General features: G+C 62.0%; 100 protein-coding genes. 55 read left to right on the top strand and 45 right to left on the bottom strand.

Annotated features, from left to right (window positions below; genetic code table 11):
- Positions 1 to 31 precede the first annotated feature (31 nt).
- Together H145_RS0104845 and H145_RS24450 are read right to left on the bottom strand one after the other, a co-directional pair.
- The gene (locus tag H145_RS0104845) at positions 32 to 697 is read right to left on the bottom strand and encodes an IS630 family transposase (protein WP_169513163.1); all 666 of its coding nucleotides are present in this window, start codon (positions 695 to 697) and stop codon (positions 32 to 34) included.
- Positions 604 to 990: a hypothetical protein gene (locus H145_RS24450; RefSeq protein WP_019947012.1), complete on the bottom strand. Its 387-nt coding sequence runs from the start codon at positions 988 to 990 to the stop codon at positions 604 to 606. Before H145_RS24450 ends, H145_RS0104845 begins: the two co-directional genes overlap by 94 nt.
- Before the next feature lie 138 nt (positions 991 to 1,128).
- On the opposite strand from H145_RS24450, the gene H145_RS0104855 reads away from it, so the two are divergent.
- Positions 1,129 to 1,851, top strand: a complete 723-nt coding sequence (locus H145_RS0104855; protein WP_019947013.1) for a 2-phosphosulfolactate phosphatase — start codon at positions 1,129 to 1,131, stop codon at positions 1,849 to 1,851.
- A 161-nt stretch (positions 1,852 to 2,012) separates the two neighbouring features.
- On the opposite strand, the gene aceA is transcribed toward H145_RS0104855, so the two are convergent.
- Positions 2,013 to 3,302, bottom strand: coding sequence for an isocitrate lyase (gene aceA, locus H145_RS0104860; RefSeq protein ID WP_019947014.1), 1,290 nt, complete (start codon positions 3,300 to 3,302; stop codon positions 2,013 to 2,015).
- Between the two features lie 167 nt (positions 3,303 to 3,469).
- Positions 3,470 to 5,095 carry a malate synthase A gene (gene aceB / locus H145_RS0104865; protein WP_019947015.1) on the bottom strand — a complete coding sequence of 542 codons (1,626 nt, stop codon included), beginning with the start codon at positions 5,093 to 5,095 and terminating at the stop codon, positions 3,470 to 3,472.
- Between the two features lie 269 nt (positions 5,096 to 5,364).
- Here aceB and H145_RS0104870 point away from each other — a divergent pair, with 269 nt between their 5' ends.
- The 5 genes from H145_RS0104870 to mltG all read left to right on the top strand — a co-directional run bounded on the left by H145_RS0104870 (position 5,365) and on the right by mltG (position 10,009).
- The gene (locus H145_RS0104870) at positions 5,365 to 6,852 is read left to right on the top strand and encodes a helix-turn-helix domain-containing protein (protein WP_019947016.1); all 1,488 of its coding nucleotides are present in this window, start codon (positions 5,365 to 5,367) and stop codon (positions 6,850 to 6,852) included.
- A 374-nt stretch (positions 6,853 to 7,226) separates the two neighbouring features.
- Positions 7,227 to 7,922, top strand: coding sequence for a carboxypeptidase-like regulatory domain-containing protein (locus tag H145_RS0104875; RefSeq protein ID WP_019947017.1), 696 nt, complete (start codon positions 7,227 to 7,229; stop codon positions 7,920 to 7,922).
- 70 nt (positions 7,923 to 7,992) lie between these two features.
- Positions 7,993 to 8,415: a roadblock/LC7 domain-containing protein gene (locus tag H145_RS0104880; RefSeq protein WP_019947018.1), complete on the top strand. Its 423-nt coding sequence runs from the start codon at positions 7,993 to 7,995 to the stop codon at positions 8,413 to 8,415.
- A gap of 51 nt (positions 8,416 to 8,466) precedes the next feature.
- Positions 8,467 to 8,829 carry a hypothetical protein gene (locus H145_RS0104885; RefSeq protein ID WP_019947019.1) on the top strand — a complete coding sequence of 121 codons (363 nt, stop codon included), beginning with the start codon at positions 8,467 to 8,469 and terminating at the stop codon, positions 8,827 to 8,829.
- A 145-nt stretch (positions 8,830 to 8,974) separates the two neighbouring features.
- The gene (gene mltG, locus H145_RS20015) at positions 8,975 to 10,009 is read left to right on the top strand and encodes an endolytic transglycosylase MltG (RefSeq protein WP_019947020.1); all 1,035 of its coding nucleotides are present in this window, start codon (positions 8,975 to 8,977) and stop codon (positions 10,007 to 10,009) included.
- A 173-nt stretch (positions 10,010 to 10,182) separates the two neighbouring features.
- Here mltG and H145_RS0104895 read toward each other — a convergent pair whose 3' ends face one another.
- Complete coding sequence (locus H145_RS0104895; RefSeq protein WP_019947021.1) at positions 10,183 to 11,703, bottom strand: hypothetical protein; 1,521 nt, start codon at positions 11,701 to 11,703, stop codon at positions 10,183 to 10,185.
- 218 nt (positions 11,704 to 11,921) lie between these two features.
- Here H145_RS0104895 and dtd point away from each other — a divergent pair, with 218 nt between their 5' ends.
- Together dtd and H145_RS0104905 are read left to right on the top strand one after the other, a co-directional pair.
- The gene (gene dtd / locus H145_RS0104900; RefSeq protein WP_026351260.1) at positions 11,922 to 12,362 is read left to right on the top strand and encodes a D-aminoacyl-tRNA deacylase; all 441 of its coding nucleotides are present in this window, start codon (positions 11,922 to 11,924) and stop codon (positions 12,360 to 12,362) included.
- Positions 12,363 to 12,406: 44 nt separating this feature from the next.
- Complete coding sequence (locus H145_RS0104905; protein WP_019947023.1) at positions 12,407 to 12,733, top strand: nucleotide pyrophosphohydrolase; 327 nt, start codon at positions 12,407 to 12,409, stop codon at positions 12,731 to 12,733.
- A gap of 89 nt (positions 12,734 to 12,822) precedes the next feature.
- On the opposite strand, the gene H145_RS20020 is transcribed toward H145_RS0104905, so the two are convergent.
- Together H145_RS20020 and H145_RS0104915 are read right to left on the bottom strand one after the other, a co-directional pair.
- A complete protein-coding gene (locus H145_RS20020) occupies positions 12,823 to 13,992 on the bottom strand; it encodes a ribonuclease D (protein ID WP_019947024.1) in 1,170 nt (389 codons plus the stop codon).
- A gap of 96 nt (positions 13,993 to 14,088) precedes the next feature.
- Positions 14,089 to 14,559, bottom strand: a complete 471-nt coding sequence (locus tag H145_RS0104915) for a hypothetical protein (RefSeq protein ID WP_019947025.1) — start codon at positions 14,557 to 14,559, stop codon at positions 14,089 to 14,091.
- Between the two features lie 167 nt (positions 14,560 to 14,726).
- Between H145_RS0104915 and H145_RS20025 the strand changes: the two genes are divergently transcribed.
- The gene (locus H145_RS20025; protein WP_019947026.1) at positions 14,727 to 14,987 is read left to right on the top strand and encodes a hypothetical protein; all 261 of its coding nucleotides are present in this window, start codon (positions 14,727 to 14,729) and stop codon (positions 14,985 to 14,987) included.
- Between the two features lie 179 nt (positions 14,988 to 15,166).
- Here the strand turns inward: H145_RS20025 and H145_RS0104925 are convergent, their stop codons facing one another.
- Positions 15,167 to 17,107: a CocE/NonD family hydrolase gene (locus tag H145_RS0104925; RefSeq protein WP_019947027.1), complete on the bottom strand. Its 1,941-nt coding sequence runs from the start codon at positions 17,105 to 17,107 to the stop codon at positions 15,167 to 15,169.
- A 316-nt stretch (positions 17,108 to 17,423) separates the two neighbouring features.
- On the opposite strand from H145_RS0104925, the gene H145_RS0104930 reads away from it, so the two are divergent.
- Entirely contained in the window at positions 17,424 to 20,039 is a 2,616-nt protein-coding gene (locus tag H145_RS0104930) for a M14 family metallopeptidase (RefSeq protein ID WP_019947028.1), read from the top strand.
- Positions 20,040 to 20,159: 120 nt separating this feature from the next.
- On the opposite strand, the gene H145_RS22555 is transcribed toward H145_RS0104930, so the two are convergent.
- The 3 genes from H145_RS22555 to H145_RS0104950 all read right to left on the bottom strand — a co-directional run bounded on the left by H145_RS22555 (position 20,160) and on the right by H145_RS0104950 (position 22,906).
- Positions 20,160 to 20,528 carry a hypothetical protein gene (locus tag H145_RS22555; protein WP_019947029.1) on the bottom strand — a complete coding sequence of 123 codons (369 nt, stop codon included), beginning with the start codon at positions 20,526 to 20,528 and terminating at the stop codon, positions 20,160 to 20,162.
- 225 nt (positions 20,529 to 20,753) lie between these two features.
- Complete coding sequence (locus H145_RS0104945) at positions 20,754 to 21,980, bottom strand: S-adenosylmethionine:tRNA ribosyltransferase-isomerase (RefSeq protein ID WP_019947030.1); 1,227 nt, start codon at positions 21,978 to 21,980, stop codon at positions 20,754 to 20,756.
- A 140-nt stretch (positions 21,981 to 22,120) separates the two neighbouring features.
- The gene (locus tag H145_RS0104950; RefSeq protein ID WP_071595128.1) at positions 22,121 to 22,906 is read right to left on the bottom strand and encodes a class I SAM-dependent methyltransferase; all 786 of its coding nucleotides are present in this window, start codon (positions 22,904 to 22,906) and stop codon (positions 22,121 to 22,123) included.
- A gap of 222 nt (positions 22,907 to 23,128) precedes the next feature.
- Between H145_RS0104950 and H145_RS22560 the strand changes: the two genes are divergently transcribed.
- Positions 23,129 to 23,728 (top strand): hypothetical protein, encoded by a 600-nt coding sequence (locus H145_RS22560; protein ID WP_026351261.1) that lies wholly within the window; start codon positions 23,129 to 23,131, stop codon positions 23,726 to 23,728.
- A 302-nt stretch (positions 23,729 to 24,030) separates the two neighbouring features.
- Positions 24,031 to 24,786, top strand: coding sequence for a hypothetical protein (locus H145_RS0104960; RefSeq protein ID WP_019947032.1), 756 nt, complete (start codon positions 24,031 to 24,033; stop codon positions 24,784 to 24,786).
- 35 nt (positions 24,787 to 24,821) lie between these two features.
- On the opposite strand, the gene priA is transcribed toward H145_RS0104960, so the two are convergent.
- The 5 genes from priA to rpsF all read right to left on the bottom strand — a co-directional run bounded on the left by priA (position 24,822) and on the right by rpsF (position 31,896).
- Positions 24,822 to 27,371: a replication restart helicase PriA gene (gene priA / locus H145_RS0104965; RefSeq protein WP_019947033.1), complete on the bottom strand. Its 2,550-nt coding sequence runs from the start codon at positions 27,369 to 27,371 to the stop codon at positions 24,822 to 24,824.
- Between the two features lie 300 nt (positions 27,372 to 27,671).
- On the bottom strand, positions 27,672 to 30,410 hold the full coding sequence (locus tag H145_RS22565) for a GSCFA domain-containing protein (RefSeq protein ID WP_019947034.1): 2,739 nt from the start codon (positions 30,408 to 30,410) through the stop codon (positions 27,672 to 27,674).
- 299 nt (positions 30,411 to 30,709) lie between these two features.
- The gene (gene rplI, locus H145_RS0104975; RefSeq protein WP_019947035.1) at positions 30,710 to 31,153 is read right to left on the bottom strand and encodes a 50S ribosomal protein L9; all 444 of its coding nucleotides are present in this window, start codon (positions 31,151 to 31,153) and stop codon (positions 30,710 to 30,712) included.
- A 109-nt stretch (positions 31,154 to 31,262) separates the two neighbouring features.
- Complete coding sequence (rpsR, locus tag H145_RS0104980; protein WP_019947036.1) at positions 31,263 to 31,514, bottom strand: 30S ribosomal protein S18; 252 nt, start codon at positions 31,512 to 31,514, stop codon at positions 31,263 to 31,265.
- A 10-nt stretch (positions 31,515 to 31,524) separates the two neighbouring features.
- Positions 31,525 to 31,896 (bottom strand): 30S ribosomal protein S6, encoded by a 372-nt coding sequence (gene rpsF / locus H145_RS0104985; RefSeq protein WP_019947037.1) that lies wholly within the window; start codon positions 31,894 to 31,896, stop codon positions 31,525 to 31,527.
- Positions 31,897 to 32,362: 466 nt separating this feature from the next.
- Between rpsF and H145_RS0104990 the strand changes: the two genes are divergently transcribed.
- The 20 genes from H145_RS0104990 (at position 32,363) to H145_RS23970 (ending at position 58,666) form a co-directional block, all read left to right on the top strand.
- Positions 32,363 to 33,640 carry a cytochrome c3 family protein gene (locus H145_RS0104990; protein WP_019947038.1) on the top strand — a complete coding sequence of 426 codons (1,278 nt, stop codon included), beginning with the start codon at positions 32,363 to 32,365 and terminating at the stop codon, positions 33,638 to 33,640.
- 157 nt (positions 33,641 to 33,797) lie between these two features.
- On the top strand, positions 33,798 to 36,827 hold the full coding sequence (locus H145_RS0104995) for a TAT-variant-translocated molybdopterin oxidoreductase (protein ID WP_019947039.1): 3,030 nt from the start codon (positions 33,798 to 33,800) through the stop codon (positions 36,825 to 36,827).
- A 112-nt stretch (positions 36,828 to 36,939) separates the two neighbouring features.
- Positions 36,940 to 38,394, top strand: coding sequence for an NrfD/PsrC family molybdoenzyme membrane anchor subunit (gene nrfD / locus H145_RS20045; RefSeq protein ID WP_083937685.1), 1,455 nt, complete (start codon positions 36,940 to 36,942; stop codon positions 38,392 to 38,394).
- A complete protein-coding gene (locus tag H145_RS0105005; RefSeq protein WP_019947041.1) occupies positions 38,387 to 38,911 on the top strand; it encodes a DUF3341 domain-containing protein in 525 nt (174 codons plus the stop codon). The genes nrfD and H145_RS0105005 overlap by 8 nt, the downstream gene beginning before the upstream one ends.
- A 59-nt stretch (positions 38,912 to 38,970) precedes the next feature.
- Positions 38,971 to 39,654, top strand: coding sequence for a c-type cytochrome (locus H145_RS20050; RefSeq protein ID WP_316929465.1), 684 nt, complete (start codon positions 38,971 to 38,973; stop codon positions 39,652 to 39,654).
- Positions 39,655 to 39,666: 12 nt separating this feature from the next.
- Positions 39,667 to 40,989 carry a hypothetical protein gene (locus H145_RS0105015; RefSeq protein ID WP_026351263.1) on the top strand — a complete coding sequence of 441 codons (1,323 nt, stop codon included), beginning with the start codon at positions 39,667 to 39,669 and terminating at the stop codon, positions 40,987 to 40,989.
- Positions 40,990 to 41,099: 110 nt separating this feature from the next.
- The gene (locus H145_RS0105020; protein WP_019947044.1) at positions 41,100 to 42,179 is read left to right on the top strand and encodes a cytochrome c oxidase subunit II; all 1,080 of its coding nucleotides are present in this window, start codon (positions 41,100 to 41,102) and stop codon (positions 42,177 to 42,179) included.
- Between the two features lie 42 nt (positions 42,180 to 42,221).
- Positions 42,222 to 44,054 carry a cytochrome c oxidase subunit I gene (locus H145_RS0105025; RefSeq protein ID WP_019947045.1) on the top strand — a complete coding sequence of 611 codons (1,833 nt, stop codon included), beginning with the start codon at positions 42,222 to 42,224 and terminating at the stop codon, positions 44,052 to 44,054.
- Positions 44,055 to 44,272: 218 nt separating this feature from the next.
- Positions 44,273 to 45,355, top strand: a complete 1,083-nt coding sequence (locus H145_RS0105030; protein ID WP_019947046.1) for a COX15/CtaA family protein — start codon at positions 44,273 to 44,275, stop codon at positions 45,353 to 45,355.
- Between the two features lie 57 nt (positions 45,356 to 45,412).
- Positions 45,413 to 46,264, top strand: coding sequence for a heme o synthase (gene cyoE / locus H145_RS0105035; RefSeq protein WP_019947047.1), 852 nt, complete (start codon positions 45,413 to 45,415; stop codon positions 46,262 to 46,264).
- A gap of 144 nt (positions 46,265 to 46,408) precedes the next feature.
- Entirely contained in the window at positions 46,409 to 46,996 is a 588-nt protein-coding gene (locus tag H145_RS0105040) for a cytochrome c oxidase subunit 3 (RefSeq protein ID WP_019947048.1), read from the top strand.
- 25 nt (positions 46,997 to 47,021) lie between these two features.
- Entirely contained in the window at positions 47,022 to 47,795 is a 774-nt protein-coding gene (locus H145_RS0105045; RefSeq protein WP_019947049.1) for a cytochrome c oxidase subunit 3, read from the top strand.
- A 72-nt stretch (positions 47,796 to 47,867) separates the two neighbouring features.
- Positions 47,868 to 48,197: a cytochrome C oxidase subunit IV family protein gene (locus H145_RS0105050; RefSeq protein WP_019947050.1), complete on the top strand. Its 330-nt coding sequence runs from the start codon at positions 47,868 to 47,870 to the stop codon at positions 48,195 to 48,197.
- A gap of 3 nt (positions 48,198 to 48,200) precedes the next feature.
- Entirely contained in the window at positions 48,201 to 48,866 is a 666-nt protein-coding gene (locus H145_RS0105055) for a hypothetical protein (protein ID WP_019947051.1), read from the top strand.
- Positions 48,853 to 49,413, top strand: a complete 561-nt coding sequence (locus H145_RS0105060) for a DUF420 domain-containing protein (RefSeq protein WP_019947052.1) — start codon at positions 48,853 to 48,855, stop codon at positions 49,411 to 49,413. The genes H145_RS0105055 and H145_RS0105060 overlap by 14 nt, the downstream gene beginning before the upstream one ends.
- Before the next feature lie 71 nt (positions 49,414 to 49,484).
- The gene (locus H145_RS0105065; protein ID WP_019947053.1) at positions 49,485 to 49,763 is read left to right on the top strand and encodes a hypothetical protein; all 279 of its coding nucleotides are present in this window, start codon (positions 49,485 to 49,487) and stop codon (positions 49,761 to 49,763) included.
- Positions 49,750 to 50,163: a DUF983 domain-containing protein gene (locus H145_RS0105070; RefSeq protein ID WP_019947054.1), complete on the top strand. Its 414-nt coding sequence runs from the start codon at positions 49,750 to 49,752 to the stop codon at positions 50,161 to 50,163. Before H145_RS0105065 ends, H145_RS0105070 begins: the two co-directional genes overlap by 14 nt.
- A 206-nt stretch (positions 50,164 to 50,369) precedes the next feature.
- Positions 50,370 to 54,119 (top strand): sensor histidine kinase, encoded by a 3,750-nt coding sequence (locus tag H145_RS0105075; RefSeq protein ID WP_157541210.1) that lies wholly within the window; start codon positions 50,370 to 50,372, stop codon positions 54,117 to 54,119.
- Between the two features lie 263 nt (positions 54,120 to 54,382).
- On the top strand, positions 54,383 to 58,240 hold the full coding sequence (locus tag H145_RS0105080) for a hypothetical protein (RefSeq protein ID WP_019947056.1): 3,858 nt from the start codon (positions 54,383 to 54,385) through the stop codon (positions 58,238 to 58,240).
- A gap of 18 nt (positions 58,241 to 58,258) precedes the next feature.
- Positions 58,259 to 58,666: a hypothetical protein gene (locus tag H145_RS23970; protein ID WP_157541213.1), complete on the top strand. Its 408-nt coding sequence runs from the start codon at positions 58,259 to 58,261 to the stop codon at positions 58,664 to 58,666.
- A 51-nt stretch (positions 58,667 to 58,717) separates the two neighbouring features.
- Here the strand turns inward: H145_RS23970 and H145_RS20055 are convergent, their stop codons facing one another.
- The 7 genes from H145_RS20055 to H145_RS0105115 all read right to left on the bottom strand — a co-directional run bounded on the left by H145_RS20055 (position 58,718) and on the right by H145_RS0105115 (position 68,293).
- Complete coding sequence (locus H145_RS20055) at positions 58,718 to 60,775, bottom strand: beta-N-acetylhexosaminidase (RefSeq protein WP_019947057.1); 2,058 nt, start codon at positions 60,773 to 60,775, stop codon at positions 58,718 to 58,720.
- 233 nt (positions 60,776 to 61,008) lie between these two features.
- Positions 61,009 to 62,361 (bottom strand): DUF58 domain-containing protein, encoded by a 1,353-nt coding sequence (locus H145_RS0105090; protein WP_019947058.1) that lies wholly within the window; start codon positions 62,359 to 62,361, stop codon positions 61,009 to 61,011.
- A 190-nt stretch (positions 62,362 to 62,551) separates the two neighbouring features.
- Positions 62,552 to 63,664, bottom strand: coding sequence for an AAA family ATPase (locus H145_RS0105095; RefSeq protein ID WP_240471663.1), 1,113 nt, complete (start codon positions 63,662 to 63,664; stop codon positions 62,552 to 62,554).
- Between the two features lie 145 nt (positions 63,665 to 63,809).
- Positions 63,810 to 65,108: a DUF4350 domain-containing protein gene (locus H145_RS0105100; protein WP_157541216.1), complete on the bottom strand. Its 1,299-nt coding sequence runs from the start codon at positions 65,106 to 65,108 to the stop codon at positions 63,810 to 63,812.
- A gap of 159 nt (positions 65,109 to 65,267) precedes the next feature.
- Positions 65,268 to 66,119 carry a DUF4129 domain-containing protein gene (locus H145_RS20060; protein WP_083937686.1) on the bottom strand — a complete coding sequence of 284 codons (852 nt, stop codon included), beginning with the start codon at positions 66,117 to 66,119 and terminating at the stop codon, positions 65,268 to 65,270.
- A gap of 89 nt (positions 66,120 to 66,208) precedes the next feature.
- A complete protein-coding gene (locus H145_RS0105110) occupies positions 66,209 to 67,240 on the bottom strand; it encodes a hypothetical protein (RefSeq protein WP_019947062.1) in 1,032 nt (343 codons plus the stop codon).
- Positions 67,241 to 67,342: 102 nt separating this feature from the next.
- Positions 67,343 to 68,293, bottom strand: a complete 951-nt coding sequence (locus tag H145_RS0105115) for a stage II sporulation protein M (RefSeq protein ID WP_019947063.1) — start codon at positions 68,291 to 68,293, stop codon at positions 67,343 to 67,345.
- Between the two features lie 95 nt (positions 68,294 to 68,388).
- Between H145_RS0105115 and H145_RS0105120 the strand changes: the two genes are divergently transcribed.
- The gene (locus H145_RS0105120; RefSeq protein WP_019947064.1) at positions 68,389 to 69,126 is read left to right on the top strand and encodes an RDD family protein; all 738 of its coding nucleotides are present in this window, start codon (positions 68,389 to 68,391) and stop codon (positions 69,124 to 69,126) included.
- A 168-nt stretch (positions 69,127 to 69,294) separates the two neighbouring features.
- Here H145_RS0105120 and H145_RS20065 read toward each other — a convergent pair whose 3' ends face one another.
- Complete coding sequence (locus tag H145_RS20065) at positions 69,295 to 71,316, bottom strand: DUF4394 domain-containing protein (RefSeq protein ID WP_019947065.1); 2,022 nt, start codon at positions 71,314 to 71,316, stop codon at positions 69,295 to 69,297.
- 271 nt (positions 71,317 to 71,587) lie between these two features.
- Positions 71,588 to 73,231: a bifunctional GNAT family N-acetyltransferase/carbon-nitrogen hydrolase family protein gene (locus H145_RS20070; protein ID WP_157541237.1), complete on the bottom strand. Its 1,644-nt coding sequence runs from the start codon at positions 73,229 to 73,231 to the stop codon at positions 71,588 to 71,590.
- 172 nt (positions 73,232 to 73,403) lie between these two features.
- Here H145_RS20070 and H145_RS0105135 point away from each other — a divergent pair, with 172 nt between their 5' ends.
- Positions 73,404 to 73,877, top strand: a complete 474-nt coding sequence (locus H145_RS0105135; RefSeq protein WP_019947067.1) for a hypothetical protein — start codon at positions 73,404 to 73,406, stop codon at positions 73,875 to 73,877.
- Positions 73,878 to 74,070: 193 nt separating this feature from the next.
- On the opposite strand, the gene H145_RS0105140 is transcribed toward H145_RS0105135, so the two are convergent.
- From H145_RS0105140 to H145_RS0105175, 8 genes are all read right to left on the bottom strand, one after another.
- Positions 74,071 to 74,727 carry a CoA transferase subunit B gene (locus tag H145_RS0105140; RefSeq protein WP_026351271.1) on the bottom strand — a complete coding sequence of 219 codons (657 nt, stop codon included), beginning with the start codon at positions 74,725 to 74,727 and terminating at the stop codon, positions 74,071 to 74,073.
- 110 nt (positions 74,728 to 74,837) lie between these two features.
- Positions 74,838 to 75,536, bottom strand: coding sequence for a CoA transferase subunit A (locus H145_RS0105145; protein WP_019947069.1), 699 nt, complete (start codon positions 75,534 to 75,536; stop codon positions 74,838 to 74,840).
- A 148-nt stretch (positions 75,537 to 75,684) separates the two neighbouring features.
- Positions 75,685 to 76,629, bottom strand: coding sequence for a bifunctional riboflavin kinase/FAD synthetase (locus H145_RS0105150; RefSeq protein WP_019947070.1), 945 nt, complete (start codon positions 76,627 to 76,629; stop codon positions 75,685 to 75,687).
- Positions 76,630 to 76,772: 143 nt separating this feature from the next.
- Positions 76,773 to 77,600: a tRNA pseudouridine(55) synthase TruB gene (gene truB / locus H145_RS0105155; RefSeq protein WP_019947071.1), complete on the bottom strand. Its 828-nt coding sequence runs from the start codon at positions 77,598 to 77,600 to the stop codon at positions 76,773 to 76,775.
- Positions 77,597 to 78,427 carry an undecaprenyl-diphosphate phosphatase gene (locus H145_RS0105160; RefSeq protein WP_019947072.1) on the bottom strand — a complete coding sequence of 277 codons (831 nt, stop codon included), beginning with the start codon at positions 78,425 to 78,427 and terminating at the stop codon, positions 77,597 to 77,599. Before H145_RS0105160 ends, truB begins: the two co-directional genes overlap by 4 nt.
- A 162-nt stretch (positions 78,428 to 78,589) precedes the next feature.
- On the bottom strand, positions 78,590 to 78,898 hold the full coding sequence (locus H145_RS20075; protein WP_019947073.1) for a DUF3098 domain-containing protein: 309 nt from the start codon (positions 78,896 to 78,898) through the stop codon (positions 78,590 to 78,592).
- Positions 78,899 to 79,111: 213 nt separating this feature from the next.
- Positions 79,112 to 79,999 carry a cell division protein FtsX gene (locus H145_RS0105170; protein ID WP_019947074.1) on the bottom strand — a complete coding sequence of 296 codons (888 nt, stop codon included), beginning with the start codon at positions 79,997 to 79,999 and terminating at the stop codon, positions 79,112 to 79,114.
- Between the two features lie 251 nt (positions 80,000 to 80,250).
- The gene (locus H145_RS0105175) at positions 80,251 to 84,852 is read right to left on the bottom strand and encodes a translocation/assembly module TamB domain-containing protein (protein WP_019947075.1); all 4,602 of its coding nucleotides are present in this window, start codon (positions 84,850 to 84,852) and stop codon (positions 80,251 to 80,253) included.
- 187 nt (positions 84,853 to 85,039) lie between these two features.
- Here H145_RS0105175 and tsaD point away from each other — a divergent pair, with 187 nt between their 5' ends.
- The 6 genes from tsaD to H145_RS0105205 all read left to right on the top strand — a co-directional run bounded on the left by tsaD (position 85,040) and on the right by H145_RS0105205 (position 90,049).
- On the top strand, positions 85,040 to 86,041 hold the full coding sequence (gene tsaD, locus H145_RS0105180; protein ID WP_019947076.1) for a tRNA (adenosine(37)-N6)-threonylcarbamoyltransferase complex transferase subunit TsaD: 1,002 nt from the start codon (positions 85,040 to 85,042) through the stop codon (positions 86,039 to 86,041).
- A 161-nt stretch (positions 86,042 to 86,202) separates the two neighbouring features.
- Positions 86,203 to 86,604 (top strand): thioesterase family protein, encoded by a 402-nt coding sequence (locus tag H145_RS0105185; RefSeq protein ID WP_019947077.1) that lies wholly within the window; start codon positions 86,203 to 86,205, stop codon positions 86,602 to 86,604.
- Positions 86,605 to 86,774: 170 nt separating this feature from the next.
- On the top strand, positions 86,775 to 87,248 hold the full coding sequence (smpB, locus tag H145_RS0105190; protein ID WP_019947078.1) for an SsrA-binding protein SmpB: 474 nt from the start codon (positions 86,775 to 86,777) through the stop codon (positions 87,246 to 87,248).
- A 159-nt stretch (positions 87,249 to 87,407) separates the two neighbouring features.
- On the top strand, positions 87,408 to 88,394 hold the full coding sequence (locus tag H145_RS0105195; RefSeq protein WP_019947079.1) for a CgeB family protein: 987 nt from the start codon (positions 87,408 to 87,410) through the stop codon (positions 88,392 to 88,394).
- Positions 88,395 to 88,470: 76 nt separating this feature from the next.
- Entirely contained in the window at positions 88,471 to 89,277 is an 807-nt protein-coding gene (locus H145_RS0105200) for a C40 family peptidase (RefSeq protein ID WP_026351272.1), read from the top strand.
- Between the two features lie 277 nt (positions 89,278 to 89,554).
- Complete coding sequence (locus H145_RS0105205) at positions 89,555 to 90,049, top strand: HNH endonuclease (protein ID WP_019947081.1); 495 nt, start codon at positions 89,555 to 89,557, stop codon at positions 90,047 to 90,049.
- Between the two features lie 178 nt (positions 90,050 to 90,227).
- Here H145_RS0105205 and H145_RS0105210 read toward each other — a convergent pair whose 3' ends face one another.
- Complete coding sequence (locus tag H145_RS0105210) at positions 90,228 to 91,094, bottom strand: alpha/beta fold hydrolase (protein ID WP_019947082.1); 867 nt, start codon at positions 91,092 to 91,094, stop codon at positions 90,228 to 90,230.
- A gap of 149 nt (positions 91,095 to 91,243) precedes the next feature.
- On the opposite strand from H145_RS0105210, the gene H145_RS0105215 reads away from it, so the two are divergent.
- Together H145_RS0105215 and H145_RS0105220 are read left to right on the top strand one after the other, a co-directional pair.
- Positions 91,244 to 92,545 (top strand): DUF3298 and DUF4163 domain-containing protein, encoded by a 1,302-nt coding sequence (locus H145_RS0105215; RefSeq protein WP_019947083.1) that lies wholly within the window; start codon positions 91,244 to 91,246, stop codon positions 92,543 to 92,545.
- Between the two features lie 293 nt (positions 92,546 to 92,838).
- On the top strand, positions 92,839 to 93,903 hold the full coding sequence (locus H145_RS0105220; protein WP_019947084.1) for a fatty acid desaturase family protein: 1,065 nt from the start codon (positions 92,839 to 92,841) through the stop codon (positions 93,901 to 93,903).
- Positions 93,904 to 94,262: 359 nt separating this feature from the next.
- Here the strand turns inward: H145_RS0105220 and H145_RS0105230 are convergent, their stop codons facing one another.
- Positions 94,263 to 95,186, bottom strand: coding sequence for a DUF58 domain-containing protein (locus tag H145_RS0105230; RefSeq protein WP_019947086.1), 924 nt, complete (start codon positions 95,184 to 95,186; stop codon positions 94,263 to 94,265).
- 318 nt (positions 95,187 to 95,504) lie between these two features.
- Here H145_RS0105230 and H145_RS20080 point away from each other — a divergent pair, with 318 nt between their 5' ends.
- The 5 genes from H145_RS20080 (at position 95,505) to H145_RS0105260 (ending at position 98,003) form a co-directional block, all read left to right on the top strand.
- Positions 95,505 to 95,858, top strand: coding sequence for a DUF3276 family protein (locus H145_RS20080; protein WP_019947087.1), 354 nt, complete (start codon positions 95,505 to 95,507; stop codon positions 95,856 to 95,858).
- A 216-nt stretch (positions 95,859 to 96,074) separates the two neighbouring features.
- Positions 96,075 to 97,172, top strand: coding sequence for a redox-regulated ATPase YchF (gene ychF / locus H145_RS0105245; RefSeq protein ID WP_019947088.1), 1,098 nt, complete (start codon positions 96,075 to 96,077; stop codon positions 97,170 to 97,172).
- Between the two features lie 134 nt (positions 97,173 to 97,306).
- Positions 97,307 to 97,516, top strand: coding sequence for a zinc ribbon domain-containing protein YjdM (locus H145_RS0105250; RefSeq protein WP_019947089.1), 210 nt, complete (start codon positions 97,307 to 97,309; stop codon positions 97,514 to 97,516).
- 12 nt (positions 97,517 to 97,528) lie between these two features.
- Positions 97,529 to 97,786, top strand: coding sequence for a hypothetical protein (locus H145_RS0105255; RefSeq protein WP_019947090.1), 258 nt, complete (start codon positions 97,529 to 97,531; stop codon positions 97,784 to 97,786).
- A gap of 25 nt (positions 97,787 to 97,811) precedes the next feature.
- Positions 97,812 to 98,003, top strand: a complete 192-nt coding sequence (locus tag H145_RS0105260) for a hypothetical protein (protein WP_019947091.1) — start codon at positions 97,812 to 97,814, stop codon at positions 98,001 to 98,003.
- Positions 98,004 to 98,157: 154 nt separating this feature from the next.
- Here H145_RS0105260 and H145_RS0105265 read toward each other — a convergent pair whose 3' ends face one another.
- The 4 genes from H145_RS0105265 to H145_RS0105280 all read right to left on the bottom strand — a co-directional run bounded on the left by H145_RS0105265 (position 98,158) and on the right by H145_RS0105280 (position 102,065).
- Positions 98,158 to 98,772, bottom strand: coding sequence for a DNA-3-methyladenine glycosylase family protein (locus H145_RS0105265; protein WP_019947092.1), 615 nt, complete (start codon positions 98,770 to 98,772; stop codon positions 98,158 to 98,160).
- A 21-nt stretch (positions 98,773 to 98,793) separates the two neighbouring features.
- Positions 98,794 to 99,456: a metallophosphoesterase gene (locus H145_RS0105270; protein WP_019947093.1), complete on the bottom strand. Its 663-nt coding sequence runs from the start codon at positions 99,454 to 99,456 to the stop codon at positions 98,794 to 98,796.
- 113 nt (positions 99,457 to 99,569) lie between these two features.
- The gene (locus tag H145_RS0105275) at positions 99,570 to 100,832 is read right to left on the bottom strand and encodes a cation:proton antiporter (RefSeq protein ID WP_019947094.1); all 1,263 of its coding nucleotides are present in this window, start codon (positions 100,830 to 100,832) and stop codon (positions 99,570 to 99,572) included.
- 207 nt (positions 100,833 to 101,039) lie between these two features.
- Positions 101,040 to 102,065 (bottom strand): threonine aldolase family protein, encoded by a 1,026-nt coding sequence (locus tag H145_RS0105280; protein ID WP_019947095.1) that lies wholly within the window; start codon positions 102,063 to 102,065, stop codon positions 101,040 to 101,042.
- Positions 102,066 to 102,166: 101 nt separating this feature from the next.
- On the opposite strand from H145_RS0105280, the gene H145_RS0105285 reads away from it, so the two are divergent.
- Positions 102,167 to 102,424: a hypothetical protein gene (locus H145_RS0105285; RefSeq protein WP_019947096.1), complete on the top strand. Its 258-nt coding sequence runs from the start codon at positions 102,167 to 102,169 to the stop codon at positions 102,422 to 102,424.
- Between the two features lie 150 nt (positions 102,425 to 102,574).
- Here the strand turns inward: H145_RS0105285 and H145_RS0105290 are convergent, their stop codons facing one another.
- Positions 102,575 to 103,078, bottom strand: coding sequence for a metallophosphoesterase family protein (locus tag H145_RS0105290; protein WP_019947097.1), 504 nt, complete (start codon positions 103,076 to 103,078; stop codon positions 102,575 to 102,577).
- A gap of 233 nt (positions 103,079 to 103,311) precedes the next feature.
- On the opposite strand from H145_RS0105290, the gene H145_RS0105295 reads away from it, so the two are divergent.
- Positions 103,312 to 104,043, top strand: a complete 732-nt coding sequence (locus H145_RS0105295; protein WP_240471664.1) for an NUDIX hydrolase — start codon at positions 103,312 to 103,314, stop codon at positions 104,041 to 104,043.
- An 11-nt stretch (positions 104,044 to 104,054) separates the two neighbouring features.
- Positions 104,055 to 104,534, top strand: a complete 480-nt coding sequence (locus tag H145_RS0105300) for a hypothetical protein (protein ID WP_019947099.1) — start codon at positions 104,055 to 104,057, stop codon at positions 104,532 to 104,534.
- Between the two features lie 116 nt (positions 104,535 to 104,650).
- Here H145_RS0105300 and coaD read toward each other — a convergent pair whose 3' ends face one another.
- The 3 genes from coaD to H145_RS0105315 all read right to left on the bottom strand — a co-directional run bounded on the left by coaD (position 104,651) and on the right by H145_RS0105315 (position 106,790).
- Positions 104,651 to 105,115 carry a pantetheine-phosphate adenylyltransferase gene (gene coaD, locus H145_RS0105305; protein ID WP_019947100.1) on the bottom strand — a complete coding sequence of 155 codons (465 nt, stop codon included), beginning with the start codon at positions 105,113 to 105,115 and terminating at the stop codon, positions 104,651 to 104,653.
- A gap of 192 nt (positions 105,116 to 105,307) precedes the next feature.
- A complete protein-coding gene (locus H145_RS0105310) occupies positions 105,308 to 106,192 on the bottom strand; it encodes a DUF3822 family protein (protein WP_019947101.1) in 885 nt (294 codons plus the stop codon).
- An 88-nt stretch (positions 106,193 to 106,280) separates the two neighbouring features.
- A complete protein-coding gene (locus H145_RS0105315; protein ID WP_019947102.1) occupies positions 106,281 to 106,790 on the bottom strand; it encodes an NUDIX domain-containing protein in 510 nt (169 codons plus the stop codon).
- Positions 106,791 to 106,901: 111 nt separating this feature from the next.
- On the opposite strand from H145_RS0105315, the gene H145_RS0105320 reads away from it, so the two are divergent.
- The 3 genes from H145_RS0105320 to H145_RS20085 all read left to right on the top strand — a co-directional run bounded on the left by H145_RS0105320 (position 106,902) and on the right by H145_RS20085 (position 109,628).
- Positions 106,902 to 107,342: a PaaI family thioesterase gene (locus H145_RS0105320; protein ID WP_019947103.1), complete on the top strand. Its 441-nt coding sequence runs from the start codon at positions 106,902 to 106,904 to the stop codon at positions 107,340 to 107,342.
- A gap of 193 nt (positions 107,343 to 107,535) precedes the next feature.
- A complete protein-coding gene (locus H145_RS0105325; protein ID WP_019947104.1) occupies positions 107,536 to 108,960 on the top strand; it encodes an ATP-dependent DNA helicase in 1,425 nt (474 codons plus the stop codon).
- Between the two features lie 134 nt (positions 108,961 to 109,094).
- Complete coding sequence (locus H145_RS20085) at positions 109,095 to 109,628, top strand: DUF1573 domain-containing protein (RefSeq protein ID WP_019947105.1); 534 nt, start codon at positions 109,095 to 109,097, stop codon at positions 109,626 to 109,628.
- Positions 109,629 to 109,746: 118 nt separating this feature from the next.
- Here the strand turns inward: H145_RS20085 and H145_RS0105335 are convergent, their stop codons facing one another.
- Both H145_RS0105335 and H145_RS0105340 read right to left on the bottom strand, forming a co-directional pair.
- Positions 109,747 to 110,124: a DUF423 domain-containing protein gene (locus tag H145_RS0105335; protein WP_019947106.1), complete on the bottom strand. Its 378-nt coding sequence runs from the start codon at positions 110,122 to 110,124 to the stop codon at positions 109,747 to 109,749.
- A 65-nt stretch (positions 110,125 to 110,189) separates the two neighbouring features.
- Positions 110,190 to 110,855, bottom strand: a complete 666-nt coding sequence (locus tag H145_RS0105340) for a YggS family pyridoxal phosphate-dependent enzyme (RefSeq protein ID WP_019947107.1) — start codon at positions 110,853 to 110,855, stop codon at positions 110,190 to 110,192.
- Positions 110,856 to 111,085: 230 nt separating this feature from the next.
- Between H145_RS0105340 and H145_RS0105345 the strand changes: the two genes are divergently transcribed.
- Complete coding sequence (locus H145_RS0105345) at positions 111,086 to 111,457, top strand: hypothetical protein (RefSeq protein ID WP_019947108.1); 372 nt, start codon at positions 111,086 to 111,088, stop codon at positions 111,455 to 111,457.
- A gap of 148 nt (positions 111,458 to 111,605) precedes the next feature.
- On the top strand, positions 111,606 to 113,420 hold the full coding sequence (gene rpsA, locus H145_RS0105350) for a 30S ribosomal protein S1 (RefSeq protein WP_019947109.1): 1,815 nt from the start codon (positions 111,606 to 111,608) through the stop codon (positions 113,418 to 113,420).
- The last annotated feature ends 198 nt before the right edge of the window (positions 113,421 to 113,618 follow it).

Consider the following 113,618-nt stretch of genomic DNA (forward strand, 5'->3'; position numbering starts at 1 on the left):
TATAGCGGTTTCGTGAACGGTTTACCAAACTTCAGGCGGGTGTGGTATGATAGCCGCAGTGGTCAAACCAGCTCCGTGCATCGGCGCTGGTAATCCAGTGTACGGCGTCTTGCAGCGCGTCGGTTAAGGCCTTACGGGTGCGGGCCTGCGCCGTGCGCAACTTGGTTTTGAGTTTGCTCCAGGCCTGCTCCACGGGACTGAAGTCGGGCGAGTAGGGCGGCAGAAACAACAGCTCCACGCCCCGCTCGGCCAGCCACTGTTTTACCCCGCTCAGCTTATGAGCGGACGCATTATCGAGCACCACCACGTCGCCTGCCCGTAAGCCGGGGGCCAGACACTGCGTGATGTACCAAGCGAAGCGCTGCTGATTGAGCGCCCCATCCAGCACTTGCACGGCCTGCAGCCCCCGCACCGACAACGCCCCGATCAGCGTCAGCGCCTTGCCCCGCTGCAGCGGGCTGGCCCCGCCTACCCGTTGCCCGCCCGGAGCCCGGGCATAGCGGCGGCCATAGTCCAAGCGCAGGGCCGTCTCGTCGAGAAAGTGGAAGCGGGCCACGTCGGGGCGGGTGCACACGCTGACTACGTGTGCGGCGCGCGCCGTCCTCACCCGCGGCGTGTCGCGCTCAGTGGCGTGCTGGCTTTTTTTTTGCGGCGCAAGTTGTGCTCCTCCAACACATCCCAGATACAGGTCTGGCACACGGACCGGCCCGAATATGCCTGCCAGGCCTGGTTCAACTCGCTGAGCGTGGCATCGGCGTGCTCCCCCACATAGGCCACGAGCCAGGCTTGATCGTCGGCCGAGAGCAAGCGCTCGACACCGCCACGAGCGGGTTTGGGCTGGAGCGAGCCGGTTTGGTGTTGATGAGCGAGCAACTTAGTAATAAACGAGTAACTCACGCCGAAGCGGTCAGCTACCTGTTGGCGGGTCGTGTGAGGCTCCGCGCTGGCGGCGGCCACGCGGGTGCGCAAATCGAGCGAGTAGGGTTTCATCACTGGTCAACCATAACAGATGGTAAACCGTTTACGAAACCGCTATATGAATTATGAATTATGAATTGGCACAATTCAGTAACGGTCCGCCCACAAGAATTCAAAATTCATAATCCAAAATTCATAATTCTTCAACCCATGCCCAAGCTCGACATCTGTTTCTCGCCCGAACTGCTGCCGCTCTACAACCTGAAAGGCAAAGTGGCTGTGGTGGTGGATGTGCTGCGGGCCACCTCCAGCATCGTCACGGCGCTGGCGGCGGGCGTCACGCATATCGTGCCGTTCAGCGAGCTGGACGAGTGCCGGGCCCAGGCGGCGCAGGGCTACCTGACGGCCGCCGAGCGCGACGGCCGCCAGGCTGAGGGCGTGGATTTGGGCAATTCGCCCTTCGGCTACCTCGATGGGAAGGTGGCCGTGGCGGGCCGGGCGGTGGCCCTCACCACCACCAACGGCACCCGCGCTCTGCATTTGTCGGCTGCCGCCGATAAAATCGTGGTGGGTGCCTTCCTCAACCTGGGGGCCGTGGCCGACCACCTGCGCCATCTGAACAAGGACGTCGTCATCGTCTGCGCCGGCTGGAAGGGCCTTTTCTGCCTCGAAGACACCCTGTTCGGCGGGGCCCTGGCCGCCCGGTTGCAGTCCGATTTCGATACTACCGCCTCCGACGCTACGCTGGCCGCCCTCGACCTGTGGGCCGCCGCCGAGCCCGACTTGGGCGGCTACCTGCTCCGCTCGGCCCACGTACGCCGCCTCAACCACCTCGAAGCCCACCAGGACATGGCCTTCTGCATCCGCCAGGACGAGTACGACCTTGTGCCGGTATTCAGAAATGGCCAGATCACGGATGAGCACGGATTTTAGCGGATTTCACGGATTTTGTAGACGATTGAAAAAGGCCACCTCAGTTGAGGTGGCCTTTGTGTTTTTGTGGATGCACGGCTAATCGAACGTGCTAGTCGCGCCGACCACACCGTCTACAAAATCCGTGAAATCCGCTAAAATCCGCGCTAATTCGTGATCAATCAGTGATTATTGAATTGCGCTTCCTCGGTGCTGCCGACCAGGGCGCCGGTGCTGGAGCGGCCGGCGGTTACCACGTTCTGCACGGCGTCGAAGTAGCCGGTGCCCACGAAGCTCTGGTGCTTGACGGCCTTAAAGCCCTTTTTCTGGAGAGCAAACTCACGCTCCTGCAACTCCGAGTAGCCCGCCATGCCCCGCTCGCGGTAGGCCGTAGCCAGCTCGAACATGCTGGTGTTGAGGGCGTGGAAGCCGGCCAGCGTGATAAACTGGAACTTGTAGCCCATGGCGGCCAACTCTTCGCGGTAGGTTTCCATTTCGGCTACGCTGAGCTTGGCGGCCCAGTTGAACGAAGGCGAGCAGTTATAGGCCAGCAGCTTGCCGGGGAACTGGGCGTGGATGGCTTCGGCGAACTGGCGGGCCTGCTCCAGATCGGGGTGCGAGGTTTCCATCCAGATGAGGTCGGCGTAGGGGGCGTAGGCCAGGCCGCGGGCAATGCCGGCCTCCAGGCCGCAGCGCACCCGGAAAAAGCCCTCGGAGGTGCGCTCGGCCTCTTCGAGCACGAAGGGCTGGTCGCGTGGGTCGATGTCGGAGGTGAGCAGGTCGGCGGCGTCGGCGTCGGTGCGGGCCACTACCAGGGTGGGCACGCCCAGCACGTCGGCGGCCAGGCGGGCGGCTACCAGCTTGTTGATGGCCTCCTGGGTGGGCACGAGCACCTTGCCGCCGAGGTGGCCGCACTTCTTGGCTGAGGAAAGCTGGTCTTCAAAATGCACGCCGGCGGCCCCGGCCTCAATCATCATCTTCATCAGTTCAAACGCGTTCAGGTTGCCCCCGAACCCGGCCTCGGCATCGGCCACAATGGGCACCAGCCAGTGGACCTCGCCCTCGCCCGACACGCTCTGAATCTGGTCGGCGCGCAGCAGGGCGTTGTTGATGCGGCGCACCACGGCCGGCACCGAGTCGGCGGGATAGAGGCTCTGGTCGGGGTACATCTGGCCCGAGTTGTTGGCGTCGGCCGCCACCTGCCAGCCCGAGAGGTAGATGGCGTTGAGGCCGGCCTGCACCTCTTGCACGGCCTGGTTGCCGGTAAGCGCGCCCAGCCCGGCCACATACTGCTCGGAGTGCAGCAACTGCCACAGCCGCTCGGCGCCCTGCCGGGCCAGCGAGTATTCAATATCCACCGAGCCACGCAGCTTCAGCACGTCGGCGGCAGTGTAAGGCCGGATGATGCCCTGCCAGCGCGAATTCGTGGCCCAATCCTGTTCAATGGCGGAAATGCGTTGCTGCTTATTCATGGCGGTAGGGGTTGAGAAAAGTGAAAAGTATGGGCAAAGCGAGGCTGGCTGGGGCAAAAGCAGTGCTTTGCCCCGGGGAGGAAAACCCGGAAAAGTTGAAGGGAAAGTTGAACGGTGTAGGGGCGGGGACAAGCCCCGCCCCTACACCGTTCTAACCTGCCGGCCTGCTACGTCAGCTGCTCGTAGGCGGGCAGGGTCAGGAACTCGATGAACTGCTCGCTCATCACCAGCCGGTCGAAGAGGCGGGCGGCTTCGAGGTACTTGCCCTGCGCATAGAGTTCGTCGCCGATTTCCTGGCGGATGGCTTCGAGCTGGGCGGGCAGCAGCTCGCGGTACAGCTCCGTGGTGAGTGGGCGGCCGTCGGCCAGCTGGGTGCCGGGCGTGTGCAGCCACTGCCATACCTGGGCCCGCGAAATTTCGGCGGTGGCGGCGTCCTCCATCAGATGGTGAATCGGGACGCAGCCGTTGCCCCGCAGCCACGATTCGAGGTAGCGCACGGCCACGTCGAGGTTGAGGCGCAGGCCGGCTTCGGTGATGTCGCCCGTGGGGGCCTGCACCAAATCCTGGGCCGTTACCTGCACATCGTCGCGCTTGTTGTCGATCTGGTTGGGCTGGGGCATCAGCTCGTTGAAGACCTCCAGCGCCACCGGCACCAGGCCGGGGTGGGCCACCCAGGTGCCGTCGTGGCCGGCGCGGGCCTCGCGCACCTTGTCCAGGCGGACTTTTTCGAGGGCCCGCTCGTTGGCCTCGGGGTCGTTTTTGATGGGAATCTGGGCCGCCATGCCGCCCATGGCGTGCACGCCGCGGCGGTGGCAGGTTTGCACCACCAGCTGCGAGTAGGCGCTCATAAACGGCACCGTCATCGTCACGGCCGCGCGGTCGGGCAAGCGGTGTTCGGCGCCCAGCCCCAGCCGCTTGATGTAGCTGAAAATGTAATCCCAGCGGCCGCAGTTGAGGCCCGCCGAGTGCTCGCGCAGCTCCCACAGAATCTCGTTCAGCTCGAAAGCGGCCGGCAGCGTCTCAATCAGCACCGTGGCTTTAATGGTGCACTTGGGCATTTTCAGCGACCATTGCGCGAAGCCGAACACGTCGTTCCAGAGACGGGCTTCGAGGTGGCTCTCCAGTTTGGGCAGGTAGAAGTAGGGGGCCGTGCCGCGGGCACAGAGCTCGTGGGCGTTGTGGAAGAAGTAGAGGCCAAAGTCGAACAGCGAAGCACTCACCGGCTCGCCATCCACCAGCAGGTGCTTTTCGAGCAGGTGCCAGCCGCGGGGGCGCACCATGAGCACGGCGGTTTGCTCGTTGAGCCGGTACTCCTTCTGGGGCGTGCTGATGGCAATGGTGCGGCGCACGGCGTCGCGCAGGTTGCGCTGGCCCTCCACTACGTTGGCCCAGGTGGGCGAAGTCGAATCTTCGAGGTCGGCCATAAAGACTTTGGCCCCCGAGTTCAGGGCATTGATAATCATTTTGCGCTCGGTGGGGCCGGTTATTTCCACCCGCCGGTCGAGCAGGTCGGCGGGCAGCGGGGCCACGGTCCAGGGCTTTTCGCGCAGCAGCTTGGTTTCGGGCAGAAAGTCGAAGGCCTCGCCGGCGGCCAGTTGCTGCTGCCGCTCCTGGCGGCGCTGTAGCAGCGCCCGGCGGGTGGGCTCGAAGCGGCGGTGCAGCTCGGCCACGAAGGCCAGGGCCGAGGGCGTCAGGATTTCGGCGTAGGCGGGCGAGTATTCGCCCGTTACCCGCACCCGCTCGGGAGTGCGGTAGGTGGGGGCCAGGGTCTGGGGCTCGGCGAAAGGCGACATGCGTAGCGGAGTTGAGGTAGACGATAGGAAAGCTGCCCGGGGGCAGTGCATCAAATGTATAAAAGCGAATTTTATCAAACAAGCGAATATTCGCCAATTTTTAAGAGGGGTCGCAAAACTGTACCTTTACGCGCTTCAGACGGACTGCAATGCCACATTGCACCAGTCGGCTAACGGAGTTCTATAGAAGCAACAGTGCCGCCAAGGCATTGAATTGGCTGGTATAGTGCGCGGCCGGCCCCTCATTTCACTATGTTACCAGTACCCTTATGCTGAGCCACGGCCAGGTTGTTCGCTTGATTTTTGGCCTCAAGCTGCGCGAATTGCGGCAGGAGCGGGGCCTGACGCCCGCCGAAATGGCGCGGGCCTGCGACGTGTCGGTGTCCTACCTCAACGAGATTGAGAAGGGCAAGAAGTACCCCAAGGCCGACAAGATTCTGAGTTTGAGCAAGGTGCTGGGCGTGAGCTACGACCAGCTCGTGTCGCTGACGCTGAGCCGGCGGCTGGAACCCATTTCGGAGTTACTACAGTCAGATTTGCTCAAGGAGTTTCCGCTGGAGATGTTCGGGCTCGACCCACTGCGCATCGTGGAGCTGATTGCCAACGCGCCGGCCAAGATGAACGCCTTCATCAGCACGCTGTTTGAAATTGCGCGCAACTACGAGATGCGCCAGGAAAACTTCTTCCTGGCCGCGCTGCGCTCTTTTCAGGAGATGCACGACAACTATTTCGAGGAGCTGGAGCAGGATGCCCGCACCTTTGTAGTGGAGCATGGTTTGGCCACCACTGAGTCATTTGACCGGAGCGGGCTGGAGCGGGTGCTCACTGAGCAATACGGCTACACCCTCGACCGGAGCGGGCTGGCCGAGTACGCCCACTTAGGGCGGCTGCGGTCGGTATTCCAGCCCAAGTCGCGGCGGCTGTTGCTGCGCCAGGGCCTGAGCGGGGCCCAGGAGGGCTTCGTGCTGGGCCGCGAGGTGGCCTTCAACTACCTGGGCCTCAAAGACCGACCCTATGTGAATGCCTCGTTTCCGGTCCGCTCGTTCGAGGAGGTGCTCAACAACTTCAAGGCCTCATACTTCGCCGGGGCCCTGCTCATGGACGAAGAAACGCTGGTGCGCGACCTGACGGCCCTGTTCGCGGCCCCCACCTGGGAGCCGGCCGCGTTGCTGGCCCTGCTCACGCGCTACGACGTGTCGCCGGAGATGTTTATGCAGCGCATCACCAACCTGCTACCGCGCCATTTCGGGCTACAGAGCCTGTTTTTCCTGCGCTTCGACCAGGCCAACGCCTCGGCCGACTACCGCCTGACCAAGGAGCTGCATCTCTCGCGCCTGCACAACCCCCACGGCAACGAGCTGCACGAGCACTATTGCCGCCGCTGGATTTCGGTGCGCCTGCTGGCCGAGCTGCGCCAGCAGCCCCCGGCCGCCGAAGGGCCCGCTTACACGCTCGGCGCCCAACGCTCGCGCTACCCCAACGGCGACGAGTACCTGTGCCTGACGCTGGCCCGGGCCGGCACGGCCACCGAGCCGGCCGTGAGCGTCACCGTGGGCCTGCTCTGCGACGATACGCTGAGCCAGAAAATCCGCTTCGTAACCGACCCCACCATCATCACCAAGGAAGTAAACGAAACCTGCGAGCGGTGCACCATTCCCGACTGCGAAGTGCGCGCCGCCGCCCCCCTGGAAGTGGAGCGCCGCCAGCGCCAGCAGGAGCTGCAGGCCGCCGTGGCGGCGCTGGTGAACGAGGCGTGAGGTGGGTTAGTGGAAGCTAACTGGGCCGATAAAGCAGTAGCCTACAAGGCAGCGAAAAACATGGAGTGGGCCCGCACCAGCTAACGGCTGCCGCTAAGTAATGGAATAGTGGTCCCACTTATAGAAAAGGTTCCCCCATTGGTAGAACGATGCTACTGGATGATAAGTCAGGGATTGAGAATTTGGAATTTTGAACGGGGAGGATGGAGGATCTACCGCATAAATAGAGGGGTTGGGCGAATAATCTTGTGCCAGGTATCTTACCTCTGTAACATTGTATTGTCAATGTGATATAAGCTCGATATATTTAGAATGCTTAATACTGCTGTCAATACACCTTCTTACTCTCTTTTCACCTAACCATTTTTCCCTTTATGGTACTTACTACCCATCCCTTTCACCCGGTTACCGGCGAGCTGCTGTCCGCTCACCGCGACGCCTACCTGCGCGGCGACTTGTCGGGCAAGAACACCGAACTGGTCGATGCTTATCTGAAGGCCAACCCCGAGTACGGCGACGCTGCTTTCCAGCGCTTCTATACCATGAAACAGCAAGGCCATCAGGTGCGGCCGGTGGGCTGGCTGCAGCAGCAGTTCGAGTTGATCCGGACCGAGCCCGCGCGGTTCCGCAAGCGCGCCGGCAGCATTGCCATGCTGGGCCTGCTGATTGGCGGCGCCGTGTTTGCCGGCACCAACCTGCCTACCGAAAATCTGCCTACCGATAACCTGCCTACCGAAGTACCGACTACCCTCGACGCGGCAGTTGCTCCGGCCGAAGCGGAGGCTGCCGCCGTGGCCTTCACCACGCTCCGCGGCCGCATTCTGGACGAGAACGGCCGCCCGCTGGTGGGCGCCACCGTGCTCGACAAACTGAACAAGCGCGGCGTGAGCACCGACGCCAACGGCAATTACACCCTGCTGATTCCGGCCAACCGCGCCTCGCAGCTGCAGTACGGCTACGGCGGCTACCGGGAAGAGGAAGTGGCTGTACGCGGCCGCGCCGCTACCCACAACGTAACGCTGCTACCGCGCGCCAAAGAGCAGGCCAAGCGCCGCTGGTGGCTTTTCTAAGCCTGCCGGTACTGGCTGGTAGGCTCAACTGTCGAAAAGGTAGAAAAACCTGCCCCATTCCCCTGGGTTCATGAACTTCCCCTTTTTCAACCGGCTACAGGTCCGGAAAATTACGGTAGCCGTGCCCGACGAGGCCGGCCGGCAGGCCAGCACCATCCTGGAAGGGCTGCTGCGGGAGCTGCCGGAGTTGCTGATGAGTTGCGTAGTGGATGTACAATCAGGTAAAATCATTGCTTCCTACACCGTTCATAGCAGCTACAACCCCAACCACGTCAGTCTGCGCTACGCCCGGGCTTTGCGTTCCATGCAGGAAGCACTGGCCCGCAAGGCCTGGCCCGGTGGCCCCCTGACCGATGTTTCGGTTTTGCTCGACGAGCAGCTACACCTGCTGTATCCGCTTGCCAACGGGCAGCGCTACTGCCTGCTGGTCGTGAGCACCACCGACGCCAACCTGGGCCTGGCCAAGGATATCATGCGCCGGTGCGTGGAGTGACCACCTCTTTTTTTAATCAACTTTTTTTCAACCTCATTATCATAGCACCTAATGTCAACTCCTAAAGACACCATTCAGGGTATTGTGGGCGAGCTGCCCACGCTGCTGGCCGTAGCCGTAGTGGAAACCGAAACCGGCATGCCCCTGGCTTCGCACACCAACATCGCCGATTTCGACATCGAAACGGCCGCCGCTTACAATACCGAAGTGGTAAAGGCCAAGCTCAAAGCCATTCAGGCCCTGAAGCTGAACCAGACCGTGCAGGACATCCTGCTCACGCTCACCGACCAGCTGCACCTGCTCAAGCTGTCGGCCGACGGCTCGAAATTCATCTATCTGGCCGTGAACTCGCGCGACACCAACCTGGCCCAGGCCCGCCAGATCATGAAGGCGCACTCGGCCTCGCTCAACTAAGGCTGCCGACTTCAACGAAGTCTGAAAGTCCTGCCGCCCGTTGGGGAGGCAGGACTTCTTTGTTGGCCCCAGGCCGATGTGGCCCAGCGCAAATACTGTTTCTTTGCACTGCAATCCGCCCCATCTTCGCTCTCACTCCTGCACTTTGCGCAAAACCTGGCTTATCGTTCTGTTGACCTGCGGCCTGCTGATTCTGGCGGGGCTGGGCGCCGCGTGGTGGCTGCTGCAGCGGCCCAACGTGCGCGAGTCGGCCTTTGGGCCGGCCTACCTGTACATTGGTACGGGGGCAGATTATGGGGCAGTGCTCGATTCGTTGCGCCACTACGAGCTGCTGCAGGACGAGCAGACGTTTGACCGGGTGGCCCGCTGGTACAACTACCCGCAGCAGGTGCGGCCGGGGCGCTACCAGCTGCGGCCCGGCATGGGCAACCGGGCCCTGGTGCAGATGCTGGCCCGCGGCGAGCAGGATACGGTGGCCTTCACCCTGAACGCCTTCAAATACAAGCCCCAGCTGGCCCGGCAGCTGGCCCGCGCCTTCGAGGCCGACTCGGCGAGTCTGCGCCGCCTGCTGAACGACAACGCCTACCTGCAGCGCCGCTACCAGCTCGACACTACCACCGTGCTCACGCTTTTTCTGCCGGGGCCCTACCGCCTGCTCTGGAACTCCTCGGCCCCGCAGCTGCTCGATTCGGCCGCCGCCACCTACGCCCGGTTCTGGACGCCCGAGCGGCGCCGCCGGGCCGATTCGCTGGGCCTCTCGCCCACCCAGGTGCACGTGCTGGCCAGCATCGTGCAGCGCGAAACGGCCAAGCCCACCGACAAACCGATTATTGCCGGCGCCTACCTCAACCGCCTGCGCAAAGGCATGCGTCTGCAGGCCGACCCCACGCTGCTCTGGGCCATCGGTAATTTTGGCGTGAAGCGGGTACTCAACAAGGATAAGCTGGTGGATTCGCCCTACAACACCTACAAGCACAAAGGCCTGCCGCCCGGCCCCATCACGTCGGCCAACCGCCAGAGCCTCGACGCCGTGCTGCGCCCCACGCGCCACAACTACGTGTTCTTCGTCGCCCGCCCCGACGGCAGCGGCTTCTCCGACTTCGCCGAAACCTACGCCGAGCACCTGCAGAACGCCCGCCGCTACCAGCGCCGCCTGGATAGTCTGGGGGTGAAGCGGTGAGAAAAGGAAGTGTCATTGCGAGCGGAGCGAAGCAATCCGGCGGGGCAATGAGCGAAGCCCTGACAAGCTGAAAGCCCCATTGTCCGTGCCGACAGCCGGAGCTTTCCGCTTATCTGGGCTTGTCATTTTGTACGAACAGATTGCTTCGCTCCGCTCGCAATGACGTTCCTTCACTACTCACTACTCACCTCATATACCCGCAGCTGGGCCGAATCCTGGCGGGCCTGCTGCTGCCGGTGCAGGGTTTGCTGGTAGCTGAGGCCGGTGTATTCGGAGTGCTCCAGAAAGAGCAGGGGCGAGGTGAGGGCGGGCTCGGGCCAGGCGGCCAGCGGCGGGCGGTGGCGCAGCGAATCGAACTGCGGCACATTGGTTACGCGCCAGTAGGCATCGAGCAGCACGTAGCGGTAGCCTTGGCGGGCCAGGGCGGGTAGGACCTGCTGGCTCGTTATGGAACGCACCGTATCGGGGCGGAAGGGGGCGAGGCCCAGCCCAACGGTGCTGGCCACGGGGCCGCTGCCGTGGTGCGCCGCCAGCCACGCGGCCACGGCCGGGTAGCTGGTAGGGCGAACGTACGCGTACACTTCGCGCTGAAGGCGGTAGAAGTTGCCGACCAGCGCCGCCAGCAGCAGCGCGGCCAGCACCGGGCCTGGCAGCCGCCGGCCGCGCCACGATTGCGCCAGCATCAGTAAACCCAGCGCGTACCAGAGCCCGTAGGCCCACAGTAGCCCCCGCGGCGCCTTCAGCAGCAGCGACATGCCCGCCAGCAAACACCAGCCCCATACGGCCAGGTACAGCTCGAAGGGCAGCGGCCGGCCCCGGCCGAGGCGGCCCGTTCGCCACTGCCGCCCCAGCAGCGCCAGCGGCCCCAGCAGCCCCACCCACACCAGCCAAGACTCGAAATCGAGCAGGAAACGGAAGTAGTACAGCAAATCGAGGTGGAGCGTGGCGGTGCGGCCGGCGGCGTTGCCGGCGCCCGGGAATAGCACGTTGTAGTACACCGCCACCCAGGCATACCAGCGCAGGCCCGCCAGCCAGCCCACCGCGCTCAGCACCACAAACGGCGTGGCCAGCAGCGCGCCCACCCGCCACCATCGGCCCCGTTGCAGCAGCAGCCCATCGGCCTGCCACCATTCCAGTACGGCCAGAATGGGCAGCACCAGCAGGAACTTGTAGTTGAAGCTCAGGCCCAGCATCAGCCAGATGGCCGCCCGGTACAGCGTGGCGGAACCGGGCTCCCGGAGGCGGCGGTAGTAGGCGGCCAGCAGCCCGGCAAAGCACAGCAGGCTACCGGCACTCATCGTAAAGTCGCGGCCGCCGTAGGTGAGGAAGGTGGCCGTGCCCATCAGCAGCGTGAGCAGGCCGGTTTGCCAGCCCGGCAGCCGGGTTTGCCGGGCTACAAAGGCGGCCAGCAAACCCACGGCCGCCACAGCCAGCAGCGCATTGAGCACCAGAAACACCCGGTAATCAGCCGTAAACCAAGACACCGGGGCATAGAGCAGCATAAATAGCGGGCTGCCGTGCCGGAACAGGTGGCGCAGGTCGCCGGCCGCTACTTCCTGCACAATCTGCCAGTTGCGCACCGAGTCGTAATCGGGCAGGGCCATCTGGGTGAGGCCGTGCAGGCGCACGGGCACCAATAGCAGCAACGCCAGGGCGAGGTAGTGAGCTGGTAAAATGGTGAGCTTGGTGTTCAAGCGGCGCTGGCTGGGGCAGGATTAATTAGGTAAAAGTACGACTGTCATCCTGAGCATTTGTCATCCTGAGCGCAGCGAAGGACCTATACAGAAGCTATTACTTGATACTACCTTCTGTACAGGTCCTTCGCTCCGCTCAGGATGACAGCCGTACTTTTACTCACTACTCACTACTCACTACTCACTACTCACTACTCACTACTCACTACTCACCACTTATGCGACTAGTACTTCAGCGCGTCCGCCACGCTCGCGTTACTGTGGAAGGCCGCGTTACCGGCCAGATTGGCCCCGGACTGCTCGTGCTGGCCGGTTTCGCGCCCGACGATGACGCGGCCATCCTCGACCGGCTGGCCCGCAAAATGGTGCAGCTGCGCATCTTCGCCGACGACGAAGGCAAAATGAACCGCTCGGTGCTGGATGTGGGAGGTGAGGTGCTGGTCGTCAGCCAGTTTACGCTGCTGGCCGATACCCGCAAAGGCAACCGCCCCAGCTACATCGGGGCCGCCCCGCCGCCGCTGGCCGTGCCACTCTACGAGCAGTTCGTGGCCCTGGTAGCCGGACTGCTGGGCCGGCCCGTGGCCACCGGCGAGTTCGGGGCCGACATGCAGGTGGAGTTGCTCAACGACGGCCCGGTAACCATCGTGCTCGACAGTTAATTTTGGCCGGGCCTGGCACCATCACCCTCTCAAATTCCCAATCTATGACCATCGAAGAAGCCCAGCAAACCGTAGATGCGTGGATTACGACCACCGGCATCCGGTATTTCAACGAGCTGACCAACATGGCCATGCTCACGGAGGAAGTGGGCGAGGTAGCCCGCATCATCGCCCGGCAGTACGGCGAGCAGTCGTTCAAGGAATCCGACAAGGACAAGGTATTGGCCGATGAGCTGGCCGACGTGCTGTTCGTGGTAATCTGCCTGGCCAACCAAACCGGCATCGACCTGACCGACGCCCTGCACCGCAACCTGGCCAAGAAAACCCAGCGCGACGCCATGCGGCATAAGAACAACGAGAAGCTGCAGTAACAAAGATTAGTAAAAAAGGCATCAATCTGAGCGCAGTTGGAGATTGCGCCCAGATTGATGCCTTTGCCTTTCATTATCCCGTAAGATTTTTACCTCTCAAACGGCCCGGCTACGCTTGCGAAATCCAGATTGTGCTTCTGGGCGGTTTCGGTAAGAAGCTGGTGCTGCCAGGGGCGCAGAACCTGGTCGGCGCCCTGCTCGATGATGTCGTTGATGAGGCGGTTGCTGAGCACGAGGTTGGCCATGATGGGGCTTCGGTCGGCGGCCAGGTGGGTTTTGAGGGTGGTGAGCAGGGCTTCGCGGGCGTCGGCTTCGGCGGCTTTGGCCCCGCTCAGGCGGCGGCGCGAGGGGAAGCCCCGGCGGTCGGCGGGCAGCGGCGGCTCGGGCGCCCGGTCTTCCTGGCTCAGGGCCACGAGGCGGTCGGCGAAGGTGCCGCGCTTGAGTTCGGGGTGCAGGCCGTTGACGTTGCGCAGGTGGCCGGTGCTGGTAACGGGCAGGCGCGTAAGTTCAGCCAGCCGGTCGTTGCTGGCAATCATGTACGAGGGCCGGTCGATGTGGCGGGCCACCTCATCGCGCAGCAGAAACAGGTCGCGGAACATTGGCAGCTCGGCGGGCTGAATGCGGTATTTGCCGGCCAGGCGCATGTACGGGCGCTCATCGCGCGAGTAGCGCACTTCTTCGAGGGCGTGGTTTTCCTGCTCGGCCCAGGCCGTGCGACCCAGGGCAGCCAGCTTGGCACTGAGGCGGTCAGTCAGCTCGAACAGGTAGAGCACGTCGTTGGCCGCGTACTGCTTCTGGGCCTCGGTGAGGGGGCGCTTGAGCCAGTTCGACTTCTGCTCGCCCTTGTCTACCTCCAGGCCCAGTTCCTCCTGAATCAGGCGGCCTAGCGAGATGTTGTTGTCGGCCTCGGCCAGCAGCGTGTGCTGCACGCTGGTATCCACAATATTGCGCACGTGTACGCCATAGAGCTCATCGAGCAGCAGAATATCGGATTTGCAGCTGTGGAACACCGTGGTAATGGCCGGGTCGCGCAGTACGCTCCAGAGCGGTTCGAGGTCCTGAGCCTCGTTTTCGAGCTCCAGCGGGTCAATGAGATACACGGTGTGGCCATCGAATACCTGAATCAGGGCCAGGTGACGGCCGTAGCGGTGGCGCATGTCGTCGAACTCCAGGTCGAGGGCAATGCGGGTGCTTTGGTGCAGGTGGCGGGCCGCTTCGGCCACGGCCGCCGCATCCGTAATAAACTGAATATCGGGCATTAAGTAATCAGCAAAAATGGAAGCCCGCACGAGCCGGCGGGCAATGGTAGTAAAGGTAAGTAGCGGCAAACAAAGCGTTGGCGGGGCTGGTGCCCGCTACTCGTCGTCCTCGTCGCGGCTGAAGTCCAGCGTCGGGACCAGCTGCAGGGCTTCGGCAATTACGTCATCCATCAGGGCCCGGGTGTCGGCGTCGAGGGTGCGCTCGAACAGGTGCAGCACCTGCTCGCCGTCTTCGTTCACGTAGAGGTTGGCGTAGAGGCGGTCGAAGGTGGCGGCGCCTTTCTGCATGGCCTTGTCGATACCGGCTACTGAGGGGGCCTGCAGCGCGTTTTTGAGCACGTCGAGCACCTGGCGGGCTTCCTCCAGGTCGCCCAGCTCGGCCAGCAGCCGCAGCAGGGCCAGGGCTACGCCCAGGCGCACCCGCTCGAAGCGAAAGGCCAGGTCGGCGGGAGCGGCCTGCCCGAAGGCGTGGTAGGCCTCGCGGGTAGCCGGGGTGAGGTATTGGCTGGCGGCGGCCGGCTCGGCAAAGGCGAGTTCGAGCAGGCGCTGGTAGGCGGAAGTGGGCATCGGCAGCAAAAGTAGCGCCGGACAAGAACGGCGAATCGGGCGTGAAAACGGGAACCTTGCGCCACAAAGGTACGATTACAGGGGTGGCAGTAGCCAAAAAGCCGGGCGGCCGGTTATCTTAGCAACTTCCCGCTCGTTCTGTTCAATTCCGCATCCGTAGCTCTATCATGACGCACAAAGAAAAATGGCTGGCCTTCGCTCCGGCCGGCCTCGTAGCCATCGGCCTGGGCACCTGCCTGGTGCAATGGGCCGCCGATAAAAAACGCCGCCGCGAATCAACCGCCGAGTGGGTGGCCGCCGGCACCGGGGCCCTGCTCGTGCTCAACGCCGGCATCAGCCTCTTCGGCCGCGGCGTGGTCGAAAAGGTCAAGCACGACCTGCGCCACCACATCCCCGAACCCGACTACGGCAACGTAGGCCGGTTGTAAGGTGAGGTGGTGAGGTGGTGAGGTGGTGAGTTGACGTTCGAAAGGCCTGTCATCCTGAGCGGAGCGAAGGACCTGTCCAGAAGCTAACATCAAAAGAGAATAGCTTCTGGACAGGTCCTTCGCTCCGCTCAGGATGACAGCACGTCAACTCATCATTTCACCACCTCACTATTTCACCTTCAGAGCACCCGCACCTTCAGCTGCGAAGCTTTGGCGGGCGAGTGGTAAAGGCGGTGGAAGGCGGTCTGGAAGTCCTTTTCATCGGCCTCGTTGATGTTGGGCACGAAGGTCTGGGGGTTGCGGTCGACCATCGGGAACCAGCTGCTTTGTACCTGCACCATCAGGCGGTGGCCCTTGCGGAAGGTGTGGCACAGGTCCTGGACCGTGAAGGGCACGGCCGTTACCTGGCCCGGCACGAAGGCTTCGGGCTGGCTGAAGCTGTTGCGGAACCGGCCCCGCATCACCTCCGAACGCACCATCTGCTGGTAGCCGCCGAGTTTCACGCTGGGGTTGAGGCGCGGGTTGTCGGGCGCGTCGTTGGGGTACACATCAATAATTTTCACCACCCAGTCGGCGTCAGTGCCGGTAGCAGCCACTTGCAGCAGTGCCTCGATGGGGCCGGCCAGCGTCAGGTCGTCGGTCAGCACGTCGGTCTGGTAGGTGAGCACGTCGGGGCGGCGCGAGGCGAAGCGCTGGTCGTCGGTCATGTACTCGCGGGTCATGCCGGTGGCCATGTTTTCGTTGGCGGGCACCGGGTGGGCCGGGTCGCTGATGTATTGGTCGAACTCGGCCATGCCGCCAGTGGGCGCCTCAAAACCGATTTTGCCGTCGGCCTGGAAGTACATCGTGCGCTCCTGGGCCTGCTTGGGGGGCCAGGCATCGAAGGTGCGCCAGCGGTTGGTGCCGCCCTCAAACACGGTGGCCTCAGGGATATTGGGCCGCTTGTTGTCTTTCAGATAAGCCTTGAAGAAGGGCGCTTCGATTTCCTTTTGGTAGTAGAGTGAAGGCGACTCGCCGTAGGCCACGTTGCCCACCAGCTCGCCGGTGCCGCGGGCCCAGCCGCCGTGCACCCAGGGCCCCATCACGAGGCCATTTTGCATGCCGGGGTTCTGCTTTTCGATGCTCTCGTAGGTTTTCAGGGCCCCGAACAAATCCTCGGCATCGTTGAAGCCACCCACCGTGAGCACGGCGGTTTGCTTATTGAGGTTTTTGAGGTGGGGCCGCAGGTTGCGGGCCTGCCAGAATTCGTCGTAGTTGGGGTGGGCCATCATCTCGTTCCAGAATGCCACCTGCCCCTTGTAGTAGCGGGCATCGGCGTTCTTGAGCGGGCCCAGCTTCATAAAGAAGTCGTAACCGTCGGGCGTGCCGTGCTTGAAGCCGGGGTTGCCGGTAGGTGTGGGCGCGGGCCGCGGCAGCCCGAACGAGGCCAGGAAGTTGAAGGCGTGGGGCAGGAAAAACGCGCCGTTGTGGTGGAAGTCGTCCCAGAACCAGTCGGCAATCGGGGCCTGGGGCGAGGCCGCCTTGAGGGCCGGGTGGCGGCTGAGCAGGCCGACGCTGGTGTAGAAACCCGGGTAGCTGATGCCCCACTGGCCCACGCGGCCGTTGTTTTTGGGCCCTTTTTTCACCAGCCACTCAATGGTGTCAAAGGTGTCGGTGCCCTCGTCGATATCATTCTTGCCCTTGGGCGCGTCCTTGGCGGGCCGCATATTCACGAACTCCCCCTCCGACATGTAACGCCCGCGCACGTCCTGATAGGCGAAAATGTAGCCTTCGCGCATCATCGTGGAGCTGGGGCCGAGGCTTTTCTTGTACTTGCCCGCCTCGTAGGGTCCCACCGCATAGGGCGTGCGGCTAAGCATGATCGGATAGCGCACCTTGTCGGCGTCGTTGGGCGCGTACACCACCGTGTAGAGCTTCACGCCGTCGCGCATAGCAATGCGGTACTCGGTTTTGGTGTAGTGCTGCTGAATGTAGAGCGTATCGGCCAGTAGCTGGGCCATCTGCTGCTTATCGGTTTCAGAGGGCAGCGGGTACGAAACGGGCTGCTGGGCCTGAGCTGTAAAGCAGCCGGCCGTGAGCAGAGCCGCCAGCAGGGTGGGGCGGAAGTAGGCGTGGGGCATGGTTGGTGGGTAAAGTGTGGGGAGCAGAGAGGAAGAGCAGATAGATTTAGAAGCTAGCAAACTAGCTCCCCTCCTTGGAAAGGAGGGGTTGGGGGTGGTTGATGCTGCCTGAACGATGATACCAGATATTGCGGAGTCGTCCAACGCTAGTCAACCACCCCCAACCCCTCCTTTCCAAGGAGGGGAGCTAGTTTTCTAGCTTCTAGTTATCGTAAATGTTGTAGCCCAACAGCTGCTGATTAGCTGCTGGCCTGCCCAAATATGCTTTCTTTGGGCCAGAATTCCCTTGGCCTTGCCGCTTTACTTTCGCTGCTTGATGAAAAACCTTTCCCCGCGGGCCCTGGGCCTACTATTGCTGGGGCTACTGCTGGCTTTCAGCAGCATGGCCCAGACGCCGGCCTCAACTACGCAACCTAACCCGCTGGCCGGCCCGGCCGATGGCCCGCTGCTGACGCCCGCCCAGTTTCTGGGCTACGAGCTGGGCGCCCGCTTCACGCCCCACGCCGACCTGCTGCGCTACGTGGCCCACGTAGTGGCCCACAGCCCCGACCGCATGAAGCTGGAGCGCTACGGCTCGACCTACGAGAACCGTCCGCTGGAGCTGGTGTACGTGGCCTCGGCCGCCAACCTGGCCCGCCTCGACGATATCCGGCGCGACAACCTGCGGCTGGCCGGCCTCGAAACCGGCACCGTAAGCGGGCCCACGCCGGCCGTGGTGTGGCTCAGCTACAACGTGCACGGCAACGAGGCCGTGTCGTCGGAGGCCGTGATGCAGGTGCTGTATGATTTGGCCAACCCCGCCAACGCCACCGTGCAGGGCTATCTGCAGAACTTGGTGGTGCTGGTGGATCCCTGCGTGAACCCCGACGGGCGCGACCGGTACGCCAGCTGGTACAACCGGGTATCCAACCGCCAGCCCAACGCCTCCCCCCTGAGCTGGGAGCACCGGGAGCCCTGGCCCGGCGGCCGCTACAACCACTACTACTTCGACCTGAACCGCGACTGGGCCTGGCAAACCCAGCAGGAAAGCCGCCAGCGCATTGCCGTATACAACCAGTGGCTCCCGCAGGTACACGCCGATTTCCACGAGATGGGCCCCAATAACCCGTACTACTTCTCGCCCGCCGCCAAGCCCTTCCACGCCGACCTCACGGCCTGGCAGCGGCAGTTCCAGGACATCATCGGCGACTACAACCGCCGGGTGTTCGATAAAAACAACTGGCTCTACTTCACCCGCGAAACCTACGACCTGTTCGCGCCCTTCTACGGTGACACCTGGCCGAGCTTCAACGGCGCCATCGGCGTTACCTACGAGCAGGGCGGCGGTGGCGTGGCCGGCGTGGCCTACGCCAAGCCCGATGGTGACACGCTCACGCTCAGCCAGCGCATCGAGCACCACCACGCCACCAGCATAGCCACCATGCAGGCCGCCGCCGAGCGTCATCAGGACCTGACCCGTGAGTTCCAGAAGTTCTATACCGAGGCCCGCACCAGGCCCAAGGGCGAGTACAAGTCGTACGTGCTGGCCGGCTCCTCCGACCCCGGCCAGGTGCGCGCCCTAACCCAGTACCTCGACCGTCAGCAAATCAGCTACGGCTTCGCCGCCAAGCGCAGCCGCCAGGCCGGCTACAACTACGCCACCGGCCGCACCGAAACCGTACAGGTGGAGCCCCAGGACGTGGTTATCAGCATGTATCAGCCCAAATCGACGCTGGTGAAAGTGCTGTTCGAACCCCAGGCCCAGCTCGAAGATTCGCTCACCTACGACCTTACCGCCTGGTCGCTGCCCTATGCTTTCGGCCTGAACGGCTACGCCCTCAAGGGGCAGTTGGCAGTCAGTTCAGTTGCCAGTCGCCAGTCGCCAGTTGCCAGTTCGGGCAGCCACAACAAACCGGCCACTGATAAGCCTTATGCCTACCTAGCCCGGTGGAACAACCTGCAGGCTGTGCGCTTTCTGAGCCGGCTGCTCCAGCAGGGCGTGAAGCTGCGGGTGGCCGAAGAGCCCTTTGAAACGGAGGGCCAGAAGTACGGCCGCGGCACGCTCATCATTGCCCGCACCGGCAACGAGCGGCTCGGCGCCCGGTTCGATGAGTTGGTGCGCGCCCAGGCCGACTCGGCGGGCGTACTGGTGCAGGCCGTGCAATCGGGCCTCTCCACCAGTGGCGGCGACCTGGGCTCGCGCTCGGTGCGGCCCGTGGCCATGCCCACGGTGGCCGTGCTGGCTGGCTCGGGCGTCGATGCTACGGCGTTTGGCGAAGTCTGGCACTTTTTCGAGCAGCAGGTGGGCTACCCCGTCACGGTGCTCGGCACCGACTACTTTGGAAGCGTACCGCTCAGCAAGTTCGACGTGCTCATCCTGCCCGATGGCCGCTACGACGACATCCTGACCGAGAAAATCCTGGCCGCCGTGAAGACCTGGGTGCGCGGGGGTGGCCGCCTCATCGCCCTCGAAGGCGCCTCCCGCTTCCTGGCCGGCCAGAAGGATTTGCTGCTCAAAACCAAGCCCTCCGCCGACTCCGCAGCCACTGCCGCGGCCCGCAAAAAGGACCCCTACACGGCCCTGCGCCGCTATGCCGATGCCGAGCGCGAAGGTATTGCCGACCGGGTGCAGGGCAGCGTGTTCCGAGTGCAGCTCGACAACACGCACCCGTTGGCCTTCGGCTATGGCAACACCTACTTTGCCCTGCTGCGCGAGGTGCCCAACTACCGCTTTCTGCCCCAGGGCGGCTGGAACGTGGGCGTGCTCAAAAAGGACAGCTACGCCGCCGGTTTCGCCGGCCGCGGCACCCGCGCCGGCCTCACCGACAGCTTCGTGCTCGGCACCCAGGACTTAGGCCGCGGCCAGATTGTGTACCTGGCCGATAACCCGCTGTTCCGGGCTTTCTGGCAGGGCGGCAAGCTGCTGTTCGGCAACGCCGTGTTCCTGCTCTAAATTATTGATTCCCGAATCACTGATTTTCGCTGATTAGTCGTGATTTCGCTGATTGCGGATGAAACGAAAAAGAGCTTGCCTACTGGCAAGCTCTTTTTCGTTTTGGGCATGTGGCTTTGATTAGTCAACGATGTCGACGGCCTTGTTCTTGACGGCTTTGGCGCCTTTTTTCGTGGCGCGGGCGGCCTTCTTGGCGGCGCGGGCGGTTTTTTTGGCGGCCTTCTTGGCGAAGCCTTCGGTGGCTTCTGCGCCGGTTTCTACGGCGTTGCCGGTGGCGCGGGCGCCTTTCTTCACAGCGTGGCCGGTTTTGTCGGCGCCGGTTTCGATGGCGTTGCCCGTTACCTCGGCGGCGTGCTCGGTGCCTTCCTTGGCGTCGTGGATAACCTCACCGGCTTTGGTGCGGTCTTCGGTCGTGGTGGTTTGGGTGGTCTGGGCTGAAGCGGCGGCCGTAGTGAGAGCAAAGGCGGCCAGCAGAAATATCTTTTTCATGGTTGAAAGGCAAATGGAAAGGTAATGTACTTGGGGCCTTGTACGGCAAAAGGCGCAAGGCAGCGGAAAAACCGTCCATAAAAAAGCCGCTCCTCCTATCAAATAAGAGAAGCGGCATTGCCGGAGTGACGCTCCTAGCTGGCATATTTTCTCCTGCGAGAAGCTGCCGGAAGCAGTTTTCGCAACCTGCCAGCCGCTTCCGTAACTCTCGCGCCTCCGGCTGGCTCAGGGCAGCAGCAGCGACGAGTCGCCATAGCTGAGGAAGCGGTAATCGTGGGCCAGGGCGTACTCGTAGACGCGACGCCAGTCGGGGCCCAGCAGGGCGGCTACCAGTAGCAGCAGCGTGCTTTCGGGCTGGTGGAAGTTGGTGATGAGCCCGCTTATCAGCCGGAAGCGGTAGCCGGGCGCAATCAGCAGCTGGGTGGTGGCGTGCAGCGTGTCGGAGCCGGTGAGCTCCAGCTGGGCCAGCAGCGCCTCCAGGGCCTGCCGGGTTGGCACCTCGGCGGCTGGCTCGTAGGGTTGCCACTGGCTTACGTGCCAGGCGGGCAGCGTGGCCGGGCGCTGCACCAGCGCCGCGCCCAGCCAGTACAGGCTTTCGAGGGTGCGCAGGCTGGTAGTGCCCACCGGAATAACCGGGTGCCCTTCCGCCAGGTGCGCCAGCAGCCGCCGCAACGTGTCGGCCGTTACGCTGAAAGGCTCGCCGTGCATGGGGTGGTCGGCCATCTGGTCGGCCTTTACCGGCTGAAAGGTGCCCGCGCCCACGTGCAGCGTCACGCGGGCGGCGGCGGTGCGGCGCTCAGCCAGCTCGGCCAGCACGGCTTCCGAAAAATGCAGCCCGGCCGTGGGAGCGGCCACCGCGCCCTCGTGGGCGGCGTATACTGTTTGGTAGCGCACGGTGTCCACGTCCGTATCGGGGCGGTTGAGGTAGGGCGGCAGGGGCAGATGGCCGGCGGCGCGCAGCACCTCGGCAAACGGCAGGTCGGCCGGCTCCCAGCTGAAGGCAATCAGGGCGTAGCCGTCGTGCTGCTCGGTGCGCTCGGCCCGCAGCGTGGTGGGCTGACCGTGGGCCTCAAACTCCAGCGTTACGGGGCCGTCTTTCCAGCGGCGGCCGTTGCCCACCAGGCATTTCCACACGCAGGCGCCGGTTTGCTGCATGGCCGGCTCGATGGCCCGGTGGGGCGCCACCGGCTCCAGGCAAAACAGCTCGACCATGCCGCCCGTGGGCCGCCGCGCAAACAGCCGGGCCCGCACCACCTTCGTGTCGTTGAACACCAGCAGGCTGTTTTCCGGCAGCAGCGCGGGCAGGTCCTGGAACGTCCGGTCGCCCAGCAGGCCCCGCTGGTACACCAGCAGCTTCGACTGGTCGCGGTTGGCCAGCGGCTCGGGCGCAATGCGCTCGGGCGGCAACTGGTAGGTGAAATCGTGGATGGAAAGCCGGCGCGGGTCAGTCATTTTTTAGGAGCTACAAGCCGCAAGCTACAAGCTGCAAGCCTTTTTAAGGCCCTATCAAATCTATAAGATGACAGTGCAGCAAGGCGTGTATGTACGAACATGCTTGCAGCTTGCGGCTTATAGCTTGCAGCTCACAAACCCTATTTCTGGAAAAACAGCAGGTGCTGCTGGGGCAGGGTTTCTACCGAGTCGGTGAGGCGCAGGCCCACGGCGGCCATTTCGCGGCGGGCCTGGGCCACGCTCATTTTGTGGATGCGCTTGATGGGCACGTTCGGGTCTTCGGCCCGGTACTCAACCAGGGCCAATCGGCCGGTGGGCGAGAGGGCCTGCTTGATGGCGCGGGCCATTTCGCGCGGGTAGTCAAACTCGTGGTAGGCATCCACGATGAGCACCAAATCCACTTCGCCGGCGGGCAGGTTGGGATTTTGGGTGGTGCCGCGCACCGGAATCACGTTGTTGGCCCCCAGCTTGGCCCGGGTCTGGCGCAGGCTCTCCAGCATCTCGGGCTGAATATCGACGGCCAGCACCTTGCCCTGGGGCACGAGCGCACTCATGCGGAAGGTGAAAAAGCCCGTGCCGGCTCCAATATCGGCTACTACGTCGGTGGGCTTGAGCTTGAGCTCGCGCAGAAGTTGGTCGGTGCCTTCCTCCTGGGCCCGGTCCGAGCGGTCGAGCCACGAAGCGCCCTCGTGGCCCATTACGTGCGCAATCTGGCGGCCCATGTAGTATTTACCGATGCCATTCAGGTCCTGCGGGGCCCGGCGCTCGTAGCCGCTAGTGTCGGGCGCGGCCGGAGCCGGGCGCCGCTGCTCGGGGAGCTGCGTGGCGGCCCGGCTTTCGGCCAGTGGCTGCGTGCAGGCGCCGGCGCCCAAAAGCAGGGCGCCCAGCGCCCCGAGAGGCAGAAAAAGTCTTATTTGGTTGACCATATTTCAGAGTGGGAATGTCGGGCTTGGGGCTAACAAGCAGCCCGTCGGAACGGTTCGGCGGGCCCCGATTTGCGTGGCGGTGGTGGCAGTAACCTCCTGATCGACTGAGCTAAGCTAAAGCCGGTGGCAGAGAATTGGATAATTTATCGGTTTGTATATGCTTATTTTCTAATTTAGCCCGTACAAACTCCGCTCACATCTTCCACTTTTCCTCCTTTTCTTATGAAACACCTGTCCAATCTGTTGCGCAAACTTACCGCCGTAGCGGCAATCGGTATTGCCCTAACGAGCTGCAACCGCGCCGAGTATGCCATGCTGCCCAAAACGGGTTCTTCGGCCTACCACGGCACGCAGCGCGCCACCATCATCAAGCCTGCTCCGGCTACTGCCGCTGCTGAGGTTGCCGTAGCGCCGCAGGTTGCTCCCGAGGCCGTAGCCGCGCCCGAAGTTGCTGCTGCCCCTGTAGCCGCGCCGGCCGCCAAGCCCGCAGCTGTTGCCAAAGCGGCTAAGGCTGCGCCGGTAACTGCCGCCGCACCAACCAAAGCGCCCAAAATGAACTTCATGCAGAAGGCGCTGGTGCAGAAAATTGCCAAGAAAGCCGATAAGCTGGCTGCCAAAGCCCAGCTGAACAAAGGCTCGGAAACGGCTTCGGCCAACCGGCTGGAGGGCAAGCTGCGGCAGGGCGTAATCCTGCTGCTGGCCGGCCTGCTGATTGAGGTGCTGGGCGCCATCACCGGCATCAGCATCATCTATGTGCTGGGTGCCATTGTGGCCCTCATCGGCGTCGTGCTCATCATCCTCTACCTGCTCGACGAAATTTAAGCGCGCCCGCTCCATTGCAAAACGCCCCGGTTGCCAGTTGGCAACCGGGGCGTTTTCTGTAAAGTCTGATTTTTAAGCCTCTCACAGTATTGTAAGCAGCCTTAAAGGCGCGACTATGCGCTTCTGTAAAATCTGATTCAGCTTAAAGCAGGATAGATTGTAGAACGCATTGCAGTACTTTCCGGCATCCAATAAAGAAGGATTTGGTTTCGGCTGCTGCTGCAAAAAAACTGCCGCCCGCCATACGATGACCACAGCCGCACGCTCACCCCATTTTACCGGATTTATCTTTCTGAAATTTTATGGTGAGAAACACCGCCCTGACTTTCCTGGTAGCCTGCTCTTTGCTGATGGGATGCCAAAGTGCCCGTTTCTCGGCCGTCCTTCCGCGGGTCGATGAATATGGTGCGGCCCGGGCGCAACCCGGCGCTGCGCCGCAACTGTTCGCTGAACCTGCTGCTGAACCGGTGCTATCCGCCTCGCTGCCCGGCTCCGGTTTGAGTGGGGTTGACAGCCAGAAACCTCCTGTATCAGAACTGCTAGTCAGCAAATCGTTGTCCGGGCAGGCCGCTCCGGTAATTGCCGTTCCCGACACCGCACTGCAGCGCCGGTTGCAACCGGCCCCCAAACTCCCGGCCGATCCGGCAACAACCGCAGTAAACATTGTTGGTGGAGTAACCGTTGCCGTTGGTCTGGGCGCGATGATTACCAACGGTTTCGATGGTAAGCCCGACGAACCAAGCCTGGCGCCGGAGTCCAGTATTTTAGTTGGTTTGGGTTTACTGGTTGTTGGGCTGGGTCTGCTGTTCTTTCAGGGGAAGAATGGCCGCCTGCGAAAATTGCGCGAGGCCCGCGAAGCAGCTGTAGCTCCAACAGCCGCAGCTATGCGGTCCCAAAACTTCAAAACGGGTTTGCGCAAAACCGGGCGGGTAATTCTTATCGTGGGGGGCGCACTGCTACTATTGGGCGTAGCAGTACCCTATGGTATATATCTGCTGGGCTTGCCGGCAATTGCGCTGATATTAACCGGGCTATTCATGGTTGCCTTCAGCAATTAAATGCGACCAATTAGCAAGCCAGGCGGCGCACTACGCTACATCGGGTCTACGTCGGCGGCCAGGCGCACCTGCTTGAACTCCTTCTGGTCGCGCACTACGTCCATGGCGGCCATAATGTCGGCTTTGGCGGCTTTGAGGACGGTGTGCTCGCGGCTGAGCTTGATGGTGATTTCCTGCAGGTAGAAATTGCGGATGCGGAAGATGTAGGGCGCTTCGGGACCCAGCACGGCCTCGCGCCCCAACCGGTCCACCAGTTCCTGAGTCAGCAGTAGCGCCGCCCGCTCGCCCACCGCCACATCCACGTGCTTGACGGTGAGGCGGATAATGCGCATGAAGGGCGGGTAGCCGTGCTCCCGGCGCTGGGTAATCTCATACTCGTAGAACTCCAGATAATCGTTGCGCATCACCTTGTCGAAGATGACCTGCTCGGGGTCGGCGGTCTGGATAATCACGCGGCCCTTCTTGCCCTTGCGGCCCGCCCGCCCGCTCACCTGCACAAACATCTGGAAGGCCCGCTCGTGGGCCCGGAAGTCGGGGTAGTGGATGATGGAGTCGGCGTTGATGATGCCCACCAGGCTCACGTTGGCAAAGTCGAGGCCCTTGGTGACCATCTGGGTGCCCACCAGTACGTTGGTTTTCTGCTGCTCGAAGTCGCTGATAATCTGCTGATAGGCGTTTTTGGCGCGGGTCGTGTCGAGGTCCATGCGCTGTACCTGGGCGCCGGGCAGCATCACCTTTAGGTCGTCCTCAATCTTTTCGGTGCCGAAGCCTACCGTTTTCACGTTGCGCGAGCCACAGGCGGGGCATTGGGCCGGCATCCGGTCGTGGTGGCCGCAGTAGTGGCAGCGCAGCTCGTGGGCCTGTTTGTGGTAGCTGAGGCTCACGGCGCAGTTGGTGCATTTGGGTATCCAGCCGCAGTCGAGGCAGTTGATGAAGGGGGCGTAGCCGCGGCGGTTCTGGAACAGAATCACCTGCTCCTGCTGGGCCAGCTTGCTTTCCATTTCGGCCATCAGCTCGGGCGTGAAATGGTTGAGCATGGTTTTCTGCTCCCGACTCTTGCGTGTGTCCACGAGCACGATTTCGGGCAGGCCGGCCTCGCCGAACCGCTTGGTCAGGCTCACCAGCCCGTAGCGGCCGGCGCGGGCCTGATAATAGGTTTCTACGGCCGGCGTGGCCGAGCCGAGCAGGGTTTTGGAGCCCTGGAAGTGGGCCATCATCAGGGCCACCTCGCGGGCGTTGTAGCGCGGGGCGGGGTCGTACTGCTTGTAGCTGCTCTCGTGCTCCTCATCCACAATCGTGAGGGCGAGGTTATCGAAGGGCAGAAACACGGCCGAGCGCACGCCCACCACCACCTGAAACCGGCCCGCCAGTACCCCATTCCACACTTCCACCCGCTCGTTGTCGGAGAACTTGGAGTGGTACACGCCCAGCCGCGAGCCGAACACGCGCATGAGCCGGGTCACAATCTGGGCCGTGAGGGCAATTTCGGGCAGCAGGTACAGTACCTGCCCGCCGCCATCCAGCGCCTGCTTGATCAGGTCGATGTAGATTTCCGTTTTGCCCGCGCCCGTTACGCCGTGCAGCAGCACGATGTCCTTGGTCTGGAACTCGCGCATCACCGCGTCGCGGGCCTCGGTCTGGGCCTCAGTCAGCGTGAAGTGCATGTTGGCCTCGGCGTCGTCCTCATCCAGCGGAAAGCGCGACACAATCTGGTCGAACTGTTCCAGCACGCCGTTTTTGATGAGCGTATTGACGGCGGAGGGCGACAGGTGCGGAGCCGAAGTCAGGGCCGCTTTGTCCATGCCCCGGTGGTTGGCGTGCTCGTTCTGGTACACCGGCACGCGCTGCAGGTAGCGCATCACCACGTCGAGCTGCTTGGCCTTGCTGGCCAGCTGCCCGAACAGTTCCTCCAGGGCCGCCTCGGCTACGTAACGGTGCACCAGCCGCACTTTCTTCACCACTTTAGGCGCGTACTTGTCCTTGAGATGCTCGAACAGGAACACTACGTCCTTCTGCATCAACGACTTGATGTACTTGTGGAAGGACGCAATGCCCAGCACCTCGCCCACCTCGGTAAACGTCAGCGACTTGCCCTCTTCCTGGCCCGAACTCAGCGCGTCCACCACCTTCTGCTCCTGCTCGCCAAGCGGGTAGGGGTGGGTGTCGGGCTCGAAGGCCGGATGCAGCTGCACCCGGCTCTCGGAAGAGAGCTTGAGGGCGGAAGGCAGGGCCGCATTTATCACCTCGCCCAGCGTGCAGAGGTAGTACTCGGCAATCCAGGCAAACAGCTTCAGCTGGGGCTGCGTGACGACGGGCGCGTCATCAATAAACTCCAGAATATACTTGGCCTGGTAGGCAGCGGGGGGCATCTGGTGCACGGCCGCCACAATGCAGCTCAACGTCCGCTTGGCCCCAAACTGTACCAGCACCCGGCCCCCGATAACCACCTGGTCGTTCAGCTCGAACGGCACGCGGTAGGTGTAGAGGCGGGGCAGCGGCAGGGGCAGAATCACGTCGGCAAACAGCGTAACGCGGTCGGCCGCCGGCTCCGGCGCGGGCTGCACAAAATCAAACGAAAGACTCAACAGAAGGCAACAACAGAAAGACAAACCCCGGCCGGTGGACAGCGGCCCCCGACGGCGGTACAGTAAGTAAAGATACGGCACCCGCCGCCCCCGTGGAAGTGGCTAAGCTAAATTCCGGCTGCCGCTACCGCCGAGCTGAGGCTAACAAACAACCCTGGATGCCATTAGCTACTTCGTAGCCCCAAGCAGTGCTTTCCAGCCGTCAGCAGCCGGTCAGTGAGCTATAAATGGACATGAAGCAAAGCTTGGCGCTGGAGCAAACTCAAAAACAAAACCCAGCCGAGCGGGCTGGGTTTTGTTTTACTGGCCTTCCGGAGCTTCCGGGTTGGCTTTTTTAGCGGTTTTGGCAGCCGGCTTCGCTCGGGACTTGGCCGGTGGCTTCGTAGGAGCTGGTGGAGTATCCGCCGCCTCCTCAGGGGCCGTGGCGGCTGGCTTAGGCTTAGCCGCCGTTTTCTTGGCTGCTGGCTTAGGTTTAGCGGCTGCTTTCGGAGCCGGTTTAGCTTTCACAACCTTCTTAGGAGCTGCCGCCACCACTGGTTGCGGGACAGCTGTTTCGGTGAGTGCCTCGGCTGTCTGGGGCTCAGCTACAGACTCAGCAGCAGCGGCCTTCGGTTTGGCAGGCGCCCGCTTCTTAACCGGGACCTTAACCGGCTTCGGAGTTGGCTCGGGTTGGGTCGCCGCCGAAGCAGACGTTGCCGCCGCTGTTGCTGACTCCGCCACAGCCGCGGGCTCAACCGTCGGCGCTTTGGGTTTGGCGGCCTGCTTGCGGCGGGCTGGCTTCGCGGGAGCAGTTTCCGTAGCGGCTGGCTCTATAGCAGTTGGTCCGTCCGTGATTGGCGTATCCGGGCTGATTTCAGCCGCAGCCAAAGCAGGCGCGGCAACCGGTTCAGGGGCGGTCGGTTTTGGCGTTTTTGCACGCGCGGGCCGCTTTTTGGCAGTGGGCTTAGCTGCACTGGCCGCATTGTCGTCGGTAGCGGCAGGCGCGCTTGCTTCCGTTGCCGCTGGTGTTGCGTCAGTGGCCGGTGCTGGGGCGGGCGTTACTGATTCAACCGGGGCAAAAGTAGGCGTAACGGCTTCCGCTATCGATTCAGTTGCCGCGTCTACTGAGGGCGAAGCTTCAGGCTCAGTAGGAGCCGCGCTTTCCGCATCTACCGCGTACAGCGGCTGGCGGCCGGGCCGGCCACCGTAGCGCGGGGCCTGCTCGCGCTTGTTGCCGCGCCGGTTATTGCGGCTCCGACGGGTGGCCGGCGCGGGCTCGTCGGTATCAGGGGTAGCCTGTCCGGCTTCCGTATCGTCGGTGTCTTCAGTAGCCGCAACGGCTGCTTCGCTGGTTTCGGGCCGTGGGCGGGGCTGGCGCAATTCCGCTTCCGTTACATACACCACATCCGAGGCGGGCTCGTCGCTGGCCTCAGTGTCTTCAGCTCCTTCGGCTGGGGCGCTGGTGGTTGGTACGGGCTCATCGGGCAGGGGGGCGGGCGCGGTGGCTACGGCACTGTCTTCGGGCTGACCTTCCATTGCGGCCTGCTCAGCGGCCAGGCGGGCGTGCTTGCGCTTGGTGCGCTTGGCCCCGCCCCGCGAACGGCGCTTTTTGCGGCGGGCTGCTTCCTCTACGGTTTCGTCCGGGTTGGCTTCTTCGCTGTCGTCCGCCTCGTCTTCGTCAGTTTCGGCTTCGTCCGTCAGGTCAGTAGCGGTAGGGGAGTAGGCGTGGTCGTAGGCCGAATCGGCCGATACGGTGGTTTCGTCAGTATCAGTGTCCGCTTCTTCGGGCTCCGTTTCTTCGGCATCTTCTACCAGCAAACCAGCACCGGCCTGCAGCAGACTGGCCTGGGATGTAAGCCGGGTTTTGGCAAATACCGCCGCTCGGCTAACCTCCTTTTTGCCGTTTTCCGGCTTACCGGCTTCTTTCTTCGGCACTGATTCCGTAACGGCGGCCACTACCGGCGCTACGGCTACGGGTTGGGCTTCATCAATGGCGGCCTGATCATCAAACGAGCCGATGTCGATACGCTCTTCGCCATCGTCGTAATCCTCTTCCTCCACGGGCGCGGCCGATTTGGGCTCGGGCAGGTTGGCCAGCTCGCGCTCCACATGCAGCAGCTCCATGCGCACATCGGCCGTGCCGCTGAGCTTGCGCAGGCGTTCCAGGGTGCTTTCCAGGAAGGCGCGGTGCTCGGGCGCGGCCGGATGCAGCGGGCGGTGGCCCAGGTTCTGGCGGATGCCTTCCCACTCCTTCTTGAAGCGGCCAAAAGCAGCATCGAAATAGGTACGCGTAAACTTCTCCCACACGTAGTTCTCGGCCGATTCCGACAGATGCAGCATGTCGGTGGCATAGAAGCGGTAGTCGCGCAAATCGTCCAGCAGCAGCTCGTAGGCCGGGAAGTACGTTACGTCGGGCAGCAGCTCACTCAGGTAGTGGCAGGCCACGCGCAGCATCGCCTTGCTGGCCGAGTTCAGCACCAGCGTATCCTTGAGGTGCCGCACGGGGCTTACCGTGAGCACAAACCGCAGCTTGGGGTTGATGCGGCGCAGGTAGGCGTGGGTTTCGGCCACGGCTGCTATAATATCGTCAGCCGTCAGTAGTTCCTTATCGAACTGATCGGCCGGCACCTTGTGGCAGTTGCTGATCAGCTCGCCGGTTTCGTGCAGGCGGTAGGCGTAGGCCGAGCCCAGCGTGAGCACCACCACATCGGCCGTAGCCAGAAACACGCCCACCTCGCGGGTTAGCCGGTTGATGTGCTGCAACAGGTCCACCGGCGAGTCGGCCCCAATGCCGGCGTGCAGATCGTAGCTCTGCCAGCGGCCCCGGGCCTCCACTAAGTGCTGCTGCCAGTCCACATCCTCGCCGGCCGCCGCGCGCAGCAGCTTGCAGGCCGAGATGGGATTGAACACGGTGCCGAACGGATTGACCAGCGTCGCGACCTTGAACTCGGTCAGGCGCGCGCCGATGGAATCCGAAAAGCAGGACCCCAGCGTGAGTACCCGCGCCGAGGGCGGCAGCTGCTGGGAGAGGGGCGTAAGCGGAATTTCGGTACGAAACATTGGACTGGATACGGCCCCGGATGGGCCAGCGGGCGGCAGACAACTTTCCTGAACGGCCCGCGGCGGCCCAAACGGGCCGGCCAGCAGGGCGCATCCCTCGGAACGGGACGCGGCTCGGTTGCTGCTTTGAAGATGGGAGAGAAACGCCGCCGGCCACCCCAAAAAGGTAGCCGACTCGGCAGTTATACGAACAAAGGTCGTAATAAGTGCTGCAGTATACGGCGCCGCCGCCAAACAAAACGCCCGGCTGCCAAAGCAACCGGGCGTTTCGTGGGCCTCAAGGGTGTTTCAAGGGCAGCCTACTCGGCTACTACGTTGAAGCGAATCTTGTGCTTTACCTCGCGGTGCAGGTCGGCCGAAGCAGTGTACTCGCCAACCGACGTGGGGTCGGAGTCGAACGAGAGACGCTTGCGGTCTACCTCAATGCCTTTGGCCTTGAGGGCGTCGGACAGCTGCAGCGTGGTTACGCGGCCGAAAATCTTGCCGCTCTCACCCACCTTGGCGGGGATGTCGAGCACCATGTCGCCAATCTGGTCGGCCAGGCTCTGGGCGTCGCCCTTCACCTTGTCGGCCTTGTGGGCCGCCTGGCGCACGTTCTCGGCCACGATTTTCTTGTTGGTCTTGTCGGCCAGTACGGCCAGGCCCTGGGGCAGCAGGTAATTGCGGCCGTAGCCGGGCTTTACCGTCACGAGGTCGTTCTTGTAGCCGAGGCCCTTAACGTCGTCTTTCAGAAATACTTCCATGAGTTTGTTTAGTTGTTAGGTCTTAGGGATTAGGTCTTAGGTTGTGGCTCTACCCAGCTGGGTAATGCTGAATTCTAAGTTCTAAACCCTAAGCCCTAAGCCCTACCATCTATTTCAACGAGTCGGTTACGTAGGGCATCAGGGCCAGGTGGCGCGCCTTGGCAACGGCCTGGGCTACTTTACGCTGGAACTTGAGGCTGGTGCCGGTGATGCGACGGGGCAGAATGCGGCCCTGCTCGTTGACGAACTTCAGCAGGAAGTTCGGGTCTTTGTAGTCGACGTACTTGATGCCGGCCTTCTGGAAGCGGCAGTACTTCTTACGGGCGTCCTGCTTGTGCAGACGCTCGTTGGCGAGACTCATTTTACGTTGCTTAGCCAACTGCTTCGGACGTTTTAGGTTGGGGTTGATTCATTTCGCCTTTGCGACGACGGCCCGCGTACTCTACGGCGAACTTGTCGAGCACCGTGGTGAGGAAGCGGATAACGCGCTCATCGCGACGGAAAGCCAGCTCCAGTACATCGACGATGTTGCCTTCGCCGGTGAACTCCACGAGGAAATAATACCCGGTGTTTTTTTTCTCGATCGGGTACGCCAGCTTACGCAGGCCCCACTGTTCAAGGTTGATGATGTCGGCGCTATTTTCCTTAAGCACCTGCGAGAACTTCTCGACCGTCTCTTGCACTTGGCTCTCGTTCAGCACGGGAGTCAGAATGAAGACCGTCTCGTAATTTCTTACTGCCATTACGACGGGGTGGAATGTGATGTGAAAAAATAAATGAGGGGCAAAGGTAGCATTTTCTGCCACAACAACCGCCTGTCGGAAAGCATTTTGGAGTAAAAGTTTCAGGGCCCTATCTTTAGTTGCTCTCGCGCCCAACCTTCTCCTTATAGTAAGGTTGTTTTGCCGGTGAGTGGGACCGGCCGCCGAGGCTGTGGGCGGGTGGTTCGCTACTGCTGAGATTCACAAGATCTTAACGGGCAAAAGCGGGGCAGAACAGGCGTTTAGAATGATTCTAAGCTTCCGGCCAGGGGCGAAAATTAGCCCCTTCTGGTTTGTCGTCTGGCTTTCCCAAGCTACATTTGTGGCCTTGAAGCACCCCCGCGTTTCTTTTTTTTAGCTAATCTGTGCGATGGATAGCATCCGACTACGTTCCCTTCCCCGCCTCTTTCTCGCTCTGCTTCTGTTCTTTGTCAGCTTTGGTTTTGCCATGGCCCAGGGAGAGCAGCCAGCCGCCGGTGAGGTAGGTACTTCCAAAAACCCAAGCGAGGCCGGCGTAACGCCCGGTGGCGTAGCCGCCGCTGCCCCGGCCGCTGCCGCTGGCACCACCACCGGCGACCCCGCCGCCATTGCCGCCGGTGATGCGCTGTTCAAATCCAACTGCGCCCAGTGCCACGCCATCCACGATGTAGTGGTGGGGCCGGCGCTGGCGGGCGTCAGCAAGAAGCATTCCATGCCGTGGCTGATTTCCTGGATCAAGAACTCCAGCAAAATGGTGGCCAGCGGCGATGCTCAAGCTGTGAAAATCTTCAACGAGTACCAGAAGCAGCAAATGCCCAGCTTCCAGCTCTCGGATGCTGAAATCACCTCGATCATTGCTTACGTTGATGCTGAAACGGCTAAGCCCGCTGGTACTCCTACCGGGCTCACCGCCAATTCGGGCGACCAGGCGGCCGTAGACGGCACGGCTGGTGGCAGCGCCGACTCGGGCAGCGCCATGAATATCCTGCTGATTGTGCTGGTGGTGGTGCTGATTGTACTGGTGGTGACGCTGGTGATTATCGCCAACATCATGAAGGACGTGCTGCGCGGCCGCAAGGACCTCGACGGCCGCGACCGGGAGCAGATTGAGCAGCGCTTCGATTACAGCCGCATCTACAAGTCGACGGCCGTGCGCGGCATCGTGGGCACCGTGTTCGTGCTGGCCGTGCTCTACGAAACCATTCAGGGCGCCATGGGCGTGGGCCTGAGCCAGGGCTACCAGCCCACCCAGCCCATTGCCTTCTCGCACAAGCTGCACGCCGGCGAAAACCAGATCAACTGCGCCTACTGCCACACCTCGGTGTACAAAGGCAAATCAGCCAACATTCCGTCGCCTAACATCTGTATGAACTGCCACTCGCAGATCAAGACGGAGTCGCCGGAAATCAAGAAAATCTACCGCGCCATTGAGCGCAAGCAGCCCATCCAGTGGGTGCGGATTCACAACATTCCCGACCTGGCCTACTTCAACCACTCGCAGCACACCCAGGTGGCTGGCCTGGAGTGCCAGACCTGCCACGGTCCGATCGAGAATATGGAGGTAGTGTACCAGTATTCGGCCCTGACCATGGGCTGGTGCATCAACTGCCACCGCGAAACGCCGCTCAACACCAAGGGCAACGGCTACTACGACAACCTCGTGAAGCTGCACGATGCCAAGAACGGCGCCGTACCATTCACGGTATCGTCGAACGGCGGCACCGAGTGCTCGAAGTGCCACTACTAATTGGTTAACGGGGTTCTGACCGCCACCCGCCGTGCGCTGGTGCTGCCGGAGCCCCGCCCCCAGAATTACCTTCAAATAAGCCAAGCATTGCACTTGCGGACGACCCTGGTACCCATCCCAGTCCCTCAGTCCCCAAGACCCTAAGTCCCCAAAACAAATGCAAGAGTCGCCTAAGTACTGGAAGGGAATTGAGGAGCTGGAAAATTCGCCGGAGTTCGTAAAGAACGCCCTGACGGAGTTTGCTGACTTCCTGCCGGTGAAGGAAGCCCATGGTTCGACGGACGCCACGGTTGCCCCGCGCCGCGACTTTCTGAAGCTGATGGGCTTCGGACTGGCCGCCGCGACGCTGGCCAGCTGCGAGGCGCCCGTGCGCAAGGCTATTCCCTACCTCAACAAGCCCGAGGAAGTTGACCCCAGCATCGCCAACTTCTACGCCTCCACGTTCTTCAACGGCCAGGATTACAACGCCGTGCTGGTGAAGACCCGCGAAGGCCGGCCGATCAAGCTGGAGGGCAACCCCGAGTCGCCCGTTACCCGTGGTGGCCTGTCGGCCCGGGCTCAGGCCGCGGTGCTGAGCCTCTATGACAATGCCCGCCTGCAGTTCTTCACCAAGAAGGGCCAGCGCATTGCCACCGACCAGCTCGACCAGGAAGTGCGCGCTGCCCTGGCCGGCGCCGGCCGGGTGGCCATCGTGTCGCCGACCATCATCAGCCCCTCGACCAAGAAAGTCATCAACGAGTTTGCCGCCCGCTTCGGCGGTGCCGAGCACGTGATGTACGACGTGAATTCGAGTTCGGCGCTGCTGCGGGCCAACGGCGGCGTGCTGCCGGCCTACGATTTCAGCAAGGCCAGCGTCATTGTCAGCCTCGATGCCGACTTCCTGGGTACCTGGATTTCGCCCGTCGAGTTTGCCCGTCAGTACGTGGAGAACCGCAAGGTGTCGAGCCAGAAGCGCACGATGTCGAAGCACTACCAGTTCGAGACCAACCTCTCGCTGACCGGTTCCAACGCCGACGTGCGCGAGTCGTTGAAGCCCTCGGCCATGGGTGCCGCCGCTGCCGACCTCTACAACGCCGTAGTTGGTGGGGGAGGAGCTCCGGCCTCGAAGAAGCTGGCCGAAGCCGCCGCCGCGTTGCGCCAGGCCGGCTCGGGTGGTCTGGTGGTGTCGGGCATCAACGACCCCGGCATTCAGGCCCTGGTAGCCGCCATAAACACCAAGCTGGGTTCGGCGGCCGTTGATACGGCCAACCCCTCGTTCGTTCGCCAGGGCGACGACGCCCGCATGGCCCGTTTGATTAAGGACATCATCGGCGGCCAGGTTGGCGCCGTGATTTTCTACAACGCCAACCCCGTATACGACCACCCGATGGGGGCCGAGCTGGGTAAGGCCCTGGCCGCCGGCAAGGTGCGCACCAGCATCTCGCTTAACGACCGCCTCGACGAAACCGGCAAGCTCTGCCTGTACGCCGCGCCCGACCACCACTTCCTGGAGTCGTGGAACGACTACGAGCCCAAGCGTGGGTACCTGAGCCTGGCCCAGCCGGTGATTACGCCGCTGTTTGCCACCCGCCAGGCGCAGGATTCGCTCCTGACCTGGGCCGGTAACCCCAACACGTACTACAACTACCTGCGGCAGCAGTGGCAGGGCCTGCTGGGCGGTGCCAACTTCGCCAAAGCCTGGGACCAGGCCGTGCACGACGGCGTAGCCCGCGGCTCGGCCCTGCCAGCCCCGGCGGCCCAACTGGAAGCTCCGCTCGACGTGAACAGCGCCATGAGCGCGGCCCGCGCCAACAAGGGCGGCGGCATCGAGCTGGCCATTTACGAGAAAGTAGGCCTCGGCAACGGCGCCCAAGCCAACAACCCCTGGCTGCAGGAGCTGCCCGACCCGATTTCCAAGGCTACCTGGGGCAACTACATAACCATCACCCGCGCCTACGCGCTGGAGCAGAAGCTGGAGCAGGGCGACGTAGTGAAAGTGACGGCCAACGGCCACAGCGTTCAGCTCCCCGTGCTGATTCAGCCCGGTCAGGCGGCCGGTACCATTGGTATTGCCATCGGCTACGGCCGCGAGGCGGCCGGCAAGGTGGCCGACCAGATTGGCGCCAACGTGCTGCCGCTGGCCGTGATGCGCAACGGTGCCATCAGCTACACCACCCCGGTGCAGATTGAAGCCACCGGCACGCAGTCGCCCATTGCTCAGACCCAGACCCACCATACCATTATGGACCGGGAGGAGGTGGTGCAGGTGGCGTCGCTGAAGGAGTACCAGGAAGACCCCAAGAAAGTAACCGAGTACGTGAAGGTTTCCACCCCCGACGGGCTGGAGGCGCCGCAGAAAGTGTCGCTGTGGCAGGACTACGAGTACAAGAACCACCACTGGGGCATGGCCATCGACCTCAACTCGTGCATCGGCTGCGGCTCGTGCGTGATTGGTTGTCAGGCCGAGAACAACGTGGCCGTAGTAGGCAAGCAGGAGGTAATCAACCGCCGCGAGATGCACTGGATGCGCATCGACCGCTACTACAGCTCCGACACGACCAAGAACGACTTCGAAAGCAAGGGTAAGCTTGACACCTACGCGGCCATGGAAGACCCTTCGGAGAACCCGTCGGTCGTGTTCCAGCCCCTCATGTGCCAGCACTGCAACCACGCCCCCTGCGAAACGGTTTGCCCGGTACTGGCCACTACCCACAGCTCGGAAGGTCTCAACCAGATGACCTACAACCGTTGTGTAGGTACCCGCTACTGCGCCAACAACTGCCCCTACAAGGTGCGTCGCTTCAACTGGTTCTCGTACTACTCCAACGAGAAGTTCGAGGCTGTAAACGGCCACATGTTCACCGACCTGGGCCGCATGGTACTCAACCCCGATGTAACCGTTCGGGCCCGCGGCGTGATGGAGAAATGCTCGCTCTGCGTGCAGCGGATTCAGCTCGGCAAACTGGAGGCCAAGAAGGAGAAGCGTCGTCCGAAGGATGGCGAAATCGTTTCGGCCTGCGCTCAATCGTGCCCCACTCAAGCCATTGTGTTCGGCGACATGCGCGACCCCGAGTCGCGCCTCTCGCAGCTGTTGCGCCGCGAAGATGGCGAGCGGGCCTTCCACGCCCTGAGCTCCATCAACGTGCAGCCCAACATCACGTACCTGACCAAGATCCGCAACACGGACCAACTTGATTTTAACGTTTAATCTCGGCGCTTAGCTTGTTGGGGATTTAGGGAGTTGGTTTTCAGCGCCAGTTCGCCCGCCACGAAGCCAAGTCCCCGAATTCCTGAAGCCCCAACAACCAAATTCAACCACTATGCAGCACGTATCACCTGTACGGGAGCCGCTCGTTACCGGGGGGAAAACGTACCACGACGTTACCCAGGACGTGTGCCGCCAGGTAGAAGCCGCCCCGAATATTCGGTGGATGGCCGCCCTGAGCGTCGCCCTTCTGCTCCTTGGCGTCTTCTTCTACTCCGTTTACCGCACACTGTGGTACGGCATCGGCGAATGGGGCCTGAACAAAACCATTGGCTGGGCCTGGGACATCACCAACTTCGTGTGGTGGGTAGGTATCGGCCACGCCGGTACCCTGATTTCGGCCGTACTACTGCTGTTCCGTCAGAAGTGGCGGACCTCCATCAACCGCGCTGCCGAGGCCATGACCATCTTCGCCGTAATCTGCGCGGCTATGTTCCCGGTACTGCACATGGGCCGTCCGTGGCTGGCTTACTGGGTGTTCCCGCTGCAGAATACGTTCGGCTCGCTGTGGGTGAACTTCAACTCGCCCCTGCTCTGGGACGTGTTTGCCATCTCGACTTACTTCACCGTGTCGCTGGTGTTCTGGTACACGGGTCTGGTGCCCGACTTCGCCACCATCCGCGACCGGGCCAAGGGTCCGATTGCCAAGGTAGCCTACTCGCTGCTGAGCATGGGCTGGAAAGGCTCGGCCAAGCACTGGAGCCGCTACGAAACGGTCTCGCTCATTCTGGCCGGTGTTTCGACCCCACTGGTACTCTCGGTACACACCATCGTATCGATGGACTTTGCTACCTCGGTGGTACCGGGCTGGCACACCACCATCTTCCCGCCCTACTTCGTGGCCGGCGCTATCTTCTCGGGCTTCGCGATGGTACTGACGCTGATGCTCATTACCCGGGTCGTGTTCAAGCTGGAAGACTACATCACCATTGAGCACATCGCCCTCATGAACAAAATCATGATGGTAACCGGCTCGATTGTGGGCGTGGCGTACATCACCGAGTTCTTCATTGCCTGGTACTCGCAGGTGGAGTACGAGTCGTACGCCTTCATCAACCGCGCTACCGGTCCTTACTGGTGGGCTTACGCGGCCATGATGACCTGCAACGTGATTACGCCCCAGCTGGTGTGGTTCCGCAAGGTGCGCTACAGCATCCCGCTCACGTTCATCCTCTCGATTATCGTGAACATCGGTATGTGGTTCGAGCGTTTCGTAATTATCGTGACCTCGCTGCACCGCGACTACCTGCCCTCCTCGTGGGCTATGTTCTCGCCGACCATTATCGACATCGGCATCTATGTGGGTACGATTGGCCTGTTCTTCACGCTGTTCCTGCTGTTTGCCAAGTTCTTCCCGGTAATCAACATGGCCGAAGTGAAGTCGGTGCTCAAGTACACGGTCGACAATGGCCCGACCTACACCGGCCACGACCCGCACCACGCCCCTCAACCCGTTACCACCCACGGTGTGCCTGCCTCGGCCCCAGTAAACTACGATAAGCATGACTAAGCGCTTCGCCCTCGGTATTTTCGAAGACGAGGACGTGCTGCTGCACGCCGTGGAAAACGTCCGGGAAGCCGGCGTTAAAATCTACGAAGTCTTCTCCCCGTTTCCCATTCACGGCATCGACGACGCACTGGGCATCGAACGCTCGCGCCTGCCTATTGCCGCGTTCTTCTTCGGCCTCACTGGCCTGGCTTTCGCCCTGTGGCTGCAGATTTACACGCTGGGTTTCGACTGGCCGATGATTATCGGTGGTAAGCCCCACATTGCGCTGCCAGCTTTCATTCCCGTGGCTTTCGAGCTGACCGTGCTCTTCTGCTGCCACGGCATGGTGATTACCTTCTATACCATCAGCAACCTTTACCCGCGCTGGAAAACGCCGGTGCTGGATGTGCGCTCGACCGACGACAAGTTCGTGATGGCGATTGAGGTAAATGAGAACACCGATATGAACAAGCTCACGCAGATTCTGCGCGAGAACGGCGCATCAGAGGTCAACCAAAAAGAAATGTCCAAGTTCTAATGATGCACTCGCTGAAAATATCGCTACAGGCGTCGGCGGTGCTGCTAGCTGCGGCGCTGATGACGGGCTGTAATGAGGCCAACGACCCGGGCCTGGAATACGCCCCGGAGATGTACACCTCCATTCCGTACGAGCCGCTGAGCCAGGTTGGTGCCAACCACATCAACCCGATGGGCATCAACGAGCGCACGCCGGCCGTGGGCACCGTCCCACGCGGCAAGCTGGCCTACTACACGCACATCGGCAAAGACGATGTGGAGACGGCCGCTAAAGTCCTGACTAATCCTTACGGTTACTCCAAAACGCATCTGGAGGAAGGCAAAGTGCTATACACCCGCAACTGCCAGCACTGCCACGGTGAGCAGGGCGACGGGCAGGGTCCGGTGGGCATTAAGTTCAAGGGCGTGCCCAACTACTCGGCGGGTTCCTACAAAACCATGAACGATGGCCACATCTACCACGTCATTCAGTGGGGTAAAGGCCGCATGATGCCGCATGGCTCGCAGGTAAACCCCGAAGAGCGCTGGAAGATTGCCATGTATGTTCGGGCCCTGCAGCTGGGCAAAGGCCCCGATGGACTGGCCGATATGGTGAAGGAAGGCAGCCCAATGGCCAACGTGCCCACGGCTGACTCGACCATGACCTCGGGCCAGATGAAAAAGAACCCTACCAAGGCTGGTTCAAACGAAATGTCGAAGAACCCCGGCGCGGGTGATCCGGCGCGCAACGGCGAAGCTATTTAACCCCTTTCTTCTATGGCAACTCTGACGCATCAGGAAAACCTAACGGCGGAATACCTGGAAGTAACTCCGGGGGCCCGTAAGAACTTTATGTTCATCATCATTGCCGGCGTAGCCGTGCTGGTGCTGGGCGTTATTCTCTCGCTGCTCGGCATCGGGAGCCATCACGAGGCCGCCGAAGGAGCTGCCGCTGCGCACGGAGCCGCCCATGGCGGGGCCGAGCACCACGGCAGCGCGCCCTGGCTCAAGCGCATCATCGTGAGCTTGTGGCATAACAACGTGTTCTTCACGGGCGTGTCGGCCATCGGCACCGTGTTTATGGCCATTCAGTACGTGGCCTACGCCGGCTGGTCGGTGGTCGTGAAGCGCATCAACGAGGCGCTGAGTGCCTGGCTGGTACCGGGCTTGGTGATTATGCTGGTCGTGTTCGGCCTCAACTACATCAACCACGACCTGTTCCACTGGACCACCCCCGGTATCATGGAAAAGGGCAATGCCAATTACGACGCCATCATTGCTGGCAAGCAGGGCTTCCTGAACCCCATCTTCTATGTGATTCGGATGGTGCTGTTCCTGGGCCTGTGGATTTTCTTCACCAAGCGCCTACGCGACCTATCGCTGGCCGAAGACCAGATTGGTGGCACCTCGTTTTTCCACAAGAGCATCAACGTGTCGGCCGCCTTCCTGGTAGTGTACGCCGTTAGCTCCTCGATTGCTGCCTGGGACTGGGTGATGTCGGTTGACACCCACTGGTTCTCGACCATGTTCGGCTGGTACGTATTCGCCTCGTGGTGGGTATCGGGCATTGCGGCCGTTACACTGTGCGCCATTATCCTCAAGCAGGCTGGCTACCTGCCGCTGCTCAAGCCCGACCACCTGCACGACCTGGGTAAGTTCATTTTCGGCTTCAGCATCTTCTGGACCTACGTGTGGTTCTCGCAGTTCATGCTCATCTGGTACGCCAACCTCCCCGAGGAAGCTGTGTACTTCAACCAGCGTCTGGGTGGCTTCAACGGCCAGTATACTTGGATCTTCTACGCCAACCTAGTAATCAACTTCGCCTTCCCCTTCCTGGTGCTGATGACGCGCGATGCCAAGCGGCAGATGATCATGCTTAAAATCGTGTGTATCGCCATTCTGGTAGGCCACTGGACCGACTTTTATTTGATGTTCATGCCCGGAACGATGAAGGCCGATAACGGGTTTATTATCGAGATTGGTATTGCGCTGATTTTCCTCGGCAGCTTCCTCATTCTGATGACCAAGCGCCTGGCCCAGGCTTCGCTTACTCCGGTGCACCACCCGTTCCTCGACGAAAGCGTTCATCACACCACCTAATCCTGAAGAAGCTAGGAGCTGGAAGCTGCAAGACTGGAGTTGTGCTGACTGGCTGGCTTCGCTCTTCGATATTCCGTCTCCTAGCTCCTAGCTTCTAATTCCTTTGCCAAATGACTACTCTGAGCATTATTCTGGTTCTGGCGCTGTTGCTGGTCGTATTCGGCCTGTTGTTTCGCCTCCAGATTCTGACTTCCATCTTCTCGGGCAGCTCCAAGCGGGATGTAGGCGTCAGCAACCGCGTTAACGCCATTCTGTTCCTGGTTTTCCTCATAGTAGGCGGGGCCTGGTTTGCCTGGTCGTTCGTGGAGAACTTCGACAAGATGAACCCGCCGATTGCTTCGGTGCACGGTCTGGCTACCGACAAGATGTTCTGGGGCTCGATGACCATTCTGGGTGTGGCCTTCGTGCTGACTCAGGTGCTGCTGTTCTGGTACTCTTACCGCTACCAGCACAACGATAACCGCCGGGCCTTCTTCTTCCCGCACAACAACAAAATCGAGATTATCTGGACCCTGATTCCGGCCATCGTAATGGCAGCCCTGGTGTTTGCCGGCTGGAAGGAGTGGACCCGCATTACCGGCCCGGCCCCCAAAGACGCCGTAGTGCTGGAGATTATGGGCAAGCAGTTCAACTGGATGGTGCGCTACCCCGGTCGCGACCAGAAGCTGGGCATGGTAAATTACCGCCTGATTGACGCCACGAACGAGTTTGGCTTCGACCTGAGCGACCAGAACGGCATCGATGACTTCACGGCCGGCGAAATCCACGTTCCCAAGGGCCACCCCGTGCTGCTGCGCATTCGCTCGCGCGATGTGCTGCACTCGGTGTACATGCCGCACTTCCGGGTGCAGATGTATGCCGTACCGGGCATGCCCACCAAGTTCTGGTTCACGCCCACCAAAACGACCGACGAAATGCGTGCCCAGACGGGCAACCCCGCATTCAATTACGAACTGGCCTGCAACCAGATTTGCGGCCGTGGTCACTTCGCCATGAAGATGAACATCATCGTGGATGAGCCCGACGACTACGTAGCCTGGTTCGCCAAGCAGGAGTCGTTCTCGTCGCAAAACCCCGAGGTGTTGGCCAGCTTCAAACAGAAGTCGAACAAACTGGTTGAACAAGCACCGGTTGCTCCGGAAGCCGCTGCGGTAGCAACGACTCCTACGGCTGCCAAGGCTTCGCTTTAAACATTCTTACTGCACGATTTACCTATGGCAGCTAACTTTCCCATGCAAGAGCAGGTGCAGGGTGGCATCGGGGCAACCGAACCGGGCCACGACCACGCGCACCACGATGAGCACCACGAGCAGAGTTTTCTGCAGAAGTACGTGTTCAGCACCGACCATAAAATGATTGCCAAGCAGTTCCTGATTACAGGTATCTTCTGGGCCATCGTGGGCGGCACGCTTTCCAGCCTCTTCCGCCTGCAGTTGGGCTGGCCCGAGGCTACCCTGGAGTGGCTCAAGCCATTTCTGGGCAAATGGATTGAGGCCGGCAAACTGAACCCGGAGTTCTATCTGGCCCTCGTAACGATGCACGGTACCATCATGGTATTCTTCGTGCTGACGGCCGGCCTGTCGGGTACGTTCTCCAACTTCCTGATTCCGCTGCAGATTGGCGCCCGCGATATGGCTTCGGGCTTCATGAACATGCTATCGTACTGGTTCTTCTTTGTATCCAGTGTGATTATGTTCGCCTCGCTGTTCATTGAAACCGGACCCGCAGCGGCCGGCTGGACAATTTATCCGCCGCTCTCGGCCCTTCCGCAAGCCATTCCGGGCTCGGGCGCGGGTCAGACGCTCTGGCTGGTTTCGCTGGCGCTGTTCATCGTGTCGCAGCTGCTGGGTGGTGTAAACTACATCACCACCGTTATCAACCTGCGTACCCAGGGCATGAGCATGAGCAAGCTCCCGCTCACCATCTGGGCCTTCTTCCTAACGGCTGTGCTGGGTCTGCTTTCGTTCCCGGTACTGTTCTCGGCTGCCTTGCTGCTGATCTTCGACCGCTCGTTCGGCACGTCGTTCTTCCTGTCCGATATTTACATTGCCGGTCAGGCACTGCCTAACACCGGTGGTTCGCCCATCCTGTTCCAGCACCTGTTCTGGTTCCTGGGTCACCCCGAGGTGTACATCGTGATTCTACCCGCTATGGGTATGGTGTCGGAAATTCTGGCTACCAACTCCCGTAAGCCCATCTTCGGCTACCGCGCCATGATTGGCTCGCTGCTCGGCATTTCGCTCCTGTCGTTCGTTGTGTGGGCTCACCACATGTTCGTAACCGGCATGAACCCCTTCCTCGGTTCGGTGTTCATGTTCCTGACGCTGATTATCGCCGTGCCTTCGGCGGTAAAAGTGTTCAACTGGCTGGCTACCATCTGGCGCGGCAACCTCCGCTTCACCACCGCCATGTTGTTCTCCATTGGCTTCGTGTCGCTGTTCATTGCCGGTGGTCTGACGGGTATTGTGCTCGGTAACGCGGCCCTTGACATTCAACTGCACAACACCTACTTCGTGGTAGCTCACTTCCACTTGGTAATGGGTTCGTCGGCCTTCTTTGGCCTGTGGGCCGGGGTCTACCACTGGTTCCCCAAGATGTTCGGCCGCATGATGGACGAAAAGCTGGGCTACCTGCACTTCTGGCTGACGTTCATCGGGGTGTACCTCGTGTTCCTGCCGATGCACTACGTAGGTATTGCCGGTTTCCCCCGCCGTTACTACGCCTGGACTGGCTTCGACACCTTCAGCCAGTTTGCCGACCTGAACAAGTTCATCTCGGTAGCCGCCATTGTGGCCTTCCTTGGTCAGTTCATCTTCATCTTCAACTTCTTCTGGAGCATCTGGCGCGGCCGTCGGGCTACCGAGAACCCTTGGAACTCGAACACGCTGGAGTGGACTACGCCCGTGGTTCCCGGCCACGGCAACTGGCCCGGCGATATTCCCGCCGTACACCGCTGGCCCTACGACTACAGCAAGCCCGGTGCCGAGCAGGACTTCATCCCGCAGACCGTACCATTCTCGCAGACGCAGTCGTCGAACCTGCCTTACGAGAAGGAAATGGAGTAGTCGCCCTCCGGCGCAAGCATTTCAAAACAGGCCGCCGTACCAACGGCGGCCTGTTTTTTTGTGGCTGGTCGGGGAAGCAATCGGCTGCTGAAATGGTTGTATAGAGGAGTATGGAAAGTAGCAGAAGCGCATCAGGTTGGTGAGCTTTGCCGGCGCCGTACCTTGCGTTTTTCATAGGGAAGCTGCCAGCCCAAGGCTGCCAGCAAACAGCTTAAGAAATGGCAATTCCTGCTTTTGTCCGCCGCTTTCGGTTCGTTGGCATTCTCACGGTGGCGGCCGTGTACGTTCTGTTTCTGGTAGGCGGCATTGTACGCAGCACCGGCTCGGGCATGGGCTGCCCCGACTGGCCCAAGTGCTTTGGCACCTGGGTACCGCCCACCCACGTCAGCCAGCTGCCCGCCGATTACAAGGAGATCTACACGGCCCAGCGGGTAGCCAAGAACAAGAAGCTGGCGGCCCGGCTCGAAGGTCTGGGTTTCCACCAGGTGGCGGGCGATATTTTCGCCCATCCTTCGCAGTACATCGAAACCGATTTCAACCCGGTGAAAACCTGGATCGAGTACGTTAACCGCCTGGTGGGCGTGCTGATTGGGCTGTTTGTGTTTGCCACCGTGCTGTTTGCACTGCCGTACTGGCGGCGCGACCGACCAGTGTTTTGGTTAGCGCTGGCCTCGTTTCTGCTCACGGGCGTGCAGGGCTGGCTGGGTTCGTTGGTGGTGTCAACCAACCTGCTGCCCATCATGGTAACGGTGCACATGGGCCTGGCCCTCGTGATTGTGGGGTTGCTGCTGTACGCCGTTATCCGGTCGCAGCGGGCGGCGGGCATAGCCGAGGAGCAACTGCCGCTGTTGCCGGGCCTGAAAACGGCGCTGGCGGTGGCCGTGCTCTTTACCTTCGGCCAGATTGTGCTGGGCACCCAGGTGCGTGAGGAAGTGGATCTGCTGGCCTCCGCCAGCCACTACCTGGGCCGAGCCGGCTGGATTGACCAGCTGGGCCTCAACTTCAAGGTGCACCGCTCGTTTTCCCTGCTGATTCTGCTGCTGAACGGCTATCTGGCCTACCGCCTCTACACGCTGCCTTCGCGGGGGCTACACCGACTGGCTACGGCTATTCTGGTGCTGATTGGCGCCGAAATCGTGGCGGGCATCACGCTGGCCTACTTTGCCTTCCCGGCCTTCGCCCAGCCCATCCACCTGACGCTGGCTACCGTGCTCTTCGGAGCCCAGTTTCAGGCCCTGGTAGCCTACAACCGGGCCACGAAGATGCAGCCGCAGGGGGCTACTCCGGCCGTTGTTGCGTAACTTTGCAGCCCCGTTGGGCAGCGGCTTGGTGCCGCATACTTCGTTTTTCCTCCGTTAATGAGTAAGGCTAAGGCGTACTTCCAGTTGATTAAATTTCGGCTGGCCCTCACGGTGGCTTTCTCCAGCGCCATTGGCTACCTGCTGGGGGCCAACGAGCTGCACTGGGGGCGGGCGCTGCTGGTGATGGTGGGCGGGCTGGCCGTTACGGGAGCCGCCAACACCATCAACCAGATATTTGAAATCCACCTTGACCGCCAGATGAAGCGCACGGCCCAGCGCCCGCTGCCGCTGGGTATTCTGAGCCCCTTGGAGGCTTGGGTGTTCACGTTCGTGCTGGGTGGGGCCGGGCTGGCGCTGCTGGCCCTGGTGTTCAACCCGCTATCGGCGGCGCTGGCGTTGCTCTCGCTGATTCTGTACGGGTTTGTGTACACGCCGCTGAAAACCATTTCGCCTATTTGCGTGGCCGTGGGCGCCATTCCGGGCGGGTTGCCGCCGCTTATTGGCTGGGTGGCCGCCACCGGTTTCCTGGGCCTGCAGGGCTGGATTCTGTTCGGTATTCAGTTTATGTGGCAGTTTCCGCACTTCTGGGCCATTGCCTGGGTGCTCGACGACGACTACAAGAAGGCCGGCTTCAAGATGCTGCCTTCGCCCGGCAAGAAGGATCTGCGCACCGCTTTCCAGATCATGACCTACACGCTGGTTCTGATTCCGCTCAGCCTGCTGCCCTTCTACTTCGGCATGACCGGCACCGTGTACCCGATGGTAGCGGCCATCTGCGGCGTACTGTTCCTGATGCAGACCTTCTACCTGATGCGCACAGTGAGCAAAAAAGCCGCCATGAGCATCATGTTCGGCTCGTTTCTGTACCTGCCCATCGTGCAGATCGCGCTGGTGCTGGACAAGATGTAATCTTTGCCTGGAAGTGAGATTTGAAACCTGAGAAGTGAGACAAAAGGCTCGCTTTTTATGTTGAAAACAAGCGGACTTATCTGTTCCCGCCTAGGGTTGGATGTCCGTCTCACTTCTCATATCTCACCTCTCACTTCTAGAAATATGCTTGCTAACGAAGCCCTGAACACCAAGGAGCCGGCCACCGGAATACATCCGACCCGGTTTCTGCTCATGCTGATGATGGTCAGCATTTTCATGATTTTTGCCGCCTACACCAGTGCCTACATTGTGCGGCGCAACGAGGGCAACTGGCTCGAATTCGATTTGCCGGCCGGCTTCCTCTACACCACCATTCTGCTGGTGCTGAGCTCGGCTACGGTGCAGTGGGCCTGGCTGGCCGCGCGCCGCAACGACCTCAAGCAGGTGCGCCTGGCGCTGGTGCTCACCTTCGGGCTGGGCCTGGCATTTTTAGTGGGCCAGTGGCTGCTCTGGGGCCAGCTTATCGACCAGCGGGTGTTTTTTGCGGGCACCGATTCCAACCCTTCCGGCTCATTTCTGTATGTATTAACCGGGGTGCACGGTTTTCACCTGATTACCGGGCTTATCTTTCTGCTGATTGTGGTGCGGAAAAGCTTTAAGTATCAGGTGCATTCCCGCGAAATGCTCTCCATTGGCAACGTTACCATCTACTGGCACTTCCTGGGCGTACTTTGGTTGTACCTGTATTTGTTCTTACTTTTGAACCACTAGATTGTTGTAAACTCCCCCGCACGCTATGTCCACCATTTCCCCGACGACGCAGGCAATTCCCGATTCCGCCCTGGACAAGCCGCGCACCGGCACCTGGGACGGCGGCAATGAGCCCCTCAATGCCAGCTATGGCAAGCTGATGATGTGGTTCTTCCTGCTGTCGGACGCCTTCACGTTCGCTGCCTTCCTGACCACCTACGGCCTCATCCGCCACAAGTACCTAGTGTACGAGGGTGCGGCGGAGAACTTCGTCACCTCCACGGCCTACTGGCCCATTCCGGAGAAAATCTTCAACGCCTTCCCCGGCCTGCACGGCCTCGACCTGCCACTAGCTTTCGTGGCCCTGATGACGATGATTCTCATCTTCTCGTCGGTAACGATGGTACTGGCCGTGGAAGCCGGGCAGCGTTTCGACCGACAGGACGTGCAGAAGTGGCTGTTGTGGACGATTCTGTTCGGCGCCACCTTCCTCAGCTGCCAAGCCTGGGAGTGGAGCCACTTCATCGCCGGCACCGATAAGGGCATGCTGATGAACGATGGCACGGTGATTCATGGCGCCAACCTGGCCGTGAACGAGTACGGCCCCGTACTGTTTGCCGACCTGTTCTTCTTCATCACCGGTTTCCACGGCACGCACGTATTCTCGGGCATCTGCCTGCTGATTTACTGCTTCATCGCCACCACCAACGGCACGTTCGAGAAGCGCGGCCACTACGAGATGGTGGAGAAAATCGGCCTCTACTGGCACTTTGTGGACCTGGTGTGGGTGTTCGTTTTCACCTTCTTCTACCTGGTTTAATTTTCCTGGCTCCGTAGCCGGCTGGCACCCCAAGGGGCCGCCAGTCGGCTGCCGCGTTTATCCTCTCTACTCATGGCTAACCACACCACCCAACTACCGGCCCATCCCGGCGAGATTCCCAAGCCCAACACGGCCTGGATCTGGAAAACCTTCTGGGTTATCACGGCTATTACGGCGCTGGAATTCCTGATTGCCTTTACGATGCCTTCGAGCACGCTGCGCAATTCCATCTTCATCATCCTCACCATCTTCAAGGCCTTCTTTATCGTGGCCGAGTTCATGCACCTTAAGCATGAAACCAAGGGACTGATCTGGACGATTATGATTCCGATGGGTTTGCTGATCTGGCTGCTGGTGGCCCTCATTACTGAAGGCAACGCCATCCATAAAGCTATTTTCTAGCCCATGCGGCCCCAACAAGTTCTGCTGTTGGGCCTGATGTTGCTGGTTCCGGTACTGGCTTTTCTGTTTCTGAAAAGCTTTGGCACCAACCGTTACGCGCTGCCTTTTTACCTGCCCGAGCGTGTCGATTCGACGCTTGTGGCCGGAAAATGGCAGCGCGATACTGTTTTCCACCAACTGGGTCCCTTCCGGCTGCGCGAGGGCGCGGGTGGGCGCGAGGTGTCGGGCGCCGAACTGCGGGCTGCGGGCCTATACGTGCTCAGCACCCTGCCGCCCGGCTGCCCGCCCGATTGCCAGCGCCAGACGGCCCAGCTGGTGCGGGTGCAGGAGAAGTTCCGGCAGGACCCGCGCGTGCGGCTGGCCTCGGTGCTCACCGGCTCCGACTCGGTAGCCGCGGCTGCCCGCTATGCCGAGCAGGCCGGGGCCATTGCCGGTAAATGGTTTTTCCTGACCGGAAACGAAAGCACCGTGGCGCGGTTGTTACAGCAGGAGTTCCGGCTGCCCGCCGCCAGCGCTACGCCGCCCCCCGCAGGCACCCCGGCGCTCGTCGTGCAGCTCATCGACCGCGACGGCTACGTGCGTGGCCGCTACGACGGCACCAGCGAGCGGGATATGAACCGGCTCATCACCGAGATTACCGTACTGCTTTACATCTATGAACACCCCTGACCCGCTTGTTAACCCCGCCGTTGGTGCCACCAAGTACAAAGTGCTGGCGGCCGTGCTCGGGGTAGTGGTGCCCGTGGCAGTGGCCGTGCTCTACTATTTTCCCGGCGTGTTCGTCATTCCCGGGCTCAATGTGAAGTCGCTGCCGGCCGTCAATGCCGGGCTCAACTCGCTCACGGCCGTGTGCCTGATGCTGGGCTACTACTTCATCCGGCGCCAGCAGGTGGCCCGTCACCGGGCCATGATGGGCCTGGCGTTTCTGCTGGGCTCGTTGTTTCTGGTTTCCTACGTGGCCTACCACTCGCAGGTAACCAGTGTGAAGTTCGGGGGCGAGGGGCTGATTCGCTACGTGTACTACTTCATCCTGCTCACGCACATTCTGCTGGCTGCCATTACGGTCGGGCTGGTGCTGTTCACGCTGTATTTTGCCCTTACCGAGCAGTTTCAGAAGCACCGCCGCATTGCCCGCTGGACCTATCCGGTGTGGCTGTACGTATCGGTAACGGGCGTTATCGTGTATTTCATGATTGCGCCGTATTACACCTCCTAGAAGTTGCCGCGGCCGAACCTTCGGGGCCGGCTTTGCGGTTAGTATAGTATCACGCTTAACCTTTCTTTGCCATGAAAAAACTTGCCATCACGGGCCTCCTGGCCCTCGTCGTTACCCTGCTGCTGAGCGTGCTGGTACCAGCCCCGGCGCAGGCCCAGTGCACGCTGTGCAAAACCCAGTTGGTTGCGGGCGGCAAAGACAAGGACAGCTACGACACAACCGGCCTCAACAAGGGCATCGTGTACCTAATGACCATTCCGTACATTCTGATTGGCAGCGTGGGCTTTTTCTGGTACCGTCACACGCATCAGCAGAAAAAGAAAAAGGCGGCGGCTCATGACGGAATCTAGCGCTTACCCCGCGGCGGCCGGCTCGGCACTGGCGGGCATTGTGCAACAGCGCTGCCCGCGCTGCCGCCGGGGGCCACTGTTCACGCATTCGGCCCTCAACCTGGCCCACTTCACCGAAATGCCGGCCCACTGCCCCGTCTGCAACCTGGCCTACGAGCCTGAGCCGGGCTTTTACTGGGGCGCCATGTACATCAGCTTCGGCTTCTCGACGGGCATGATGCTGGTGATTGGCTTTCTGGTATACCACCTGCTCGGTGACCCCGATACGTGGGTGTACATCACGGCGGTGGCGGTAATGGCCGTGCTGATGACGCCGTTCAGTTTGCGCTACTCCCGTACTCTGATGCTGTACCTGTTCGGCGGCGTCGACTACAACCCGCGCTATGCGGCCGGCTCCTGACTCCAATCAGGCAAGCCGGATGCTGCAATAAATCAGTTGAAATCTGCGCCACCTTCGGGTGGCGTTTTTTTTTGGCCCCAAGGTTGTAGGTTTACGGGGCTGCCCTGCAGGCATTGGCCGCAAAGCACCGACCGTGGCTTGGCTAGTGCCCATTTATCCATCAGATTGCAAGCGGATAGCTGGCAGCTAAAGGCGAACAGCTCTACATGAAATTTCGTCGCTATCTTCCGCTACTGCTGTTGCTGCTGGGTTTGCAGTGCTTTGTGGCGGCTTACGTGAGCAACCGCTTCGGCCAGGATCCGCAGGTGCTGCTGCGGTCGTCGGCCGCGCGGTTGCAGGACGTGCTGATGGAGGCCGAGTTTACGGGCGAGCGGGAATCGACCGATGTGCTGCAGCGGCTGGCCACGGGCCGCGTGGATTTTCGCAGCCTCACCAGCCACACCACGTACCCCACCTTCGTGTTCCGGGGTGAGCAGTTGCTTTACTGGTCCGACCACGCCGTGCGGCCCGATGTGGAGCAGGCCACCCAGCGCTACCACGAGCGGCTGGTAGAAACCCGCTACGGCAAGTTTCTGGTGCTGCGCCACGCCGAGGGCGCCTATGTGCTGCTAACCTACATTCCGCTCGAAATCAGCTACGGCATCAGCAACCGCTACCTGCGCGACGGCAACGGCCAGGGCATTTTCCAGGGCCAGAATGTGCGGCTGGTGGTGGAACGCACTGACTCCGGCCGGCCCCGGCTCATGTCGAACGAGGGCAACTACCTGTTTTCGGTCGAAAGCCTGCAGGCCGATGCCATTACGGGCAAATACCTGCCCCTGGGGCTGCTGCTGCTGGGCGTGGGCAGCTACGTGGCGGCTTGGCTGCTGTGGGCCCGCCGCCGGTTTGCCCACGGCCAAGCCCTGCAGGGCGTACTGCTGGTGGTGCTGCCGCTGCTGGCCCTGCGCGCGGCCATGCTGCAGCTGGGCCTGCCGTTTTCGCTGCTCGAAATCCGCCTCTTCGACCCGCGGGTGTACGCCGCCTCCTGGCTCTCGCCTTCGCTCGGCGACCTGCTGCTGAACGCGCTGCTGCTGGGCCTGGCGGCCTGGTACGCGCTGCGGCTGTTCCGGCGCTACGGTTTGCCGCGGCAGGTGCAGCAGTTGCGCCGCTGGCAGCTGCGCATGGCGCTGGGCGCCGTGGTCGTGCTTGGTTTCTGGGGGCTGCTGGAGCTGCTCTACGATTTCTACACCAGCAGCTTCAGCAACTCGCAGCTGCTGCTCGACATCACCCAGGACATTCAGGTAAGCCCGTTTAAGGCGCTGCTGGGCTTGGCTATTGTGCTGCACACCGCCAGCTACGTGGTGGGGTTTTACATGCTGGCCCAGCTGTTTGTGCGGGTGGTGCGGCCCTCTACGCGCTACGTGGGCGTGGTGGCGCTGCTGCTGTCGGCGGTGCTGTTCCTGACGGTCGGGCTGGGCTGGCAGCTGGTGCATTGCACGCTGCTGGGCCTTACGCTGGTCTTTTTTCTGGGGCTGCGGTTTACGGGTCTGAAATCGGGAGTAGCGGCGGTAATGCCCTACCAGCTCTACCTGTTCGTGTTCGTGCTGCTGGCCCTTAGCTCGGCGGTGGGGGCGCTGGCCCTCTACGAGCACTTCAACCGCCAGCTCACCCTCAACAAGCAAAGCCTGGCCGGCAACCTACTCACCGACAACGACCTGCAGGGTGAATACCTGCTGGTGGAGCGCGGCCGCGAAATGGCCCGCGACCCGGTGCTGCGCACCATGCTGGCCAGTCCCTTCGTCAACCTCGACCTCATCAAGCAGAAGGTGGTGAAATACTACCTGCGCGATTATTTCGACAAGTACGAGGTGCGGGTGCTGCTGTTTCGGCCCGAGGGGCGGGGCGTGGCCATCGGCGGCAACCTGCAAACCACCCGCGACTACCTGCTGCGCAACGCCAGTCCCACCGACCACCCCAACATCTACCTGGTGCGCGACGGCAGCCGGGCCTTCAACTCGCGGCGCTACGTGGCCTTTATTGCCGTGCCCGCCCCCGAGGCCGCGCAGGGCAGCAGCACCATTGCCCTGGAGCTGACACTGAAAAAGCTGACCGCCAACAGCGTGGTGCCCGAGCTGCTGGTCGACCAGAAGTTCTTTCAGCCCCGCCTGGGCACCGACCTGAGCTACGCCGGCTACGACAAAGGCCAGCTGGTGTACAGCGAGGGCGATTTCGACTACATCAACGAGCTGCCCGCCCGGCTCTTCGACGACCCACGCCTGTTTTCCACGGGCCTCGCGCTCAACGGCTACCACCACCTGGCCGTGCGCAGTACGGGCAAGTCGGGCCGGCTGGTAGTGGTATCCACGGCCACGTACTCGTTTGTCGACTGGCTGGCCAATTTCTCATTCCTATTTCTGCTCTACAGCTTCTGCTGGCTGCTGCTGATGGGCGTTATCCTGCTGGCCCGCGGGCGCTACCGCTCGCTGCTGCGCACCAATTTCAGTACCAAAATTCAGGTGTTTCTGAACCTGGGCGTGCTGGTGCCGCTAGTGGTGGTGAGCGGCGTAATTGCCGGGCAGGTAACCAACTCCTACAAGCGCGATTTGCTGCGCTCCTACCTGCGGCGGGGCCAGGCCGTGCAGGAAAACCTGCTCAAGAACCGGGCGCTGCTGGCCGAAGATGCCAACCGCGCCGACCTGGTGGAGCTGGCCGAAAACGTATCGGCCCTCACCGAAACCGACCTCAACCTCTACGACGCCCACGGCGAACTGCTCGTCAGCAGCCAGCCGCTCATTTTTGAGGCCAGCCTGCTGAGTACGCTGATGAACCCGCGGGCCATCACCGAGCTCAGCGAAGACGAGCAGCCCCGCGCCCTGCTCACGGAGCGGGCCGGCACGCTTTCGTTCAACGCGCTGTACCTGCCGCTGCGCGCCAGCGTCGTGCAGGGCGGGCGGCCGGGGCCGGTACTGGGCTACGTGGGCATCCCGTTTTTCGACTCCGAAAAAGACCTCGACAACAAGCTTACCGAGCTGGTGAGCACCATTCTGAACATCTTCACGCTGATGTTCATTCTGTTCCTGGGGCTGGCCTTCCTGGCCTCGCGCCTGCTGACCGAGCCGCTGAAGCTGCTGACCGAAAAGCTGCGCCAGACTACGCTAACGGGCCAGAACGAGATGCTGGCCTACGAGTCGGACGACGAGATTGGGCTGCTGGTGCGCGAGTACAACCAGATGCTGCTCAAGCTGGAGGAAAGCAAGCAGGAGCTGGCCGTGCAGGAAAAGGAAGCTGCCTGGCGCGAAATGGCCCGGCAGGTAGCCCACGAAATCAAGAACCCGCTCACGCCCATGAAGCTGAGCCTGCAGTTTCTGCAGCGCGCCATCCAGGACAAGCGCCCCAACCTGGAGGGGCTGCTAACCAAGGTGTCGCAGACGCTGATTACGCAGATTGACGTGCTGACCGACATTGCCACCTCCTTCAGCAACTTCACCAACCTGCCCGCCATGCGGCCCGAGCGGCTCGATGTGGTGCCCATTCTGCGCCGCTGCGTGAACCTGCACCAGAGCCGGCCCGGCGGCGGCGGCATCCGCCTGACGCTGCCCCCAGGCACCGAAGCCGGCCAGTACGTGGTGTTTGCCGACGAAAGCCTGCTGGTGCGCACCTTCAACAACCTGCTTATCAACGCCCTGCAGGCCGTGCCCGACGACCGCGCGCCCGAAGTGGTGGCCATTCTGGAGCCCCTGAGCGACGAGCCCGGCCAGGGCCGCGTGCGCATCTGCATTGCCGACAATGGCACCGGCATCCCGGCCGAGGTGCAGCCCCAGATATTCGTGCCCAACTTCACCACCAAGGAAACCGGCTCGGGCATCGGGCTGGCCGTGGCCCGGCGCGGCATCGAAAGCGCCGGCGGCCACATCTGGTTTGAAACCGAAGACGGCGTGGGCACCCGGTTCTATATTGAGCTGCCGCTGGCGGGGTGATATGGGAAGTAAAAGAGAAAAGTGAAACTGTATAAGTGGCCTGACGCGCAGGAATGTTGACGCCGGCGACGGGCCTTTATTGGCGAAAACAGCCATCCGGTGCGATGCCGGATTTTATCCGGGCCGGCAGACGTTGCCGCCTGGCCCGGCGTTAGGTAGAAGCCCCACGGGAAACCGCTCTGGAATGGATGATCTTTAATCTGTCCTTGCTGCTTGTTGACTTGCGGCGCCTGTGGAGGCGGCCGCTAGGGCTGCTGTGGCTATTGCTACTGCTGTTGTCCGCCGCGGCCCAGGCCCAGCAACGACCCGCGCCCGCCGCTGCCGATGCGCCGCCCAGCACCCGGCGCTGCGTGTGGGTACGGCTGGCAGCGGGGCAGGATACCACCCTGTTCAGCCTGCCCGATACGCTGACGGTGGTGCCGGCCTCGGTGAGCCTCAACGGCCGCTCGGTAAGCTACGACCCGGCCACCGACCAGTACCGTTACGTGCGGCCCAGTTCGCGCTTTCCCAGCCCCGAGCCCGGCCGTCCCGATATTGTGCTGCCGCCCGCCGGGCCCGACTCGGTGCTCGTGTGCTACCGGGTGCTGCCGCTGCGGCTGGCCGCGCCCCGCTACCGGCGCCCCCGCAGCCTGCTCGACACGCTGGAGCTGTGGCGGCGGCCGGCGTTCGGGGAGCAGGATTTTTCGGTGAAGGAGCAGATTCTGAGCACGCCGGGCATCAACAAAACCGGCAACCTGTCGCGGGGCATCTCGTTCGGCAACGCCCAGAACGTGTTCGTCAACTCCTCGCTCAACTTGCAGCTCGAAGGCAAGCTCACCGACAACATCGACCTGACGGCGGCTATATCCGACCAGAATGTGCCCTTCCAGCCCGAGGGCAACACCCAGCAGCTGCAGGAGTTCGACCGCATCTACATCACCCTCACCAACCCGCGCTGGAGCCTGACGGCCGGCGACGTGGTGCTGCGCAACAAGCCCGACTACTTCCTGCGCTACTACAAAAACATCCAGGGCGGGGCCGGCGAGGTGAATTTCGGGCAGCTGCCGGCCGGCGGTTTTGGCGGTGGGGTAGGGGCGGGCGTCAGCAACCAGCAGCTGTTTCAGTACCCCAACGCGGCGGGCGGCAGCACCGGCACGTTCATCACCAGCCCGCCCACCGTGGCCCCGGCGGCCGGCTCGGGCCAGCAGCAGCCCGGCATCAGTCCCAGCCTGCCTACCGACCCCTACGCGCCGCGGGGCGGGGCGCTGACGCCCAACGGTACCGGGCCCAACGCCAGCCAGAGCGTAACTACCCGCCGGGCGTCCGGGGCGCGCCAGCCGCTGCTGTCGGTGGCGAAAGGGGAGGCGTTTGCCACCACGTCGGTGGCGGCGGGCGGGGCCAAGGGCAAGTTTGCCAGCATCGATATTGCGCCCCTGGAGAACGTGCAGGGCCCGTACCGGCTGCGCGGGCCCAACGGCGAGCAGTTCATCATCGTGCTGGCTAACTCCGAGCGCGTGTACCTCGATGGCCGGCTGCTGGCCCGCGGCTTCGACGCCGACTACATCATCGATTACAACCAGGCCGAGCTGACGTTTTCGCCCCGCCACCTCATCACCAGCAACACCCGCATTAAGGTCGATTACGAGTATTCCGACTTCAACTACGCCCGCTCGCTGCTCACGGCCAGCCACTACCAGCAGCTGGGCCGCCTGCAGGTGCACGCCAATTTCTACCGCGAAGCCGACAACCCCGACAACTCGCCCAACCTCACGCTCAACGACGGCCAGAAGGCCCTGCTGCGCCGCAGCGGCAACGTGAGCCGCGTAACGGCCCCCGGCGATACGCTCGTACCCTACGACCGGCGCCAGATTCAGTACCGCCGCGAAACCCAGCCCGACCCTGCCACCGGCCAGCCCGTCAGCGCGTTCGTGTATCCGCCTTTGGACACGCTGGGCCTGGTGTACAACGTGCAGTTTACCAACCTGGGGCCGGGCCAGGGTGCCTACAACCTGGGCACCACGCCCGGCGAGGCCAATGCCAACGGCCGCGTGTACACGTTTGTGGGCGCGGGCCGCGGGGCCTACGCGCCGGTGCGGGTGCTGCCCACGCCGCTCAAAAAGCAGCTCCTGACGGTGGGCACCAGCTACGCCCTCGACTCAACGGCCACCGTGTTCGTCGATCTGGCTTCCTCGGAGCTGGAGCTGAACCGCTTCGCCAACGAGGGCGAGAAGGGGCAGGCCATGCGCGTCGGCTACGTGGTGCAGGACCGGCCCGTGAACCTGCCGGGCCTCACGGGCTACCGGCTGCGCAGCAACATGGATTACGAGTACACCAGCCGCCGCTTCACGCCCATCGACCGGTACCGCGACATTGAGTTCGACCGCAACTGGAGCACCAGCAACACGCTCATCAGCAACAACTTCACGCCCCGCGAGGAGAATATTTTCAATGCCGGCGTGGGGCTGATAAAGGATGCCAATAATGCCCTGGGCTACCGCCTGAGCCGCCGCTACCGGGCCGGCGAGGTGAGCGGCGTGCAGCACTGGCTCGATGCGGCTCACCAGTTTGGCCGCCTGCAGGTGCGGGGCAACCTGTTTCTGCTGAACTCCGAGGCCGGCCGGCGCGAGTCGCGCTGGGCGCGGGGCGAGGCGGCGGCCCGCTACGTGGGCGGCGCCCTGGAGCCCGGCTACGCCTACCGCTTCGACAAAAACCGCGTGGCCCGCCCCGCTGGCGACTCGCTCACGTCAGCCAACTACTACGACGAGCACGCCCTGTTCGTGCAGAGCCGCGACACGGCCCGCATCAAGTTCCGGGCTGATTACAGCTTTCGCCGCGACCAGACGCCTAACGCCGAACGCACGGAGTTGCGCGAGCGGGGCCGCGCCCACACCTGGCAGGCTACGCTCAGCTCGCACCTGAGCGCCACCCAGGACCTCAACATCCTGGCCACCTACCGCGACCTGCTGGCCCGCGACACCGTGGGCCAGTCGCGCCCCGGTGCCCCCGCGCCCGGTTTCGTGCGCGACCGGACCGTGCTGGGCAAGCTCGATTGGAACGCCTCTTTCTGGCAGAACACCGTGCGCTCGGAGCTGAGCTACGCCGTGGGCACCGGCCGCGAGCTGCGCCGCGACTTCGCCTACCTGGCCGTGCCCAACGGCCAGGGCACCCACTACTGGAACGATTTGGACGGCGACGGCCTGCAGCAGAAAAACGAGTTTTTCGAGGCCCAGACGCCCGACGCGCAGTTCCGCACCTACATCAAGGTGTTTCTGCCCACCGACGACTACCTGCCCGCCTTCACCAACCGCTTCAGCTACCGCCTCACGCTCTCGGCCCCGCGCGAATGGCGCGAGGCCACCGGCTGGCGCGAGCTGCTGGGCCGCTTTAGCACGCTCACCACCGTCACGCTCGACCGCAAAAGCACCGAAAATACGCTCAACGCCCGCCTCAACCCCTTCGCCTTTCAGACCGATGACGCGCTGCTGTTGAGTTTGAACAAACTGTTGCGCAATACGCTCTACTTCAACCGCTCCAACCCTATTTTCGGGGCCGAATTCACAGTGCAGCAAACCCAGCAGAAAGTGCTGCTGACGCAGGGCTTCGACACCCGCAACCTGGCCAGCCAGAACCTGCTGCTGCGCCGCACGCTGGCCCGCTCGTTCACGGGCCGGCTCAACGGCACCCGCGCCATCCGCGAAAACCAATCCAGCTACCTGGAAACGCGTAATTTCCGGGTCGAGCAGTACGAGCTGGCGCCCGAAGTAAGCTACCAGCCGTCCACCGTCTGGCGCTTTACTACCACCTACCTGTTCACCACCAAGCGCAACCTAGCCGGCTCCGATGTGGGCACGAAAGGCACCTTCCACGAACTGGGCCTCGAAACCCGCGTCAGCCAGGTGGGCAAGCGCACGCTCTCGGCCACCGGGCGCTACGTGGGCGTGGGCTTCGCGGGCAACCAAAGCAGCCTCGTGGGCCTGGAAATCCTCAACGCCCTGCGCCCCGGCACCAACTTCACCTGGAACCTGAACCTGGAGCAGCGCCTGAGCAACGGCCTCAACATCACGCTGGCCTACGACGGCCGCAAGCCCCAGGGCCTAGCCCCCATCCACACCGGCCGCATGCAGGTGGCGGTGCTGTTTTAATGAAAATTCTACCTGAAAATGAAAAAGCATTTCCTTCTCCTCTTTCTATTAACAGGCAATTTTGTTTCATGTATCGTAGTTGATGATAGATTAAGGGTAATCAATAAAACGAATGCTAGTATTGTGGTTGAAACTTACCAGGATACGGTTCCTAATTATGCTAATACTAATAACAAAGAATATTATCTTGAAAGGTGCATAGCTCCAAATGACAGCACAAGGTTATTTCGTCCAACTAAAGAAGGATGGCCTCAATTCGTGGAGCATGCCAATCAGAAGCAACTAAATTTGGTTATGTATTCCTGCGATACTTTAGAGAAATATTCTTCTATAGATACATTGATAATTCGCAAAATTTATAGGAGGAAGCAGATAAATTACAGTGTTTTAAAAGGTAAGAAGCAATGGAGAATAGTCATCGAATGAATTTATAAGATTATCAATTCTAATCATTTTGATTTGAATGTCGTGGTTATACTACCGCAACTCTACCAACCGCCGGATAGCCGGCAGCACCGCCAGCTCCGTCTGTCCGGCCGGCTTATTTAAGGCATCCAGCTGTTTCAGCGCGCTGGCCTGCCACTCGGTATCGGGTTGTTGCTGCTTTTCCAGCAGTGCCAGCCGCTCCAGGCCCAGGGCGGCGGCGGCGCTCAGGGCGGCCGAGAGCGGGGCGTACTCGGTGAGGGTGGGAGAGGAGCCCAGCCGCGGAATCAGTTTAGAGTGGTTGGCCTGCCAGGTTTGTAGCTGCTGGCGCATGGCTAGAGCAGTTCGGCGGCTGTCGGCAACTAGAAATATAGGTCCGTAGGAATCCGAATTCGTATAAATCCTTAAGCTGTCAACCATACAGTTGAAGTCGCGGGCCACGTCCGATTCGGCCGGGGCGGCATCGACGAGGCGGTTGAGGGGCGTGCTGGGCGTGTAGGTGAAGCCCTGGAAGTGGCGCTTGTACTCCTTGACGGGCTCCAGCACCTGAGCCAGCGTGCGCAACGTGCCCACGTCGGTGGGGCCGGCCAGCTGCCGCAGCAGCTGCTCGGGGGCGTTGCGGTGCTGCAGCCCCAGGCCCTCCAGCTGCCGCGACACGGCGGCCAGGCGGCGGTACATATCGGCGGTATTGTTCACGTCGCGGGCCGACCACAGCCGCTCGGCCACGGCGGCGGCGCGGGGCCAGATGCGCGAATCGACAATCACGCTGTCGGCAAACTCGCTCCACATGGCGGCTTCGCCACCCAGAATCAGCTTCTGCTGCGCCGGGGTCAGCGGGTTGTCGGCCGGCAGCGGGTCGGTGCCGTAGGCGTTGGCGGCCGACAGGTTAAGGTCGAGGTAGTAGCCGTTGGAAAGAATGGTTGGGTTGCCGGCTTTGGCGGCATCGTAGAGGCCCTTTTTGCCCCGCCAGCTCTGGATGGCGGCACTCTTGGGCAGGCCGGGGCCCAGGATTTCGTCCCAGCCCACCATCTGCTTGTGGTACTTGGTGAGGATGGTGAGCACCCGGCGGTTGAAATAGGTTTGCAGCGCGTGCTTGTCGAGGGTTCTGCCATCCGATTTCAACATCTTCTTCGCCTTGGCAAACGCCATGATGCGCGGGTTGCCCCGCCACTGTCGCCCGTCGTTTTCGTCGCCTCCGATGTGGAAGTAGGGGTCGGGAAACAGGGCCGTCATCTCCCCAAACAGGGTGTCGAGCAGTTGGTAAGTGGTTTCTTTGGTCGGGTCGAAGGCCACGTTGGCCAGGCGCCAGCTCTGGTACACGGTTTTGTAGAGCGTGTCGCCGGAGGCCAGAATGGGGTAGGCCGCCTGCCAGGCGATGGTGTGGCCGGGCACGTCGAACTCGGGCAGCACCCGGATGCCGCGGGCAGCGGCGTAGCGCAGCACCTCGCGCACCTCATCCTGGGTGTAGTACTGCCCGCTCACTTCGTGCAGGCGGGGCAGCGTTTTGCTTTCCACCCGAAACCCCTGGTCATCAGAAAGGTGCCAGTGCAGCACGTTGAGCTTGACGGCCGCCATGGCATCGAGGTTGCGCTTGATGACGCTGACGGGCATAAAGTGCCGGGCCGCGTCCATCAGCAGCCCCCGCCAGGCAAAGCGCGGCTGGTCCTGAATATCAACTTCGGGCAGCAATACGTTGCGGCCGGCGGCCTGGGGCAGCTGCTCCAGCGTGGCCAAGGCCCGCAGCACGCCCAGGCTGGTGGGCGCGTCAATCGTGATGCCGCTGGGCGTTACGCGCAGGCTGTAGCGCTCCTCGTCGAACAGCTCGGCCCGGCCCACCTTGCCGTAGTTGATTTGCAGCGGCAGCGAAGCCGCTGATTGATTTCTGGCCGGCACGTTCAGCCCCAGCCGCGCCAGGGTGCGGGTTACGGCGGCGGCAGTAAGCGAGTCGGGCGGGCCCTGAAACAGCGGCCGCAGCGCAGTTTTGGGCTTCAGCGTGGCCGTACCCCAACGCACGGTGGTGGGCACCGGCAGCAGGTTGCGGGTGTCGGCAGTGGGCTGGCTGAACCCCGGGCGGGCCAGCAGAATGACAAGCAGCAGCAGAAATGAACGCATGGGCAAGGCAGGCGGGTGGTACTGCGAAGTTAGGCTATCAGTTGCCAGTTGCCAGTTGTCAGTTGTCAGTTGTCAGTTGTCAGTTAGGAGAACGTCATTCAGAGCGGAGCGAAGAATCTCGCTCGGGCTCGTTGAACGATTACCGATGAACGACTCAAGCGAGATTCTTCGCTTCGCTCTGAATGACGTTCTTTCCCTAATCCCTAATCCCTAATCCCTAATCCCTAATCCCCTCAAATCAGCCCCCGGGCCTTGAACTCCAGATACTTGTTGATGGTGTTGGCCGTCAGGTTCTGGGGGGCGGTGAGCAGGGCGTGGATGCCGTACTGGTTCAGCTCGCGCACAATCTGGCGCTTCTCCTGGGCGAATTTCTCGGCGACGGTTTGGTTGTACACCTCCTGGGTGGTGGTAGCGGGGGCGTTCAGGTAGGCGCTCAGCTCGGTGTTTTCGAAGAACACGACCAGCAGCAGGTGGCTTTTGGCCAGCCGGCGCAGGTAGGGCAACTGGCGCTGCATGCCGTAGAGCGTCTCGAAATTGGTGAACAGAATCAGCAGGCTGCGCTGGCGGATGTGGTGGCGCACCGTGAGGTAAAGGCGCTCGTAATCGGTTTCGAGGTACTTGGTTTTTTGGCGGTAGAGCACCTCCAGCAGCTGGCGCAGCTGGCCGCTGCGGCGGTCGGCGGGCACCATGGCGCCGGGCTGATGCGAGAAGGTGATGAGGCCGGCCTTGTCGTGCTTGCGCAGGGCAATGTTGCTGACGACCAGCGTGGCGTTGATGGCGTAATCGAGCAAACTCAGGCCCTCGAAGGGCATGCGCATCACCCGGCCCTTATCAATGAGGCAGTACACCTGCTGGGCGCGCTCGTCCTGGTAGTGGTTTACGGCCAGCGCGTCGGCGGCTTCGGGCGTGGTGGCGCGGCGGGCGGTGGCCTTCCAGTTGATGCGGCGCGGGTCGTCGCCGGGCACGTAGGGCCGGATCTGGTCGAACTCCAGACTCTGGCCCACCCGCCGGATGCGCTTCACGCCCACTTCCGTGAGGCGGTTGCTGGCGGCCAGCAGCTCGTACTGCTGCATCTGCAAAAACGACGGGTACACCGGCACCACGCGGTTTTCATCGAACCGGAACCGCCGCCGCACCAGCCCCAGCGGTGAGGCGGCGTACACGTTCAGGGCCCCAAACTCGTACTCGCCCCGCTTGGTGGGTCGCAGCTGGTAACGAATCACGCTCGTCTCGCCCGGCTGCACGGCGGCCCGAAACAGCACGTCGCGCCGCTGAAACTGGTGCGGCACCTCGTCGATGGTTTGCGTCTGGAGCGGGAAGCGGTAGCGGTTTTCGAGGTACAGGGCCACGTCGTTGTCGGAGCCGTTGGCCAGCTTGTCGCCCAGCATGCGCCGCCCGAACACGCCCCCGCCGGTGCCATACAGCAGCACCGCATCCAGCAGCGTAAGCAGCGCCAGCAAACCCAGCGCCAGCTGCAGCGGCACCAGCCAGCCCGGCAGGAAAAAGGCCACGGTCAGGCCGATAACCAACGCTGCGAGAGCCAGGAAAAAGCGAGAGGTGAGAAGAAAGCTGCGCAGAAAGGGCATAACTAAACCAGGGCTAAAAGTTAGTTCCCCTCCTTGGAAGGTAGGGGCCAGGGGTGGTTGACCTCGTTGAACGGTGCAACTGTAAGTCGTTCAGGCGCGCTGTTCAACGAGCCAACCGCCCCAGCGGCGGCCGAGCCGCCGCGTCTCCTCCTTAGCTAAGGAGGGGAGTGTCGTTCTTCGCGCTTTGTGCTTACCGCGGAACTTCAATCTGCTGCAGAATCTGCTTCACTACATCATCCGGGGTGCCGCCTTCCATCTCGCGCTCGGGCGTGAGCTGGATGCGGTGGCGCATCACTACCGGAGCCAGGTACTGGATGTCTTCGGGCGTGATGAAGTCGCGGCCCCGCAGGGCGGCCAGGGCTTTGGCGCCGTTGAGCAGCGCCAGCGAGGCCCGGGGCGAGGCGCCCAGGTACAGGCCCTTGTGGGCGCGGGTCTGGCCCACGAGGCGGGCAATGTACTCCAGTAGCTTGGGCTCGACGTGCTGGCGGCGCACCTGCTCGCGCAACTGCCGCAAGTCGTCGGCCGATACTACGGCCTGCACTGCCTCCAGCGGCGTGCCGCCAAAACCGGCGTGGTGGCCCTGCAGAATGGCAATTTCCTCCTCCACGGTGGGGTAGCCCACATTCAGCTTGAACAGGAAACGGTCGAGCTGGGCTTCGGGCAGGCGGTAGGTGCCTTCCTGCTCGATGGGGTTCTGGGTGGCCAGCACGATAAACGGCGCGGGCAGCGGGTAGCGGGTGCCGTCCTGCGTTATCTGCCGCTCCTCCATCACTTCAAACAGCGCCGACTGCGTTTTGGCCGGGGCGCGGTTGATTTCGTCAATCAGCACCACGCTGGCGAAGATGGGGCCGGGCCGGAATTCAAACTCGCCCTTCTGGGGCCGGAACACGGAGGTGCCCAGCACGTCGGAGGGCATCAGGTCGGGCGTGAACTGCAGGCGGCTGAAGGGCACGCTGAGGGTGCGAGCCAGCAGTTTGGCCGTGAGCGTTTTGGCCACGCCCGGCACGCCTTCGAGCAGCACGTGGCCGTCGGCGAGCAAGGCCGTAAGCAGTAGCTCCGCCAGGTCGCGCTGCCCCACAATCACCTTGCTCAGCTCGCCCCGAATAGCGTCGGCGTGGCGGCTGAGAGGACTCAGGTCGGTGCGCGGGGCGAAGTCGGCCGGAGGGGTTGATGTAGCCGGAGCAGTTGGATCCGCTGCCGTGCCGGTGTCTGCAGAGTCCGTGGTAGTCGGAGCAGCGGGGCCGGCGTTGGGCTGGGAGGTTGGTGTCTGGTCAGCGGAATCCATGTGCAGGTTATTCTCCATATTGAGGCGGGGTTTGCAAAGCAGGGTTGATATAATGCTAGCGTATGCTTCCAGATATTGCCTGAAATGGCTTGTTTGAGGCTTTGAGCTGATGTATTGGAATAATCATAAAGAAGAAAAAGTCAATTTGATACGATAGTGCAATTTAGGCGGCCCGCTGGCGGAACCGGTTAATGGCTTGGTTTAGCGCTAGCAGTTCTTCATCCGAAACCTGAGGGGCGGTGCGGGTGCGATTGATGCGACGCACCAGCTCGTCCAGCTCGGGGCGCGGCACACCGGCCTTTTGGGCCAGCCGCTCGCGGGTCGGCTCGTCGCTCAGGTCGAGGCCGGGCTCATGGTAGCGGGTGCGCAGAAAATCCTGGAACAGCCCGATTTTCTTCTCGGCAATAAGCGCGTGGTTGCGGCCCTGCCGGTAGAGGCTGGCCACGGTGCTCGTAAACAGGAGCGTAGTGTTGGGCAGCGGCCGGATGATGGGGATGATGCGCTGCCGCCGCCGGGCCTCGAACAGTACGAACAGCGCCATGCCCGCCAGCCCCACCCACAAGGCCCAGCGCAACGGCTCGTGCGCCGCCAGCACCCGCAGCAACGACTGCTCGCCCAGGGGCCCCTGCTTCTGGTACTCATCCCAGAAAACCGGCTGCCCCGCCGGCAAAGCCGATAGCGCCGCGAAGGCAAAACCCGCCGTGGCCGGCCGCAGCAGGCGCAGGTTGCTGAAGGCGGCCGGTGTGGAGCTCAGCAGAATTTCGCCCCGGCCCACGGGCACGCGCACCAGCACCGGCCGGCGTCGGGCATCGTGGGCCAGCACCGTGGCCCGGCTGCCGGCAGTGGCCCTAAAAAAGTACGCTACTTCGGCGGCCGGGAATGGGTAGCTTTTGGCGGCGCCGATCGGCGGGTTCACCAGTGTAAGGGTGGTGTTGCGGGCCCGGGCGCCGCTGCCGGCCGGCAAGCCGCCGCGCCGCAGCCGCCGCAATAGCAGCAGGCTGTCCAGCTCCAGCGCCGGCCGCAGCTCCAGATGCAGCGAGTCGAGCAGATTGCCACTGATGTTTTCGCCCGTTATGAGCACGTGGCTGCCCTGGGCCGCGTAGCGCAGCAGCGCGTCCTGGTCGAGGGGCGAGCAGAAAAAGCCGTCGTTGATGAACAGGTAACTGGCCCGGTCGGGGCGCAGGGCGGGCGCCGTGTTGCCGCTGATGGTGGTGTCTCGATTCACATCGGCCCCCAAACCGGGCAGCAGCTCGTTGGCAATGGGCTGGCGCACGGTGCGCACGGGCTGGCCCGGAAACAGGCCCGGCAGCTGGTCGTAGAGCACGTAGGTGCCGTAGGGGATTTTGTCGCGGTTGATGAACGTGGGCGTCCAGTCGGTGGGCTGGGGCCGGAAATACTCCACCGCCACAAAGGCCACAAACAGCCCCACCAACCCCAGCAGCAAAGCACGAAAACGAGTCATTTTTTTGAGCTGCTTTTTTGAGCTATTAGCTGACAGCTGTTAGCTGTTAGCTTTCGTTCTGGTGGCCGACTGAGAAGTCAGGGATAAGGTGAAAAATCTATTCTGTGTATAAAGGATAATGGTTCGTCAGCTTTAAGAGGACAGACAAGCTAACAGCTGTCAGCTAGTAGCTAAGAGCTTTTTTACGCCCGAAATCTGGCCGATAAAGCTTAGCTGCTGCTCGCGCAGCTCGGGGTATTGGCTGGCGGCCAGTGGCAGTTCGCCGTACCAGACGTACTCGAACTGCCGGGTGAGGGCGCGGAAACCGGCGGCCAGCCGCGTACCGGCCAGCTCGCGCAGGTAGTCGTGGTTGGTTTTGTCGGGTTGCCACTGAATGAGGTTGCGCTCGGTGAGTTGGCGTAGCGTCTGCAGATAGCCCAGGCGCAGGGCCAGGCGGTAGTTGCCGGCCTGCTCGGCCCGGTCCAGCTCGGTGGCGAAGTCGATGCCGTGGATGTCCTCGGTCAGGGCCTCGTAGGGCAGGGGCAGGGCCCGACCGCGGCGGCCCAGCAGCCCCGTCAGGTCAAGGCGCAGCAGCCGCAGCAGCACGTAGCCGAATGCCGCTGCAAACAGGGCATACACCACGTAGCGGCCCCGCGTTTCGTAGGTTTTGCCCGAAAACAGCCCGGCCAGCCAGCGCCCGAAGGCCCGCCAGAACCGCGACCATACCGTGTCGGAGCTCCTGTCGGGCTCGGGTTCGGCGTACTGAAACTCGGCCTGCTGGCGCAGCTCCGCCAGTCGGCCGGCGGCCGGGCGCCGCAGCTTGCCGACCGGGGCCATATCGGGCCGCAGGCGCACGTAGCGCGGCGCCGCGGCGGTGGCCAGCGAGTCGGGAGCAGGCGGCAGCATTGGCGGGCGGGGCGGCAGCGGATTCTGAGCGTAGCCGCTGGCCGGCCCCAGCAGCAGCGCCAAGCCCAGCAGCCCGGGCAGCAGCAGAGCGGGGCGACAGCAACGCGGGCAGAGGAGTAGCGGCATGGGGGTGGAACAGGCAGATTGGTGCGGGTGGGTCGGGACGGTGGGCAGTTTGCGGCCCGGGGCGCTAAAGCAAGGAGTGGCCGGGGCGGCTAGTATTCGCCCTCATCATCGGGGCGCAGGGCCTGCGGGGCCACCACGGGGGCCGGAGCGCCGATGGCATCGACCATCAGGCGGGTGCCGGTACCGTCGCGGCGCTCGACGAGGTTGAAGTACTGAAAGCTGATGGCCACGAGAATGAACGGGTAGTAGACCAGCGTAATCAGGCTCTGCAGGGCCGAATACACAATCACCAATAGCCGCACGGAGCCCGTGTCCGCCTGGCCGCTCATCAGCGCCCCGAAAGGCAGGCCCACCACCGACAGCACCGCAATAGAAAGCATGAGAATCAGGTACATAATCAGCGTAATGACCACCAGCAGCCCGAACGTCGACCACCACTTGCCCCACGTCAGGCGGAAGCTGCGCGTGAGGCTGCCGAAAAACCCGCGCCGCTCGCGCAGCCACACAATAAAATACAGGCTCAGCGGCACAATGGCGTAGAACATGGCCACGTAGAGCAACAGCACAAACGGGAAGATCACCCAAGGTGTGGAGGCCGAAGCCAGCAGGCCCCCAATCCCAAACAATACACCCCCGATAACCATCATACCCACCGTAAACAGCAGGCCCAGCCCGATAAAAGAGCCCACCATGCCCAGAAACCGGGCCTTCACCAGCTGCCACACCTCGCCCGCCGTTACCGGCTCATCCGTCGTGCGCTCGGCCTGGAGCACCACGTAGCCCAGTATCACCAGGTGCAGCACCGCAAACAGCAGAATGCCCGAAAGCATCGTCAGCCAGAAAGTGGGCGTGAGGAATACATTTGGAACCAGGCTGCTGCTGAACGTGCTGCCAGGGCTGGAACTTTGCTTAAGCACGCTTAAACTGCTCAGCATCTGGCCCTGCAGCAGGCTGGTGCCGATGCCCGTGAGTAGCGCCAGCGGCAGCACCAGCACTACCAGCACCCGTACCAGCGGTGTGGCGTGCGCCCGGATGAAATCGAAGGTGGCTTCCATTTTCTGGCTGAAGTCGCGGCGGCGCAGAAAATCGGTGGGCCGGTTGAAGGCAAGGTGGCTGCGCATAGGTTTCTTTGAGCTGATAGCTAGTAGCTGCTGGCTGTTAGCTTTTTTCGTTTGGTGATGGATATAATGGAGTAAATTTCGTTTTCAGCTAACAGCTAACAGCTAACAGCTAACAGCTCGTCGGGAAAGCCACCACGGATAGGCCACGAAGTAGCCCAGAATGAAGGTAGCTGAGAGGCCGATGATGCTCAGGCTGGCGTAGAGGGGCATTTCGGTGTGGCGCGTTACGAAGCCTTCGAGGAAGCCGGCCACGATGAACACCGGCACCAGCGCCAGCACCAGCTTCATGCCGTCGCGGGCGCCGCGGCGCAGCGAGTCGCGGCGCGAGTAGGTGCCCGGAAACAGCAGGCTTTGGGCCATGATGGCCCCGGCCCCGCCGGCCAGCACGATGGCCGAAATTTCGAGCGTGCCGTGAATCCAGATGGTGAGCACCGAGGGCAGCAGCAGGCCTTTCTGGTGGAAGAAAAACTGAAAGGCCCCCAGCATCACGCCGTTGCGAAACAGCATGAAAAATGTGAACAGGCCCGCCGTAATGCCCCCGGCAAAGGCATACAGCGCCACGCGCACGTTGTTGAGCGTGATTTGCAAAAACATCAGGCTCTCATCGGTGCCCTTATAAATAGCCATCGGGTCGCCCTTCTCGATGTTGGCCAGCGTCCGGTTCACGTAGTCGTCGCCGAGCACCACGCGCACAAACGTGTCGTCGTAGGCGGCCGACAGGGCCCCGATAAAGCAGGTAATCAGGAAAAAAACCAGCGTAGCCAGCAGCACCCGGTGGTGGCGGATGATAATAAACGGCAGCTCGCGCAGCCAGAAATCGGCAAAGCGGCCGTGCTCCTGCTTTTTGTTTTTATACAGCGACTGGTGTAGCTTGCCCGTCAGCCCGTTCAGGTAGGCCGTGGTGGCCGACTCGGGGTAAAAGGTCCGGGCGTAGGCCAAATCGTCGGTCAGCTCCACGTAGCGCCGGGCCAGCTCGTCGGGGCCGGCCGGTGCGCTGGCTTCGTAGCGTTGCCAGCGGGCTTCGTTGAGCCGCAGAAAGACCGTTTCGCGCATTACTTTTTCCGCCTGAATAAAAGGCAGACCCGATCCGCCGGGCTAAATATACACGATTCCTGTGGGCCGCTACGGCTCTTTTTTTGCGCTTTTTTATGAGTACGATTCGCATCCAGACCACCCAGAACGTGGTGCTCGAATACGAAGCCGCCAGCGTGGGCGACCGGGTGCTGGCCCAGGTGCTCGATGGGCTGGTGATGATTCTGTGGGCGGTGGTGCTCAGCTTCCTCATCCGGCAGGCCACCGAGTCGGCCGACGACCGGCAGATTGCGGCCTACGTGCTTATTGGCATTCCGCTGCTGATTTACCATCCGCTGTGCGAAATCTTTTTCAACGGCCAGAGCCTGGGCAAACAGGCCCGCAAAATCAAGGTCACCCGCCTCGATGGAACCCGTCCCGGCCTCGGCGACTACGCATTGCGCTGGCTGATTGGCCTGTTTGAAATCGGGATGACCATGGGCTCGGTAGCGCTGGTGGCCACGCTCTTCAACGGCCGCGGCCAGCGCCTCGGCGACATGGCCGCCGGCACCACCGTCGTTAGCCTGCGCCCGCGCGCGCCCGGCGTGCAGGCCCTCACGGCCGAAACGCAGGTGCCGGCCGGCTACCAGCCCGTTTTCCCACAGGCCCGCGACTTATCCGACCACGATGCCGCCCTCATCCGCCAGCTGTTCCGCCAGGCCGGCACCCAGGCCGACTACGCGCTGCTCAGTGTGCTGGCCGGTAAAGTCAAGTCCGTCACCACCATCACCACCGACCTGCCCGACGAGTCCTTCATCCGCACCGTGCTGCGCGACCACGCCTACTTCGCCGCCCAGGGAAGCCCGCACGGGTAGCGGCGCGGTGATTGGGTGATTGGGTGAACCGTTCTGTCATCCTGAGCAAAGCAAAGGACCTTATCCCGTAGAAACGGGCCGTTGTTACGGTCGTTCCTGCAGGATAAGGTCCTTCGCTTTGCTCAGGATGATAGAACAGTTCACCCAATCACCAAGTCACCAAATCACTTACTCGCCAATTACCACGCGTTGCGCACCGGCGGGTTGGCCATCAACCAGCAGGCGCAGCAGGTAGATGCCGGCACGGTGGCTGGCGGGCTCCCAACTGAAAGTGTGAGGCCCGGCGGCGCGGTTGCCCAGGCTCCGGCGCTCCACGGTGCGGCCCAGCGCATCGGTCAGCACCAGCTCGGTGGCCCCGGCGCTTGGCAGGCGGAAGCTGACCTGGGCCTGGTTGGCTACCGGGTTCGGGAACAGGTTGAAACCGGTGGCAACGGCCGGGTTGCGGGTGCCGGTCGTGACGCCGGCGCCGGCCGCAATGGCCAGGTCGCGCACCGTCAGGCCCAGGCCAATGGGCTGGGCGCCGGTGGCGGCCCCGGTGGTCAGGTTGAGGGCGTAGAGGCTGGAATTGGCCGAACTGCCGCTGGTAGCTACCAGGTAGGCCGTGTTGGCACCTTCGGCGGTGCTGTAGATGTCCATGTCCACGTTAGGGCCGGCCGTTACGCCCGAGGGGCCCACGGTTTTGAGCGTGCCGTCGTTGGCCGGCACCTGGTTGGCCACAATGTTCAGGGCCTCATCATAGGCGTAGAGTTGCGTGGTGCGGGCGCTGGAGCCCGTAGGGTTGCCCGGACCGCTGTAGCTGTTGGTGTAGGCCACCGAGCCAATGGCCGGCGTGGCGGCGGCGTTGGCGTCGCCCGTGGCGTAGGCCAGGGTACCATCCACGACGGGGGCAGCGGTGCCGTCGTTGGGGTTAAGGCGGAAGTTAGCCCGGTTCACGCCCTCCACCCGAATCCGGTCGACGGTGGGGTTGAAGTCGAAGGCAATGCTGCCCGTACCCAGCGGCAGCGCCAGATTGGTAGTGCCGCTCAGGTTGGTGGCTACACCGGTGGCGGCGTTGAGCGTATAAAGCTGGCCGGTTTGGGTGGTGGCGTTGTAACCCAGCGCATACAGCGCGTTGTTGAGGGGCCGCACGTCCATACCCACCAGCGTCTGGCCCGTGGCCACGCCCGTAACGCCCACCGAAGTACGGATGACGCCGGGCAAGTCGGTGTCGAACGAGAGCAGGTTGCCGCCGGCCAGCGCGTAGGCCAGGTTGCCGGTAATCGGCGCCAGCGTGGCCGGCCGCAGAATCTGGAGGGCAATATCGGTTACCGCTACCAGCGAGCCGGTACCCACGTTGCCCACGGCCGTAGCCGCGCCGGTTGTCAGGTTGACGGTGTAAAGCTTGGTGGTGGCCGAAAAGGGAGCGAGGTTGATTTCCGCCACCGTCAGGTAGCTGGTCTGCACGCCGGTGGTGGGGTTGAGGTAGATGTCGAGGTCGGAGGCGGTCGTCGCGCCGCTGGTCGTAACGCCCAATGGGCCAACGGTTACCAGTTTGCCGTCGTTAGGTGGGTCTTGCTTTACAAGGCGGTTATTGGCCTCGTCGAGCCCGTAGAGCGTGGTGGCGGTGGTGCCGATGTAGCTGTTGGTGTAGGCCGAAGAGCCCACGCCCGGCGTCTGGCCGAAGTTGGCGTCGCCGGCGGCGTAGGCCAACCGGCCGTCGATGGCGGCCAACGCGCCGTTGTTGGGGTTGAGGCGGAAGTCGGCTCCATTGCCGGCCGTTACCCGGATCCGGTCGACGGTGGGGTTGAAGTCGAAGCCGATGCGGTTGAGGTCGGTGCCCAGATCGAGGGTGATGGCCGGGCCGGCGGCCGTGGCTACGGCCGTCGTGCGGCTGATGCTGTACACTTGCGCCTGCGTGCCGGTGGCGTTGTAGCCCAACGCAAACAGCTCGCCGGTGTTGGGCCGAAAGTCAATGCCCACCAGGCTCTGGCCGGCCGTAACGCCCGTAACCGGCAGGTTGGTCAGGAAGGTGCCCGGCGCCGTGATGTCAAAAGATACTAGGTTGGACGTCGCGCTGGTCGTCAGCGAGAGGCCGAAAGCGGTGGTGGTGGTGGTTTGGGCGGCCACGGGGCCGGCGGCCAGCAAGCCCAGGGCGGCCAGCCACAGGCCATTGCGCCGGACCAGGGGCCGGAGGATAGAGAAGGAGCGCATAAGCGGGTAGAGTTTGGTGAATGGAGAGAACTAAAAAAGCGCGAAACGGCCCGCGCCTGCATTCACCTACGCACCAAATAGCGCCGCTGGATTAAGACCTTACTATATTTAATCCGGCTTTAATTTAAATCCTGTACAGTAGCCCTTTCCGCCCCAATAAAGCCCGAATTTCATTCAGGCTGAACACGGCAAAAGCCGCCCGCCAACGAGTGGCCGACGGCTTTTGCCGGGGTACTATTCGGGCAGAGCAACTATCCACCCAGTTGGGCTGCTACGCTACCGTAATGGGCGGGTGCAGAGCCGACGTTTTGGGGGCGCGCTCCTCACCCTGGCTCAGCAGATTATCGTCGCGCTCCGTTTTCTTCACCCAGCTCACCGAGTACAGGTCCTTGCGCCGGTCGCGCAGGTTGCGCACGGCGCCGCTGGTGTTCAGGTCCTTCAGCAAATCCAGGTTGAGGTCGGCAATGAGCGTCATCTCGGTGTTGGGCGTCGCTTCGGCCACAATGGAGTCGTGGGGGAAGGCGAAGTCGGAAGGGCTGAACACGGCGCTTTGCGAGTACTGGATGTCCATGTTCTCGACCCGCGGCAGGTTGCCCACCGAGCCGGTAATGGCCACGTAGCACTCGTTTTCGATGGCGCGGGCCTGGGCGCAGAGCCGCACGCGCTGGTAGGCGTTCTTGGTGTCGGTCCAGAAAGGCACGAACAGGATTTTCATGCCCTCGTCACTCAGCATGCGGCTCAGCTCGGGGAACTCCACATCGTAGCAGATAAGGATGCCGATTTTGCCGAAGTCGGTGTCGAAGCAGCGCAGCTGGCTGCCGCCGCGCATGCCCCAGTAGCTCGCCTCATCAGGCGTTACGTGCAGCTTGTACTGCTCGTCCACGGTGCCGTCGCGGCGGCACAGGTAGCTCACGTTGTGGAGCTTGCCGTCTTCGTAAAGCGGCATCGAACCGGCAATGATGTTGATGTTATAGCTCACGGCCAGCTCCATCATCTTGATTTTGATGGGCTCGGTGAAGGCCGACATCGAGCGGATAGCCACCGAGGGCGACTCCTCGTTGGTGAGGGCCATCATGGGCGCGTTGAAAAACTCCGGGAACAGCACGCAGTCGGACTTGTAGCCCGAAACGGTGTCGACGAAGAACTCCATCTGCTGGAAAAAGTCGTCCAGGTCGCGGGTGGCGCGCATCTGCCACTGCACAATGCCAATGCGCACGTTGGATTTCTGGTTGCCGATGAGCTTCTCGGTTTCCTCCTCGTAGTACACATTTATCCATTCCAGCAGCGTGGCGTAGGCCTTGCTCTCGGAATCATAAGGTAAATAGCCGCGGATAATTTTGCGGACGTAGAAGTCGTTGGCCAGCTGGAAAGTGAGGATGGGGTCGGTGAGCTCCTTGTTGCGCACCATCTCCACGTACTTGGCGGGCGTCATCTCGTTGGCGTAGTTGCTGTAGCCCGGAATGCGGCCACCGGCCACCATGGCGCGCAGGTTCAGGCTCTCGCACAGCTCCTTGCGGGCATCGTAGAGGCGCCGGCCCAGGCGCAGGCTGCGGTACTCGGGGTCCACAAATACGTCCACACCGTAGAGCGTGTCGCCGTTCGAGTCGTGGGTGTCGAACTTGCCGTTGCCGGTAATCTTGGCGTAGGTGTGCTTGTCGCCGAACTTGCTGTATTCCACGATGATGGCCAGCGCGGCGGCCACAATCTGGCCATTGTCCTCAATGCAGATCTGGCCTTCGGGGAATTTCTTGATCAGGGCGTTGTACTCGTCGTGCGCCCAGGAGCCCTCCATGTTGGAGTACACCTTGTCCATGATGGTTTTCACCTCCTTGAAGTCGCCGCGGCGCAGCGTGCGCAGCACCAGCTTGTGGGAGGGTTCGGGCGTAGGCGTAACCACCTCGGGATGCGCGGGCATGCCGGGCAGCGTATTCTTTTTGGCGGCCTTACCGCCGGTTTTTCCGTGTGAACTCGCGGGCATATACTCAGGTATTGATTGCAGAAGATTATAGGCAAAGGTACGGAAGCAGCGGTGCGGGGTTGGCCGAGCCGCTCGCCGGCTCCCCGGCGCGCCGTGCGTATCTTGCGCCATGCCGCTGTCGTCGGAACGCCGTTTGCAAACCCTGGCCGCCGTGCTCGCCGATGCGCAGCGGTTTCCGGCCACGGCCTGGCTGTGCGCGCCGCCGCTGCTGCTGGGCTGGGCCCCCGAAAGTGCCGCCGCGGTCCTGCTCACCGCCTCGCCCGGCCAAACGGTGCCCTGCCCGCCCGGACTGGCGCGGGCGCTGTTTATGGATGAGGTGCAGCTGCTGATGGAGCGCCTGGAGCGGCAGGTTCCCGGTGCCACCGCCGAATTGCGCGTGCAGACGCTCTACCGCTACAAAGTCCACCACGAGTTTCCCGCCCTCACCAGCCACCCCGACGAGCTAGCGGGCCACCTGGCGGCCGCCGTAAAAGCCGGCGCGCTGCCCGCCGCCGCGGCCCTGGCGCACTTTCAGAAGTGCTTTTCCCACTTCACCCTCGAAGCCGCCCGCCACATTCTGGCCCAGGCCATGCTGCGGATTTAGAGCTATTAGCTGAGAGCTTTCATTCAACTGGACATAAAAACAGAACGTCATTCAGAGCATGTGGCGCATAGAGCCAGAGACGAAGAATCTCGCGTGCTGACGTTGAAATACTAATCCAACGACTGCACGCGAGATTCTTCGTCCCTGGCTCTATGCGCCACATGCTCTGAATGACGTTCCTTCAGCTAACAGCTCAGATAGCCATTTCCGGTACTTCGCCTTCGGGAATCACCAGCTTGCCGGCGGTGGCGGCTTTGATTTGCTCGACCGATACGCCGGGCGCCCGCTCGCGCAGCACGAAACCATCGGGCGTTACTTCGATAACGGCCAGCTCGGTTACAATTTTCTTCACGCAGCGCAGGCCCGTGATGGGCAGCGTGCAGGCCGGCAGCAGCTTGCTGGCACCGTCGCGCGAGGTGTGCTGCATGGCCACGATGATGTTCTTGGCCGACGCCACCAGATCCATGGCGCCGCCCATGCCCTTCACCATCTTGCCCGGAATCTTCCAGTTGGCAATGTCGCCGTTTTCCGATACCTCCATGGCCCCCAGAATCGTCAGGTCCACGTGCTCGCCCCGAATCATGCCAAACGAGTCGGCCGAGCTGAACAGGCTGGAGCCGGGCAGCGTGGTGACGGTCTGCTTGCCGGCGTTGATGAGGTCGGCGTCCACTTCGTCCTCCGTCGGGAAGGGGCCCATGCCCAGCAGCCCGTTCTCGCTCTGCAGCTCCACATTGATGCCCTCGGGGATATAGTTGGCCACCAGCGTGGGAATGCCGATGCCGAGATTGACGTATGAATTGTTTTCTACTTCCTGCGCAATGCGCCGGGCAATACCGTGTTTGTCGAGCATGTCTTTGGGAATTATGACTTCTGAGTTATGGGTTTTGAATTGGTGGGGCTGTAAGTCGAGCCAGCCCATTCAAAACCGATAATTCAGAATTCAGAATTTACAATTCAGAATTACACCGTCCGCACCGTCCTCTGTTCGATGCGCTTCTCGTAGTTTTTGCCCTCGAAAATGCGCTGCACGAAGATGCCGGGCGTGTGGATTTGGTTGGGGTCCAGCTCGCCGGCGGGTACCAGTTCCTCCACTTCAGCCACTGTTATTTTGCCGGCCGTGGCCATCATGGGGTTGAAGTTGCGGGCCGTGCCCTTGAAGATGAGGTTACCAGCCGTGTCGCCGCGCCAGGCTTTCACGAAGGCGAAATCGGCGTGCAGGGCGTGTTCAAGCAGATACATCTTGCCGTTGAACTCGCGGCTTTCCTTGCCCTCGCCCACCTCCGTGCCGTAGCCGGCGGGGGTGTAGAAGGCCGGAATGCCCGCCCCGCCGGCCCGGCAGCGCTCGGCCAGCGTGCCCTGCGGAATCAGCTCTACTTCCAACTCGCCGGCCAGCAGCTGGCGCTCAAACTCGGCGTTTTCGCCCACGTAGCTGGCAATCATCTTGCGCACCTGCCGGGTCTGCAGCAGCCGCCCGATGCCGAAGTCGTCGACGCCGGCGTTGTTGCTGATGCAGGTCAGGCCCTTCACGCCCCGGCGCAGGATTTCCTCAATGGAGTTTTCGGGAATGCCGCACAGGCCGAAGCCGCCGAGCATGAGCGTCATACCGTCGGCGAGGCCCTCCAGGGCCGCCTCAGGGCCGCTTACTGTTTTGTTGATCATAGAAGGTGGGTGGAATTTGGATTGGCAAGGTAGCATTTCCCGCAGAGGTGCGCAGAGGATTTCGCGGAGGACCGCAGAGCCGTTCAATCATATCAGAACGGCTCTGCGGTCCTCCGCGAAATCCTCTGCGCACCTCTGCGGGAAATGATTACAGCGCTGCCCGCGCCGCCTCGGCATCCTGGGCCAGCTGGGCCTTCAGCGCGTCGAGGCCGTCGAACTTCTGCTCATCGCGCAGGCGGGCCACGAACTCCACGGTTAGGGGCTGGTCGTACAGGTCGCCCTCGAAGCCGAGCAGGTGCGCCTCCACGGTCTGGGCCAGGTCGCCGGCTACGGTGGGGCGCACGCCGATGTTGAGCATGGCGGGCCAGGTTTGGCCGGCCGCCGTGGTGGCGCGCACGGCGTACACGCCGCGGGCCGGCACCAGCTTCAGCTTTTCGGGGCACTCGATGTTGGCCGTGGGCCAGCCAATGGTGCGGCCCAGCTGCCGGCCCTTCACGACGGTGCCGGTAAACGGGTAATCGTAGCCCAGGTAGCGGTTGGCCGTATCCACGTCGCCGGCCTCCAGGGCCCGGCGGATGCGGGTGCTGCTCACGCCCACCGCGTCCACGTCTTCGCGCGGAATTTCCTCCACGCTCATGCCGTAGCGCCCCGAATGTTCGCGCAGGTACTCAAAGCCACCCTCCCGGTTGCGGCCGAACCGGTGGTCGTAGCCGATGACGAGCTTGCTGGTGCCCACGGTATCGAGCAGGATGCGCTGGATGAACTCCTCCGACGACCAGGCCGCAAACTCCTTGGTGAACGGGATGATGAGCAGGTAATCGACCCCGAACTCGGCCAGCTTGGCGGCGCGCTCTTCCAGGGTGTTGAGCAGGTACAGGTCGCGCGGCTCGGGGTGGGAGAGGGGCGCGGCCAGCACCAGCCGCGGGTGGGGCCAATAGGTTATCACCACGGCCGGACCGCCGCTGGCTTGCGCTACTTCGCTGAGGCGCGCCAGAATCTGCTGGTGGCCCACGTGCACGCCATCGAACGTGCCGCTGGTCACCACGGCATTGCCGAGGTAGGGGAACTGGGCCGGGTCGTGAATAACTTGCATAAGAGAGCTGTTAGCGTTCAGCTACTAGCTGTTGGCCGCCGTTCTGAAAATGAATGCTTTAACTACCGATTGAAGCGCCCGATTGCATAACAATCTATGTTTCATTCGCCAGGGCTGGCCGCTTCAACTACGTTGGTGCAAGGTTACGAATTTTCGGAGCCGGAATCGGGCGGCGGTGGGGCGGCGTGGGTGCTTTGGAAATACTCCAGGCCGGCGCGGCGCTCGGGGCGGGGCTGCCGCTGGCGGCGCGCCCGGGCGGGGCGGTCAGTAGCCGGGCCCTCGGGGCGGGGCGGGGCCAGTGCCTGGATCTGCTCCATCGTGAGGGCGTTGGCCAGCCGGTACTCGCCAATGCGGGTGCGCACGAGCTTGGTGAGATGGGCGCCGCAGCCGAGGGCCGCGCCCAGGTCACGGGCCAGGCTGCGGATATAGGTGCCTTTGGAGCAGCTGATGCGGAAGTCAATTTCGGGCAACTCGATGCGGGTCAGCTCGAACTCGGCAATGGTTACCTGCTTGCTCTTGATGACGGCCTCCTCGCCCCGGCGGGCCACCTCGTAGGCCCGCTCGCCGTTCACCTTCACGGCCGAATACAGCGGGGGCGTCTGGGTGATTTCGCCCACAAACTGCGCCACGGCGGCCCGGATGTCGGCCTCGGTCAGGTGCTCGTAGGGCTGCTCGGCGTCTACGGGCGTTTCCAGGTCGAAGCTGGGCGTCGTCTGGCCCAGGCGGAAAGTGCCGGTGTACTCCTTCTGCTGGGCCTGAATCAGGTCGATCTGCTTGGTTTTCTTGCCGGTGCACAGAATCAGCAGGCCAGTGGCCAGCGGGTCGAGCGTGCCGGCATGGCCGATTTTGCGGATGCGCAGCGCGTTTTTCACCTTGCGCACCACATCAAACGACGACCAGGTAAGCGGCTTATCCACCAGCAGGACCTCGCCGGTTTCAAAATCAAAATCGGCTAGCGTTTTCTCGCTCATATCAACTGTAAATCAATGCCCAAACCAATCATGAGCAGCAGAATACCGCCCACAATGATGCGGTAGATACCGAAAGCGCGGAACCCGAATTTGGTGACGAAACCGATAAACAGCCGGATGGCCAGCAGTGCCACCACGAAGGCCACCACGTTGCCTAACACCAGCAGCTTCACCTCCTCGGCGGTAAACAGCTGGGCCAAGTCTACACCCTTGCTAATCATTAGTTTGTAGTAATCATACAAGTCCTTGGCCGCCGCCGCCGCCATGGTGGGCATGGCCAGGAAAAAGGCGAATTCGGCGGCGGCCTGACGGGTGAGACGCTGGGTGAGGCCACCGATGATGGTAGCGGCCGACCGGCTGGTGCCCGGCACCACAGCCAAGCACTGAAACAGGCCAATCACAAAAGCCTGTCGGAAGCCAGGGTTAGTGAGCTGGTGGCCACCTTCCTGCGGGGTTTCCTGCGGAAACCATTTATCAATGAAAAACAGCACAATACCGCCCACCACTAGCATCACGGCCACGATCGTTACCGATTCCAGCATGGCGTCGATATAATCTTTCAGCGTGAGCCCTGCCACCACTACCGGCAGAAAAGCCACCAGCAGTTTCAAGTAAAAATCAAAGCTCTGAAAAAACCGTTTCCAATATACTACCAGCACCGACAAGATGGCGCCGAGTTGAATGACAACCAAGTAGAGCTTGGTGAAAGGGGTAGCCGGCACGCCCATAAGGGCCGAGGCAATAACCATGTGTCCGGTACTGGAAACCGGCAGAAATTCGGTCAGGCCTTCAATGATAGCCAGAATTAGTGCGTGCCAGTAGGTCATTTAGGAGAGCGGGAGCCGAATTACGGGGCAAAAGTACGGTCATCCTGACGAAGAAAAGACCTTATACTACTAGTACTGCCGAAATAACGACGTGCGCCAGTAGTATAAGGCCCTTTACCGACGCATGCCGGCAAGAAAATGATGGGGAGTTTGCGGCCCCACTTATCGCTTATAAGTAGGGGCGGCAGGCCCAACAGGCGTAGCCACGGGCTGCGAGGGCACGGTGGTTACCGTGGCTTCGTCGCGGGCCACTACGGACGTGGCGCCGGGGCGGGCCATAATGGCCCAGAACTCGATCAGAAAGCCCACGGCCAGCAGAATCGGGCCCAGCGTGATGCCCAGAAACCCTTCGCCATAGTCGGCCGAGTCGAGGGTCATGGTGATGAAGCCGGCCGCCAGCACGGCCAGCCCGATAAACATCAGGCGGTAGTTGCGCGGCCCAAAGGCGAAGCGGGGAGTAGTCGGTTCCATAGCAGCAAAGGTAGCGGAGTTGCAGCAAGCCGCCGCCGAAATTCAACGAATGCGGGATTTGGGGGAACGAGTAGTGGAATTATTCAGGTGTTGGGACAGAACGTCATTCAGAGCGCAGCGAAGAATCTCGCGTGCTCACATTGAGCTACTATGGCAACATCAGCACGCGAGATTCTTCGCTGCGCTCTGAATGACGTTCTGTCCCAACAACCCCTAATACAGCTCGTCCAGCGACATGCCGGTGTACTTGCGCACAGCGCGCCAGGAGCTCAGAAAGCCGATGCCCATGCCCAGCGCCACCAGCAAAATGCCCAGCGCGGCAAACAGGCGGTCGTCTTCGAGCAGGCGCAGTTCGTTGAGCTGCAGGTAGGCGTATTGCAGCAACGCGGCCAGCAGCAAACTGGCCAGAATGCCACTTACGAGGCCCTGCCACACCGCCCGGCGCAGAAACGGCCACTGGATAAAGCCCGGCGTAGCGCCCACCAGCTGCATGCTCCGAATCAGGAAACGCTGGGAAAACAGGGCCAGCTTGATGGTATTGTTGATGAGCACGACCACCACAAACGTGAGGATGGCCGCAAAACCCAGCAGCACCAAACTCGCGGTGCGCAGGTTCTCGTTCACCGACGTAATCAGGCTCTCCACGTAATCAACCTCGAACACGCCCGGCAACTGACTGAGCTCCTGCTTGATGCGGCTCAGGTTTTTAGTGTCGGCGTAGTCGGCGTTGAGCTTGAGCAGGTAGGCGTCGCGCAGGGGGTTGTCGCCCAGAAACTGCTGGAAATCCTCGCCGGTCTGGTCGATGAGCTGCTTGGCGCCTTCTTCCTTCGACAGAAAGCGCACCTGCGGCTCGTTGTTTTTCTGGGCCACGTAGGGCTTGCGGGCCAGGTCCTGCTGCAGCTGCAGCAGCTGGGTTTCGGGCAGGTCGCGCTGCAGGTACACCTGCATCTCCAGGTTTTCCTTCACCAGCGTCGACACCTTGTGGGCATGAATCAGCAGCAGCCCGAACAAGCCCACCACCAGCAGGGCCAGCGTAATGCTGAACACCACCATCAGGTGCGGATAACTACCGAGCTTCTTTTTGCGGGTGGGCTGCTTCACGAGGTGAGATGGTGAGGTGGCGAGATGGTGAGTTTGACGTTCAGTGGGCCCGGCGGCGCAGGCTGCAGAAAGCAATCAGCAACAAAGAACGTCATTCAGCGCGAAGCGAAGAATCTTGCCCACTCTCGCTGAACGATAATTGCGCCACGATTGCGGGCAGGATTCTTCGCTTCGCGCTGAATGGCGTTTTCCAGGTCCCGAGGTTCGTTGAACAGCAACTAACCATCGCACCACCTCACTATTGCACCGCCTTATATATCCGTGCGCGGGTCGTTATCCACCTGCAGCTCGCGGGCCTTGCGGGCGTCCCGGTCGCGGCGGCTCAGGCGCTTGCGGGCAAACAGCTCGCGGAAGGTGTCGAACTGCTCGGTGTGCAGCAGCGAAATGCCGGCGCGGGCCTGGTTCTGGCTTAGGGCCGTCAGGTCGCGCGGGGTGGTTTCGTAGCGTAGCTTGGCCCGGAACTTTCCGTCGGGGCGCAGGTAGTATTCCAGGCTCAGGTCGCCGATAACCGAGTTCTGGTTGGCGCCCACCGGCACGCCGCCCACGCCCGTGCCGGTAGTAGTGTTGCTGCCAAAGCTGCCGTCGCGGGTGATGCGCAGGCGGCCGTTGAGGAACGAGTAGCTCAGCCGCAGCTGCAGGGCCGCCAAATCGTCGGCCGTGAGGCCGTTGATGTTGAAGCTGATTTCCAGGTTGGGGTCAATCTGCGAAGTGAGCAGCCCGAGCTGGGTGCTCAGAATCTGGCCCAGACTGTTGCCCAGTGCGTTGTTGCCGCCCTCCAGCCGCGTCACGGCCAGCGAGCCGGGCGGCGTCAGCTGCCGGAACACGACCAAACTGAACACCTGCCGGTTCAGCTCCTGCTCGTCGTTGCGGATGGCCGACAGGAAAGGGGCCAGGTCGCCTTCCAGCGACGACGGAATGTCGTTGAATTCGAGGTTGAGCTTGATGATGGGCTGCAGAATCGGGCCGGTCAGGTTCATCACGGCCGTTACGGGCACCAGCGAGGTGTTGGGGCTGGAGCTGCCGGTTTGGTAGAGCACGGGGGCCAGGCTGGTGCGCTGGGTGTAGGTGGCCGTCACGTTCAGCTCGCCGGCCAGCGGGTCGCCGTTCCAGGCAATGGTACCGCCGGGGCGCACCACAAACTCCTTGTTCACCAGCCCCTGCAGCGTGAAATTGTAGGCCCCGCGCACCAGCTCAATCTGGCCGTACATGTTGAAGTCGCCGCGGGTGTCGATGTTGAGCCGCAGCTGGCCGGTGGCGGTGCCGCGCATGATGTCGCCGGTGCTTTCATCGAGCAGCAGCTCTACGTAGGCATCGGGCGTGATGTCGAGGTTCATGTTCAGCCGCAGGCCCGACAAATCGACCTTGCCGGTGGTTTCGCCCTTGGGGTTCTGGGCCGCCAGCACCGCCCGCGCCGAGTCGGAGAGGTTGCGGTTGACGAAGCGGATGTAGCTGGCCTGCTCGGCCTTGGCGGCGTTGTCAAACGGCAGCGACATGCGCGTGCCGGCCTCGCTGCGGGCCGTTACGTTCACAAACAGGTTGTCGGCCGGGCCGCGCACCACGGCCGTGCCGGTGGCGTAGGCCTGCCCGAAATACAGCTCGTTGTCGCGGCGGGTGGTGTTGAGCACCTGCAGCTTGCGGAACGAGGCGCTCAGGTCGAGCCGCATATCCTGAAAGCCCCGCTCGTAGATGTTGCCGTTGATGACGCCAGAATTGCCCTGCGGGTCGCGCACGGTAATGTTCTGGAGCGCAATCCGGTCTTCCAGAAACCGGATGCGGTCGGCGAAGGTGTAGGTGGTGCCCAGGTAAATGAACGTGAGCTGGCCGTCGGTTACGTCGATGTTGCCGGTGAGCACGGGGGCCGCAAACAGGCCATTCACCCGCAGCGTGCCCACACCCGTGCCGCTCACATCCCTGAAGAGCGTGTTGAGGAAGGGCTCGGCCAGCTTGATGGGCGTTTTTTCCAGCACGCCGCTCAGATTCAGCTGCTGGGTGTCGGAGCCGGGCGCGATGTAGCCCGTTACGGCCAGCACCCGGCGGGCGTCGCGGGCCACATCGAGGTTCACGTTGAGCCGGTCGAGGGCGTTGTCCCAGTCGCCGCGGCCCTGCACGTCGCCAATCAGCGTCTGGTCGAGCGTCAGCGAATCCACTTTCAGCGTCGAGTTGATAACCAGCGCGTCGTACACGCCGCTGATGGTGCCCAACGCATTCACCCGGCCCCCGAACTGCTGGCTGCCGGTGAGGCCGTTAAGCGTGGCCAGCTCGAAGTTGCTGACCGTGAGAGCCAGGGGCTTGTTGGGGTTTTCCGACACGAAGCCCTGGGCGCTGATGCTCTGCTCGCCGTTGCTGAGCGTTACGTTCTGGAAGTCCAGCTCGCGCCCGCCGCCCGCAATTATCAGCGAGTTATCGGGCGCAATCGTCCAGTTCTTGCCCAGCAGATTCACGCCCGATTGCCGGAAAATGACCTTCACGGCATCGTCCAGAAACACCAGCGCGCCGTTTATCTGGGCCTTGTTGGCGGTGCCGGTCTGGGCCAGCGCGGTCGAGAAGTTGATTTTCTCCTGGTCCCACACGCCTTCCACGTAGAAGTTCTCGGTGCGGCCCAGCCCCGGCAGCCGCTGCCGCTCCGAGGTAATGCTGGCCTGAGCCAGAATTTCGGGCTGGTAGGGCAGCTTGGACGTCGTCAGGTCAACATCGGCATTGAACACCTGCACGCTGTCGTAGCGCACGCTCGCCAACTGCCCGCCCAGCTGGAAAATGGATGTCTGCCCGTTGCGGAACGAGCCGTCGATGCGGGTCGAGTCGGCAATGGTGAGCTGGGGCACAAATAGGTGCAGCAGCGGGTTGGGCCGCTTGAGGTAGAGGTTGAGGGCAATCTGGTAATCGGGCAGCGGCTGCTGACGCTTGCGGCGGTAGTAGGCGGCAATGGCGTCGTCGTTGCTCTCGAAGTTGAGCTTGTACTCGTGCACCAGCGTTTTCACGTCGCGGATAACGGTGCTGGGCGTGAAGTCGCCGGCCAGGCTCAGGTTGAGCACTTCCGAGCGCACTCGCACCCGGCGCTGCCCGGCTTCAAGCAAACTCAGCACGTCGAGCGTATCAACTTCCACGGTGCGGCCGGCGTAGCCCACCCGCGAGTTGCGCAGGTGCGCGTAGCCCAGCAGCGCATCGAGGCGCAGGCCCTCGAACTTCACGTCGGCGGTGGTGGCCACGGTTACGCTTTCGTTGGTCAGGCCCAGAGCCCGCAAATCGGCCTTGCGCACCCGCGCCCGCAAATCGAAGGCCTGCTCGCGGGGCCGCAGGTTGATGGTACCGTCGGCGTCGAACTGCAGGTTGGGGTCGTTGGCGGCCAGCTTGCCCGTGAACGAGCGGTGGCTGAACACGCCGTTGGTGCTGATGTTGCGGTAGCGGTAGCCGTTGAGCCAGATGCTTTGCACGTTGGCGTTGGCCGTGAGCCGCAGTGAGTTGGCCTCGAAGCCCACGCCCTCGACCCGGCCATTGAAGGCCACATCGCGCACCACGCTCTCGTCGCCCAGCAGCTTGCCCAACTGAAAGCCGCTGGTGCGGATTTTTCCCTCGTAGCTGGACAGCCGCGGGTTGTCTTTGAGCTTGATGTTGACGTCGGAAACGACGTTGCCCAGCGCCGTCTGGAACGAGCCGTTGGCCACGAAGTCGTTGTAGAAACCCAGGAACTGCCCCTTGAGCTTCGCGGTGCCCAGCCGTTGCACGTAGGGCCAGCCCTGGTCGGGGATGTAGGGCCGCAGGTCGGCGCCGCGCAGCACTGAGGGCTGCAGGCGCATCACAATAAAGCTTTCCTTGAAATTGGGCAGCCCTTCCACGTTAATGTCGCCGCGCACCCGCGTGCCCTGGCCGTAGCGGATGTCGAGGTCTTTGGTGGTGAAGTTGCGCACGTAGCCCTTGGCCTGGCCCGAAATGAGCACGGTTTCGTGCAGGTCGCGCACACTGGGCTGGGGCGCAAACTTGGCAATGTCATCGGAGTAGATGCGGCTCGGCTCCAGCCGGGCAATCACCTTCATCGAGTCGTTGAAATCGGTGAAGTTGAGGAAGCGGCGGTACTCAAAGCGCAGGTAATCATGGATTTGGCTGCGACCCACCCGCAGCATCAGCTTGTCGAACTCCCAGAACCTGTCGGCGTAGGTCATGTTGGCCGTCAGCTCGCGCAAGCGGGTGCCCGAGGGCGTATCGACGGTGCGCAGGCCCTGGATGTTGGCGTGGATGGAGTCGCCCCGAAACCAGAGCTGGTCGGCATCGGCGTAAATGCTGTCGAGCCGCATGTGGGCGTAATCCATCGTGCGGCCGTACTCGGGTATGCGCGGCTCGTCCTGGCGGTCGAGCACGAACTGGCCGTTGCGCAAACTCAGGGCCTGAATCTGGAAGTCGAACGGCTTGCTGACTTTGGTGGTATCGGAGGGGCCCAGCAGCCGCTTCACGGCCCCGATAAACTGGTCGAGCGTGGTCGAATCGGGGTTGTTCTTATAGGTAACCAGGTGGAAGCGCGGCTCCTCCAGCGTAAGCCGGCCCACATGCAAATGGCTGGGGTCGAAGATGCTGAACAGCTTGATGTCGGCATCGGCCCGGCCGATGTTGAACAGCTCGTTGCCGCGCCGGTCAAGCACCCGTACGCCCTCCAGCAGCACCCGCGAAAAGGGCCGCACGTCCACGCGGTTCACCAGCACTTTCTGGCCGAGCTTTTCGGTGAGCATGAGGGCCGCGCGCTGGGCCAGGTTGGTTTGCACGCTCGGCACCCGCAACGCCACCAGCGCCCCCACCACGGCCAGCACCAGCAGCAGCAGCAGGCCGAACAGCACTTTGAGAATAATGGATAGAAACCGGGGCACGGGACAAAGATAAGAGAGCTTAGAGCTTAGATGGGAGAGCTTGGATTGTAGATCTTAGAGTTAAAGAAAGCGGAGAAAGGAGATGCACAAACGAAGCATCCGGCCGGTGGTGGTAGTTTTGTAGACTAGTGCGGCCTTTCCCCGGCAGGTTCTAAGCTCTAAGCTCTCCCATCTAAGCTCTAACAACATGACCATTCTCGCCATCGAATCCTCCTGCGACGACACGTCGGCGGCCGTACTCGTCGACGGCGAGATACGCTCTAACGTGGTTGCCACCCAGCAGGTACACGAGCAGTACGGCGGCGTGGTGCCCGAGCTGGCCTCGCGGGCCCACCAGCAGCACCTGGTGCCGGTGGTGGAGGCCGCCCTCAAAAAGGCCGGCGTCAGCAAAACCGACCTCGACGCGGTGGCCTTCACGCAGGGGCCGGGGCTGCTGGGCTCGCTCCTGGTGGGCGGCATGTTCGCCAAAACCCTGGCCCTGGCGTTGGGCAAGCCCCTGATTGCCGTCAACCACATGCGGGCCCACATTCTGGCCCATTTCATTGAAGAGCCCCGGCCCGAGTTTCCATTTCTGTGCCTTACCGTGAGTGGCGGCCACACCCAGCTGGTGGTGGTGCGCGGGCCGCTGGAGATGGAAATTATCGGCCAGACCATCGACGATGCGGCCGGCGAGGCCTTCGACAAAACGGCCAAGCTACTCGGCCTGCCCTACCCCGGCGGCCCCCACCTCGACAAGCTGGCCCGGCAGGGCGACCCACTGCGTTTTGCCTTCCCGGTGGGCGCCATGCCGGGCTACGATTTCAGCTTTAGCGGCCTGAAAACGGCGGTGCTCTACTTTATCCGGAAGGAAACCGCCAAAAACCCCGGCTTCGTGCAGGAGAACCTGGCCGACCTCTGCGCCGGCATCCAGCACACCATCATCCAGACGCTGCTGCGCCAGCTGCGCCGCGCCGCCACCGACCAAAACCTGACCCAGGTTGCCCTGGCCGGCGGCGTGGCCGCCAACTCCGGCCTGCGCGAAGCCCTGCAGAACGAAGCCGCCGCCCAGGGCTGGCAGGTGTTCATCCCGGCCTTCCAATACTGCACCGACAACGCCGCCATGGTCGCCCGCACCGCCCAGTTCCAGTACGAAGCCGGCGACTTCGCCGACCAACTCGTAAGCTCCGACCCGCGCCTGAAGCTGGGGTAAGTGTCAGTTGTCAGTTGCCAGTTGTCGGAACAGAACGTCATTCAGAGCGCAGCGAAGAATCTCGCGTGCCAAAGTATTCTTCTATCAGAAGTTACCATTGCCCGCGAGATTCTTCGCTGCGCTCTGAATGACGTTCTTTCCCTAATCTCTAATCCCTCCCAATGACCAACCCCTTCGGGCCCGGCGATGAGCAGACCTATCAGCTGACCGTGACGGCGGCCGACTTTGCGGTGCTCAACGGCCGGCTGATTCATCCGGTTCTCAGCACATTTGCGCTGGGGCAGGCGCTGGAATGGACCAGCCGGCAGTTTGTGGAGCAGATGCTGGAAGCGGGAGAGGAGGGCATCGGCACGCTGCTGACTGTGGAGCACCGCGGCCCGGCCTTCGAGGGCGAAATGGTAGCGTTTCGGGCGGTATTTGAGGAGCTACGCGGCTTCGAGCTGCTGTGCCGGGTAGAGGCGCGGGTGGGCGCGCGGCTGGTAGCCACCGGCCGCACCGGCCAGCGCATTGTAAGCCGCGAGAAGCTGCAGGCGCGGTTTCGGGAGTTGCGCGGCGGGCAGTAGGCGTGCGTAGCTGACTGCTGCCCGGCTTGCCGGAACTCAGGGTTTCGGCCGCCGCGGCGCGCTGCCAACCCGGGTGGGCGGGCGGCCGTTAAGCCTTTTTTCCGTTCTTGTGCGGCAATCCGGCCCCGGTGCTTTTTCCGGGTGCGGGTTGCCGCCAGCTTTCTATTCCTATGGCCACCGCCAAAGACGACAAACCCAAGCACATCAACATTCAGAACCGCCGCGCCCGGTTCGAATACGCCTTTCTGGTCAATTACACCGCGGGCATCATGCTGCAGGGCACCGAAATCAAGAGCATCCGGGCCGGCAGCGTGCAGCTGCAGGACGGCTTCTGCGCGTTTCACCCCGATGGCAGCCTGTGGGCCCACAACATCACCATTGCCCAGTACACCGAGGGCACCTACAACAACCACGAGCCCACCCGCGCCCGCAAGCTGCTGCTCAATAAGCGCGAGCTGAAGCAGCTGGCCGCCAAAAACCAGGAGCAGGGCCTCACCATCGTGCCCGTGCGGCTGTTCGTGAGCGACCGGGGCTTTGCCAAGCTCGAAATCGCGCTGGCCAAGGGCAAGAAGCTCTACGACAAACGCGACGACCTCAAGGCCAAAGACCAGAAGCGCGAAATGGACCGCGCCCGCGACCATTAATCACTGATTATGCTGATTTCTACGCTGATTAGGCTGATTTGGGCGTCAACAGTTACCCCCTTGGTTTTGCATCCAATAATAGATAATGCAGCCGTTTTGGCTCATTATCCTTGTCTGAATCAGCGTAATCAGCGCAGAAATCAGCGTAATCAGTGATTCATGAAGTTTCTGCTTTCAATTCCGGCCTACACCCGCACCAACCCTATGACGCACTTTGCCGCCGCGGCTCTGCACCTGATGGGGCACGAGGTGGTGGCGTTCAACTATGAGCGCGAAAACCAGCTGGAGCGGATGCGGGAAAAGCTGGGCAAGGCGAAGTTTCATGCCTACAAAAACCGCCAGCTGCTGGAACTGGCCGAGGAAGTGAAGCCCGACGCCTTCTTCACGGTGTACGGCCGTTACCACGATGCCGCCACGTTGCAAGAGCTGAAGCGCCGGGGGCTGCCCACCATCTGCTGGTGGCTAGACGACCCTATTTCGCTGGCTCACAACTATATTCCACTCGAAGAGTACGACTTCTTCTTCTCCAACAGCCAGGGTACGGCGGCCGTTTACCGCCACTACCACGCCCACGAGCCGCACTACCTGCCCGTGGGCGTCGACCCGGCCATCCATCGGCCGCTGGAGGGCGTCGAGCAGCAATACGACATCGTGTTTGCCGGCGACTGGCACCCGGTGCGCGAGCGGGTGCTGCTGGAACTGGCCCGTCACCATCGCCTGACGATTATCGGGCCCTGGCAGCGGAATATCCCAAAAAACTCGCCGCTGCGGGAGCATTTCCTGCGGTTTGGCTACTTCACGCCGGCCGAAATGGCGCTGCTCTTCAACCAGGCGCGCATTGTGCTGAATGTGCATCAGTGGTACCAGCGCTGGGAGTATGGTATCAATCCGCGCCTGTTCGAGGCCAGCGGCTGCCGCTCGTTTCAGCTCAGCGACAACAAAACCGAAATTGCCGATTTGTACGTGCCCGGCGAAGAAATCGGCCTCTATAACGATGCCGCCGAGCTGCCCGAGCTGTGCGCCCACTACCTGGCTCGCCCCGACGAACGTAACCGCATTGCCGCCAACGCCTACGCCCGCACCCTGCGCGACCACACCTACGTGCACCGCATGACGCAAATGCTCCAGGTCTGCGGCCTGAGCTGAACAGTACGGCCTACCCGCCCCGCCGGCCCTCCGGAACATCAAACTCACCATCTCACTATTTCACCACCTCACCATCTTGGAACACGGAATTTGTGCCCTGAGCGCCGTGCCGGTGCGGGCCGAGGCCGCCGATAAGGCCGAAATCGTTACCCAGCTTATTTTCGGCGAGTGCTACTCGGTGCTCATGACGCAGGGCAACTGGCTGCAGGTGCGCCTGGCCGCCGACCAGTACGTGGGCTGGATGGACGCCAAGCAGCACCGCCCCGTGTCGGCCGACTATTTCCGGCGCTGGCAGGCCGAAGACCACCCGCGTACGCTTGATGTGGTGCAGATGGTGAGCGACGACAGCACCAAAATGCCCGTGACGCTGGGTACGCGCCTGCCCTTTTTTGATGGCATGACGCTGCGCCTGGGCGAGCAGACCTACTTCTACAACGGCGCCGCCACCAATCCGCGCAACGGCCACGGCCCCCACGGCCCGGCCGAGGTGCGCCTGAAGCTGCTGCAGAAAATGGCCCTGCAATACCTGAAAGCGCCCTACCTGTGGGGCGGCAAAACCCTGTTCGGCATCGACTGCTCGGGCCTCGTGCAGCAGCTCTACGGCCTGGTAGGCGTACAGCTCCCGCGCGATGCGCACCAGCAGATTGAAGTAGGCCAGCCGGTGCATTTCGTGGCCCAAACCCGCCCCGGCGACCTGGCCTTTTTCGACAACGCCGAGGGCCGCATCGTGCATGTGGGCCTGCTGCTCGACGACCAGCAGATTCTGCACGCCAGCGGCGAGGTGCGCATCGACCCACTCGACCACAACGGCATCTTCCGCCGCGACCAGCAGCGCTACAGCCACAAGCTGCGCCTGATTAAACGCATCCTGAGCGAGGAGTAGATGATGATGTGGTGATTTGGCGACGGGGTGAAAGAGAACGGTCGTTCTGAGCGCAGCGAAGAATCTCGCGTGCCAAAGTGATACCTGACGACAGGGTTACCATTACACGCGAGATTCTTCGCTGCGCTCTGAATGACCGTTCCCTTTCACCCCGCTCTTTTCACCACGTCGCCAAATCACCACATCACCATCTGCAACCAGAACGTTCTGCGGCTTGTTAATGCGCTTGGAATCATCTAGCTTTCTGGCAGAGTAGGTTCTTTTTTCCTCGCGCGGTATGGACCATAAGGTGCTTGTATTGAACGGCGACTACACGGCCATTACGCTGTGCAGCGTCCAGAAAGCTTTCGTGCTGCTCTACCTCGAAAAGGCCGAGCTCATTGCCAAATCGGAGCACGGCGTGTTGCGCACCGTGAGCCGCTCGTACCCCAAGCCCAGCATCATCCGGCTGCAGCGCTACGTGCGCGTGCCCTACAAGGGCATTGCCCTGAGCCGCCACAACGTGATGAAGCGCGACAATTTCGAGTGCCAGTACTGCGGCTCAACCAAAAACCTGACCCTCGACCACGTGATTCCGCGCAGCCGGGGCGGCGACTCCAGTTGGAGCAATCTGCTGACGGCCTGCTCGCGCTGCAACCACGCCAAGGGCCACCATACCCCCCAGGAAGCCGGCCTCACCATCCGGCAGCAGCCCAAAAAGCCCACGCTCACCGGCTTCCTCAAGCTCAGCGCCGGCACCCTCGACCAGAACTGGCACCCCTATCTACAATAAAACCCGGCAGCCTCTACGGCTCGCCGGGTTTTATTTTGAGGGCCTAGGGGCTGGTTTGCCCACCTGTCATCCTGAGCGCAGCGAAGGACCTATACAGAAGCTAACATCAGATAGCACCTTCTGTATAGGTCCTTCGCGGCGCTCAGGATGACAGACTTTTCCGTAGCCTTCTGAGTCCCTAATACCTGTCCGCGGTTTTCTGGATTTCGCCGCCGTGGATGAAGGTAATCAGGTCGCGGTTGAGGCGTTCTTTCTCGGGGATGAACAGGCCGTGCGGGGCGCCGGCGTACTCCACAAACTCGGCCTGGGGCACGAAGTGGGTCATTCGCTCGCCGCTTACTTTGGGCGGCACCAGCGCATCGTCGCCGCCGTGGATGACGAGCGTGGGCACTTTGATCGTGGTCAGGTCCTGGCGGAAATCGGTTTCCGACCAGGCCCGCACGCTCAGAATAGTGGCCCGCGGGTCGGCAATTTCGCACATGTGCTGGGTCCAGTCGAGGGCGGCTTCACTGACGGGGTTGCTCAGCACGCCTACGCCGTAGAACTTCTTGCCGAAATCCTGCAGGTAGTCGAACCGGTCGTCTTCCAGGCCCTCCACCATCTTGTCAAACGTCTCGCGGTCGACGCCCTCGGGGTTGTCGGCGGTTTTGAGCAGGAAGGGCGTCACGGCCGATACGAAGGCCACGCGGCTGACGCGGGCGCCGCCGTGGCGGCCCATGTAGCGGGCCACTTCGCCGCCGCCCATCGAGAAGCCCACCAGTGTCACGTCCTGCAAATCGAGCTGGTCGAGGATGGCTTTCAGGTCGTCGGCGTAGGTGTTGTAGTCGTGGCCCTCGAAGGGCTTGCTGGAGTGGCCGAAGCCGCGGCGCGTGTAGGCGATGACGCGGAAGCCCTGGTTGGTGAGGGCCGTGAGCTGGTACTCCCACATTTTGTAGGTGGCCGGCCAGCCATGAATGAGCACCACCGGCTTGCCCTGGCCGTGGTCGATGTAGTCGAGATTGATGTCGTTGCCGCGGGCGTCCTGCCCCGTAATGATGTGGTTCATAAGAGAATGCGCTGAGGATGAAAAAACGGCCGGCAGCTCCGGTCCGAATCGTGTCTGTACATACGCAGCTGCAAGCTGGACCGATGAATGAATGCCAATAAAATACACGCCGCCGCAGGAGTGCCGCCAATGCGCTTTCTTTGGGGGGTATGAATCAACTCTTCCGCCTCCGTCCTTCTGCGCTGCTGCGGCAGCTGCCCGCTCCGCTGGCCCTCGGCCTGTTGCTGCTGAGCGCCTGTAATTCCGGCACCGAGCAATCGGGCGGCGCCACTGCCACCGAAGGCACCACGGCCGCCGTGCCCGAGCCCACCAACGACACCGGCTCGTGGTACCGGCAGTACCGCGGCCTGCTGCCCGGCACCCCCGACAGCGTAACGCTGCACCTGCAGCGCCTGGGCGTTGAGCCCGGCAACGACGGCCCCGGCCGCATCGTGGGCTTTTTCGCCGGCCCCGACGGCCGCCCCCACGAGCTGGGCGGCGACACCGGCAGCAAGGGCGACAGCCTCAACCTGCGCGACCTGAGCCGGGAGCTGGCCGCCACCGTGGCCAGCGGTTCCGACGATAACGACGACGACCCGCTGGAAGGCAATGCGGAGTGGCTGCTGAAGGAAGAAGGCACCCAGCTGGTGGGCACCCACAAGGGCCAGCCCGTGCGGCTACGGCAGTTGCGCGCGGGCACCGGCATCCGCTTTGCCGCCCGCAACTTTGTGGCCGATGTGCTGCCCCGTCCCGACCATCCCGAAGACAGCATCCGCGGCCACCGGGTGATGCACGCGCTGGTGCCGTTTATGGCGCCCAACCAGGAGGTGCTGGCCGCCAATATCCTGCGCGGCTTGCACGGCGACACGGTGGATACGGCGCCCGTTCCGGCCCTCGACTCCATCTGGCGCGAGCAGTTGCGGGCCTTCACCAAAGACTACCGCTCCGACGCGGCCCCGCTGCTGGCGGCCGCCGCCAAGGATAAGAGCAAGGAGTACCGCCCCATCGAAACGCTGGCCTATGAGCAGGAAGTGAACACCTACGTGCTCTGGAACGAAGGCGACCTGCTGAGCATGGGCTTCTTCGGCTACGATTACTCGGGCGGCGCCCACGGCATTTACGGCACCTACGTGCAGAGCTACGACACGCGCACCGGCAAATCGTTGCGCTACGACGACATCTTCCAGGCCAGCGCCAAGCCAAAGCTGGAGAAGCTGCTGGGCCAGTATGCCCGCCCGAGCCTGGGCCTGGGTGCCAACGAGCCGCTTTCGAAAGCCCTGATGGTGAAAACGCTGCCCGTTACGCGCAACGTGTACCTGACCGGCAACGGCGCCGTGTTCGTGTACCTGCCCTACGAAATTGCTGCCTATGTGTACGGCCAGATCAGCGTGTTCGTGCCATTCTCCGAAATGCAGGGCCTGCTCAAGCCGGGCCTGCCGGTGGGCGAAACCCGGGCCGTAGCCGCCCGCTAGCCTTCGGTTCGACTTATTTTATCCAAGCCCGCGCTTTGCCGGGCCGGGCTCCAACCTGCCGTCGGCAGGGGCGGCCGGGCCGGCAAAGCGCGGGCTTGGGCGTTGCGGCCCCCGCAGCCGGCGCGGGCCGCAGCACGGGGGGCGTGTAAAATACCGGGCTTTTGCGGCCGGCTGGCGGGAAGCGGCGGCGTTGGATGTATTTTTGTAAGCGGAACCGTAACTCCGGCGGCGAGCTGTTTCGCCGGCCCCGGCCGTCTGCCAGTTCCGCGCCCCACTTCTAGCACCACCCACTCATGCACGCTCCTAAATTTGCGGCATCCCGTTCCTTTCATCAGGAGCTGAAACGCCGCACCGCCGCCTATTTCGCCGAGGCCGGCAAAGCCACCACTGGCGGCAAAACCCTGTTCTTCAAGGCGCTGCTGCTCACAACTGCCTTCGTTGGCATCTACCTGCACCTCGTGTTCTGGACGCCGCCCGCGCTGCTGGGCGTGCTCGAAGCCGTAGTGCTGGGGCTGCTGGGCGCGGCCATCGGCTTCAACGTGATGCACGACGGCGCCCACGGCTCGTTCAGCAAGCGCAAGTGGATGAACCAGTTCGCCTCGTTCACCCTCAACGTGATGGGCGGCAACTCCTTCATGTGGAACGCCAAACACAACCTCATCCACCACATGTACACCAACGTGGAAGGCGTGGACGACGACCTCGATGCCCAGCCCTGGCTGCGCCTGAGCCCCGAGCAGCCCCGCCGGCTGCTGCACCGCTTCCAGCACCTGTACTTCTGGTTTTTCTACGCCCTGCTGTTCATCGCCTGGATTTTCTACATGGATTACCAGAAGTATTTCCGGGGCAAAATCGGCGACATGGCCATCAAGAAGATGACGGCTTCCGACCAGGGCGTGTTCTGGGGCTTCAAGGCCCTGCACCTGGTGCTGTTCGTGGTGCTGCCTATCTGGATGGTGGGCTTTGTGAGCTGGCTGGTGGGTTTTCTGGTGTTTATGGCCGTAGCCGGCTTCACGCTCAGCATTGTGTTCCAGCTGGCCCACACCGTCGAGCACACCGCCTTTGTGGTGCCCGATGCCACGACCCGCAAAATCGAGGATGAGTGGGCCATCCACCAGATTCGTACCACTGCCAACTTCGCCACCGACAGCAAGCTCATCAGCTGGCTGGTGGGCGGCCTCAACTTCCAGGTCGAGCACCACCTGTTCCCCAACATCTCGCACGTGCACTACCCGGCTCTCAACAAAATCATCCGGCAGATGTGCCTGGAGTTCAATGTGGAATACCACGAATACCCCAAAATGCGCTACGCCGTGGCCTCGCACGTTGCTCACCTGCGCGAGTTGGGTCGGCGGTAGTTTTTTGAGTTCAAGAGATTGTAGGGTCCCCCGTTCCTGTTGTCGGCTCTGAAGTGCTGACAACAGGAACGGGGGCCTCTCCAGTTATAGGCTGAGCTAATGCCAACCGGGCTGCCCGCTCGGCGGCATACCGTTCGTCGTCATCCCGCTCCCGGCGTCGGCTTTCGGGCAGAACTACCAGAATGATGAGCAGCGTGGAAAGAAGCGGTAAAAGCACCGCCGGCACCGCCCACCACCACGTTCGGTTGTAGGCCCGAGCGATGTAAATAGTGGTCAGCGTTGAAAAGAACCACCCGGCTTTCAGCATATATATTTCCATCGACAGTCAAAATTCACAATAGAAATAACAGCTCCCAGAATCAGCCCCGCACCTTACCGCGCTTGATCAGGTAGGCGTGCAGCACTTTGTCGAATGGTTCGCGGGTGTCTACCGGCACGAAGTCGATTTTGTACTGGCCGCAGCGCAGGGACAGTTCCTGCTCGTAGCGGCGCATGGCGGCCTGGTACTGCTCGCGCACCTGGCTGGGCTGCAGCTTCAGCGTCTGGCCGGTTTCGAGGTCTTCGAACAGGTAGGGGCGGTCCTGGAAGCTGAAATCGGCCTCGGTGGCGCGGTCCATGATGTGGAACAGCAGCACCTCGTGGTGCTGGTGGCGCAGGTGCTGCAGGGCGGCCAGCGTCTCGTCCTGCTCGGCGGGGGCGCGGCCCAGCATGTCGGAAAACAGCACCACCAACGAGCGTTTCGGGATTTGCTGAGCAATGGCGTGGATGACGCCCGCCACGTTGGTGCCCGCCCCGCCCCGGGGCGCGGGCCGCTCCAGCAGTTGCTGCAGCGTGAGCAGCAGCGTGTGGCGGTGGGTACTGGTCGAGCGCACCGGCGTCTGCAGCTCCACGGTATCGGCAAACGTGACGAGGCCCACCGCGTCGCGCTGCTTTTGCAGCAGCGTGGTGAGGGCCGCCGCGCACAGCACCGAAAACAGCAGTTTGTCGTGGCCGGGGGCGGGGTAGTACATGCTCGGGCTCACGTCGAGCAGCAGGTGGCAGCGCAGATTGGTTTCTTCCTCGTAGCGCTTCACAAACAGCTTGTCGGTGCGGGCAAATACCTTCCAGTCGAGGTGGCGGGTGCTTTCGCCGGGGTTGTAGAGGCGGTGCTCCGAGAACTCGACCGAAAAGCCGTGGTAGGGCGACTGGTGCAGGCCCGTGATAAAGCCCTCGACCAGCTGGCGGGCCAGAAACTCCAGATTGGTAAACGAGCGGACGGCGGCTAGATCGAGCGGTTGGGCCATGGCGGAAAGGGCAGGAGCGGGAAGGAAAGCAAGATACGGCCGAATCGGGCGCAACCGGGGAAATTGCCGGGCGGGGCCGGGGGTAGGGTAGCCCCGGGCAGATGGGGGCTACTCAATATAATCTTGTTTCAGATGTGGGGCCTCGTCAAATATGGCTTCGCAAAAAGCCGGTAGAATTCAATCTGGCTCGTCTTTTTTTGAATTACTGTCCCGTAATTGGAAATTTCCGGTCCTGAAACTTCCTAATCTTGCCGCAACTCCGTATTTTGCGTACGACTTAAGCCATCTTGGAAAAACCAAACTTTAACGGAAAGGAAAGTGGAAGACCGCTACGATCAGGAAGAAATTTACTCCCAGCGCATTAAGGCTGGCAAGCGCACGTACTTTTTCGACGTGAAGGCCACCCGCGGGCAGGATTATTATCTGACCATCACCGAGAGCAAGCGCCGCCTGCGCGACGACGATACGTTCTCTTACGAAAAACACAAGATTTTCCTCTACAAGGAAGATTTCCTCAAGTTCGTGGATGCCCTGCAGGACGCCGTGGACTACGTGCGCGAGGAACTGCTCACGCCCGAGGAAGTAGCCGAACTCGACCGCCCGCGCCCCGCCTACGACGAGCGTGACCAGCGCGACAACGGCAACGGCTACAACCGCCCCGACGCCTACTAACCTCACTTTTTGCCTGCTGCCTAGCGAAACAAACTTACTTCCCGCACTCTTCGGCGCGTGCCCGGCTTCGGCCGCGGCACGCGTTGTTGTTTACGGCTGGTGCGTTTGCGTAGCGCCCGTGCTTTCCTTGGAAAAGCCCCGTACCTTTGCCCCCTGAATAGCCCGGCTGCCCGGCCAATTCATAATTCATAATTGAAAATTCTTAAGTAATAGAAAATGGGTCTCCGCTGCGGTATCGTCGGCCTGCCGAATGTTGGCAAATCCACGCTTTTCAACGCCCTTTCCAACGCCAAAGCCGAATCGGCCAACTACCCGTTCTGCACCATCGAGCCCAACGTGGGCGTGATTACGGTGCCCGACGAGCGGCTGCGCATTCTGGAGGAGCTGGTGAACCCCAAGCGGGTGCTGCCCACCATTATCGAGTTCGTGGACATTGCCGGCCTCGTGAAGGGCGCTTCCAAGGGCGAGGGCCTGGGCAATAAGTTTCTGGCCAATATCCGCGAGGTCGACGCCATCATCCACGTGGTGCGCTGCTTCGACGACCCCAACATCGTGCACGTGGCCGGCGGCGTCGACCCCGTGTTCGACAAGGACGTGATTGATACGGAGCTGCAAATCAAGGATCTGGAGAGCGTGGATAAGAAGCTGGCCAAGTCGGAGCGCTCGGCCAAGAGCGGCGACGCGGCGGCCAAGAAGGAAGTAGTAGTGCTGCAGAAGTTCAAGGCGGCCCTGGAGGCCGGCCAGAACGCCCGCGCCCTCGACGCTACCCCCGAAGAGCTGGAAGCAGTGGCCGATTTGCAGCTGCTCACCATCAAGCCCGTGATTTACGTGGCCAATGTGGACGAAGGCAGCATCCAGAACGGCAACGCCCACGTGGCCGCTTTGCAGGCCCACGTGGCCCAGGAAGGTGCCGAAGTGGTGCTGGTGTCGGCCGCCATCGAGTCGCAGATTGCCGAGATGGAGGACCCCGAGGAAAAGGAAATGTTCCTGGGCGAGTACGGCCTCACCGAGTCGGGCCTGAACCGCCTGATCCGCGCCTCGTACTCGCTGCTCAACCTGATTACCTACTTCACGGCCGGCGTGCAGGAAGTGCGCGCCTGGACGGTGCACCGCGGCGACAAAGCCCCCGCCGCCGCCGGCGTCATCCACTCCGACTTCGAGAAGGGCTTCATTCGCGCCGAGGTGATCAAGCTGCCCGATTATCAGCAGTATAAAACCGAAGCCAAAATCAAGGAGGCCGGCAAAATGGCCGTCGAAGGCAAAGAATACGTGGTGCAGGACGGCGACATCATGCACTTCCGCTTCAACGTCTGATTACAGATGTTGCAGATGATTGGATGCCGCAGCTTGCGGTAGGTCTTATTCAAAACGGGGTGGTGCCACGAATTCCCTGCCGGGCTTCGTGGCACCACTATCGTTAGTACATATCCAGCTCAACAGTTAATTCCATGGACGTAAAGGACAGCAACGGCAACCTGCTCGCCGAGGGCGACTCGGTAACGCTCATCAAGGACCTGAAAGTGAAGGGTTCGTCGCTCACGCTTAAGCGCGGCACGGTGGTCAAGAACATCCGCCTCACCAACAGCCCCGCTGAAATTGAGGGCCGGGCGGGCGGCAGCACGATGGTGCTGAAAACTGAGTTTCTGAAGAAGGCGTAGCCGCCGCGCGCCATGCCTTTGTGGTTCTGCCGCGTCTGCGGCCTCGATTACGACGAGTCGCCCTGGGGCCCCGCGGGCCGCACGCCCGACCATACGTGGTGCGGCTGCTGCGGCGCCGAGTTCGGCTACCACGATGCCACGCCCGACGCGGCCCGGCAGTTTCGGGCGCAGTGGCTGGCGGCCGGAGCTAGTTGGTTTTACCCCAACCTGCAGCCTGCCCACTGGCAGCTGGCCGAACAGCTAGCCCAGATTCCGGTTGCTTATCAGTAACCCGCACCTACCGCCCCGCTGCCTTATGGGAGTTATTGATAACCTGCTGTTCGCGCTGCCCGTCTGCCTGCTGTCGGCCCTGATTACCGTCTACATTGCCCACATGTACGGGCGGCGGTTCTGGCCCTGGCTGCTGTTCGGCTTTTTCGTGCCGCTGCTCTCCACCTTCATTGCCATTGCCCTCGGCATCCGCGACGCCCGCCGGAATGGGGAGTGATTTGGTGGTTTGGTGATTTGGTGAGACGTGCTGTCATCCTGAGCAAAGCGAAGGACCTTATCCAGAAGCTATAGTCTGATGCTAGCTTCTGGATAAGGTCCTTCGCTTTGCTCAGGATGACAGACGGACGCACCAAATCACCAAGTCACCACCACTACCCCAACGACTGCCACAGATACTTGCTGGCCAGCGTGCGGTAGGGGCGCCAGGGCTCGGCCAGCTCGATGAGGCGGCGCAGCAGGGCGCGGCCGGTTTCTTCGAGGCCGTAGTGGCGGCGCATGGCGTTCTGGATGCCCAGGTCACCTTCGGGAAACACGTCGGGCATGTCCAGCGCGAACATGCACAGCATCTGGGCCGTCCAGCGGCCCACGCCTTTTATCTGGGTCAGGTGCTGGGTCAGCTCTTCCTCGTTGAGCTGGCTGAGGCGGGCGTGGTCGAGCTCGTCGCGCAGCGCAAAATCGGCAATGGCGCGCAGGTAGCCCGCTTTCTGGTACGAAAGCCCGGCCGTGCGCAGCTCCTCATCCGAAAACGCCAGCAGCGCCACCGGCTCGGGGTAGCCCTCGGGGCCGAACAGGGCCTGGAACTTGCGCCAGATGGCGGCGGCGGCTTTGGTGGAAATCTGCTGGCTGACGATGGCCCGCAGCAACCCCAGATACAGGTCTTCGTGGGCGGCGGGGGCAATGGGCCGGCCGGCGTCAATCAGGCGGGCCAGCACCGGGTCGGCGGCGCGCAGGTGGCGCAGGGCGGCTTCGGTCTCAGGATTGGACATGGGCAGAAAGGGGGTGGGCGGTTACTCCAGGTCGATATCGAGGGGGGAAGTGGGCACCACAAACTCGGCCAGCACCTCGCCGGTTTCGGAGAGGCGCACGCCCGTCAGGCCCTGGTTGAGGTAGGCGCCGGTATCCACGTACAGCGCATTGGCGAGCGGGTCGAGCAGGATTTCACCGTCGGGCGTGGGCGTGTGGCCTACCACCTGGCGGCGGCCTTCCAGGTTCAGCAGCGGCCCGCGCCGCCACAGCACGCCGTCGTAGTCGTCGGCTTCCAGGGGCGTGGGCGTGTCGGCAAACCCCGCGTGGCTGATAACTATGTGGTCGTTGGCCCAGAACAGGGGCCGCTCGTGCAGCCAGGCCAAGTGCTCGCGCAGCAGCCTGGGCCGGCCGTGGTACTGGTCGACGGTGGCCTGGCCGCCCCAGCTCAGCCACGGGCGGTGCGGCCCCTGCGAGCCGTAGTGGCGCAGCATCGAGTGCTCGTGGTTGCCCAGCAGAAACACCGTGCGGTCGGGGTGGGCGGCCTCCAGCTCGCGGGCCAGCGCCACGCACTCGGGGATGCCGTGGCCCCGGTCTACCAAATCGCCCACCTGCACCAGCAACTCCTGCGCCGGCTGCCAGTGCCGCAGCACCGCCCGAAACGTGTGGTAGCACCCGTGCACATCCCCGATAACGAATAGCGTCATGGTTGTTAGTTGGTTAGCTTAGAGCTGCAAGCCGCAAGCTACAAGCGGCAAGCTGACGTTCAACATCAGCTTGCCGCTTGTAGCTTGCGGCTCAAAGCTAACAGCTCAAAAAGTTAATGCATTCCCGGTTCGGCTTCGGTGCTGAGGCCGAGCTTTTTGACCAACGGGCCGATGGTGAGGCCCTGCACGATGATGCTGAACACGACGACCACGTAGGTGATGCCCACAATCAGGTCGCGGGGCATGGTGGCGGGCAACGACAGGGCCAGGGCTACCGAAATGCCGCCCCGTAGGCCGCCCCAGCTCAGCACCCGCAGCGTGGCCACGTTGAAATCGGTGTAGCGGCGCAGAAAGCTCAGCGGCAGCGCCACCGACACGAAGCGGCTCAGCAGCGTGAGCACAATGGCCGCCGCGCCAATCAGCAGAACGGCATTGCTGATGTCAAGCACCAGCATTTCGAGGCCGATGAGCACGAAGAGCACCGCGTTGAGAATCTCGTCGAGCATCTCCCAGAACTTGTCGAGGTACTCGCGCGTCTGGTCCGACATGCCTTTCTCGCGGCCCTTGTCGCCCACAATCAGGCCGGCCACCACAATGGCCAGCGGCCCCGAGGTATGCCAGGCCGAGGCCAGCGCCGTGCCGCCCATCACCAGGGCCAGCGTGATGAGCACCTCCACCTTGTAGTTATCAATGGTGCGCAGGGCCCAGAACGTGGCGTAACCCAGCCCCACGCCCAGCAGAATGCCGCCCGCCGCCTCGCGCAAAAACAGCTCGCCGATAAACGAGGCCGTGGCCTTATCAGTGCCATACACGGCAATTTCGTAGAGGCTGATGAACACCACTACCGCAATGCCGTCGTTGAATAGCGACTCTCCCACAATCTTGATTTCCAGGTTTTTGCTGATGCGCGCCTGCTTCAGAATGCCCATCACGGCAATCGGGTCGGTGGGCGAAATCAGGGCCCCAAACAGCAGGCAGTAGATAAAGGGGGTGTCGAAGCCCATCAGCGGCAGCAGGTAAAACATGCCGGTGGCCACGAGCAGCGTGGAAAGCAGCGTGCCCACCACGGCCATGGCGCCCACGGCCCAACGCTCCTTGCCCAGCGTGCGCACATCCACGTGCAGGGCGCCGGCAAACAGCAGGAAGCTGAGCATCACGTCCATCAGCACCTTATGGAAGTCGATGCTGCGCACGAGCTGGCTGGCACTCATCACCCAGGGTACGCCCAGCCACCCCAGCATGATGGCGAAAAGTGAGGAAACCAGCGCCAGAATCATCAGGCCAATAGTGGACGGCAGGCGCAGAAACCGGTGGTTGATGTAGCCGAAAGCTGCCGCTATTACCAATAGCAGCGTCAGGGTATGATATAATTCCATGCAGTGGTTGAAGGGCAGAAAGTGTCGTAAATGACGCGAATTCAGAATAAATTAGTGAACCGGTACCAGACTGTAGGATTGCAGAGTGCTAAGAGTACGTCATTCAGAGCGCAGCGAAGAATCTCGCGTGCTGACGTCGGATTAGTACTTCAACATCAGCACGCGAGATTCTTCGCTGCGCTCTGAATGACGGTGCCTCGTCACTCCCTACAGCTCGGCCAGCGCCGCTTCCACCCGCGCCAGCATGGCGTCGTCGATGTCGAGGTGGGTGACGAAGCGGATGAACTGGGGGCCGAACGAGGACGCGCGGATGCCGCGCTGCTCCAGATGGGCCAGAAATTGCTCGGCGGGCATCGTGTCGGCGAGGCGGAAGATGACGAGGTTGGTTTCGACGGGCAGCACCTCCGTTACGTAGGGGCGGGCGGCCAGCGCGTCGGCCAGCTGTTGGGCCCGGCGGTGGTCGTCGGCGAGGCGGGCCACATGGTGTTCGAGCGCGTAGAGGCCGGCCGCGGCCAGGTAGCCGGCCTGCCGCATGCCGCCGCCCATCACCTTACGGATGCGCTTGCACTTCTCAATAAACGCCTTTGAGCCCAGTAGCACCGAGCCCACCGGCGCGCCCAGGCCCTTACTCAGGCACACCGAAATGGTATCGAACAGCCGGCCGTATTCGCGCCCGTCTTGGCCGGTAGCCACCAGCGCGTTGAACACGCGGGCGCCGTCGAGGTGCAGGGGCAGGTGGTGGCGCCGGGCTACGTCGGCCAGGGCTTCCAGCTCGGGCAGGGCGTAGCAGCTGCCGCCGCCGCGGTTGTGGGTGTTTTCCAGCGAAATCAGCCGCGTAATGGGGTAGTGCACGTTTTCGGGGCGGATGGCCGCTTCCACCTGCGCGGCCGTCAGGCGGCCCCGGTCGCCGGGCAGCAGGGCCACCGAGGCGCCCGAATGGAAGGCAATGCCGCCCACTTCCCACAGGTAAATGTGCGAGGTCTGCTCGCAGATTACCTCGCTCATGGGCTCGGTATGGGCCTTGATGGCAATCTGGTTGGTCATGGTGCCCGAGGGGCAGAACAGGCCGGCTTCGAGGCCGAAGCGGGCGGCGGTTTCGGCCTCCAGGGCCCGCACGGTGGGGTCCTCGCCGTACACGTCGTCGCCGACGGGGGCCTGGAACATGGCCGCCAGCATGGCCGGGGTAGGGCGGGTAACAGTATCGGAGCGCAGGTCGGCGGCGGGTAGGTTCATGGCAGGTAGAAAAGCTAAAATCGGAGAAAGGTTTTCGGGTGTCAAATTTAGTCGTTACTTTTGCCCCTCAATTACCGAAAGACTTAACCGACCCGGAAAAAATGAGCGTTACCCGTCTGAAGCGGAAGCACCGCAAGAACATTGCCCGCGCCAACAACAAGCAGCGCATCATCAAGCAACTCCTCCTGACGCCCGTTCTCAAGAACGTAGACCTCGACGAGCTGAAGGCCAGCTTCGGTGGTGGCCGCCCTGATATTGCGCCCAAGACGGAGGCCATTGCTGCCGCCATCCACGAATCGGAAGCGGCTACGGAAGCTGCTGCTAATTCGGGCCTGAGCCAGCTCGAGTCGGCCGACTAACCCCCGCGCGGCCACGGCATCCACGGTCGGTGCTACCCCATGCCCCGCGAGGTAACCAGCAGATTTTATAAAAGTGCCTTTCCTGCGCAAGGAAAGGCACTTTTTCTTTTTGTCCGGAAATCCGATTCGCGGCGGAGCCCGTCCCGCTGCTCATTTCTCCGTTCGGGCCCCCAGCTCCACGGCCTGCAACTGCTGCACCTTGCCGCCTTCCACCTCGAAAAGCAGCAGTGTGCGCACCTTATGGAAGCCGTGGCGGCCGGCCGCGCCGGGGTTGAGGTGCAGCAAGTGCCGGGCTTTATCGGGCATTACTTTGAGAATGTGCGAGTGGCCGCTGATGAACAAACCGGGCCGGTGCTGCTCGACCAGGGCGCGGCCGGCGGGGCTGTAGTGGCCGGGGTAGCCGCCAATGTGCGTCATGAGCACTTGCAGGCCCTCCAGCTCGAAGCTTTGCACCAGCGGCTGGCTCAGGCGCACGTCGCGGCCGTCGATGTTGCCGTACACGCCCCGCAGCGGCGCCAGCGCCTCCAGCGCCTCCACCACGGCCGCGTTGCCGAAGTCGCCGGCGTGCCAGATTTCGTCGCAGCCGCGCAGGTGGTGCAGGATCCGGTCGTCGAGGTAGCTGTGGGTGTCGGAGAGCAGGCCGATTTTTTTCATGAAGCGAAGGTAAATGGTGAGGTGGTGAGTTTGACGTTTCGGAGTCCTGATTACGGCATTGGCGCCCCTTGCGCTGGTAGGGCCCCGGCACGTCAAACTCACTATTTCACCAGCTCACAATCTCCCCGCTTGTCGAACTCAACCGGCTACTTCGCGTATCTTGCCCGGCCCGGAGGCCGTTTCGTTTCCGGAGAAATATGCTGTGCTTTGCAGCCAGCCGCTTTCCTTTTTATTTGCCTCCTGCTCACCCCGCCGCGATGAACGTCTTCATCAACGACATTCCGCTGATTATCAAAAAAAACAGCGAAAAGATTTACAAGCACAAGTACGACCTGATTCTGAATCCGGAAGACGAGTTTTCGTCGAAGGACCTGATGGGCGATGTGCTGGTGCGCGACGTAACCGATGGGTTCGTTGACCGGCTGCTGCGGCTGATGGAAGTGAAAAAGCTGAAAAAGCTCACCTCGCTCACGCTGCTGGCCCGCAAAAAAAAGCGCCTCATCCTGCACCTCAAAGACCAGTTCCGCATCGTGAAAGCGGCCGGCGGGCTGGTAGAGAAGGACGGCATGGTGCTCATGATTTTCCGCCTCGGCAAGTGGGATTTGCCCAAGGGCAAGCTCAAAAAGGACGAAGACCCGGCCCTGGGCGCCCTGCGCGAAGTGGAGGAGGAGTGCAATGTACAGATTGAGCTGGGCGAAAAACTGCCCAGCACCTGGCACTCGTATGCCTACAACGGCAACAAAATCCTCAAAAAAACGAACTGGTACATTATGCGCTGCCTCGACGACACGCTGATGAAGCCGCAGGCCGAAGAGTACATCGAGGAAGTGCGCTGGATGACGCCGCAGGAAGCGCTGAGCGTCCTCGACGACTCTTACGCCAGCATTGCGCTGGTGGTGCGCCACTACCTGAGCAAAATGGCCGGCCAGACCCCGGCCGGCCCCGAAAAAACTTCGCAGTCTTAACCCGCCCGCCCATGCGCCCAAACCTGTACTTTGCCCTGGCCCTGCTGGCCGCCCTCACCAGTGCCTGCAGCGGCTCGCAGAAAGCCGGCGAGCGGAGCACTCCGGCGCCCGGCACCACCGAAAACAGCAGCGTTGTGGTGGATGTGCCCGCCCTGGTCGGCCGCAACATCGACCAGCTGCGCCGCACGCTGGGCGCGCCCAAGGAAACCCGCGAGCAGGCCATCGGCCTGGAGCCCACCGCCGCCCAGATGAAGGCCACCCGGGGCCAGGACTGGATCAACACCTTCGAGCAAAACGGCACCACGCTGGTGGTCACCTTCGACGCCAACAACCGCAAAGTGCGCGACATCGTGCTGCTCGGCAACGACGAAGAACAATTGCTGCGCGACGCTAACCTGAGCCTGACCTCGGCCGAGTACCTGGTATTGCCCGTGATGAGCCCCGGCAACAGTACCGAACTCATCGGCATGCGCGTGGTGGCCCGGCGGTAGGCCGGAAGCCAGGAAGAAAAAGGCAAAAGGCAAAGCCGTTGAACGGGTCCAGCGTGGGCGTTCAGCGGCTTTGCCTTTTTACTTTCTCTTCCTGCTTTCTCTCCCTGACTTCCAGTTCAGCCTTGCTTATCCGGCAGGGCGAAGGGCACGAAATCATCGACGTTGCCGCCGAAGCGGTGGATTTCGCGGATAATGGTGCTGCTGATGGCGGCCAGGGTGGGGGAGGTGATGAGAAACACGGTTTCGAGGGCCGAGTTGAGGTGCCGGTTGGCCTGGGCAATGGTGTTTTCGTATTCGAAGTCGGTGGTGTTGCGCAGGCCGCGCAGTAGAAACCGGGCGTTTACTTCGCGGGCAAAATCGGCCGTCAGGCCCTTGTACTCGCGCACCGACACCCGCGGCTCGTCGTGGAATACGCCCTTAATCAATTCAATCATCTGCTCCACGGGCAGGTAACGCTGCTTGCTACTGTTGTTGCCGATGGCAATAATCACCTCATCAAACAGCGCCGTACCGCGCCGCACCACATCGAGGTGGCCATTGGTAAACGGGTCGAAAGAGCCGGGAAACAGGGCAATGCGCATGAGGTGAGATGGTGAGTAGTGAAATGGTGAGTTGATGAATTTAGAAGATATTGTCATCCTGAGCGGAGCGAAGGACCTGTACAGAAGGTATCAGCAGATAATAGCTTCTATACAGGTCCTTCGCTCCGCTCAGGATGACAGTTAAAGGATGACAGAACGGCAACTCACCATTTCACCACCTCACCAAATCATCTACTCGCACAGGTGGAGGGCGAACAGCTCGAAGTAGCGGTATTCGAACAGGTCGTTGAGGCGGTAGCTGTAGCCCAGGTCGAAGGGGCGGTTGCCAAAGCGCAGGTGGCGGATGTACTTGCGCAGAATCGTGAACAGCTCCGAGTCGTGCATCAAATCACCCCAGATAACTACCGGGTCCTGGTCGGGGTCGAGCTGCAGCTCCTGCATCACCAGAATCACGTAGTAAATCAGGTCTTCGGCGGTGCTGAAGGAGTACACGTTGCACAGGCGCGGCTGCTTGCCCTGCATCACGAGCACCGTGAGCTGGCCGGGGCCGATGCTGAGGTAGATGCGCCCAGCGCCGCTGGCCTCGCTCTGCTGCACCACGCCCTGCAGCAGGGCGCTGGTGCTGTGCACGAGCCGGCCGGCCGGGTACGTCTGGCCAAACCAGCTGGTCAAGTCCTTATCAGCCGCAAAAACGCTCACACTATCCAGCCCGCTGTGGGCGTAGGCGTGCACCGATTCGCGTTCGGGGTTGAGGGCGTGGTGCAGGCGCAGGTAAGTGGCCTCGTCGCCGGGGCGGAACAGGGCGGCGGGCAGCAGCGTGAAGGCGCGGTTGTGCACCGCCAGCCGCACGCGGTGCCAGCCGGCGCGGCCCAGCAGGTCGTGCTCGGCGGCCAGCGCCGCCAGCTGCTGCGCGTAGCTGAGGCCGGCTTCGGGCGCCGCGTACTCTTCGAGCACCAGAAACTTGTTGCGGCGCGCATCGGCCACACCGAGGCGCAGGCCGGCCGGCCCGGCCGTGATGTAGAGGTTGTAGGCGGCCAGCTGCTCGGGGTCCAGCGTTTCGTCGCGCAGGCGGTGCAGGGCCGCCGGGGCCAGAGAAGCAGGAGCAGAAGTGGGCATGAGCAGCGGAAGAGAGAACAACAAATAGAAAGGGCCGAAACGCCGCCTGGGCAGCGTTCAGGCCCTTAAAGGTACAAAGCCCTGGGTTCTACTGAAACCGGATTTGCGGAATGAATACGTCGTCGGGGCTGATGAGGTCGCGCAGCACGGGGTGTACCTGCTGGGGCAGCAGCCGCCCCAGCTGCCGGGGCGCCACAAACTCCAGCTCCGTCAGCAGCTGCTCGTCGGGGCAGTGCTCGGGGTCGCGGCCGAGGCGGGGCACGGCGCTGGCATCGAGCGGCAATACCTCAAAAAACAGCTCCAGCGCCTGCAGCCCCGGCCCCTGGTACTCGTGCAGGTGCAGAAACCGTCCCACCGTCACGGCCAGGCTGGTTTCCTCTGCAAACTCGCGTTGCAGGCACTCACGCAGCGTTTCGCCAAACTGCCAGCCGCCGCCCGGCGGCGACCAGAACGGCAGCCCGTCGGGCAGCAGGCCGCGGTGGGCCGTGAGCAGCAGCCGGCCTTCGCGCACGAGCAGGCCGCACACCCGCACCCGGGCCCGGCCGGCGTAGGCTTCCAGCAGTTCGGTGGGCGGGGTAGTAGAAGAACGAGAATCCATGAGCGCGCAAAGCTACGGTACGGAGCCCTAACGCATCCGGCGGCCCGATATTTCGTGCGCCGCCCGCCCGAAAGCTGCCACGCAACCGGCCGAAAGCCCCAACTTTGCGCCATGCAAACCCCCAATTCTTCCGCCGAGTCCCTCGAAGTCCTGCAGGCCCGCATCCGCCGCAAGCTGGTCCGCCAGCACTTCATGCACCACATCGGCGCCGACCTCACCCTGATAGAACCCGGCCGCGTGGAGGCCGAACTGCTGCTCGAAAAGCAGCACCAGCAGCACACCGGCTTCGCCCACGGCGGCCTGGTAGCCACCATGGCCGACCTAGTGGCCGGTTTTGCGGCCGTTACGTTGGTGCCCGAGGGCACGGGCGTCGTCACGGTAGAGCTCAAAACCAGCTACCTGCACCCCGGCATCGGCCAGCGCTTGCGGGCCGTGGGCTGGGTGCTCAAAGCCGGCCGCCGCCTGCACTTCTGCGAGTCGGAAGTGTGGTGCGACGACAAGCTGATTGCCAAAGCCACGGCCACCATGGCCGTTATTGAGCCGATTAGTTGAGCTGTTGAAAAGAACTGTCATTCTGAGCGAAGGCGCAGCCGTAGTCGAAGAATCTCGCGTGCCACAGTAACCCTATCGTAGGAAATTACTTTGGCACGCGAGATTCTTCGACTACGGCTGCGCCTTCGCTCAGAATGACCGTTCCTTTATCAGCTAACAACAGCAGCTCAAAGAAGCGGTATCTTTGCCCAGTATGTTAACTGTCAGAACCCCGTCCGTCCGCGACTATTTCCCCTTCGAGCCCACCCAGGATCAGGCCGCCCTGTTTCAGCAGCTCGATGGGTTTTTGAAGGATGATTTGCCGGGCCGCAAGGCGTTTGTGCTGCGCGGTTACGCCGGTACGGGCAAAACCACCGTGGTAAGTGCCCTCGTGCAGTGGCTGCACCAGATGGGCCGCAAATACGTGCTGATGGCCCCCACCGGCCGCGCCGCCAAGGTGATGGGCACCTACTCGGGCGTGGCCGCCAGCACCATCCACAAGAAAATCTACCGTCAGACCAGCGGCCAGCCGGCCCAGGGCCTCACGTTCCAGCGCCAGCCCAACCGCGCCCAGGACACGCTTTTTATTGTTGATGAGGCCTCGATGATTTCTGACGAAAAGGCCTTCGGCTCAACCGGCCTGCTCGACGATTTGATGGGCTACGTGTTCGAGAAGCAGAGTAACCGCCTGCTGCTCATCGGCGATACGGCCCAGCTGCCGCCGGTGGGCCAGCTGCTCAGCCCCGCCCTCGACCCCGATTTGCTGCGCGACCGGTTCCGGGCCGAGGTGGGCTCGGTGGAGCTGCGCCAGGTGATGCGCCAGGCCGAAAAGTCGGGCATTCTGATGAACGCCACCGTGCTGCGCGAGGAGCTGCGCCAAGACGAGCCCAACATCCAGTTCTTTACCAAAGGCTACCCCGATATCTTTTCGATGGGCACCGACAAACTCGAAGATGGCCTGCGTTGGGCCTACAAGCACTTCGGCTACGAGAACAGCACCATCATCTGCCGCTCCAACAAAAACGCCAACCAGTACAATCAGTACATCCGCCGCATCCTGTTCGAGGCCGAAGACGAGATTGAGTCGGGCGACTACCTGATGGTGGTGCGCAACAACTACTACTGGCTCCCGCGCGACTCCGACATCGGTTTCCTGGCCAACGGCGACTTCGTGCAGGTGGTCAAAATCATCCGCCTCACCGAGGAATTCGGCTTCCGCTTCGCCGATGCCCGCGTGCGTCTCGTGGATTACCCCGACGAGCCCGACCTGGAAGTGAAGCTGCTGCTCGACACGCTGCACACCGAAAGCCCCGGCCTGCCTGCCGACCGCAACAAGGCCCTCTACGAAGCCGTGAGCGAGGATTACAACCACCTCGAAACTAAAAAGGAGCGGAGCGCGGCCCTGCGCAAAGACCCGTTCCTGAACGCGCTACAAGTCAAGTTCGCCTACGCCCTCACTTGCCACAAAGCCCAGGGCGGCCAGTGGCAGGCCGTGTTCGTCGACCACGGCTACCTGAAGGAGGATATGGTGAACTCCGAATTTGCCCGCTGGCTCTACACGGCCGTCACGCGCTCCTCGGAAAAGCTGTTTCTGCTCAATTTCAACCAGAAGCTGCTCGGCGACCCGGCCGAGGATTGATAAGGCGGGCGCTTTGCGGTGAACTTCCGCTTCTGCCCACTACGTTAGGCGTCGGCAGAAGCTGGCCCGAAACTTGGCAGGCGGACCGCCGTGGAATTTTTCGTACTTTTAACTGTCATTTACTCACTTGTCTTATGAAAAATGTTCTTTTCCTGGCTCTGTCGCTGTCGGTGATGGGCCTGAGCGCGCAGGCGCAATCGGTGAAGCCGGCCAACGCCCAGGCGAAAGTAGCTGGTCCGCAAATTCAGTTTGAGGAAAGCAAGTTCGAGTTCGGCGCTGTGAAAACCGGCGACGTGGTCGACCACACCTTCAAGTTCAAGAACGTGGGCACCCAGCCGCTGGTCATTTCCAACATCGGCGTTACCTGCGGCTGCACCACCCCCGAGTGGACGCGCGAGCCCATCATGCCCGGCAAATCGGGGACGGTAGTGGCCAAGTTCAACACGGCCGGCAAGTACGGCATGCAGAACAAGGTGCTCACCATCGAGTCGAACTCGGTAGGCGGCAACGCCATGGTGGCCCTGGTGGGCGACGTGAAGGAAGCCAACGCCGCCTCGTCGATGCAGGCCGCCCCTGCCGCCGAGTCGATGGTGGACCAGTCGGCTCCCAATGGCAAGCAGAAGCTGAAGATGGACGACAATAAAATTAAGGCTAAGAAGAAGTCGTAAAACGGATTTTTGCCATATAAAAAGGCGCTTTCCTGCAAGGGAAGGCGCCTTTTTTGTGTGAGTTAAGTAGCGCTGTCAGAACGAAAGCTGACAGCCAATAGCTAGCAGCTAAGAAAGCCTACAACTGGCGGGCAGCCAGTAGCAGCATAATCCAGCCGGCAATAAAGAGCACTCCGCCGATGGGCGTAACGGCCCCGAGCTTGGTGATGCCCGTCAGGCACAGCACGTACAGCGAGCCACTGAAGATGAGGATGCCGCCCAGCCACAGCCAGGCCACGGTGCCCAAACTCTTCAACTCCGGCCGCATCAGCAGCAGCACCCCGATGCCCAGCAGCGCCAGCGTGTGGAAAAACTGGTAGCGCACGGCCGTTTCAAACGTCTCGAAACGCCCGGCGGCCTCCAGGCTCTTGCGCAGCCCGTGCGCCGCAAAGGCCCCGATGCCCACGCTCAAGGCGCCCAGCAGCGCCGCCAGTTGAAGGATGATTTTAGCAGTCATGTGGTTGGTTTTTGGAGGGTGGTTTTTGGTTTTTGGCTGACGTTGTGGGGGTTCAAAACCAAACCTTATCGGCGGCCAAAAATAGCGCTGCCCACCCGAACCAGCGTGCTGCCCTCACGGATGGCCAGCGGATAGTCGGCGCTCATGCCCATTGATACTTCTTTAAATGTGGGCTCGTCGGCGAAATACAGGGCCTGGAGCTTGTCGAAGTAGCCGCGCAGCTGCCGGAACTCGCGGCGTACCTGGTCCTCGTCTTCGGTGTTGGTAGCAATGCCCATCACGCCGGTCAGGCGCACGTGGCGCAGGGCGCGGTACTGCTCGGAGCGCAGGATTTCTTCGGCTTCGGGCAGCGTGAGGCCGGTTTTGGTGTCCTCGTCGGCAATCTGGAACTGGAGCAGCCCCTCGATTACCCGGTCGTGCTTGGCGGCCTGCTTCTCTATTTCGAGCAGCAGCTTGAGGCTGTCCACGCTCTGAACGGTGTGCACGAAGCCGGCAATGTACTTGACCTTGTTGGTTTGCAACTGCCCGATGAGGTGCCACTGCACATCTGCTGGTAGCTGGGGCTGCTTCTCAGCCATTTCCTGGGCCCGGTTTTCGCCAAACAGCCGAGCCCCGGCGTCGTAGGCTTCCTGCAGCAGCGCTACGGGGTGGGTTTTGGTAACGGCCACCAGCCGGGCGTTGGTGCCGGCCAGGGTTTGCTCGATACGGTGCAGGTTTTCAGCAATGGACATGCGGGCAAGTTCGGGGTTTTGGGGCGAAAGGGCGCTGGTGCGGCTGTTGAGAGTGTCGCCGCTTCATAAGCAACCCAGGAGGCGGCTGTTGTGTTGGAACCGGCTCAGCTCTGTATTTTTATGCACCGGCCACGGCGGGGCATAACATAACGTTGATTAATCAACTGCCAACGATGCTTACTCCAACAAAACAGATAATTAGAACCAAGGATCATCTGGGTACGGGTACTATGAATAAGGTTTTGAGTCAAGAGGAAATCGGGGAATTGCTTGGTTTATATGCTGCAATTAAGAATCGGTTTGCTGAGCTGTTACTTGAAAGAAAGCTGCAGAAGCCCGGGCTACTGGCGTTTCTGAGTGATCTGCTGTCATCCAAACGCACCAATAGCAGCCTGCCTCTACCTCTCTGGAGACAGGAAACGGAAGATATTATCAGGGCACTTGCCGCCCATGACAGGCAGGAGTTGGCGTCGCTGATGAACCTGCACGCTTTGAACGCCGCTATAGAAGCCGCACGTTTTCAGGATTCAAATCTGGCCCGGTATGCGGAGGCGCTACGCCGCTTTTCAGAAGAGGCCAGAAACTTTATAGCCAAGCAATAAGCAACCTTTTCATTCCTGCCCCAAACTCCGTATCTTTGCGGCCCTGCCAGGGTGGCGGGCCGGCGCTTTGGCGTTGGGTATCAAGCAAAAACGCGCTGCGGAGGCTGGTCCCGCTCCCGGCGTGTACATCGGGGCCAATGCTACAATCATGGCAGAATTAGTTGACAATTTCGACTGGGACAACGTAGACGCCAGCGGCTTCGGAGGTAACTATACCGCCGAGCAGCGCGCCGAAATGGAGGAGATGTACAGCGGTACGCTCACCACCGTTCAGGAAGAAGAAGTAGTAACCGGCACCGTGGTGGGCATGACCGACCGCGACGTGATCCTGAACATCGGCTTCAAGTCTGATGGTCTGGTGCCCCTGTCCGAATTCCGCGACCTGCCCGACCTGAAGGCCGGCGACACGGTGGAGGTATTCATCGAGGAGCAGGAAAACGCCAACGGCCAGCTTATCCTGAGCCGTAAGAAAGCCAAAATCAAGCAGGCCTGGAAAGCCATCTACGACGCGCTGGAGAACGACTCCGTGCTCGAAGGCGTGGTGAAGCGTCGTACCAAAGGCGGCCTCATCATGGACCTCGACGGCGTAGAAGCATTCCTGCCCGGCTCGCAGATCGACGTGAAGCCCATCCGTGACTTCGACATTTATGTTGGTCGTCGCATGGAAGTGAAAGTGGTGAAAATCAACGCCGCTTTCGATAACGTAGTTGTTTCGCACAAGGTGCTCATCGAGAAAGACCTCGAGAAGCAGCGCGAAGCCATCCTCAACAACCTGGAGAAAGGCCAGATTCTGGAGGGCGTTATCAAGAACATGACCAACTTCGGCGTGTTCATCGACCTCGGCGGCGTCGATGGTCTGCTGCACATCACCGACATCTCGTGGGGCCGTATCGCCCACCCGAGCGAAGTACTGCAGCTCGACCAGAAGCTCAACATCGTGGTGCTCGACTTCGACGAGGCCAAGAAGCGTATCAGCCTCGGTCTGAAGCAGCTGACCCCGCATCCGTGGGATTCGCTGCCCGAGGACATGGGCGTCGGCACCAAGGTGAAGGGCCGCATCGTGAACGTAGCCGACTACGGCGCGTTCATGGAAATCATCCCCGGCGTTGAGGGCCTGATCCACGTGTCGGAAATGAGCTGGAGCCAGCACCTGCGCAACCCGCAGGACTTCATCAAGCAGGGCGACGTAGTAGAGGCGCAGATTCTGACCCTCGACCGCGAAGACCGCAAGATGAGCCTCGGCATCAAGCAGCTCAGCGAAGACCCCTGGACCCGTGGCGACTTCGCCGACAAGTACGCCATCGGCAGCAAGCACAACGGCCTGGTGCGTAACCTCACCAACTTCGGCCTGTTCGTCGAGCTGGAAGAGGGCGTAGACGGCCTCGTGCACGTGTCGGACCTGTCGTGGACCAAGAAGATCAAGCACCCCTCCGAAATGGTGAAGGTAGGCGACCGTCTGGACGTGGTAGTGCTGGAGCTGGACGTAGCCAACCGTCGCCTGGCCCTGGGCCACAAGCAGCTGGAGGAAAACCCCTGGGATACGTTCCAGACGGTGTTCACCCCCGGTTCGGTACACACCGCTACCATCATCGACAAGAACGACCGCGGCGCGGTGCTCGAATTGCCTTACGGCATCGAAGGCTTCGCTTACCCCAAGTCGCTCCAGAAGGAGGATGGCTCGATGGCCGAGAACGGTGAGTCGCTCGAATTCCGCGTGATTGAGTTCTCGAAGGACGACCGCCGCGTGGTGCTTTCGCACCAGGCCGTGTACAACAAGCAGGCGGAAGAGGAAGGCCGCGCCGCTAAATTCGCCAAGAAGAAGTCGTCGGCTACCGGCGCTGCTCCCCAGGGCGAAGGCAAGCTCAGCGACCTGAAGAAGACCACCCCGGCCGAGAAATCGACCCTCGGTGACCTCGACGCTCTGTCGGCCCTGCGCGACAAGATGATGGACAACGAGTCGTAAGACTTCGCGTTCAGCTGCAATAGGAGAGGCCCCGGCGCAAGTCGGGGCCTTTTTTTGGCTTACGGTAAGAGAACGTCATTCAGAGCGCAGCGAAGAATCTCGCGTGCTATCGTTGAAACGATTTGCAACAGCAACACGCGAGATTCTTCGCTGCGCTCTGAATGACCGTTCGTTATACTCCTCAATCCCTGAAAAAGA

This window comes from Hymenobacter aerophilus DSM 13606, assembly GCF_000382225.1.
Lineage (GTDB): Bacteria > Bacteroidota > Bacteroidia > Cytophagales > Hymenobacteraceae > Hymenobacter > Hymenobacter aerophilus.

Excerpts from the sequence above, each read along its gene's own strand:
- H145_RS24450 (WP_019947012.1), bottom strand. The coding sequence starts at position 990 with ATGAAACCCTACTCGCTCGATTTGCGCACCCGCGTGGCCGCCGCCAGC.
- H145_RS0104855 (WP_019947013.1), top strand. The coding sequence starts at position 1,129 with ATGCCCAAGCTCGACATCTGTTTCTCGCCCGAACTGCTGCCGCTCTAC.
- aceA (WP_019947014.1), bottom strand. The coding sequence starts at position 3,302 with ATGAATAAGCAGCAACGCATTTCCGCCATTGAACAGGATTGGGCCACG.
- aceB (WP_019947015.1), bottom strand. The coding sequence starts at position 5,095 with ATGTCGCCTTTCGCCGAGCCCCAGACCCTGGCCCCCACCTACCGCACT.
- H145_RS0104870 (WP_019947016.1), top strand. The coding sequence starts at position 5,365 with ATGCTGAGCCACGGCCAGGTTGTTCGCTTGATTTTTGGCCTCAAGCTG.
- H145_RS0104875 (WP_019947017.1), top strand. The coding sequence starts at position 7,227 with ATGGTACTTACTACCCATCCCTTTCACCCGGTTACCGGCGAGCTGCTG.
- H145_RS0104880 (WP_019947018.1), top strand. The coding sequence starts at position 7,993 with ATGAACTTCCCCTTTTTCAACCGGCTACAGGTCCGGAAAATTACGGTA.
- H145_RS0104885 (WP_019947019.1), top strand. The coding sequence starts at position 8,467 with ATGTCAACTCCTAAAGACACCATTCAGGGTATTGTGGGCGAGCTGCCC.
- dtd (WP_026351260.1), top strand. The coding sequence starts at position 11,922 with ATGCGACTAGTACTTCAGCGCGTCCGCCACGCTCGCGTTACTGTGGAA.
- H145_RS0104905 (WP_019947023.1), top strand. The coding sequence starts at position 12,407 with ATGACCATCGAAGAAGCCCAGCAAACCGTAGATGCGTGGATTACGACC.
- H145_RS20020 (WP_019947024.1), bottom strand. The coding sequence starts at position 13,992 with ATGCCCGATATTCAGTTTATTACGGATGCGGCGGCCGTGGCCGAAGCG.
- H145_RS0104915 (WP_019947025.1), bottom strand. The coding sequence starts at position 14,559 with ATGCCCACTTCCGCCTACCAGCGCCTGCTCGAACTCGCCTTTGCCGAG.
- H145_RS20025 (WP_019947026.1), top strand. The coding sequence starts at position 14,727 with ATGACGCACAAAGAAAAATGGCTGGCCTTCGCTCCGGCCGGCCTCGTA.
- H145_RS0104925 (WP_019947027.1), bottom strand. The coding sequence starts at position 17,107 with ATGCCCCACGCCTACTTCCGCCCCACCCTGCTGGCGGCTCTGCTCACG.
- H145_RS0104930 (WP_019947028.1), top strand. The coding sequence starts at position 17,424 with ATGAAAAACCTTTCCCCGCGGGCCCTGGGCCTACTATTGCTGGGGCTA.
- H145_RS22555 (WP_019947029.1), bottom strand. The coding sequence starts at position 20,528 with ATGAAAAAGATATTTCTGCTGGCCGCCTTTGCTCTCACTACGGCCGCC.
- H145_RS0104945 (WP_019947030.1), bottom strand. The coding sequence starts at position 21,980 with ATGACTGACCCGCGCCGGCTTTCCATCCACGATTTCACCTACCAGTTG.
- H145_RS0104950 (WP_071595128.1), bottom strand. The coding sequence starts at position 22,906 with ATGGTCAACCAAATAAGACTTTTTCTGCCTCTCGGGGCGCTGGGCGCC.
- H145_RS22560 (WP_026351261.1), top strand. The coding sequence starts at position 23,129 with ATGAAACACCTGTCCAATCTGTTGCGCAAACTTACCGCCGTAGCGGCA.
- H145_RS0104960 (WP_019947032.1), top strand. The coding sequence starts at position 24,031 with ATGGTGAGAAACACCGCCCTGACTTTCCTGGTAGCCTGCTCTTTGCTG.
- H145_RS22565 (WP_019947034.1), bottom strand. The coding sequence starts at position 30,410 with ATGTTTCGTACCGAAATTCCGCTTACGCCCCTCTCCCAGCAGCTGCCG.
- rplI (WP_019947035.1), bottom strand. The coding sequence starts at position 31,153 with ATGGAAGTATTTCTGAAAGACGACGTTAAGGGCCTCGGCTACAAGAAC.
- rpsR (WP_019947036.1), bottom strand. The coding sequence starts at position 31,514 with ATGAGTCTCGCCAACGAGCGTCTGCACAAGCAGGACGCCCGTAAGAAG.
- rpsF (WP_019947037.1), bottom strand. The coding sequence starts at position 31,896 with ATGGCAGTAAGAAATTACGAGACGGTCTTCATTCTGACTCCCGTGCTG.
- H145_RS0104990 (WP_019947038.1), top strand. The coding sequence starts at position 32,363 with ATGGCCCAGGGAGAGCAGCCAGCCGCCGGTGAGGTAGGTACTTCCAAA.
- H145_RS0104995 (WP_019947039.1), top strand. The coding sequence starts at position 33,798 with ATGCAAGAGTCGCCTAAGTACTGGAAGGGAATTGAGGAGCTGGAAAAT.
- nrfD (WP_083937685.1), top strand. The coding sequence starts at position 36,940 with ATGCAGCACGTATCACCTGTACGGGAGCCGCTCGTTACCGGGGGGAAA.
- H145_RS0105005 (WP_019947041.1), top strand. The coding sequence starts at position 38,387 with ATGACTAAGCGCTTCGCCCTCGGTATTTTCGAAGACGAGGACGTGCTG.
- H145_RS20050 (WP_316929465.1), top strand. The coding sequence starts at position 38,971 with ATGACGGGCTGTAATGAGGCCAACGACCCGGGCCTGGAATACGCCCCG.
- H145_RS0105015 (WP_026351263.1), top strand. The coding sequence starts at position 39,667 with ATGGCAACTCTGACGCATCAGGAAAACCTAACGGCGGAATACCTGGAA.
- H145_RS0105020 (WP_019947044.1), top strand. The coding sequence starts at position 41,100 with ATGACTACTCTGAGCATTATTCTGGTTCTGGCGCTGTTGCTGGTCGTA.
- H145_RS0105025 (WP_019947045.1), top strand. The coding sequence starts at position 42,222 with ATGCAAGAGCAGGTGCAGGGTGGCATCGGGGCAACCGAACCGGGCCAC.
- H145_RS0105030 (WP_019947046.1), top strand. The coding sequence starts at position 44,273 with ATGGCAATTCCTGCTTTTGTCCGCCGCTTTCGGTTCGTTGGCATTCTC.
- cyoE (WP_019947047.1), top strand. The coding sequence starts at position 45,413 with ATGAGTAAGGCTAAGGCGTACTTCCAGTTGATTAAATTTCGGCTGGCC.
- H145_RS0105040 (WP_019947048.1), top strand. The coding sequence starts at position 46,409 with ATGCTTGCTAACGAAGCCCTGAACACCAAGGAGCCGGCCACCGGAATA.
- H145_RS0105045 (WP_019947049.1), top strand. The coding sequence starts at position 47,022 with ATGTCCACCATTTCCCCGACGACGCAGGCAATTCCCGATTCCGCCCTG.
- H145_RS0105050 (WP_019947050.1), top strand. The coding sequence starts at position 47,868 with ATGGCTAACCACACCACCCAACTACCGGCCCATCCCGGCGAGATTCCC.
- H145_RS0105055 (WP_019947051.1), top strand. The coding sequence starts at position 48,201 with ATGCGGCCCCAACAAGTTCTGCTGTTGGGCCTGATGTTGCTGGTTCCG.
- H145_RS0105060 (WP_019947052.1), top strand. The coding sequence starts at position 48,853 with ATGAACACCCCTGACCCGCTTGTTAACCCCGCCGTTGGTGCCACCAAG.
- H145_RS0105065 (WP_019947053.1), top strand. The coding sequence starts at position 49,485 with ATGAAAAAACTTGCCATCACGGGCCTCCTGGCCCTCGTCGTTACCCTG.
- H145_RS0105070 (WP_019947054.1), top strand. The coding sequence starts at position 49,750 with ATGACGGAATCTAGCGCTTACCCCGCGGCGGCCGGCTCGGCACTGGCG.
- H145_RS0105075 (WP_157541210.1), top strand. The coding sequence starts at position 50,370 with ATGAAATTTCGTCGCTATCTTCCGCTACTGCTGTTGCTGCTGGGTTTG.
- H145_RS23970 (WP_157541213.1), top strand. The coding sequence starts at position 58,259 with ATGAAAAAGCATTTCCTTCTCCTCTTTCTATTAACAGGCAATTTTGTT.
- H145_RS20055 (WP_019947057.1), bottom strand. The coding sequence starts at position 60,775 with ATGCGTTCATTTCTGCTGCTGCTTGTCATTCTGCTGGCCCGCCCGGGG.
- H145_RS0105090 (WP_019947058.1), bottom strand. The coding sequence starts at position 62,361 with ATGCCCTTTCTGCGCAGCTTTCTTCTCACCTCTCGCTTTTTCCTGGCT.
- H145_RS0105095 (WP_240471663.1), bottom strand. The coding sequence starts at position 63,664 with ATGGAGAATAACCTGCACATGGATTCCGCTGACCAGACACCAACCTCC.
- H145_RS0105100 (WP_157541216.1), bottom strand. The coding sequence starts at position 65,108 with ATGACTCGTTTTCGTGCTTTGCTGCTGGGGTTGGTGGGGCTGTTTGTG.
- H145_RS20060 (WP_083937686.1), bottom strand. The coding sequence starts at position 66,119 with ATGCCGCTACTCCTCTGCCCGCGTTGCTGTCGCCCCGCTCTGCTGCTG.
- H145_RS0105110 (WP_019947062.1), bottom strand. The coding sequence starts at position 67,240 with ATGCGCAGCCACCTTGCCTTCAACCGGCCCACCGATTTTCTGCGCCGC.
- H145_RS0105115 (WP_019947063.1), bottom strand. The coding sequence starts at position 68,293 with ATGCGCGAAACGGTCTTTCTGCGGCTCAACGAAGCCCGCTGGCAACGC.
- H145_RS0105120 (WP_019947064.1), top strand. The coding sequence starts at position 68,389 with ATGAGTACGATTCGCATCCAGACCACCCAGAACGTGGTGCTCGAATAC.
- H145_RS20065 (WP_019947065.1), bottom strand. The coding sequence starts at position 71,316 with ATGCGCTCCTTCTCTATCCTCCGGCCCCTGGTCCGGCGCAATGGCCTG.
- H145_RS20070 (WP_157541237.1), bottom strand. The coding sequence starts at position 73,231 with ATGCCCGCGCATCCCGAGGTGGTTACGCCTACGCCCGAACCCTCCCAC.
- H145_RS0105135 (WP_019947067.1), top strand. The coding sequence starts at position 73,404 with ATGCCGCTGTCGTCGGAACGCCGTTTGCAAACCCTGGCCGCCGTGCTC.
- H145_RS0105140 (WP_026351271.1), bottom strand. The coding sequence starts at position 74,727 with ATGCTCGACAAACACGGTATTGCCCGGCGCATTGCGCAGGAAGTAGAA.
- H145_RS0105145 (WP_019947069.1), bottom strand. The coding sequence starts at position 75,536 with ATGATCAACAAAACAGTAAGCGGCCCTGAGGCGGCCCTGGAGGGCCTC.
- H145_RS0105150 (WP_019947070.1), bottom strand. The coding sequence starts at position 76,629 with ATGCAAGTTATTCACGACCCGGCCCAGTTCCCCTACCTCGGCAATGCC.
- truB (WP_019947071.1), bottom strand. The coding sequence starts at position 77,600 with ATGAGCGAGAAAACGCTAGCCGATTTTGATTTTGAAACCGGCGAGGTC.
- H145_RS0105160 (WP_019947072.1), bottom strand. The coding sequence starts at position 78,427 with ATGACCTACTGGCACGCACTAATTCTGGCTATCATTGAAGGCCTGACC.
- H145_RS20075 (WP_019947073.1), bottom strand. The coding sequence starts at position 78,898 with ATGGAACCGACTACTCCCCGCTTCGCCTTTGGGCCGCGCAACTACCGC.
- tsaD (WP_019947076.1), top strand. The coding sequence starts at position 85,040 with ATGACCATTCTCGCCATCGAATCCTCCTGCGACGACACGTCGGCGGCC.
- H145_RS0105185 (WP_019947077.1), top strand. The coding sequence starts at position 86,203 with ATGACCAACCCCTTCGGGCCCGGCGATGAGCAGACCTATCAGCTGACC.
- smpB (WP_019947078.1), top strand. The coding sequence starts at position 86,775 with ATGGCCACCGCCAAAGACGACAAACCCAAGCACATCAACATTCAGAAC.
- H145_RS0105195 (WP_019947079.1), top strand. The coding sequence starts at position 87,408 with ATGAAGTTTCTGCTTTCAATTCCGGCCTACACCCGCACCAACCCTATG.
- H145_RS0105205 (WP_019947081.1), top strand. The coding sequence starts at position 89,555 with ATGGACCATAAGGTGCTTGTATTGAACGGCGACTACACGGCCATTACG.
- H145_RS0105210 (WP_019947082.1), bottom strand. The coding sequence starts at position 91,094 with ATGAACCACATCATTACGGGGCAGGACGCCCGCGGCAACGACATCAAT.
- H145_RS0105215 (WP_019947083.1), top strand. The coding sequence starts at position 91,244 with ATGAATCAACTCTTCCGCCTCCGTCCTTCTGCGCTGCTGCGGCAGCTG.
- H145_RS0105220 (WP_019947084.1), top strand. The coding sequence starts at position 92,839 with ATGCACGCTCCTAAATTTGCGGCATCCCGTTCCTTTCATCAGGAGCTG.
- H145_RS0105230 (WP_019947086.1), bottom strand. The coding sequence starts at position 95,186 with ATGGCCCAACCGCTCGATCTAGCCGCCGTCCGCTCGTTTACCAATCTG.
- ychF (WP_019947088.1), top strand. The coding sequence starts at position 96,075 with ATGGGTCTCCGCTGCGGTATCGTCGGCCTGCCGAATGTTGGCAAATCC.
- H145_RS0105250 (WP_019947089.1), top strand. The coding sequence starts at position 97,307 with ATGGACGTAAAGGACAGCAACGGCAACCTGCTCGCCGAGGGCGACTCG.
- H145_RS0105255 (WP_019947090.1), top strand. The coding sequence starts at position 97,529 with ATGCCTTTGTGGTTCTGCCGCGTCTGCGGCCTCGATTACGACGAGTCG.
- H145_RS0105260 (WP_019947091.1), top strand. The coding sequence starts at position 97,812 with ATGGGAGTTATTGATAACCTGCTGTTCGCGCTGCCCGTCTGCCTGCTG.
- H145_RS0105265 (WP_019947092.1), bottom strand. The coding sequence starts at position 98,772 with ATGTCCAATCCTGAGACCGAAGCCGCCCTGCGCCACCTGCGCGCCGCC.
- H145_RS0105270 (WP_019947093.1), bottom strand. The coding sequence starts at position 99,456 with ATGACGCTATTCGTTATCGGGGATGTGCACGGGTGCTACCACACGTTT.
- H145_RS0105275 (WP_019947094.1), bottom strand. The coding sequence starts at position 100,832 with ATGGAATTATATCATACCCTGACGCTGCTATTGGTAATAGCGGCAGCT.
- H145_RS0105280 (WP_019947095.1), bottom strand. The coding sequence starts at position 102,065 with ATGAACCTACCCGCCGCCGACCTGCGCTCCGATACTGTTACCCGCCCT.
- H145_RS0105285 (WP_019947096.1), top strand. The coding sequence starts at position 102,167 with ATGAGCGTTACCCGTCTGAAGCGGAAGCACCGCAAGAACATTGCCCGC.
- H145_RS0105290 (WP_019947097.1), bottom strand. The coding sequence starts at position 103,078 with ATGAAAAAAATCGGCCTGCTCTCCGACACCCACAGCTACCTCGACGAC.
- H145_RS0105300 (WP_019947099.1), top strand. The coding sequence starts at position 104,055 with ATGCGCCCAAACCTGTACTTTGCCCTGGCCCTGCTGGCCGCCCTCACC.
- coaD (WP_019947100.1), bottom strand. The coding sequence starts at position 105,115 with ATGCGCATTGCCCTGTTTCCCGGCTCTTTCGACCCGTTTACCAATGGC.
- H145_RS0105310 (WP_019947101.1), bottom strand. The coding sequence starts at position 106,192 with ATGCCCACTTCTGCTCCTGCTTCTCTGGCCCCGGCGGCCCTGCACCGC.
- H145_RS0105315 (WP_019947102.1), bottom strand. The coding sequence starts at position 106,790 with ATGGATTCTCGTTCTTCTACTACCCCGCCCACCGAACTGCTGGAAGCC.
- H145_RS0105320 (WP_019947103.1), top strand. The coding sequence starts at position 106,902 with ATGCAAACCCCCAATTCTTCCGCCGAGTCCCTCGAAGTCCTGCAGGCC.
- H145_RS0105325 (WP_019947104.1), top strand. The coding sequence starts at position 107,536 with ATGTTAACTGTCAGAACCCCGTCCGTCCGCGACTATTTCCCCTTCGAG.
- H145_RS20085 (WP_019947105.1), top strand. The coding sequence starts at position 109,095 with ATGAAAAATGTTCTTTTCCTGGCTCTGTCGCTGTCGGTGATGGGCCTG.
- H145_RS0105335 (WP_019947106.1), bottom strand. The coding sequence starts at position 110,124 with ATGACTGCTAAAATCATCCTTCAACTGGCGGCGCTGCTGGGCGCCTTG.
- H145_RS0105340 (WP_019947107.1), bottom strand. The coding sequence starts at position 110,855 with ATGTCCATTGCTGAAAACCTGCACCGTATCGAGCAAACCCTGGCCGGC.
- H145_RS0105345 (WP_019947108.1), top strand. The coding sequence starts at position 111,086 with ATGAATAAGGTTTTGAGTCAAGAGGAAATCGGGGAATTGCTTGGTTTA.
- rpsA (WP_019947109.1), top strand. The coding sequence starts at position 111,606 with ATGGCAGAATTAGTTGACAATTTCGACTGGGACAACGTAGACGCCAGC.